Source organism: Butyricimonas faecalis (assembly GCF_003991565.1).
Taxonomy (GTDB): domain Bacteria; phylum Bacteroidota; class Bacteroidia; order Bacteroidales; family Marinifilaceae; genus Butyricimonas; species Butyricimonas faecalis.
The window spans coordinates 2,358,829-2,474,171 of sequence record NZ_CP032819.1 but is presented as its reverse complement, the minus strand read 5'-3'; the positions used below and the strand labels follow the sequence as shown (position 1 = coordinate 2,474,171).

Here is a 115,343-nt window from a genome sequence, read left to right as displayed (position 1 = left end):
ATTTAATTGATAACGCCCTCCGGCTCCGATGTTGTAATCCATGTAGGTCAAATCGTAGGTGTATCCCCCGTCATTTTTTGTTTTTTCTACCGGACGGATTACTTTCCGATCAAAATAGCCTCCTTGGGCGTATAGTTTTAACTGTTTTGTCGGAGAATAGGTGAAATGTTGGTTGACAATGTTGGTGTAAAACCTGCTGGAAGCTTCTCTTTTGGAAAGAATTGCCGTGTCGCCATCCAGTTCGTAAGGGCTTAATTGCCAGCCACCCATCTGGCGTCTTTGATATGAGGTGGAAGAGGTGAACTTTCCAAGATTCAGGTCCACGTTGGCGTTTTGTGAAAAACTGGATTCGCCTCCGACCCGAGTTTTAGATTGCACGTTAACCGGATCCTTGGGGTGCTCCGTGATCACGTTAATAACTCCGGCAATGGCATCGGAACCGTAAAGTGCAGACGCGGCGCCTTTTAAAATCTCGATCCGCTTTACTCTCCCCATGTCGATGCGGGCAAGGTCTGTATTGTTGGACACATCCCCGGCAACTTTCTTCCCATCCACAAGGATAAGGATATATTTGTTGCTCATGCCATTTAGTGTGAAGTAGGATCCCATGACCGTGGGGCGAATGTTGAACGAAGGATTTAACAGTAGTAACGCATCTTCAAAGGAGTTTACTCCCGCGTTCTTTAGATCGGTGCCACTGATCACTTCAACGGGAACGGGAGAATCTTTTAACCGCCGATGTGTTCCCGTGCCTGTTACTACAACCTGATTGAGGTTTACCGGGGTCGCCACAAGGCGGAACAGAATGTCCTCTTTATTCCCATTTACTTTTATGGAACTGACGTCATAACCCGAGTAACTGGCCCGGAGCGTGTATGTACCTTCGGGTACTTTTTCAAGAATGAATTCACCCTTGTTGTCGGTGGCAATTCCGATGCTTGTCCCGATTAACCGAACATTCGCACCGATAAGTGCTTTCCCGCTTTTGGCATCAATGACTCGTCCCTTCAATGTGATCTGTCCTAACGAGGTACTTACTAAGGCTAACATGAATAACGTGGTCAGCACTGCAATTCTTTTCATTATAATGGTGTTTTTAAAGTTTATAATAGTATTCCTGGCCCCGGGAACACGCTATTACCTGTATTTGTCTTGGCAGGTCTCCTGACTAAGCCTAAGAAAGATACCTTCCCGCCCTTTCGGACAGTGGTGTAAGAACCTTTCTTTGAATCTCTTTTATGGAGAAACAGGCATCACAGTAGCGGGCACTGTGCCGGATTCTGACCGGCTTCCCTTTTGTATGTTAATCGAGCATTAACACAGCACCTAAGACATCGCGAATGTATGTATTTTTTGGTAAAGGGTAACTTGTTTTATGCTGATTTATATTGAACTCACGTAAATATTAAAAAAATGTAGTACTTTTGCGCCATGTTTTGGTGCGGAGCCTTCGGTCATGGAGGTAACGCTTAATAGGGAACCCGGTGTGAATCCGGGACTGTACCCGCAGCTGTAAGTTCCTTTACAAGGGATTTTGTACTTTAAATGTCACTGGTAATACCGGGAAGGCAACAAAATCCGGAACAAGTCAGAAGACCTGCCGAACATGAAGAACCATAGCTTTCGGGAAAAAAAGCGAGAGGGAAAATATATTTTACCTTAGACTCATATTGCCTTGAAAACTATGTTGATAATGCTTTATTCATTATTAATATATAGTTGTATGAAAAAAGTTGTTGTATTGGCATTATTGCTGTTTGTGTGCGTCGGTTCGCTTCTCGCTCAAGAGAATGACAAGCGGACGAAGAAAAGTATCACGGACTCGTTGTTCCGTATCGAGCAAGTGAACGTGATGGAGAAAAAGAAGAAAATTGATTTGTTGGGATTAGATGTGCCTTTGCGTTTCGTGCCGATAACGGTGAGTAAGTTGTCGAGCCAGATGCTGGATCGGAAAGGCATCGTGGATTTGATGGATGCCGTTAAGTTTTTGCCGGGAATTGTAGCGAAAGACAAACAATACGGTCAATTCCAGCAGTTTTCTATTCGCGGGCAAGGGAGTGCGGTTGTTATGATTGACGGGATTCGTGACGAGCGGACGTTGAATAATAACGTGCCTTACGGGGATTTGGCTGCCGTGGAATCTATCGAGTTGCTGAAAGGACCCGCCGCTATTTTGGCCGGACATTCGGCCATGGGGGGTGTGTTGAATATCGTGCGCAAGAAAGCGTCGTCTGATTTTTCGGCTAACGCCCGTATCAGTTATGGTAGTTGGGATGAGAGACGGGCTACTCTCGGATTCGGGGGCAAGCTCGTGGGGCCTCTTGAGTATCGTGCCAATGTTAATTATTCAACGGGTGACGGTTGGCGTGAGGTGAATGCAAATCGTTTCTCCGTGTATGGCGCTTTGGGTGCTGATTTGGGAAAGTGGGGACGTGTTGACGTGACCGGTAGCTATGCCGATGACGATTACACGACCGAGATCGGGGCTGCTCCCGTGATGCCCGGTGATATGTTCTACGTGGATGGGGATAAACCGTATGCCTTGAAAGGAGAGCGTCACCCGGAGGCTGATTATCGGGAGGTCTACAATGATTTCGCCAACAATTACATGAAGCGGAAAGTATGGGATATGTCCGTGTCGTACGTCTATCAGATCACGGATTGGATGAAATTGAAAGAACGTTTTTCTTATTTCCATAGCGATTTGGATTATCATTGTATCGAGGGGCTTTCGTACCGTACTTCTAAGGATCCGATATACAAATGGTATTATAACAAGTCGGAGACCGAGAAAGTGTATGTTGACCTGGATACGGTTCAGCGTGGAAATGCAGCTCGTCTGAATCCGTTGAATTTTAACCCGGATCACAAGAACGTGAATAACACGATCGAGTTGACAGGTAAGTTCGAGACGGGTTCCGTGTTACATAATTACACGTTGGGATGGGTATATAACTGTTTCGATTTTGCCCAATATAACGGTTACGGGAAGGATGATTTGTGGGGACCCGGTTTGGATGCCCTTTTACCCGTGCGGAACCCGCACATCGTGCAAGGATGGTGGGATACGAAAGTTTCTGCCGTTTCTCTTCGTACGGAAAGAACGCATGGAATTTATTTGCATGACGTGATCGAGTTCAATGACAAATGGAAGATGATGGCATCCGGACGGGTGGATTTGTATAGTCGGAAGACATCGAGTGCCACGATTGACAACGGTAAGCAGAAGTATGAAACGAAGAATAGAAAAGAGTGGAAAGAGGTGGAGACCTCGGCGTTCACGTATCGGGTGGGAGTCGTGTATTTCCCCATGTCTGAATTGTCATTCTACGGTTCTGTTTCTTCTTATTTCAATCCTGTGACGACAACATATAGTCCTACCGTGATGTATTTGGATCGCAAGGGTAACGAGTTCAACCCTGACGAGAATGGCGGCGAGGTGTTCAAGCCGGAGAAGGGGTATTCCACGGAAGTCGGTGTGCGCTATACCTTGAACGAGATGGTGGATATAAATGCAAGCGTGTTCTATATTCGTAAGTATAACATCGTGAAGAGTTTGGGCGACACGACTGTTTTGGTTGACGGCGTGGCCACGGAGAAGAGTATCCGGGGACAAGTAGGAAGGGCTGATTCCCGCGGTTTTGACGTAGAGGTGGTCGTGCGTCCTTTGCCGACGTTGCAGATTACGGGAGGACTTGGTTGGTCTGATTATCGCTTGAGGGAGATTGCCGAGAGCGGACGTTTCTCGAAGTATAAAGAACAGAATAAAAATGTGCGTGCCACGGGAGTTCCTCGTACGACCTTTTATGCTTATGCGGACTATATGATTCCCCGGGGGATATTTAAGAATTTATCTTTCCATTTAAGCGGGAATTTTAAGGATAAGGTGTTTAGAAATGTAGATAATCGTCTTTACGATCCGGCTTTGTGGTTGATGGATGCCGGTATTTTTTACACGATAAAGAATCATGTGACGTTGGCTTTGAATGTCAATAATCTGTTTGATAAGGAGTATTTCGAGAGAACTACGATTATGGGAAAACCCAGGAATTATCAAGCGTCGGTTTCTTATACTTTTTAAGTAAGAGTATCTTTTGTGAATAAGGTCTTACCCGGGAATACGAATAATAGTGTATTCCCGGGTAAGTCATATTATATCATGTCGCGTTGTAAACCCATGGCATATATGCGGATGGAGGGAAGTAACTTCGGTGCACCTTCGGCGCGCATGGGGTGTTTCTTCGCTCGCCGACCGAAGATGTGCCGGGAGCGTACCTTAAGCGAAAGGAGGGAGACGCGCCTGTTTCCCCTTATTACAAGGGTACTTCCTGAGGTTTGGCCCCTTTCTTGTTTTTAACCGGGAGACGTGAGTATTTTACGCTTCTTTTTATACTTTTGTAGCAGACAATGAAATCATTAAATATAAAGAGATGAGAAAAACAGTATGTATTTTGTGTGCCCTTCTTTTCGCGGGTACGATGATGTCCTATGCGCAACAAGACACGATAAAGCCGGAAGGATATAAATTCACGGATGTTAAAAGATTGCCCGCCACTTCCGTGAAGGATCAGTATCGTGCGGGGACTTGCTGGTCGTGGGCAACGTCCTCGTTCCTGGAGTCGGAGATGATGAGAACGGGGAAGGATTCGGTGAATTTGGCAGCGATGTATTTCGTGAAGCATGCTTATTCGGACAAGGCTGAAAAATATGTCCGCTTGCACGGGGTGCTGAATTTTGCGGTAGGGGGAGCTTCTTCGGATGTTACCAATATGGCAAAAAAATACGGGATTGTGCCTCTTGAGGTGTTTCAAGGGTTGAACTACGGGGAGCCGAATCACGTGTTCGGGGAGATTGATGCCGTGTTGAAAGCTTACGTGCAGGCCGTGGTGGAGAACAATAACAAACGGTTGAGTACGGCTTGGAAACGGGGATTTGATGCTATTCTGGATACTTATCTCGGTCCGGAGCCGGAAAAGTTTGAATACCAAGGGAAAGAATATACGCCACAGACTTTTGCCAAGGAGGTAGTCGGGTTGAACATGGACGATTACGTGAACCTGACCTCTTTTACACACCATCCGTTCTACACGGAGTTTGCCGTTGAGGTTGAGGATAACTGGTCGTGGGATAAGTCATACAATCTTCCGCTGGAAGAGTTGATGCAAGTGATGGATTATGCTATTGATAACGGGTATACCTTTGTATGGGGTGCTGACGTGAGCGAGAAAGGATTTGCCACGAAGGATGCGGGGGTTGCCGTGATTCCGGCAATGGACATGAAGGAGATGAGCGGGGCGGAGATTGCCAAATGGGAGAAGTTGCCGAAAGGACAACAGATGATGGATGCCTTCAGGCAAGGTCCGGCTCCCGAAAAGACGATCACGCAGGAGATGAGACAGGAAGAGTTTGACCGTTATCTGACGACGGATGATCACGGAATGCACATTATTGGCAAAGCGAAAGATCAGAACGGTACTCCTTATTTTATCGTGAAGAATTCTTGGAACAAGTATAACAAATTCGGTGGATATTTCTACGCTTCTTATCCTTATGTGGCTTTGAAGACGATGGATATCATGGTTCATAAGAACGCTATCCCGAAGGCGATCAGGAAGAAGTTGGGAATGAAGTGATTTTAGATTTCGGATTTTAGATTTTGGATTCCGGCCGCACCAGCCTTGTGCGGCTGGAATTTAAAATCTAAAATTTAAAATCTAAAATCCCCAATTAGCGCCCTGGTTCGTGTGTGGCATACACGCTGTCCAGTAATTGGCGTCCCAGGCAGGGCCGATAATGTGAGCCTTCGTAGTAATTTCGTATCTCATTTGTGTATTGGTTGATACCTGAAAAGTCATACACGTTTTCAGCTCCGAATATTTCTTTCAGTTGCTTCACGTCTGCCGGGTTCATGCGTATTTGTTTGTATTCCGGGTTGATGATAATTTTACAATTCGTGTGGTGGGATTGGAATACCTTTGCTATTTCTGATAACAGTTTTATTTGTGGTTTCATGAGTACCGGGGGATAAGTCTGGTCCTGACCGGAACGGGGACGAAATCCTTTTTTGTATTTTTCCCAATAGGAATCGCCCAATTCTGCTATTTCTTTTTCCCGCGGGTTCCATAAATCGTTTGTTATTGTGTTGCGAGTGTTTTTATCCGGATTCACGATGCCCATCATGTAGGGACGATATTGGTGGTATATCCGGTAATCCATATAAGGAATCATAAATTTGGGATTAAAGAATTGTTGGGCGAATTGGGATTGAAATTTGAATTTATTCATCCCGCAAATTTCCGGAGGAAGCAGGTGCATATACCCCGTGGATAATTGGTATTCCCGTAACAGGGTGGCATCGACGACGAGCAGGACATTGGCAATATGTTTCTCTTCCTTGTCAAGTGCCATCACTTTCCGGTGGACGGCAGCCAGTCGTTGTGCTGTCCCGTATAGTCGGATGGCCCTGCCCCCGTTGAGGTATTTTTCCCAGTCGGAGGTTAGAAATGCCATCGTGCAGGAATTTCCTAGGATGAAGGAGTCGAAATGCAGGGAGTCCCGGTAATTCTTGTATGTCTTCCAGCCGATGTAATCCTCGTTCAGGAAGATCGGGTCATTGTCATATTTTTTATATTCTCGCACCACCTTGAAGGGGTCGTCGTAGAAATAGAACCCTGCGAGGACGAAGAAGGGAACAAGAAAAAGCACGCATTTTAATATGAATCCTTTGAAAGTTCTCATGGCTAAAACTGTAAATAGATGAAATCTTCAGAACCGAATTGTCCGAATAGGAACATGAGTAGCACAAGCAGGTAATAGATGCTCCAACGTATGATTCTGTGGCACCGGCTCAGGGCTTGTAACAGGTCCCGTTTCGACATAAAGTACTCGTACAGGAAAAGCAGTACGACGGCAACCCCGGCGACGATACATTCTTGGTCGGTCATCCCTAGTCGCAACTCCTTGATGGAGGTGTGCATGTTGAAGGAGAGGTGACTGATCATGTACCCGGCATCGGATAGCAAGGGTAGGCGGAAAAACAACAGGGAGAACGCGAAGAGTAGGTACGTCCGGAGGATGGAGTAAACCCCGAACACGTGTTTGCCCACGCTTGTTTCCACCTTGTTCCTATAAGCTACAGTTACCATTTCGTAACTGATGATAAGTCCTTGGATTAACCCGTAGATCACGTAGTTCCAGCCGGCCCCGTGCCACACGCCAAGCAACACGAAGGTGACCACGAGGGCGTAGACGATGCCCCATTGTCCCCAGTACCGTTTATTTGCCGCGATAGGTTGGTAGAGGTAATCTCTAACCCAGAAGGAGAGGGACATGTGCCAACGCCGCCAGAAGTCGGTGATCGTTTTTGCCACGAATGGGCGATTGAAGTTAGGAGACAGGCGATAGCCGAACATCATGGCCCCACCGATAGCCATGTCCGTGTAGCCGGAGAAGTCGGCATAAAGTTCGATGGGGTACAATAATCCGGTAAGTAATAGTTGGGCTCCCGAAGCGTCCTGTACGGAAGCGAATATACTGTCCAGATGCGGGGCCAGTCGATCGGCAATCAAGACTTTTTTCATCAAGCCGAGCAGCATGAGTTTCAGTCCGTAGGTGACCGTGTCGTAGTCGAAGTGTTTCTCGATTTTTAACTGCGGGAGCATGTCGAAGGCCCGCTCGATCGGTCCGGAAAGAAATTTCATGAAGAATAACATGTAGAGCGTAAAGTCCGGTAGTGAGCGTTCGGGTTCTTCCTCTTCCCAGTAAACATCAATAAGGTACCCGAGGGCTTGGAAGGTGTAGAACGAAATGCCCAATGGGAAGAAGACGGAGGTGATGGCTCCTTTCCAGTCCACGCCAAACCAACCCAGTAGTACGGCAATGTTTTCCCCGATGAAATTGAGGTATTTGAACGCAACGAGGAACAGGACGAGAAAGACGATACCCCCGATGAATACTCTCCGGCGTTTATTTTCTTGCTCCTGCATCCCGATCCAACGTCCCCAGTAGAAGGTGATTGCCGCAATGAGTGCGGCTATCAACAGGTATGCAATGTTGAAATAACCGATAAAAATGCAGCTGGCGAGTAACAGGACCGGTTTCTGGTAGTTGCCTTTTACCGTGTAGTAAAGAATTAGGCAACAGGTAAACAGGATAATAAACGGTAAAGAGAGGAACATCATAGGCTACTTCTTTTTAGCTTGAATGGATGCGCATAGGTCTCCCACGTGTTTGAATTTCAGTATTTCACGTAGGCCGAAACGAATGTTGTAATGTTTTTCAATGGCCGTGATAAGGCGCATGTTCGTCAGCGAATCCCATCCCTCCACGTCTTTTGCCGTGGTTGCGGGGGTTAACGCGATGTTTTCGTTTTTTAAGATGTCGCGAAAGATCGTGTCCAGTTCGCGTAAGATTTCTTCGGTTTCCATAGTTTTTATATTAATGTTGTTAATGCTTTCCGGTCAATTTTCCCACTGGTGTTTAACGGGAATTCTTCTAAAAAGTGAATTTCCGTCGGTAACATATAGACGGGTAAATGTTCTTTCAGGTAGTGGAGTAATGCTTCCCGCTCGTGGGAATCCGTCCCGACAAACAAGTGCAGTTGGCATCCCCCGTCGTCCTCTTTCTTGGGAATGACAACGGCATGGGTCTCGTTTGGGAAGAATTTCTTTGTCCGGTATTCGATCTCGCTGAGTTCGACTCGGAAACCTTGCACTTTGACTTGGTAATCTTTACGTCCTCGATAGATGATGTCCCCGTCAGAATCGACGGAACAGAGGTCGCCTGTTTTATAGTATTCTTTCCCGTTGAACCGGGCAAATACTTGTCGGGATTTATCCTCATCCTGCCAGTAGCCTCGCATGACTTGTTCCCCGCTTACCCATAATTCTCCTTGTTCTCCTTCTGCCACGGGCATTCCCTTTTCGTCCATGATGATGGTTTCAAGTCCGCTAAAGGGACGACCGATGGCGATCATTCCGTTGTGTTGTTTGCAATTTTCGGGAGGAATTCGGTAAGCCGTGCAATAAATCGTAGCTTCTGTGGGGCCGTATAAGTTTACGAACTCTGCATTGGGAGCGCAACCCCTGAAGCGTTGAAGAAGATCGGCATTGGCCGCTTCTGCCGTCACGATAAGATATTTTAGTTTCGGGACATGGATCTCGTCAAAGTAGGGAGATAGGAATTGTAACAGAGAGGGAGGCATGGCCGCGAAAGTCAGTTCTTCGTCTTCCATCAGTTCGTATACTTTCATGTATTTCAATTGGTTTGTTCCCACCGTGTAGACGCTGGCTCCGAGGGTTAGCGGGTAGAGGGTGGATACAACCGAGACGTCGAATGTCAGTTCGAACATTTGCAACATTCGATCTGTCGGTCCCAGTTGCCAGCCCAGTTGGTGGTAGGCCGTATAGAAAGCATTTAGATTTTTTCGGCTGATCGGGACTCCTTTGGGTACTCCGGTACTTCCGGAAGTGAAGATGATGTAAGCATTCCTGTTTTCATCTTGTACTTGTTCCCAGGCTGCATGTTCCCTGTCTTCATCCCGCAGCTTTACTGTCGAAATACATGTTATCTCGGTGGGGAGTCCTTGGCGTGTGCGGGAGTCATGACCGTACAAGACCTGTTTCATGCCGGTAGCCTCCGCGATGTTCCTGTTCCGGCTGTCCGGGTAGTTGGGATGGAGAATCACGTAAGTTTTCCCGGATAACAGTACAGCCAAGATAGAGGCGTACGTTTCGATACAGTCTTCCGCGATGATTCCGATAATGTCTTCCGGACAGTCTTGCACGAAAGGCATTATTCCCCGTACTCGGGCAAATACCTCTTGGTAGGTGTAAGAGGTGTCATCAATTACAAAAGCTACATAATCCGGGTAATTTTTGTAAGCCCGGACAATGTCTTTAAGCATGTCCATTTTCTTCATAAAATCATTCCTTCATACTTGAGGCGGCTTCCGGTGTCCATTCGAAAGCTTATGATATGTAATTACCTCAACTATCGTAATGCCACAAAAGTAGGTTTTTATTTGAAACATTCAGTGTTATTATCTTTTATTATTTCAAGAAGTTTTATCTTTGTGCGTAAATGCTGAAAGAGATGAAACAAAAACCGTTAATCATGATCGGGGCTGCTACTTCCGGTTGCGGGAAAACGACATTCACGTTAGGTCTGTTGCGATTGTTGCGGAATCGGGGAATGAAGGTACAGCCTTTTAAGTGCGGACCGGATTATATAGATACGAAACATCATGCGATGGCCGCGGGGGAGGAATCCGTGAATTTGGATACTTACATGGCATCGAAGGCACATGTGCAGGAGTTGTATGCCCGATATGGAGCGGCGAGTGATGTCTGTGTGACGGAAGGCGTGATGGGGTTGTTTGACGGGTATGACGGGATGAAAGGGAGTAGTGCGGAGATTGCCGAGTTGATAGGGATTCCCGTTGTGCTGGTACTTAACGCAAAGTCCACGGCTTATTCCGTGGCTCCGGTGTTGTATGGTTTTAAGCACTTTTATCCGGCCATCCGGGTTGTCGGGGTCGTGTTTAACTTCGTGGCGTCGGAGGCGCATTACGTTTATTTGCAACAGGCTTGTGCGGATGCCGGGGTGGAGGCTTTGGGGTATATTCCGAAAGATGAGAGTATTGTTATCCCGTCCCGGCATTTGGGGTTGTCGATTGATGAGAGGTTTTGTTTTGATGCGTTTGCGGATCGGGTGGCCGAAGTGATCGCGAAGACGGTGAATGTTGATCGTTTGCTGGAACTTTGCACGGTGGAATTTCCCGGGGAGCAGGCAGAAGACGTTCTTTGTCCCGGAAATAGGAAGATTGCCGTTGCCCGGGATGAGGCATTTAATTTCATGTACCGGGAGAACGTGGAAGCCTTGAAGCGAGCCGGAGAGGTGGTGTTTTTTAGTCCGCTGCGTGATAAAAGTTTGCCGGATGCCGATCTTGTCTATTTGCCCGGAGGGTACCCGGAATTGCATTTGCCTGAATTGACTGCTAACGAGGGGATGCGGCAGTCCGTCCGGGAGTATTGCGAGGCCGGGGGACGGGTATTGGCGGAGTGTGGGGGAATGATGTATTTGTGTGACTCGATTACAGATAGTGATGGGAAGGTTTACCCCATGGCAGGCGTGTTGAAACAAGGGGCGACGATGGAGCAGATGAAATTGAAATTGGGCTACCGGGAAGTTCGTGTGAACGATCAAAGCGTTCGGGGACATGAATTTCATTATTCTAGAGTATTGTCAGGAAAGGAGAAAATCCCCGTGATGGGCACGGTATATAATGCCAAGAATATGGTGGTTGACACGCCGGTATATGCCTATAAGAACGTCTTGGCAAGTTATATCCATTTTTACTGGGGCGAGTGTGGAGTGGATCGTTTTTTAATGTTATTAGGACAAAGATGACAAAATGTCTTAAGTTTTATTTTTAATGACATAATTTTGAAATGGCATGTAATTTGTTCTTTCCTTATATGATTTGAATGAACAAATTACAACTTAAAAATAAACAATTATGTTGAGCGAAAATTTAGTAAAGGCGTTTAATGCTCAGATTAATGCTGAGATGTGGTCATCAAACTTGTATTTGTCAATGTCCGTGTATTTTGCACAGAATGGATACGACGGGATGGCATCATGGATGAGAGCACAATCAAAAGAGGAGTTGGATCATGCTTACGAAATGATTGACTTCGTGATCAAACGGAACGAAAACGTGGAAATCGGTCAGATCAACGTGGTTCCTACGGCATGGGGTTCTGTTTTGGAAGTATTCGAGCATGTTTATCAACACGAGTGCCATGTTTCTAAATTGATTGATGATTTGTTGGATGTTGCCATCAAGGAGAATGATAAGGCTGCCCAGAATTTTATCAATAAATTCGTGAACGAGCAAGTTGAAGAAGAGGCTACCGCCCAGACTATCGTTGACAGAATCAAGATGATGAATGGTCATAACTTGATTTATCTGGATGATAAATTAGGGGAACGGAAATAATTCGTTTGAAGAATAGAAACGGGGGGGGTGACACTCCCCGTTTTTTATTTTATAGTAAGTCATAAATTACACAGATTGCAATCACCGTGACCAAGCATACCGTTTGATTGATGCGAGTGGCCCGTTTGTAATCGTTGACCGATAATTCCCTGTCATTTGTCCCGATATAAGGTTTTTCCACGAGAATTCCGTGATAGATGTTGGGTCCCCCGAAGCGGCAATCCAGTATTCCGGCCATGGCGGATTCCGGGTAACCGGAGTTGGGACTGGCATGTTGGCGGGCGTATTTTCGGATGAAGGAGAAGATTCCTTTCCGGTAGCCTGCTAAAGCAATCAGAAGTGCTGTTAGCCGGGCGGGAATATAATTCAGCACATCATCCAAATGGGCCGAACAACAACCGAAATCTTTGTAGCGGGCATCCTTGTACCCGATCATGGAATCGAGCGTGTTTACCATTTTGTAAGTCATCATGGCAGGAAATCCGCCCAAGGCATAAAAGAATAGAGGGGCAACTACCCCGTCACTTAAATTCTCTGCCATAGTTTCCAGTACGGCGGTGTATATCTTTTTCGGAGGCAGTTGGCTGGTATCCCTGCCGACGATCCATGACAAGCGTTTTCGTCCGGCTTCCAATCCTTGTTCTTCGAGGGTCCGAATGACTTCTCCTCCTTCCTGTATAAGACTGTGGTTGGCCAGTCCGTAGAAAACGAACACGGAGGCGACACCGTAATACGCGAGGGGGTGGAGTAGCCAGCTTCCCCACGCGATAAGTCCTCCCAGCAAGAGGGTGGAAAGCGGTAGGATAAGGGCAACGAGGCATCCATTCCGTTTTTTGTGTTTCCCTTTGTTGAAATGGCGTTCACACCACCCGATGATGTTCCCGAAGGCCACGATCGGATGAGGTAATTTCCGGGGATCTCCAAAAATGAGATCGAGAAGATATCCGATGACGAGAGGGATGATGACGATTGAAAACATAGTAACTAATTATAAATTAGTGATAGGTAATAATCTCAATGCCCGGAGTAGCATTTGGTTCTTTTCCTCCGAGAGTGTGTTTACCCGAAAGTAATGTTCGTCCAGACCTCTGAAATTCGAGGCATCCCGGATCAGTATTCCAAATTGTTCCAGGAGTTTCTGTTTCAACTCGGGGGATTTATGTATCGTGTGAATAAGGAAAAAAGAGGTTTCCGAAGGTACGGGAGTGTACCCGGGAAGTTCGTCGAAGGCACGTACAAAGTTCTCTTTACGCTTGAGTAGCCTGCCGGTGTCGGGCAGAAGGTATTTACCGTTTTGTAGTAGAAACTTCCCGATCTCTATGGCTAGTGCGTTCACGTTCCACGGGTGAGTGAACCGTCTGATTCGATCGATCAGGTCTTCGTTACCCAACATGTATCCCAGGCGTAACCCGGGGATGGCATAACTTTTGGTCATGGAATGAATGACCAGTAAGTTGGGATAGCGGACCAACAGGGATTCGCACGGTTGCGCCGTCGGGGCGAAATCAATAAAGGATTCGTCCACGACCAGTGTCATTTGAGGGTATTGTTGTAAAATATTTTCAATCTCTTCCAGTTGCCACACGTGTCCGTCGGGATTGTTGGGGTTGCAGATAAACATCAAGTCCGCGGGACCTGCCTGAAAGTTTTTCAAGGGTACGAATATCTGTTGGTGCCTATAAAGGGTGCAAGCGTCCTCGTACTCAGAGAAAGAGGGGATGGGGAGGATGGTTTTACTGCCTTCGAACGCGTGTGCGATCAGGTAAAACAATTCCGTGGCACCGTTCCCGGCAATCACGTTTTGTGGTTGCAGATTGTGGTGTCGGGCAACTTCCTGCACGAATGATTCGGCGGCAGGCTCCGGGTAGTGGAATATCTTGTCGATGTGTGTGGTCAGTATGGAACGGAGAAGATCCGTGTCCGCGTCATACCATACGTTGGTAGAGAAATTGGCTTTTATTTCTGTGCTTGATTTGTATATATCGTCTCCGTGTCCGTTCAGCATGTTATTTGATTTTAAGGGTGGAATAAATGTATGGCAGGTCGACGTGTGTGCGTACGTGGTCGGCCAGTTTGTCATATTGTTGGTTTTTGAAATCGATGTAATTAAAGATTGTGGGTGTTGCTTGGGTCAGTCCTTCCGCCAGTTCGTTGAGAACGATGTCGTTGTCCAGAATGCCGTGGAGGTAAGTGCCCCAGCATTTGTCATTCAGGAAATAACCGTCCGTTCGCCCGTCATGTAGACGATTTAGCGGAGATTCTGATGCTCCGTCCAATAGGGTTGTTCGTCCCATGTGAATTTCGTATCCCTTGCAGGTTTCCGGGTGATCGCGGAACGTGAATTGATCCTGGCAGGTGACTTTTTCGGGTTCCATGGTCGTGACGAGAGGGAGGATACCCAGTCCGGGAATGGCGGTCATATCACCTTCTATCTGATCCGGGTCTTCGATTCGGGCTCCCATCATCTGGTAGCCCCCGCAGATGCCGATCACTTTTTTGCCTTCCTTGTGTGCCCGGATGACTGCCTCCGCGATACCGTTTTCCCGGATATTCCGCAAATCGGAGATCGTGTTTTTTGTCCCCGGCAGGATGATAATGTCGGCTTTGCCAATCTCTTCCACGTTATTCGTGTAGTAAGCGTGGAATCGCTCGTCTCGCTCCAGCGTGCTGAAGTCCGTGAAATTGGAAAGGCGTTTCAAGAGTACGATGGCCACGTTGATCTTACCGCTTCCGGCTTTGGTGTTTTTGGTCTCCAGTGAGACGGAATCTTCTTCTTCAATATAAATGTCCTTGAAATAGGGAATTACACCGACGACAGGAATGCCCGTGAGATCATGGATAATCTTTCTTCCCTCGTTGAAGAGGGATATATCTCCTCTGAATTTGTTGATGATAATTCCTTTGATCAGTTTTCTTTCTTCTTCAGAAAGTAGGGCGATGGAACCGTAGACGGAGGCAAATACCCCTCCCCGGTCGATGTCGGCCACCAGGTACGTGGCGGCATTCGTGCGCAGTGCCATCCTCATGTTGGTGATGTCTCTTTCCCGCAGGTTGATTTCCGAGATGCTCCCGGCTCCTTCCAGTACGATGGGAGAGTAGCGGGCTTGCAAGCGTTCGTAGGCAGCGTATGCTTGGTTGAATAATTCAGCCTTGTTGTTGGACATGAAATATTCTTTGGCGGACATGTTCCCGACAGGTTTTCCATTTAACACGACCTGCGAGCATTGCTCGTTCGTGGGTTTCAGCAGAACGGGATTCATGTCGCTCTCCGGGGCGATACCACATGCTTCGGCTTGTACCGCTTGTGCCCGTCCTATCTCAAGCCCGTCGGGGGTGGAATAGGAATTTAACGACATGTTCTGAGCCTTGAAAGGGGCCGGGTGGTAGCCATCTTGTTTGAAAATGCGACAAAATGCCGTGTTGACAATACTTTTACCCGCATCCGAACAGGTCCCGACAAACATGATTGAACGAAGAAAAGACATTTAATTTTAGATTTAAGATTTTAGATTTAAGATTCCAATGCACGAGGCGGACGCTACTTGTTCTTTTTTTTGTAAAGGAACGCCTGCCATCTCTCTTCTTCTGCCCCTTGCTGATCCATTTCCCGGCGAGCCATGGTAAATAGCAGATCCGACAGACGGTTTACAAACCGCAGGATAAGTGGGGGTACCTCGTCCGTTTTGTTTAAGGTACATAGTCTTCTTTCTGCTCGACGGGCGATGGTGCGGGCCACGTGGCATTGAGCCGAAATCAGAGTTCCGCCCGGCAGGATGAAGTGAGTGGAAGGGTGTTGCATTTCGCTGTTCATGCGATCAATTTGTTGTTCGCAATACTGATCGATATCTTCCGGAAGTATGTTGGGGTTTTGCTCTCGGATGTTTGAGGGGGTTGCCACTTGTGACATGACTACCATTAACGCCCGCTGGATGTATGCTAGGATTTCCTGCTGTTCATCCTTTTCGTCCAGTAAGGCCCGGATAACCCCCAGCGTGGCGTTTAGCTCGTCCAGTGTCCCATTTGCTTCAATGCGAATATCATCTTTATCTACCCGGCTTCCGCCGAATATTCCCGTCGTTCCCTTGTCTCCGCCTTTCGTGTATATTCTCATGTTCAATATTCAATTGGATTATACTGTTTGGTTATCGTCTGTCAATGTAAAATACAGGCAACTCGTGTTTTCCATGATGGGAAGGTCGATCATGTCAATGGCTTTTTTCCCGTTGAGGTACGCGATAATTGCCCGGTTGAATGCTCCATGCCCGATGGCGAGAACCCGTTGTCCGGGGAAATTCTTTTTTAAATAGTCAATAAAATCGATGGCTCTCTGGAAAAGAGCGTCTAAAGATTCTACACTGGGAGGCAGGTTGGTCCAATCTACATCATCCAAGCGCTTGCCCGTGTATATGCCCCAGTCCATTTCCCGCAGGAGGGGAGTCGGGTGCGGTGTCAGTCCATGTTTCCGGGCGACAGCGAGAGCCGTGTTATAGCTTCGGGCCAGATCACTGGAAACAATGTTGTCAAGAGTTTCTTCTTGAAGCATCGTTGCTAGTTTTTCGGCTTGTGCTATTCCTAATGGAGATAGAGTTCCAGGAAGTTGGCCTTGGAGTATATGTTGTTGATTTTCTAGTGTTTCCCCGTGTCGGGATAATATGAGTTCCATCATCACTTCTTTTTAGACTTCTAACTTACAAAGTTAGTAAATATTATTACAGATTTTTCGTGAGATTACTTTGTATTTCTTAAAAAAACAGAGAAATTTGTCGTCATGATACAAAGAAAAATAATTTTAGTTACAGGAGGGCAGCGATCAGGAAAGAGTCGGTACGCTCAAGAGTTAGCATTAAAGTTGACGGAAACTCCTGTTTATTTGGCAACTTCAAGGGTGTGGGATGATGAATTTCGGGAGCGGGTGAAGCGTCACCAACAGGATCGTGGACCGCAATGGACGAATTTGGAAGAAGAAAAAGCAATTAGTAAATGCGATGTGCAGGGGCGTGTGGTGGTTATTGATTGCGTGACCTTGTGGAGTACAAACTTCTTTTTGATAATGATTCCAACGTGGATAAATCATTGCAGGAAATCAAGGATGAGTTTGATCGTTTTACCGGGCAGGAGGCAACGTTTATTTTTGTCACCAATGAAATCGGAATGGGAGGAGTGGCTGTTGACCCGATCCAGCGGCGATTTACGGATTTGCAGGGTTGGGTGAATCAGTATATAGGGGCTCGGGCGGACGAAGTTGTCCTGATGGTTTCCGGAATAGCCGTGCGAATAAAATAATATTGTGTAATCTGAATTGAATCCTGAAAATGTATTTCTCATTTTCGGTTTTCAGTTTTCAATCTTCAATTGTATGAGAAGTTTTGTGATAAACGAGACCGATAAGGCGATATCGGAAGCTCTGATAGATAAAATTAATAATTTGACGAAACCCAAGGGATCTTTGGGGTTGCTTGAAAAAACGGCACATCAGATTGGGTTGATTCAACAGACTCTTTCCCCGGAATTGCGAAAGCCCCAGAATATTATTTTTGCGGCAGATCACGGGATTGTGAAGGAGGGTGTTAGTTTTTCTGCTCCCGAGGTGACGGCCCAGATGATTTTTAATTTTATCAAGGGTGGTGCCGGGGTGAATATGTTTGCCCGGCAGCATCATTTCGGGATTAAATTGGTGGATTGTGGGGTGAATGCGGATTTTGAACCCATGGAGGGGTTGATCGACCGTAAAATTCGTAAAAGTACATCGAACTATCTGTACGAGGCAGCCATGACCCCGGAGGAATTTGACCGGGCTATCGAGATCGGTGTGGAGATCGTGGATATGGTACATGATGAGGGTTCGAACGTGGTAAGTTTCGGGGAGATGGGGATAGCCAATACCTCTTCTTCTTCCTTGTGGATGACTTATTTAACCGGAATTCCGTTGAGTGATTGTGTGGGAGCAGGTAGCGGGTTGTCGAAAGAAGGTGTCGAGCATAAATATAATGTACTGAAGCGTTGTATGGAAAATTATAAGGGAGATGGCACTTCCAAAGATATTACCCGTTATTTCGGGGGCTTTGAGATGGTAGCTGCCGTGGGGGGGATGTTGCGGGCAGCCGAGTTGGGGATGGTCATTATCGTGGACGGCTTCATCATGACGAATTGTGTGCTTGCCGGAAAGATGTTGTACCCTGCTTTGACGGATTACTGTATCTATGGTCACCAAGGTGATGAGTGTGGACATAAATTGGTTTTAGACTTTCTGCATGCCCAACCTTTATTGAATCTCGGTTTACGCTTGGGAGAGGGAACGGGTGCCATTTGCGCTTACCCCTTGCTCGTTTCAGCCGTGAACATGATCAACGAAATGGCTTCATTCAAGACGGCCTCAGTCACGAAGTACTTTAAGTAATTGAAAATTGAAAGTGGAAATACAATCCTCCTTGCACAAGAGGAAATGAATCTAAATACGCTCAATGTAACAATGTCGCGTGTCCTCCCCCTGTGTAAGGGGGAGTTAGAGGGGGTAGTTAAAGCATTGCCCCGTGCGGCTGGAATCTAAAATCATTAAATCTAAAATCACTATGCGTTCTCTTTTGGCAGCAATCATGATGTTTACCCGCTTACCCTTGTGGCGGATCGTCAACGTGGACAAACGTTATTTCACCGATGTGATTAAATATTGGCCGATAGTCGGTTTCCTGACGGGAGCAACTACCGGTGGAGTTTTATGGTTAGCGGCTCAATTTGTTCCTTTAGAGGTAGCGTGTGTTTTAGCTATTATTGCTCGAATTTTATTGACCGGAGCATTGCATGAAGACGGGTTGGCGGACTTCTTTGACGGCTTTGGAGGGGGAACTTCCAAGGAGAAAATATTGGCCATCATGAAGGATTCGCACATCGGGTGTTACGGAACTATCGGTTTGGTGCTTTATTTTATGCTGTATTATTCCTTGTTATCCAGTTTTGACCCGGCCATGGTTTTCCCGATCGTGATTGCGGCAGATTGTTTTTCCAAATTATGTACAGCCGTGATGATAAATACGTTGCCTTATGCGAGGAAAGAAGAGGAAAGTAAAATAAAGCTTGTTTACAGTAAAGTGCGTACGCTAATATTCGTGCTTGTAGGGGTGATCACCTTGGTCCCCTTTTTCTTTTTAAAAGATGCAAGTTTCTGTTTCGCAATGATCCCGGCTGTAGTAACGGCTGTCGGGTTACGTTTTTTCTTGAAACTCAAGATTGGGGGGTACACGGGAGATTGTTGCGGTGCATCCGTGTTAATCATTGAACAGGTTTTCTATTTGAGCGTGTTGGTAATTTGGTGTCGGTATCAATTCTTGTTTTAGAAAGATTCACAGGAAATGATAATTTTGTACTTTTGTCATTAAAAATGTAAAATTATACATAAATGAAAACATCAATTTTATCTCGGATATTGCTGTTTGGGGCAATGTTATTATGGGTACTTCCTTCTTTTGCGGAGGATTGTCCTCGTTGTCATGGTAAAGGCCGTGTTACGATATTTCCTTCAACCTCAAATTTTGGCGCTCGTGGGCATAAACGAAAATGTCCGGTTTGCGAGGAGTGGGTTTATCCACCTCATACGGACTATTGTGACGTGTGTGGAGGAAGCGGGGTTGTGCAAGGAAAAGTAAGTTCTGCTGAAGCTCGAATGCAGGAACAGTCGGCAGAATTGCTTGGTTACTTGGAGCCGGCAGAATATACAACGTTGCTCGGTCTTTTGGAATCTTTGCGAGAACAACCGTATTATCCCCCGTGTAGTACATGCAATGGTTCCACTCGTTGCACGATATGTGGTGGCGTCCCTAATTACGATCTCGATGCAACGAATATATGTATTGCTTGTAGTGGTTCCGGCATGTGTATCGCGTGTAGAGGTACTGGAACAGGACCATTGCAATATCGAGAACCCGAGAATAAGGAACAAATTATTGCTAATATAAAGCTCTTTTTTGATAGTGCACGGAAACGCATGAACGAGCAAAACGGTATTTCATCATCGAACGAATATGGTGAGGGACGTGAGAAGCGTAACGAGTCTGTTGATGATAGTTCTTATTACGCGACAGAAAATGATGCGAGCTCTAATTATTACGAATCCCAAAATAGACGCTATGAGGCTGATGAGATGGAGGGAGACGTGGAGCGTATTGATGATGATAGTTGGTCATTTAGTGATTGGGCGCTGTTATGTATTGGTATCATTGCGGTTATTGTGCTTCTAGGTAAATTATTTAAGTGACGAAATGTTCTTTTTAAGTTTATCAATGTAGCATAATTTTAGCTGATTATAAAGTTGAAAAAGATATTGAAAAACGAAAAAGTATTTATATATTTGCAGAATATGAAATAAAAAGGCAGGAGAGCCTGTCTTGAAAATATTGTGAGTTTGTGCTAATCTTACTTCGAAAATCGCCAATTTTTGTCATACAGATTAGGCATATTGTTCACGCTGGTCAAGCGTGGGCTGTTGTCTATATTGTATGACTGGTGTTTGGCGATACCACGAAGTAAGTATAGTAAAATGGTCCCCGCTTTTTTTATTGCGCCATTTTTGGGGGTCGGTTTATACAAGTAATTTTCGATGGATAAAGGATATAAAGATTGCAGTTTAACTAAAATGAACGGAATGAATATAAACCCAAAATTTACACGCATGAAAGATAAATAAGATTTCCCCATTAGAAAAATGAAAGAAGAGGGTGAATCCTAAACTTTGCACGTTGAATATCACCCCCTTACATCAATTAGTTTTATAAACCAATTAATAATCAAAGTTATGAAAAAAACTTATGACAGGAAATTTTTTCGGCAAAAATTACTATCGGAAAGAAGGACAGTCACCGCGGTTACCCGATTGTTTATCGTTTTATTACTTGGGTTTCCGTTGCTGTTGCAAGCCGGGACGGGTGTCTCTCCCCGGGTAAGGGATATTTCTGATATATTACCGGATGTTTCCATTCGTCAGGATTCAACGGAGTCAGGAAAATCGAGTGCGCAGAAACAGGCGTTTTACGAAGGAGACGTCATGGACACGGAGGGAAATCCGTTACCGGGGGTAACAATTTTACTGAAAGGAACCACGACAGGAACATCCACGAACGCGAATGGTGAATTCCGTTTCCCGGCAACCAAGGCGGGCAAATCCGTATTGGTCTTCTCGTTTATCGGGATGAAGCCGGTGGAGAAAGACGTGACACCGGGCAAGCGGGTAATTATCAGGATGGAAGACGAAGTGACGGGCATCGAGGAAGTGGTTATAACCGGTATCTATTCGCGGGATAAGAACAGTTACACGGGATCGGCCACCACGTATTCGGCACAGGAATTGAAAATGGTGGGTGCGCAAAATGTGATTCAGAGTTTAAAGACTCTCGATCCTGCCATGATGGTTGTGGAAAGCAAACAATGGGGATCAGACCCGAACCGGATGCCTAAGATTGAAATTCGGGGAAAAACGAGTGTCGTGGGGTTGCAAGCAGAATTTGAAAACGACCCCAACCAGCCTTTATTCATCTTGGATGGGGTGGAGACCACGCTGGCAACCATTATCAATTTGAACATTGACCGGGTGGCAAGTGTTACCCTTTTGAAAGACGCGGCCTCCACGGCGATATACGGGTCGAAGGCGGCTAACGGCGTCATTGTCGTGGAAACCAAATCACCGGAAGCGGGGCAGTTACGTTTGTCGTATAACGGCAATTACGGTATCTCGTTTGCCGACTTGTCCGACTATAATCTGATGAATGCCTCCGAGAAACTGGAGTTTGAATTACTGGCCGGGCGTTATTCTCCCTTGGAGGGATATGACGGGTTCGTTGATAAACTTCAAAAGATGTCGGACTATTATACCCGGTTGAAAGGAGTGCTGAGGGGTGTGGACACCTATTGGTTGAGTGAACCCTTGCGGACCGTGTTCAACCATTCCCACAACGTGTATATAGACGGGGGAGATCAAGCCATGCGTTACGGTTTGGGCATCAGCTACAACAATCGTGACGGTGTGATGAAAAAATCGAACCGTGATGGCTTGGGAGTGAATATTGATTTGATCTACCGGAAAAAAGGCCTTCTTTTCTCGAACAAGGCCAGTTTGGATATCAGCAATTCGGAGCGGGAACCGGTGGCTTTCTCCGAGTTCTCAAGGGCTAATCCCTATTACCAGAAGAGACTGGATAACGGAACGATTCCCATGTATCTGGAGAGAAAGACGGGAATCTACGGGGCGGATATGTTTAACCCGTTATACGTGTGGAATATTGAAAACACGAACACTTCCAAAGAGCTAGCGTTGCGGGATAATTTCACGATGGAATGGACCGTGTTCGACGCTTTGCGGACGCGTGCCCGATTGGGATTTTCAAAAAGTATTACGAAATCAGAGGCTTTCAAATCCCCGAATCACGTTGATTTCCTGGAGACTGAAAAATTGAAAAAAGGTTCTTTTTCTTCCAGTCAGAATGAAAGCTTCTCCTACAATGGCGATTTGAATATCACGTTCGGGAAAATATTCAAAAACGTTCATCAGGTTAATTTCGTCGGGGGATGGTCGTTCAACGAATCGAGAACCGAGGCTGCCGGTTACAACGTGGTCGGTTTTAACGATGATTTTCACAAGAATCCCGCTTACTCCACGGGTTTTCGGGAGAACCAGAAACCTACCTATTCGAAGAACCGCAGGCGTTCAACCAGTTTTTTCATGAACTTGAATTACGCGTACAACAATCGCTACTTGGTGGATTTCAACCTGCGTGCAGACGGGACATCCGTTTTCGGTAGCAATAAGCTTTTTTCCAAAACATGGTCTGTCGGCTTGGCTTGGAACGTTCACAACGAAGAGTTTGTGAAAAAGTTGGGCTGGGTGAATAATCTGAAGATCCGGGGATCCATCGGTAATCCCGGGAACGAGAATTTTGATGCCTATATATCCCAAAAGACGTACGTGTACAACGTGGAACTGCAAAATATGTTCGGAGCCAGTGCTTTGATCGAGAAATATGGAAATAAGGACTTGGAATGGCAGCGAACGCAGGATAAAAACATCGGTGTCGACCTGTCTGTGCTCAACAACAGAATCCGTTTCTCTTTTGATTATTATTTCAAGGATACAGACCCCTTGCTGGTTTCTATCTCGATGCCTGCTTCTGCCGCCGCCACGAGTTTGTATACCAACTTGGGACGGCAGATCTCGCGCGGATGGACGGCATCGTTGAATTACGTTTTCCTTCGAAAACAGGATGTATCTTGTAGCATCAACATGAATGCCCGGGCGAATCATTCGGAATTTCGCGATATCGGGGATAAGTTGAATTATATGAACAGGGTTGGCAGTTCCACCGTGTTGAACCGTTATTACGAGGGGGGCAGTCCCGATGATTTGTGGGCAGTCCCTTCCTTGGGTATCGACCCGGCTACCGGACGAGAAGTCTTTTTGAAGAAAGACGGCACTCAGACGTTCGTGTATTCTGCCTCTGACGAAGTCGTAGTGGGATCGTCGGTGCCGGACGTGGAAGGCATTATCGGCATGTCGTTTTATTACAAGAAATTCTCGGCTTCCGTCAACTTCCGTTACCGGTTGGGTGGAGAGACAAAAGCTTCGGCATTACATGAAAAGGTGGAGAACATCGATTTGAATAGTATTGTAAAAAATCAGGACAAGCGGGCTTTGTACGACCGTTGGAAGAAACCGGGCGACAAGGCGAAGTTCAAGGCCGTTGACGATTATTCATCCACGCCGCTCTCTTCCCGTTTCGTGGTGACGGAGAACACCTTCTCCGGGGAGTCAATCTCCATCGGTTACGAATTGAACGCATCCTGGTTGCGGGGAGCGGGAATCGAAGGCATGAATGTACGCTTTTACATGAACGATATTTTCCGGATTTCTTCTTTTAAAGAAGAGCGGGGATTGGACTATCCCTTTGCTCGTTCCCTCAGTTTTTCTCTAGGTGTAAGATTTTAAAACAAGTGTGAATATGATACGAAGATTGAAATTATTATTTTGCGCGGTGCTTGGCACCTTGGCGATGTCTTGTTCCGATTGGTTGAAAGTCAGTTCGGAAGACCGGATTATGGAGAATGATCTTTTTCGCACTTCCCATGGATTTATGACCTCGTTGAATGGTATTTATATAGACTTGTTGAACAGTAGCCTTTACGGGAAGACGTTAACGTGGGGTATGCCTGATATTTTGGCCCAATATTACACTTGTCGGGAAAAAGATCACGCGTATTCCTCTTTGGCAACCTTTGACAACGTGTCGAAAAATAGTGCCGTGAGTGGCACTTGGAGCCGGTCACATACCCTGTTGAATAACGTCAACACCTTGTTGGAGCATTGCGAATCAGATCGGGATGTGCTGGATGACACGTATTATCACATCATAAAAGGAGAGGCGCTTGCGCTACGGGCCTTGTTGAACTTCGAGTTGTTCCGGATATTCGGTCCGAGTTATAACGGTGACAAGGAGAGCGAGTGCTTGCCTTATGCCTTGACCTCCGAGACGAAAGTCAACCCGTTGCTTCCGGCAAAGGAGATCGCCCGGTTGATCATGGAAGACTTGAAAAACGCGGAGGAATTGTTGGCCGGGTATGATCCCGTGATTGAAGAGGGTGTCGTGTGGGCGGATGAGCCGGATGGAGGGGTGAACGATATGCGTTATCGTTCCATGCGTTTGAATTACTATGCCGTTCAAGCTTTAATAGCCCGGGTGGCCCTCTATGGCGGGGACAAGGAGATGGCTTGGGAGTATGCCGATAAAATGATCCGGGGAATACACGAAGAGCACAAATGGTTTCCGTTCGTGACCCAGGAAGAGGTGGCTGCTACCGAAAAGGAAGACCGTATCTTCCAAAGCGAGATTTTGTTCGGGTTATACAATCTGAAACGGAAAGAGAACGTGTACTCGGTAGGTTTCGGGCCTAACTTGAAACAGGGGAGCGTGTTGCGGATCGATAAAGACATCATGAATGAAATGTACGAGGGGGATGAAAATGACTTCAGGCTTGCTTACTGGTTCTCGGATATGGTTGACCCGGATAATAATTCATACACGCACATGATCAAGTACATGGATGTGGATGATTTGGATACGAAGACTGAAATCAGTAAAGGGTACACCTACATTATGCCTGTACTCCGGGTGTCGGAGGTGTACCTGATTGCGGCGGAGTGTTGTCCGGACCCGAAAGTGGGGCGGGATTATTTGAATGCCGTGAGATCGGTGCGTAACGTGAAAAACGTGGCGGATGAGGTCGACCTGACGACGGTTATCGAACAGGAATTTCGGCGGGAATTTTTGGGAGAGGGACAATTATTTTGGCTCTACAAACGGAAAGGGAAAGCGGAAATTATTTCCGGGGAGACACAGGGGAAAGTAGTTTCCATGGAAGAGCGTTTTTACCTGTTCGACCTGCCGCAGTCGGAACGGGATTATAGAGAGGAAAACGGTATTGGTAATTAGTTAAAATTTCGTCATATGAAAAAATATATATTTTTATTGTCAGTCATCTTGGCGTTTATCGGGTGCGAAAAGGAGATGATGGATTACGAGGGAAAAGACGGGATCTATTTTTGTGTTCAAGAAGTACCACCCAGCCAGTATGGAAATCCGGAAATCTGGGCACATATAGACACGACATTGTTGCCTTTTTCTCTGCTGTTGGTGAATGATACCACGGTGAGGCTGAAAGTCCGGGTGATGGGGCCGGTTACGGGGTATGACCGTTATTTTACTTTGGCCGTAATCGATTCGTTGACGACCGCAACCGTGGGTGAAGACTATTCTCCCTTGGAAAAGCAATATGTGATTTCAGCCGGAGAACGGGACGGGTACGTGGAATTCATTGGATTCCGTCAGGAAAAGATGTTGGATTCCACCTATTACGTGACTCTTCAATTGATGGAAAATGAATATTTCTCGTTACCGATGGATATTTGGCGTCCTCTGGAACTTAAAGACTACACGCGGGAAAATCAAAATGTAATCCGTCACGTGGTCGGACTCACGGATGAAGTTTTCGAGCCGAAAGCATGGACAACAAATTATTTCGGCCCCTATTCCAAGAAAAAGATGAAACTATTATGCGAGATGTTCGGGTTGCAGATGGCTGATTTTGATAATGTGACAGAGATGGATATGGAGAGACAGCGGGTTTACGCCCAAGGGTTGGATAAATATTTGAAGGAGATGGATGCCAAAGGGGAGACCGTCTACGAAGATCGAGTGGACAAGGACGGGAATCCGGTGAAAATGGCCGTAGGACCTTTAGTTTAGTAATATTGAATAGAAAAAGCTATGAAAAATATAATAGGTTTATTCATCCTGCTGGCATTAAGTTTATGCCTAGGATGTTATGACGATAAAGGAAATTACGATTATCATGATTTTAACGAAATATCGATTGGTAGGCGTGGATTCGATTCGGCGTATCTTCTCACATCGTATGTGGATACGCTTCGGATATTCCCGGAACTGAGGTTCAAATTGGAAGACAACAAGCATCTGACATACGAGTGGGTGGCTCGCTCTAATGGTATTAGTTTCACGGAATACCCTATCGGTAACGAGCGTGACTTGGAATACCCGGTAAGTTTGCCATCCGAGACATACACGTTGTTCTTCAAAGTGAAAGATACGTTGAACACGATGGAGTATTGGAGTGCCACGGCTTTTCAAGTACAGGATTTACTCACCAGCGGTTGGGTGATTCTAGGGGAGAACAGTAACGGGGAAGTTCAGATGGATATGATCACGTATTCCGTGGACACCATTGTGTTGAAAGACATTCTGGCAGAGAGTGGGCTGCCCGTTTTGAGAGATCCCGTGAAAGTGTGGGTGGTCGATAATTACACGGCAAATATGATTCACGTGTCCACGGGAGACGGAACGTATCGCTTGACCCGCGAGGATTTTAAAGGAGGGGATCACACGCACCTGAAGTATAATTTCTTTGATCCGGGGAGCTTGGAACATTTCACGCTTCAGGATGTAGGTCAAATACGTAACTATAACCGGGCGGCTATTATTGATGACTTATTGTTTCACAATAGTTCCATGATTCAAAGTTCGATATTCCAGAATCCGGCGAATCATTATCAGGGAACCTATGATCTTTTTGATGTTGGGGATAAGATCGCTTATAATCCCAAGGCGATGACGTATTACTATATTCTATATAACAAGACCGAACAGCGTTTCGTTTATACCGGAGGTCGGGCTTACGGGACTCCTGCCGGGTATTGCGATACATTGAAAGATACGCGCAGTGATGTGGAAATCTTTTCTTGGAAAACGGAACTGGATTATGTCACGAGCATAAACAGCCGTTTCCTGGATGGGTATTGCTACACGATATTGAAGGATAAGGAGGAACACCGTTATCTGTATTCTTACGCGCTTAGGTATCAATATGGATGGGAGAGTATCGTGAAAAATAAAAAATACTCGTTGGAAAAAGCCACGGACTTAGATAAGGCCAAATTCTTCGGGGCCAGTGCGCAACGCACGTATCTGATTTACGCGACAGGTTCGAAGTTGTATGCCTATGATTACGTGGCGGAGACGACAAAGGTGTTGGAGGATCTCGGCGATCAGGAGATCACGTTGTTGCATTACGATATCTTAATTGACACGGGAACCAATGACGATTTCTTTTACTTGGGAACGTACGATCCCTCCCAACCGAAAGAGACGGGAGGGACGCTGACAAGGTATCGGGTTGTTAACGACCCGAATAACATTCTCGTGGAGAAAGTACCCGGCTTTAGCTGGTCCGGATTGTGCAAGATCAAGAGCATTGATTTCAAGAAATACTAGCATACTTGCCTGATGTGTGAGTGAAGCACCATTTGAACGCGGTTCGTGCGGGAGAATGGTGCTTTTTGTGTTATAAGTGTTTGGGAAATAGCTATAAAGTAATAAAGAATTCTATAACGACTTTGTATTTTCTACTTGATGAGATTCGGAGTATTAGCACCATGAACCTTATAGCTACCTTATAGAAACCTTATATGAACCTTATGTACAATAAGGTTCATAAAGTACTAATATACTTTTATGAAAATATATTAGTAGGTAGTACACCGGATCTCATCATTTATTAAGAATAAATTCGGATGCAATCTCTTTCTTTGCCGGTAAATATCTGAATTTGAATATTTATTTTAGTTGTACTTTGGTTGATAAAAAGCATCGTATTTTCGATTATTTTCAGTAAATTTGTAAAATACCGAAACTACTTATGAAAATGAAATCAATTATTATCTGTTTTTGCTTTTGTTGTTTGGGATCTTGGTGGCACATGCTTTCAGCCCAAGAACAAGTTCGGGCATTACGTCCGTTGGAACAATGTACTTTGGTTACCGATCTGGCGGATCGGATTGAGGAAATACAGGTGATCCCGATTAAGCAGCGTTTTGATGCCGGATCACTGGAATGGATGCGCAAGAAATTGTTAATTGGTCCCGGGGGAGATCTGTTTCTCATGTATGGGCGGGAAGTGATGTGTTTTGATGCTGCCGGGAAGTATCAGTTTTCGATGCAGTATAACCGAGGAGAGGAATGTCCTTATCATCAGGATGCCTGTATCAGTGTGGATCAGAAAAAGTTGTTGTTTGCGTATGGAGATAGTGAAGTCGTATTTTTTGATTTGAATGATGGACGTGAAATTGAGCGTCTCCCGATGAATGAACCGTTGCATTTGTTTGAAGAGATTGCCCCGGCTCCGGATGGAGGGTTTTATTATTATTCGGTCTCAGCTCCTTGTTCCAATAATTTTGAACGGGGACATTTCTTGGTGACCCGGTTTGACAGGAACGGGAAAAAGGTGGAGAGTTCAATACCGCAGGTGGGGTTTACGGTGAATATTTTCCTTGTGTCGCAGGCCGTGGGGAATACTTATCTGATCCGCACGCAAGGAGGTGATAATGCGTGTTACCGGGTGAATGCTAAAGGAGAACTGGAGAAGGCTTACACCTTTGATTTGGGTGAGCGGGGAATACCGGATGATTTTGGAAAAGATAAAGAGGATTTGATGTTGCCGGACTACATGAGGGCGGATTATTATAAGATGCCGATTTATTTATGTGAGAGTGGAAAGTTCTTTTATTTCACTTGCTGTGGTCCCCAAGCCGTGGCGTACAATTTTCTTTATGCCCGGGGAAAGGATTCGGGAATTTACTGGAAAGCAGATCCCAATTTGGAAATCCATTTTCTCTCGGCAGACGAGGACTATTTTTACGCGCTTATAGAACCCGTGCCGGAAGAGGTGGTCCGGGAGACACAAGACCCGTTATTACGGCAGATATTTAAACAATTTGCCCTTTCGTTGGGAGAAAAGACGTCTGCCCGATTGGTGAAAGTTAAGTTTAAATAGTTGGTGAAATGACGGTTGAGGAACTTGGATGTAGTTTTTTCGATGGATTTTCGTGGATGTAATCGCAAAATTAAGGCAAATTTTGCGATTACATCCACGAAAATCGATTTATTTTTGCGATTCATAGTAAATATATTTTATCTTTGCCAAAAAGGACGAGTATGATAAAAAGAGTGATAAAAAATTCTATTCAAGCTGATTATAGGCGGGAAAAGGTAATTGTATTGCTTGGAGCAAGGCAAGTTGGGAAAACGACATTACTTTCCGAGTTACAAGAAGGTGCAAATAAAGTATTATCACTGAATTGTGATAATGTGGACGATGTGTTATTATTGGAAAGTAAGACGTCTACTGAATTGAAATATCTTTTATCTTCCTATGACTTGGTTTTTATTGATGAAGCACAACGGGTTAAGAATATAGGATTAACTCTAAAAATGATTGGCGACTTAAAATTGAAAACTCAAGTAGTTGTTACCGGATCTTCTTCTTTTGATATGGCAAATGAAGTGAACGAGCCGGCAACAGGGCGTTTGATAGAATATAATCTTTATCCGTTTTCGCTATCCGAGTTGGCAATAGAGACTTCGGAGCGTGAAGAAAAAAGATTGCTTGAGACTCGGATGGTTTATGGACTTTACCCGGAGGTTGTAACGGAGCCTGGTGATGCAAAGCGTATATTAATGGGACTTACAAATAATTATTTGTATAAGGATTTATTTATGTACAGGGGAATAAAGAAACCGGATCTCATTCAAAAGCTTGTTAGAGCTTTAGCTTTGCAGTTAGGAAACGAAGTGTCATATAATGAATTAAGCTCTCTTTTAGGAGTAGATCGAGGTACGATTGAGACGTATATTAATTTGTTAGAAAAATGCTTTGTTGTGTTCCGTTTAGATTCTTTTAGTCGTAATCTTAGGAATGAAATTAAAAAGGGTAAGAAGATTTATTTTTATGATAATGGAATAAGAAATGCTGTATTGTCAAATTTTGCTCCATTGGAATTGAGAAATGATACAGGGGCATTGTGGGAAAATCTCATGGTAAGTGAACGAGTGAAACGTAATTCATATTTAGGTGATTTTGCCCAACTTTTCTTTTGGCGTACGCATGAACAACAAGAGATAGATTTAGTTGAAGAGCAGGATGGCGTTTTACGTACTTTTGAATTTAAATGGAATGATAAAGTGAAAGTCAAGCGGCCGAAGAGTTTTGTCGATGCTTATCCTAATTCAACCTATGAAGTTGTTACTCCGGAAAATTATTGGAATTTTATTCGGATAGATTGATTTTCAGGTTATTGGGATTGTAATGAGTGTTTCGAAATTTTAAATTTATGGCTAAATCTTCACGATAATGGAAGTATTTTTGGTTAGGCATACGAAAACGGCGGTTATTCCGGGGACGTGTTACGGGAATTCGGATGTAGATGTGGCCGATTCTTTTCCGGAAGAAGCAGAAAAGGTGAGGGAGAGGCTGAAAGAGGAGAGATTTGACGCGGTGTATTCCAGTCCATTACAGCGTTGCAGGAAATTGGCCGCTTATTGCGGTTATGAGAACCCGATACTGGATAGTCGGCTGAAGGAATTGAATTTCGGGAGTTGGGAGGGGCAACGTTGGGATGAGATTCAAGATCCTCGTTTGCAGGAATGGTATGACAATTGGTTGAGTATGCCTGCCGGAGGGGCGGAAAGTTTTTTGGAACAATATAACCGGGTGTCGGCTTTCTTGGACGATCTGAAGAAAACGGGGTACGGGAAGGTGTGTGTGTTTGCTCACGGGGGAACGATTCGGGCAGCGTTGATTTATGCCGGGAAATATAATTTTAACCAGGCGTTCACGGATGATGTGGGGTACGGGGCTTTAGTGAAAATGACAATATGATGTCATTTGTTTTCTTCTTTCAATCTTTTACGGATACCTCTTTCGATAGCCAAAACAAGGATGATGACCAACACGATGATGATCACGCTGATCCAGGATTGGTATGATAATTCGGTGAAATCGGTCATGGCTAATTTCGTGATGGCGGCAAGTATCAAGATGTACAGGCACGTGCGCACGTTCCGCAACTTCTTTTCTGTGGTAAATTCGGTATTCTTTTCGGCCGCTTTCTTTTTGGTTTCCATGACTTGGTATTTTAATGACACGTACTATCTTGTAAAGGTATGAAATAATATTTGAATTTGTTTTGGGAGGAGAAGAAATAAAAAAACCACCGTTAGGTGGTTTTTATTTATTCTATGGTTTTGCTTCTTCTCTTTCGTTCGTTTTCATCGAGGTAGATTTTGCGGAGTCTCATGGCTTTGGGCGTGACTTCCACGTACTCGTCCTCTTTGATGTATTCGAGGGCTTCTTCCAGGCTGAAAAGTATGGGAGGAGCGATGTTTGTTTTTTCATCGGAACCGCTGGCTCGCATGTTTGTAAGTTTCTTGGACTTGCAGACATTAATCACGATGTCGTCCTGTCTGGTGCTTTCCCCGATGACCTGTCCGGCATACACTTCGTCACCTGGGGTGATGAAAAATTTACCTCTATCTTGCAATTTGTTGATGGCGTAAGCAAACGAATCTCCGGTTTCCATGGCAATCAACGAGCCGTTGGTACGCATCTCTATTTCCCCGGCATAAGGTTCGAATCCTTTCAGCCGGTGGGCCATAACGGCTTCTCCGGCAGTAGCGGTAAGCAAATTACTTCTCAAGCCGATGATTCCTCGTGAAGGAATATTAAAGGTCAGATGTACCCGATCGTCACGATGTTCCATGTTGGTCATGACTCCCTTGCGACGGTTTACCATTTCGATGGCTTTTCCCGATACTTCTTCCGGGAGGTCGATGGTCAGTTCCTCGATAGGCTCGCATTTTACCCCGTTGATTTCTTTGATAATCACTTTCGGCTGACCTACTTGTAGTTCGTAGCCTTCACGACGCATGGTTTCGATCAGGACGCTCAAGTGAAGTACGCCTCGTCCGAAAACGATAAAAGAATCAGCCGATTGTCCCGGTTCTACCCGTAAGGCCAAGTTCTTTTCCAATTCCCGATCCAGACGTTCCTTGATATGACGGGAGGTCACGTATTTACCATCCCGACCAAAGAAGGGCGAGTCGTTGATGGTGAATAGCATGCTCATGGTCGGTTCGTCAATAGCGATAGGAGCCAATGCTTCCGGGTTTTCGAAATCTGCAATCGTGTCACCGATTTCGAATCCTTCGATTCCGACGAGCGCGCATATCTCTCCACATTCAACCTCATCCACTTTTTGTTTGCCCATTCCCTCGAACGTCATTAAATCTTTGATACGGGTTTTGATCTGTGTGACTCCGTCTCTTTTGCATAACGTGACAGGCATGCCGGATTTCAAGGTACCGCGGGTGAGTTTCCCGATAGCGATCCGTCCCACGTAAGAGGAGTATTCCAGAGAAGTGATTAACATCTGTGGGGTTCCTTCCTGTACTTTCGGGGCGGGAATATCTCTGATGATGGCATCCAACAAGGGGGTGATGTCGGTTGTGGGAGTACGCCAGTCGGTGGACATCCATCCTTGTTTTGCACTACCGTAAACGACAGTGAAGTCGAGCTGGTCTTCCGTGGCATCCAAGGAGAACATCAGGTCGAATACTTGCTCGTACACGAAGTCCGGACGGCAATTCGGTTTGTCTACTTTGTTCACGACGACAATCGGTTTCTTACCCAATGCAAGTGCTTTTTGAAGCACGAAGCGCGTCTGGGGCATGGTGCCTTCAAAGGCGTCAACCAATAATAATACTCCATCAGCCATGTTCAACACGCGTTCCACTTCTCCACCGAAGTCGGCGTGGCCCGGGGTATCAATAATGTTAATTTTGTAATCTTTATAATGAACGGATACGTTCTTGGCTAGGATGGTGATCCCTCGTTCTCTCTCCAGGTCGTTGTTATCCAGCAATAGATCACCCGTATTTTCTGTTTCTCTGAATAAGTTTCCTTGAAAAATCATTTTGTCGACCAATGTGGTTTTCCCGTGGTCAACGTGCGCGATAATCGCGATGTTTCTAATCTTCTGCATTTTGCTCCTATGGTATTAAATCCAAATAGGGCGCAAAGTTAGTATTTTTTTTAAAGAAAAGGGGCTTGATGAGCCCCTTTTTTTATTCTACCCTGTTGGCACTTCCTAAAACGTGCACGGTTTTGTGTTTGTATAATTCTTTTAATGCTTCTCTGGCGGGACCTAGGTACTTACGCGGGTCAAATTCTGCCGGTTTGGTTGCGAATACTTCACGAACGGCTGCTGTCATCGCCAAACGGCCATCGGAGTCGATGTTGATTTTACATACGGCAGAAGTAGCGGCTCTACGTAATTGTTCTTCCGGGATACCCACGGCGTCTTTTAATGCTCCGCCATATTTATTGATAATAGCAACTTTGTCTTGTGGTACGGAAGATGATCCGTGGAGAACGATCGGGAATCCGGGGATACGTCTTTCGATTTCTTCCAAGATGTCGAAACGTAATGGGGGAGGAACGAGGATTCCATCTGCGTTACGGGTACATTGTTCCGGTTTGAATTTGTTTGCCCCGTGGGAGGTTCCGATTGAAATGGCCAGTGAATCCACTCCGGTTTTCTTCACGAAGTCTTCAACCAAGTCCGGGCTGGTGTAAACGTTGGCCGCGGCAACCACGTCGTCTTCAATTCCGGCTAATACTCCAAGTTCACCTTCTACGGTAACATCATATTGATGAGCATAGTCAACCACTTTCTTGGTTAATGCCACGTTCTCGTCATAGGGAAGAGCCGATCCGTCGATCATAACAGAAGAGAATCCCATTTCGATACAAGATACGCACAATTCATACGTATCGCCATGGTCAAGGTGAAGACAGATTGGAATATTGCATCCGAGTTCTTTAGCATATTCTACCGCACCCTGTGCCATGTAGCGCAAAATCGTTTGGTTGGCATATTTGCGGGCACCACTGGACACTTGTAAGATAACGGGAGATTTTGTTTCCACGCAAGCTGCAACGATTGCTTGCATTTGCTCCATGTTATTGAAATTGAATGCCGGAATAGCGTATTTGCCTTCCATTGCTTTCTTGAACATTTCTCTGGAATTAACCAGTCCTAAGTCTTTGTAATTAACCATAGCTGCTATATTTTATATTTGTGCATCAAAGTTAAGCATTAAAAACAGAGATTTGCAAGGAAACAGAAGGAAAAATTTCAAACGTTTGCGTAATCGTTGGCAAATGTTATGGAGGGAATGGAGTATGGCTATTTTTTAATGATTTATCCAGACTATAGTAATCTTTTTTCCACCAAGTTACGTAGAGAAAATAAAAAGAATATGAGGAAAAGTGTTTTTTTGGTATTGTTGACGGTAGAATCGTTAGCAGTTCGGGAAGGAGAAAATGCTACGGTCGGTCGTTTGGACTTGAACCGTTACATGGGGAAGTGGTATGAAATTGCTCGTTTTGATCATTCTTTTGAACGAGGATTGGTTGGGGTGAGCGCCGAGTATAGTTTCCGGAAGGATGGTAAGATACGGGTGATCAATTCAGGATATAAAGATTCTCTGGGTGGAGAGCGGAAACGGGCAGAGGGAAAAGCCAAGCAACCGGACCCGGCTGATCCGGGTAAACTAAAAGTATCGTTTTTTCTTTTTTTCTACGGGGATTATTATGTATTAGAGTTGGATCAGGAGTATCGCTGGGCATTGATTGGCAGTCCCACGAAGAAATATCTCTGGATATTGAGCCGAACCCCACATCTACCTCAAGAGGTATTGAATGGGATATTGGAATTAGCCCGAAAGCACGGGTACAATACTGAAAAATTGATTTTTGTGGAACAACCGGAAACGGATCAGTCGGTCTAGGGCTGATCCGCTATCGGCATTACCATTCGATTTCACTTAGCCCGTGGGCTCTCAAATAAGCATTCGCTTGACTGAATTGGTGATTACCGAACCATCCGCCCCGGTTAGCAGACAAGGGAGAGGGGTGTACGCATTTCAATACCAGATGTCGTTGGGTGTCGATGAAAGCGCCTTTGCGTTGGGCATAGGAACCCCAAAGGAAGAAAACGAGGTGTTCTTTTTTCTCGGCAATGATTCTGATGACGGCGTCGGTGAAGGTCTCCCAGCCTTTGTTCTGGTGGGAGCCCGCTTGATGGGCCCTCACGGTCAGCGTGGCGTTGAGTAATAGCACGCCTTGTTCCGCCCAGCGTTCCAGGTTACCGGATGCGGGAACAGGTTTGCCCAGATCGTTATTTATTTCTTTGAAAATGTTCTGTAATGAAGGCGGTTGCTCGATACCTTCCGGGACGGAAAAGCAAAGCCCGTGCGCCTGACCGGGACCATGATACGGGTCCTGTCCGAGAATTACTACCTTGGTCTGTTCTGCAGGGCAATGGTCAAAGGCGTTGAAAATGAGTTTTCCCGGGGGATATATCTTGGTGGTCTTGTACTCGTTTTTCACGAACTGGATCAATTCCGAGAAATAAGGTTTCTCAAATTCATCTTGTAAGAGTTCTTTCCAAGAGGGCTCGATCTTTACGTCAACCATAGATTTTATTTTAGATTTTAGATTTTAGATTTATGATTTCTAGTGCATGAATCTGACATTGGTTGTCTTTGTAAATCATAAATTAATTCGTTTTTATCTCAAATAGTTTCGGCCAGTGTTTTCCGGTAACGTAGATCGTGCCCTTCTTTTCGTTGTATGCTATACCGTTTAAAACATCATCGTTTTGGTCCAGTTTGGCTCTTTCGGCGGCGGTGAGCAGGTCCGGAAGTAGCAATTCTTCAACGACTTCACCTGATTTCGGGTCGATAATGACAATTCGGTCTGTAAGCCATTCGTTTGCCCAGATATAACCGTTGATGTATTCCAGTTCGTTTAAGTTGGTCACCGGACCTTTGTTATCGAAGACTTCTACTGTTTTGACAACACGGAAAAGAGTCGGGTCCAAATGGTATAAATGGTGAGAACCGTCACTCATGATGAGCTTGTCGTCCATCGTGGTCAGTCCCCAGCCTTGCTCCATGGAATAGTCGAAAGTCGTTAACAAGGTGAAGGAGGCCAAGTCGTACACGAAGGCTTTTTGGGAAGTCCAGGTAAGCTGGTATATTTTATCCTTGTAAACCGCGATTCCCTCCCCGAAATATTGTCTGTCCAATCCCAGCATTGCCAGCGTCTTGTTGTTTTCCAAGTCGATTTTGCGTAGGGTGGATTGGCCTTTGATTCCGGTTCCCTCGTAGATAATGCCATCTATATATACCAAGCCCTGCGTGGAGGCATCCGTGGCATGGGAGTAGGTTTTCACCAATTGGTATTGAAGAGACTTGGGAGCCTTATCCGGTTTCACGATAAAGGATTGGGTGGCTACCCCACATTTATTGTTGGGGTGGAACGCGATCACTTTGAGTGTGTTGGTACCACATTTTTCTTTCGGGATCTTGAATACGAATTCCCGGGTCGCGCTGTCGAGCGTGGCAATCTGTCTTTGGTTGAAAAACAGGTGGGCGGAGTCTATTTTATAGTGTTTGTTGTTCGCGTACACAATTTTAAGTTTCTCGTTGAACTGACAGGTGTCAAATTTCATGGGATACACGAATTGCACGCTTTTCACGTATTTAGGTCCCGTCGTTTCGCGGCTTTGAGCATTGCCTACCGAGAGGTTTTGATCCCCTTTACTCTTTTTTTCTCCCTGACAGGCAGAGAGAAACAGGAGCGAAAGCAGTATGTAGTAGAGATAAGGCATAATATATTATGTGATTTAAGATTTATGATTTTGTGATTCTGGTGTTTACGATCAAGTGTAATCACTCAATCGTAAATCACTTAATCTGCAATCATTCAAGGCTCCATTCGTAGCCATCCTTCGTGTCTTTTATCTGGATTCCTGCGTTTTTCAGTTCGTCGCGAATGCTGTCGGAGGTAGCCCAGTCTTTATTTGCCCGTGCAGTCTTCCGTACTTTCATCATGGCGTCGATAACTTTGCCTAGAGCTTGGTTGCTGGCACTGGAGTCCTCTTCTCCCTTGAGACCAAGAATGTCGAACACGAAACTGTGGAACAGGTTCTTTAACATTTCCAGATTCTCCGCGTTAATCTTTTCCGTACCTGCCGCGATGGAGTTGATGATGCGAACACCTTCGAACAAATGGGCGATTAATATCGGCGTGTTCAAGTCGTCGTTCATCGCTTCGAAACAATTGGCCTGTAACGCGGCGATGTCTACCGTGTTCTCGTTAGACGCGTTCAGCTTGTTGAGCTGAGACACGGCTGCCATCATTCGCTCGTAGCCTTTCTCCGCGGCTTTTAATGCCTCGTTCGAGAAATCCAACGGGCTACGGTAGTGTGCCTGCAGGATGAAGAAACGCACGGTCATGGGGGAGTAAGCTTGTTCCAACACGTTGTTGTCGCCCGTGAAGAGCTGATCCAGCGTGATGAAATTACCCAGGGATTTACCCATCTTCTGCCCGTTGATGGTCACCATGTTGTTGTGCATCCAGTATTTTACCGCTTCGTGTCCTTGTGCGGCCACGTTCTGGGCGATCTCACATTCGTGGTGCGGGAACTGCAAGTCCAAACCACCCCCGTGGATGTCAAACGTTTCTCCCAAGTATTTCTGGCTCATGCAGGAACATTCCAAGTGCCATCCCGGGAATCCTACACCCCAAGGAGAGGGCCATCGCATGATGTGTTCCGGGGAGGCCTTTTTCCACAGGGCGAAGTCAAACGGGTTACGTTTTTCTTGTTGTCCGCTCAGTTCTCTCGTGTTGGCAAACAGTTCGTCGATTTTCCGACCGGATAGTTTACCGTAGTGATATTTTTGGTTATAGCGTTCCACGTCGAAATAGATATTTCCCTCGCTTTCGTAGGCAAAACCGTTTTCGATGATCTGTTTGATTAATTCCTGTTGCTCGATGATATGACCGGACGCGTGTGGCTCGATACTAGGGGGCAACGTGTTCAGTTGCTCCATATTTTTGTGGTAACGGTTCGTGTAGAATTGTACCACTTCCATCGGTTCCAATTGTTCCAGTTTGGCTTTCTTGGCAATCTTGTCTTCTCCTTCATCCGCGTCATTCACAAGATGCCCCACGTCTGTGATATTGCGGACATATCTTACCCGGTATCCCATGAATTTAAGATAACGGAATAACAAGTCAAAGGTGATTGCCGGACGGGCGTGACCGAGGTGTGCATCCCCGTATACGGTCGGTCCACAAACATATAATCCTACGAAAGGCGGGTTAATGGGTTCAAATAACTCTTTTTTTCGACTTAACGTGTTGTATATCGTTAACTTGTTTTCCATGATACTATAATGCTTTATTGATATGATTCAACAAAAGTAGAAATTTTCTCCTTGAAAATAACGGGAAAAGGCAAATTAATGGTTCTTTAATTCCTCTTATATTTCAATGCTTCCGGAATGGCCGCTTTCAGTCTGGCGATCCGTTTTTCGTCAGCAGGGTGAGTGGACAGAAATTCAGGTTGTTTGCCTGCTGATGCGTTTGCCATACGGGTCCAGAAAGCAACAGCCTCATTCGGGTCGTAACCGGCCATGGCCATGAAAATCAGTCCCAGGTGATCCGCCTCGAACTCGTGCTTGCGAGAGAAGGGGAGAACGATTCCCACGTTGGTTCCCATGCCGATTGCGGCGGCGAGGATGGCTTTTCTTGAATCACTTTGGTTGTGTCCTAGAATTTCGGTGGCGGCAGCCTGTCCGTATTGAATAAGAGCCTCTTGACTCATGCGCTCGTTGCTGTGGTGTGCCACGGCGTGAGCGATCTCATGCCCCATAACGACAGCGATTCCCGCATCATTCTGGCAATAGGGTAATATCCCCTCGTAGAAGACAACTTTACCTCCCGGCATACACCAAGCATTGGGTTCATTGCTGACAACTAGGTTGAATTCCCATTCAAAATTGGCAATCTGGTCTTGCAGCCCGTTGGCAGCGAGATATTGTTCCACGGCTTTCGAGATTCTTGCCCCGACATTTTTAATCCGTTGTTTGTTGACAACGTCGGTGGATAACTTGTTTTCCTTCAAAAAGCTGCTATATGAAGTTAAACTCATGGAGACCATCTGATCTTCCGGGAATAGAATCAACTGGCGTCTCCCCGTGAGTGGCACCGTGGCACACTGCGAGAGAAGTAAAATTGCTCCAATGATGAAGGTAATGCGTAAAATTGTTCTTTTCATAAATTGGATTATTGAAAGGTTATATTTTGAATGCTAAAATATAATACGGATTCGAGATTTGCAATGTTTTATTATGTGCTTGTTTTTAAAAACTCTGGTTCATGTCATTACTTGAGCTATGTTTACTCCCGGACAAAGTGAGACAGTTCTAACATACTATCTTCTCACCATGAACGCTCGTTTGTATTTATGCTGTGTTGATATCGTGTTCATGGTATGTTCATGTGTAGCGAAGGGGGCTAGAGGCGATAGCCCAACTATGGGGTATTGTCGGATGGGGACCGGTTATAAAATATGTTTCACGGATGATTGGCGAAAACTAATCGGCAAGACATATTAATATGTAACCGTCTCCCTCGTGATCAATTTGTAGCGAGGGATCGGCTTTCAAATAACCACGTAACCGGCTGATGTATTTTTTTACTTCCGGTTCTTTGTTTTTGTCTGCTTTGCCCCATGTTCCTATGATGAGGTAGGATTTGTCGGCTATTTCATGGTTCTTCGCACATAATAATTGCAGGAAACGTCCTTCGTTTTTTGGTAATCTTTTGGTAATCCCGTCTATTGTCACTTCCCGGGTGATACTGTTGTATGTCGTGTGTTTCGATAGTTGGTACAGGTGGGGAATGTTCATGCATCCTTTTATTCTATCCCGAAGGCGTTTCATGTGTGCGATCAATACTTCGGGAGAGCCTTTGGGTATGAATTCGTCGGCTCCGGCGTCCAGCACGGCGATCTCTTTGGCGGGTTCCCCATGAGAGGTATACACGATGATGTGGGTTTGCCGGTCATTTTCCCGTATCATTCTGGTTAATTCCAGCCCGTCTATTTTGGGCATATCCAAGTCAACTAGGAGAATATCCGGTTTCTGCTTTTTGTATGCATCCCATGCTTTAGCACCATTCAGGACAATCTCTACTTCGAAATTTTCTTTTTCGAGAATCATTTTCGTTAATTTAGCTCCGTCTGCATCATCTTCGGCATAAAGTATTCTGATCGTGGTGTCCATGTTTTTAGTGTTTATATTTGTTTTTGACATTAGCTCGTCTGGGTAAGTTGACCAATATCGCGGTTCCTTTGCTCTCTTCGCTTTCAATATCGATTGTTCCCCCGTGGGCGAGAATCACGGTTCGGGCGTAATGTAGTCCTTGTCCGTGACCTTTGATTTCTTTGTTCTCTTGGTGATCTCCCCGGTGGTAACGTTCGAACACGTGTTGTAAGTTTTTAGAAGAAATGCCGAACCCGTTATCCTCAATTTTGATTTGCACGTGTCGGGCATCCGGTTCTGTACACGTGATATGTATCGTTACCTGATCCCCGGAATATTTTAAGGCGTTGTCGATGAAATTTTGGAAAACGGCCAATAAAAAATGACGGTCTCCCGTGATCATCGGGTCATCTGATTGAAAATCGATTTGTATGTCGAATAGTTTATTTGCACTCCAGTGATCTTTTTGTTGCAATGTTTCCAACATTTCCTGAAGATTAATATCCTTGATGTTTAATCGTAATCCGTGAGCATCTGTCGATTGAAGCAACATACGATTGATAGATTGTAATATATTGTCTAATTTTGCTCGACCTTGCTTGAGAAATAATGTTTGCTCTTCGGGAGGTAAATCACGGAGCAGGTATAGTACTTTAATCACGTCTTCGATGGGACGTTTCAGGTCGTGTACTAGGTTGCTGATAAATAATTCTCGGTATTCTCCGCTCTTTTTCTCGTCACGAATCGTTCGGCAGAGGTTGATGATTAAAGTGATAAGTAAAGCGGAGATGATAACGGTTAGGATAAGTTGCCAAAGTGTGGATTGAATAAATACTATGTAGGGATATTTGTATCCGGCATACAATGTATCACCGGAAATGAAACCGAGAGGTGTTTGGTATTTAGGACGAAAGGATAATGTTTCGAAAGATGTCGGGTAGGAATCTTTTATTTTCCCGGTACTGTCCTGGATAACAAATTGTATGGAACGATCTTGTAGGTGCATGGAATCTTGCTTTGCCAGTAGATGGTGATAGAGATTTTTTAAGGTCCATACTTGTGGGTTTCGGATATCGTAAGCTTTCTGTTTGTTGATATGTTGAACATCGTCTTTCGAGTCTAATTGAAAGCTTATTATTTTTTTGTCAATATAATATATTAATTGTTTCTCTGAGGTATTGTAACTGACAAGATCACCTTGAGCAACATTCGTCGATAGCATGTTAAATTCGTAAACGGCTTTGGTAATTATGTCATTTTGTTGATGTCTATATTGAGTTGTTACTTCCTTGTATAAATAGTACAAGTGAATGAGCTGGTTACTTAGGATAATGCAAACAGCAAGAATGATGATATATTTTAGACGCCGATTCATATTTGAGTTTATATTTTCAAAGTTACAAAGAAAGCAACCTCCAAGCAACCTTTTTATTCGTTTTTTGAAAATAAATCACTCATCTTTGTCTCAAATAATAAAAAAGATGTGTCATGCGGAATAAATGTTTGAAAATTGTGGTGTTCGTGTTGCTGATAACAAGTGTGGTTATCGGTTTGAACCGGAGTATTCGTCAAAAAACGAATTGGGAAATTTTAAAGATGGAAAATGTCGAGGCTTTGACTTCTCCTGAAGAAGAAAATCCATATTATCCTTGTGTCTCGGCTCGTGGATTTTGTTTTATGAATGGGATTGATATAGATGGTGTTGCATTAAAAATAAGATGAAAAAATTATTGTACGTGTTATTCGGAAGCATTTTGCTCGGGTGTTCCGATCGTTACATGGGTGACGAAAGCATGAATATGGTAAAGAGCGAGTGTGTAAAAGTAGTTCGTTTGACGGATTTAGCCCAGGCCGGGCTTTATGATGTGAGTGGGTTTATCAAGCAAGGGAATAAATTAATAGTAGGGGCAACATACATGAAGGAAGGGGTGGCACGAGCTCTTGATCTAGAGAGTCCTTTACAAGAGGATTTGTCTTTGGAGAAAGGTAATTCTTCAAGGCGGGTTCGAGCGTTAAGTTCTTTCAATTCGTTTGACGGGAAAAGTGTGACAGCATTGGATTTTAGAACCGGAGAATTGATCGAGAACCCCATATCCCCGCTTACACGAGGTACAACGGAAGAGACGATTGTACAGCTTCCCGAAGGTGAGCAACATTTAATAGCGGTGAAGACAGACGATTTTGTTATCTCCACGGGATTTTACGCGGAGGGGCGCTATTTGCTTTACTCTTTGGCTGACGGTTCAGCCCGTTATTGCTTGTCTTATCCGGATTGTCCGGAATATCCGGGTTTGCAGGAGAAAACGAAAGGAATGTTATATGCTAGTAGTGTTTTACGGGTTCGTTCTGACGGGCAAGCGTTCGTGTGTGCGGATATGTATAGCGGTGTGATTGATTTTTGTCGATTAATTCCGGGAGGTATCGAACGAGTGAAACTGGAACGTTTGAGCTATCCTATGACGGAGATTTCAGAAACTCCCGTTCCCCGTGTTTTGTATAAACGAGAGAATCGTTTTGGTTTTATGGACATTGCGGTGACATCGGAGCGTGTGTATGCGCTGTATTCGGGTAAAACTTACGAGAGAGACAGGCAGGGAGCTTTTGAAGGGAACCGTTTGCTTGAATACGATTGGGAGGGGAATTTGGTTCGAACTCTTGATTTCAATGTTGCTTTAACGGGGATCACTTATGATTGTGATGAAGGGGCATTGTATGGAATTGCCGGTAATGCCGGGGTATCTCTGGTTAAGTTGAGATTGTAATTATTTTGAAAAAAAGATATTGAGCTGAAAATATGAAATTGATTTTCGCTATTTTATTATTTTCGATATTAGGTGTCACGATGACGGGTTGTCATCGTGATGTGGTCGTGGTTCCTATGCTGGTAGATGTAAATAGTGCTTTGAAATTGAGTGGGGATAATCGAGGAGAACTTCAAAAGGTGTTGGATTACTACCGTAAAGAAAAACCTGATTTATTGAAATTGAAGGCGGCGGAATATTTGATTAGTAACATGGTGGCACATTATGCCGTTGCGGGAGAGACGATGGACAGGTTAAAGCGGGATATTGATACCACGTTACGGGATCAACCTAATGCGGTTAAGTTGATGTTCTACCTAATGGCAGCCCGTGTTGCTATAGCTCAGGGGGGTAATACGGTTGAATATGACTTACATAAAATTACGTCTGATTATTTAATAAGAAATATAGAACAGTCGTTTGTTATTTGGGAGAATATACAAAATCATTATGATCTGTCGTGTGAAGATTTTTTTAAATATATACTGCCTTACAGGATTAATAATGAGCCTTTAATCGAATGGAAGGATTCTGCCTATTATCATCTGTATAATTTTGATAAAGGAGATCAGCTAGGATTTAGTTTGGGGGGATATCAAGGTTATATTTCTGCTAAAATTCCCACTTATTACAGATATGAGAAGTTTAAGGAACAATTTTCGGATTCGCTGTTGAGGATGTATGAAGCGGACTGTATAGATCGAGCTTATAGTACCCAAATTATTAATCGGATATTTGGTATACCGACAGCTGTAGATTTTGTCCCTCACTACCCGACACGGGAAAATCGCCATTACTGGACGATTCTTCGAGATCATCGATACGTGAATAGTAAGTGTTATTATTCATATACTCCATATACAGCTAAGGTGTACCGTAAAACCAGTTTTATTAATCCGATACCGGAAGATAAAGATAATTTTATTCCACACTTTATCCGAGATCCATATAAAATAGATGTAACGGAAGAGTATGAGAATGCTGTTGACTTGAATTATACATTTAAAACATTCAAATCAAATACGAGATACGGTTATTTATGTGTATTTAATAATTTGGCATGGAATGAAGTTGCTTGGAGTGAGATGCGGGGAGGAAAGGTGATGTTTGAAAAGATTGGTCGTGATATAATGTATATGCCATGTTACTATGATGGTAAACATCAGGTGTTTGCGGATTATCCCTTGTGGGTAAGGTCGAATGGCGAGGTCGAACCTCTTGTTCCAGATAAAAAGCGATTACAAAAATTGCGTTTGAATCGTAAATTCACTTATAATCCGTCAGGAGATTATAATGGTGCGGCAATTATAGGTGTACAGTTACATGCCACTAATGATTTGTCTAAAGAGCCTTATGATTCGATAGCCGTGATTCGGCATTATAATTACATGGCATACGATACATTGTGTGTTAACACGACAAAGAAGTATAAATTCTGGATGGTTAAGAAAGTAAATTATAACAATCCGGCATTTGCATCGATTAAGTTTATGCAGGATGGGGAGGCATTAACTGCGAAAAGTACCTTTACCATTAACCTTACAGGTAAGATGGATAAAAATGAACGACTTTCTCGGAATATATTTAATGACGATTTATTGGATTTTGGGGCGTTGTCCAAGATTGCCGGGGTGGAATTTAAAGAGCCTGTTTCGGTTGATGTTGTGAAGTATATTACTCAAAATGATAAAAACGGTGTATATCCAGGTGATACTTACGAATTGTTGTATTTTGATCAAGGCGAGTGGGTGTCGTTAGGTAGGAAAGTGGCCACGGCAGATTATATCGAATATGATGATGTGCCTTCGGGGGCGTTGTACTGGTTGCGTAATCGTACCGAGGGTAAGGAGGAACGTCCGTTCACGGTTATGAATGGACGAGTTAGATTCTGGTAAAATATAATTGTTTAATTAATAAAAAGGACGGAAAATAGAATAAAGAGAGGAAATTAATTTAATCAGAACGGATGAAAAAGGTAGCCCTTTCATCCGTGACTTTATCAAAACAAGGTTTTGAATCAAGTCGAATAGAAAGGACTACGAAAAGCGTACAATAATAACGAAAAGAAGTGTCTTTGGGTTATAAAAAAGTAGAAATAATGAAGAAGGTAAAAATTTTAGTTGCATCAGTTTTATTCTGTGCAATGGGATATACAGGGTATACTGCTCACGAAAGAATGACAATATCGGAAGCTGAGAAATTCATGAAAGCCAATATTGAGGCTTTAACAGATGGAGAGATTGTTATTAGTGGGCAAAAGTGTTCTTTGAGAAAAGGGGAGCAATGGTGTGCAAAGAGAAAAGCATACCGAAAATGGGTTGCAAATTATTGCCTAGACATTGAGTGTGATTGATTTTTGGGTAATATCTGGTAGAAGGTTTACCTTCTACCAGATATTTAATTTTATAATTATGAGAAAAATATTTTTGTTATTTATTGTATTTTATGCATGCTCAAACGAGTCTCAGCAGTACATTCATTATGAATCTTTCCCACAGGAAAAGTCTCTGAAAGGCGATATTATTAATCTTTCCCAAGATTTATTTTGTGCTTTCCCCTCTCAAATAGAGCTTTATGATTCTATTGTATTGATTTTGGATAGAGAGTCTCCTAATAGGGCTGTACATAAATTGTCTTATCCTGATTTTAACTGGATTGGTTCATTGGGAGAAAAAGGAAAAGGAGATAAGGAGTATATTTATTTAACTAAAATGGGAATTAAAGAAACTGAACTCTATTTGTTAGATCCTGTTAGCTCTAAATTTCTTGTATATGATATGAATGTTAATGATATTTATCCTAAACGTGTTGAAAAATTCAGTTCTATGTCGAGTTCCCTCTTGTCCGCAACAGTGATAGACGATTCTATTATAGTTTCCAGTGATATAAACTCGAAAAAATTTCTCTTATTTCAATCATATTCTGGAAAATTGTTAGATAGTGTTCTTGTAAAAGAAAAAACAAAAAAAAAGGATCGAGAACTTACGGCAGCCAGTCTGTATGATTTAAAGTTAAGTTATAACAATGAAGATTTTTTGGCTGCGGCAACCAAAAGTGGGGAGGTAATTTATATTTATAATACGAAGACTAAAGAGGGTAATTGTATTGTAGGTCCCAATGGATTTCCGGATTATGGCAGGACGGATGACGGACACATTTTATTAGGAAAAGTAGAGGGTTTTATGGATATAAAAATATATGGCGATCATATCTATTCGATCTTTTCCGGAAAATCTGCCATCGAAGCTATGATATCCGATAGCATCGGTGGTAAATATATCTATGTGTTTGATAAGTTGGGAACTCCTGTTATTAAATATAAATTAGACAAAGAAATATTTAGTTTTTGTGTGGATGTTTCTCGCAATATTTTGTACGGATTAGATCCTAACAGTGAGAATTTTATTGTAAGATATAAGTTATAATTTAAGGGACGACATAAGATGAGTGTAAAAAAATATTATTGGATAAGAGGGTGTTTAAGTATATGTTTGTCTTTCATGTTATGTTCATGTAATACTGATAATGGTCAAAAGTTATTGAAAGAAATTACTTTACTTCGGTCAAAACCAATAGATTATTGTCAAAATAAGTTGGTTTACGACAATGTTTTACAAGAAAGAATTAAATATATAGTATATTCAGATTCAGTTAATTGTACATCTTGTGCGATTAATCAAATGGATTTGTGGAATCCACTTTTAGAGTATAGCAAAAGCTATAATGGTCTACTTAATTTTTATTTTATTTTTCGTCCGGCTAAAAAGGATATTAAAGATGTTAAACTTGTATTAAGTAAAAATGTCAAGTTTAATTATCCTGTATTTCTTGATACTTTAGGAGAATTCGAGAAATTGAATCCACATTTGCCTAAAAATAAGGCATTACATACTTTTTTATTGGATGAGAATAATAACGTGATTTTGGTCGGAGATCCATTACATAACAAAAAAATCGAAGAGATGTTTTATAAGATTGTGAAAGAAAAATTGGGTAAGCCGTAATAACTTTTTCGAAAAGGAGATTTTGCTGATGAAGAATTTCAGAATAAAAATATGGCTGGGTATTGCGTTGGGGGTGTTGTTTGTCGTGTCCGGTTTTGTTAAGGCGGTTGATCCGGTGGGGTTGTCGTATAAGATCGAGGAATATTTGGGGATGTTTCAACTTTCGGGTTGGAGCATGTTTTCCATGTCTTTATCGGTACTGCTCTGTGCTTCCGAGATGACATTGGGATTGTTGTTACTGCTGCGATTGTGGCGTAGGATTACGGCGGTAACGGTGACTCTTTTTATCCTTGGATTCACGATCCTGACTTATTTGATTTATACCGATCCATATGGCGGTATAAACGAATGTGGCTGTTTTGGCGAGGCTTTACATCTTTCTAACGGGGCTACATTCGCAAAGAATATTCTTTTGCTTGTTGTGGCTGGGCTTCATTTGTGGAATGTTTTCAGACAGGCTAAAAACAATTTTAATTATCGGCAGATCGGGTTAACTGTCGGGGTGCTGGTGGTGGCGTTCTTCGTGCCGCTTTATTCTTATTTTTATTTGCCGCCGTTCGATTTTTTACCTTATAACGTGGGGACGAGAATGGGGACAGAGAGTACGATTCATCTTTATGATTCCGATTTTAATGATGTCACTGAGAAAGTATTTGCCTATAAGAAGCCGACTTATATGATCGGGATGAAAGAAGAGGTGTCGCGGGAGACGGGTGGAAAGATCGCTACTTTGTACGGGGCTTACCAAAACGGGGCGATTAATTTGTTTGTCGTGGTCTCTCGGAGTGGGATTACGATGCCGGGTTATGATGATATTCCGGTTTATTTTATGGATAACGTGGCGTTGAAATCAATATTGAGGACTTCTGCCGGGGTAGTGGCTTTTACGGCTGATCATCGCATTGTGGGGAAATGGAATTTGTTATACACGCCTTATCGTTTTGATGGAGGATACGGGAAAGAATTAAGCGGGGAACGATTGAAGAGAGGGGCGTTCTTCGGGGTGTTGTTGGTGATGGGCGTGTTGTTATTTTATGGACGCAAAAAGATGGAGGAATGAAAAAAAGGTTGGATTTTTGGGATATTATCTTACGGGTGATGTATACCTTTATCGGAACCGGGGTGGTGATCGGAATTATTATCGCGATGCGTGTTTACGTGGTGGATCAGTTCGCAATTCCGACGGATTCGATGCGTCCCACCTTGATACCGGGGGATTACGTGATTGTGAATAAGCTGATTGCCGGAGCCCGGATTTATGACAGGCTTGACTTTAAAGACGGAGATCCGTTGGAGTGCCATCGAATGAAGGGGTTGCGTAAGGTAGAACACAATGATATCGTGATTTTTAATTTCCCGATCAACCGGAGTAAGTACAGGATCGAGTTTAAGATCAATTACGTTTACGGTAAACGGTGTATCGGTCTGCCAGGGGATACGGTCGAGATTCGAAACGGGTATTTCAAGAATAATAATTATAATGGAATTTTTGGTGTCGAAGAGGAGCAACGCCGCCTGTCGGAAACACCAGACTCGTTGATCGCTAATACGGTTATACATGCGTTTCCGTTTGATTTCCGGCATTACAGTTGGACAATCAAGGAGTTCGGACCTCTCTACGTGCCTCGGAAGGGGGGACAGGTGATACTTGATACCGTTAATTTTCAACTCTATCGGTTGGTGATTGAATACGAGACGGGTGAAAAACTTAGGGTTAACGCTCAACGCCAGCTGACGTTGGGAGGGAAACCGATAGACAGTTATACGTTTCAAGGTAATTACTACTTCTTTTGTGGAGATCAGGTGTTAAACTCGAATGATTCCCGCTACTGGGGTTTCGTTCCTGAAGAGTTTATTGTCGGGGTGGTTACTCGCATCACTTACTCCCGTGATCGTGAAAGCGGTGAGTTTCGTTGGGATAGGTTATTGAAGAAAGTAAATAAATGAAATAAAGAGAATCGTATGAGTAAATATTTAATCGTGTGCGCAATTTTGAGCTGTATTCTTGACTGTAAACAATCTGAAGTAAGTCGTGAAACGATCATTCGAATGGATTTGAAAAAGATGCATCAAATAGATATGCATGGAGAGTATGCCAGACAAATTTGCTTAACGAATGATGGAACGTCGGTATTGATTGATGAGGTGAAAAAAGTTTTGCTTGCTGGAGATCAATATATTGTTCAGTGTAAAAATAAGGTTTTAGGGTTTGATGTGCAAACCGGTACTCAGAAGATGGCTTTTTCAGGACAATGGGGAGAAAATAGAACATTTCTTCATCTTTGGGATACTTGGGTCGAGGGGGAAACGATTTGTATGTATGATATAAAAGATAAAAAAGTTTTTCGATGTGATTTAAATGGAAAGAATTCAGATGTAACCTTTGTCACGAATAAGGGAGAAGACAATCCATTCCAAGTTTTAGTAAAAACGGTTGAGGGTAATTACGTGGGGAAACGTGCGTATGGTGGCATGGAAGATTGCGAGTTGAATTTGTATGATAAAAATTTTGAGTTCGTGAAAGAAATCGGGGATTTAAAGATAAAATCGGGGATTTATATCGGTTACCCTTTTTTCGTGTATCGTCCTAGTGAAATACTATATTACAGATATTTCTATAATAATATTTATGCCATTGATGATAAGCAAAATGTGTCGGTAAAATACTATATCGATTTTGGTGAGAATAACATGCCTTTTGATTTGAGTTGGAGAGACGAATATGATTGTATCGATTTCATTAATAGTAGTGAGGAGGATTATGCCATATTAGTATCGAATATTTACGAATCGGATAAATATTTTTGTTTTAGATTTTTATGGAAGAAAAAAAAGTGTTTGGGGGTTTATGACAAATCAAATGGTAAAACAGCATCATTTATGTTTGATTCTTCCCCTTCGGATTCTGTTGTTGATGTGTATGCTTTTGATGATAAGGTTTTGCTGGTGAACCAAGATGGGGATAAAACGTGTTTGACAACCATAAGCGTGGATGATTTGTTAAAGAATGATTAATGATGACGAGAGCCATTGTATTTTTGGGTGGATGTATGCTTTTGCTAAGCCAGTTTCAGGTGACGGATGGCCTTTACGGGGGAATCGACACCTCGAACTACTTTGCTTTGTTGTTAGGGGCAATGGTGGCGATCGTGTGTTTGGTAAAAGTTCCTAAAGTGCTTTACCGGGGAGATGCAATGGTGTTCGTGTTGTTTGTTTACTTGTTGATTCATGCAAGCTTGACCCACGCGATGCAGAGTAGAGAGTTCTATTTAAGTCTTTCTTATTTTGCTCTTTATGCCGTATTTCGGGTGATAAGAGCCATGCTGCTGGCTAATTATGTCTCGTTTGCCGTGATGTTTGGCGGGATTTACCAGTCTTGCTTGGTGTTAGGACAACTACTGGGATATGGTATTTCAAATCACCTCCGTTTTGTCGTGACCGGGTCATTTTTTAATCCCGGACCTTGCGGTATCTTTTTGGCAGGAGTGTTCGTGCTTGCTGTCGCGATGATGAAAAAGGGATACCGGAAAGTGGGTTTTAACCTGATGTTTGTGCGTTACGTGACGGCTTGCGTGACATTTGGTGTTACCTTGGTTGCTATGATCCCGACAATGAGCCGTGCCGGATGGATCGGGGCATTGGTAGGGGTGATGTTACTTTATCGCGGAGAGATTGTATCGTGGGGTAATACGAGGCGACGGTGGGTGATTGGTGGCGGTATCGTGGGGATGATCATTGTCTTGACGTTATTTTACCTGTTAAAGAAAGATTCGGCCAACGGACGGCTTTTTATTTGGCAGAATACGGTGTCTGCTTATTGGAAAACTCCTTTATTCGGGGTTGGGATTGATGGTTTCGAGAGGGCTTTTGCAGAGGCTCAACATGATTATTTTGAAAAAGAGAAGGTGTTGGAACAGGACAATCGCCATGTAGAAATGGCAGGAGTCGTAGAGTCTGCATTTAATGAACCACTTGCTTTGTTTTTGTTGTTGGGGGCAGTAGGGGGTGTGTTAGCGGCAATGGTTCTGTTTTTTAAGTTACAAAGACTGACGGCTTATAGTTGCGTGGCGGTGGCATTGCTTGTCGCGTCATTTTTCTCGTACACCTTTTATATCCCGTCTATCGCGATCGTCTTTCTTTTTGCCGTGGCACAGTTACCGGATCGGCGGGTAAGGGGAGGGCGTTACGTGAATGTTTTGATGTTCGGGATGATCGGGGTGGTCGTATTGTATTTTAATTTCAGAGAGTATGGTAATCGATGGGCATATCGAGAGTGGAAGAAGCGTGCTGTTTATTACACCCAAGAGGATTACGAAAGTGTTATTGACGATTACGAAAGGCTTTACCCTATTTTGAAATACAATTTTAAATTTTTATTTGAATATGGTCATTCACTTAATAAAGCGGGACGATATGAAGAAAGCAATACGATCTTGGAAGAAGGAACGGCGCATAGTGCCGATCCCATGTTTTGGAATATAATGGGTAATAATTACTTGGCATTAGGACAATATGGTCGGAGTGAAACGGCTTATTTGCGAGGGTATTATACCTGTCCGAATCGTATTTATCCGCTTTATTTGTTGGTGAAACTGGGGGCGGCACAAGGAGATTCGGTGAAGAGGAATTATTATGGTCGTATCATGTTGGGTAAGCGTCCTAAGGTGGCCTCGATGGCTGTAGATGAAATGAAATTTGAAATTAGGAAAATGCTTACAATAAATGATTAATATGGTGAATATGAAAAAAATTGTATTACACGTGTTTGTAGTAGGAGTTTTCTTTTCATGTATCACCTCCAGAACAAAAAAGTCATGGGTTAACGTGATGTCGATTGAAAAGTCGATGTATGAATTCGATCTTCAGGCTGTTGTAGAACAACAACATGGGGATTCGATAACGTTAAATTCTATTGCACAAAAGATAAATTTTATCCATCTTCAAAGTGGTTGTAGTTCCTGCTTAACGGCTTTGAACCTGATACTGGATAGAGTGGAAGACAAGTTAATCGTATCGTCATTGGGAAGTCCTGTTATGCAGTTTGATAGTGCGGGAAATTATGAAAAGAAACTTGTCGATATCGGTAGGGCGAAAAACGAGATACAGGGTAGGCTGTATCAATGGACTTTCCAGAATAATCAGGTCACGCTTTGCCAGGGGAACAAGATGGTTGCCTGTAACCTGTTAACTGGAAAAATACAAGGATTCTTTTCGAAACAATATTACTATAATGCGATTCTTTTGCGAGACGGTAATTATGTTGCCTTACCTAACTTGGGGCCAGAAATGAAGGATGATCGATACCTTGATTTTCTAGATGCAGGGAATGAGATTGTCAAGTCCGTTTCTTACATGTCATCACGAAATATTTATTATCAGATACCCGATTCATATACGGGACGTTTGGAGACTTACGGTTTGTACCCTTCTTATACGGGAGACGTGTTGTTCAAGGATTTGTTCAATGACACGATTTACAAGATAAAAGATATGGACACGATCATGCCCTATATTTGCTTGAAACGAGGAGATTTGACCCCATCCCCGAGGGATGTGACTGATGAGCCAGCTAATAAAGGATTTATCTTTATTAAAAACGTGGCAGAGAGTGTAAGCTATGTTTTTGTGAACTATTCTTTTCAAGAATCGATGTTTAGTGTAGTTTTTGAAAAATCAACCGGAAGTCCATTGATTATCACGGAAATAGGATTCAAAAATGCCACGTCAATAGTAAATTCCAGGTATTTTATAGATTATGTTACACCGATAGGTAAGAAAATAAAAGTGGGAATTGTTAATGTTCTTGGGGATCGGGTATATTGTGTCGTGAGGACCGAAGATGCTCTTGATTTTATGCCTCAAATGAGCGAGTACGATAATCCGTTAATTCTAGAAGTGATTTTAAAATAGATATTATGCGAAAAAAATTATTATTATTATCCGTGGGATGGCTAGTTTGCAGTTTTGGCGTGGGGCAGAACCCGGTCACAGGTAAGCTAACCCTGGAGGAGGCGATCAAGATCGCTCATGCCCGTTCCCCGCAGGCCCAGATGGTGCAACTCAGTTTCATGTCGCAATACTGGAGTTTTCGTTCCTACAAGGCTCAGTTGTTGCCCTCACTTAATTTAAGCGGGAACCTGGGTAATTATAACCGTTCGCTGGTTGACGTGAGAGACCCGGAAACCGGGCGTATCAGTTACGTGGCAAACAACACCTTGAGTAACGATTTGTCTGTTTACATCAACCAGAAAATCGCGCTTACGGGGGGAAACGTGTCTCTTAACACGTCGCTTGCCCGGCTGGACCAGTTCTCTTACGACACGAAAACTTATAACTCGAATCCGGTCACGATCAATTACACGCAACCGCTACGTTCTTTCAACACGCTGAAATGGCAGAAGAAAACGGAACCCTTGCAGTACGAGAAAGCCAAGAAACAATACTTGGAATCGCTGGAGGGTATAACGCTTCAAACGACCTCTTATTTCTTCTCGGTTTTGTCGGCCCAGACAAGTTACAGGAAAAGCGAGGAGAACTTGAGAGATACCCGCGGCATGTACAAGATCGCTCAACAACGGCATGACATTGGCACGGTGACTAAAAGCGAGTTATTGCAGCTGGAATTGTCCATGATGAACGCGGAGTTAACGGTAAGTAACAGCAAGGTGGATTTGGAGGTGGCGCTTTTTAATTTTAAATCATACTTGGGAGTGGCGGAAAGTACGTTCTTCGAGTTACAACCGCCGATGAACGTGCCGGAAGTGTTCATGGAATACGATTTCGTGTTAAACAAGGCGTTACAAAACTCTTCTCACAACTTGTCGCTTAAAATAAAAGAATTGAACTCGTTGAAAAGCGTGGCTCAGGCCAAAGCAGACCGGGGGATCCAGGTGGAATTGAGGGCTAACCTGGGATTCTCACAAACCGGGGATGACCTGCAAGGAGTGTACAGTCGCTTGAAAGACCGCGAGGTAGTCGGGTTATCCTTGTCCATGCCCATCTACGACTGGGGAATGAGCCGCGGGCGTGTCAAGATGGCTGAAGCGGAGGCTCGCCTGGCCCGGACGGAACTGGAACAAGAGGAGACAAAATTCCAGCAGGATATCCGGATCAAGGTGATGCAATTCAACAATCAAGCCCGGCAGTGTAATATATCAGCCAAAGCCTTACAGGTTGCGGAGGAGCGTTACGATATCACCAAAAAACGTTTCCAGAACGGGGGGATCACGGTAACGGACCTGAACACGGCCCAAAAGGAACTGGATAGTGCCAGCGAGCAGTATATCAATCAACTGCGTACGTTCTGGAACGCTTATTTCGAATTGCGCAAGTTGTCCCTGTACGATTTTATATCCAAAAGAGATATCAGTGCTGAATTTGATAAAATAGTAGAGAAATAGTCACTCGTGAAAATACTAATGATAATGAAAATGAACCTGTATAGAAGCCTGTTGTTGAGCGTGATCGTGCTGGGGGCGATCGCTTGCGGTAACGAAAAAAAGAAAGACGAGAAAGAAATCGGTAAAAGTGAAAGCCAGAGTCCGTTAATCACGGTTGACACGCTAGTGTTGAAAAAACGGACTTTCCAGAAACAGATCGTGTGTAACGGTAAGTTGCGTGCGGTTTTTAAAAGCGATCTCAGTTTTGACGGTACGGGCGTGATTACCGCGATCAACGGAAGTAACGGGGGATACGTGAAAAAAGGATCGGTGTTGGCAACCCTTGATAACAAGGAGGCACTGGTGGAATTGGAAAAGAGTCGTCGAGCCATGGAAAAGGCTAATATAGATTTGCAGGATAAACTGATCGGGCAGGGGTACTCGTCCGACACGACAGGGATTCCGACGGCTATCCTGCGGAATGTGAAGATTTCGTCCGGTTATGATAACGCGATTGATCAGTTGGAGGCAGCAAAACGCCGTTTGGCAAGTTGTTATTTGATTGCTCCTTTCAGTGGGCGTATTGCCAATCTGGATGCCAAGATATATGATCGTTCCGCCAATAAGTTATGTACGTTAATTGACGATTCGTATTTTGATGTCGAGTTCAGTATATTGGAGGCGGAGATCGAAGAGGTGACAAAAGGGCAACATGTGAAGATTATCCCGTTTATTAATGATGAAAAGACGTTTTATGGAGATGTGACAGAGATAAATCCCTTGATTGATGAACACGGACAGGTGAAGATTCGTGCAAGGGTGCGTAATGCTGACCGTTACTTGATGGAAGGGATGAACGTGAAGATTATACTTGAGCGAGAGATTAAGAATAGTTTCGTGGTTCCCAAGGACGCAGTGGTGCTGCGGGATGGTTTCCAGGTGATGTTCTGTTACCGTGAGGGGAAAGCGGTTTGGACGTATGTTGATGTCGTGATGTCGAATATTGATTCTCACGTGATTAAAGGGAGTGAAAAGAAACAGACGGTTATTTCGGAAGAGGATGTTGTTATTACATCCAATAATTTGAATCTTGCCGACGGAACGGATGTGACACCTAATAATAGACGGTAATCATGATAAAGGAATTGTTAAAGCGTCCTATTGGGGTTACCATGAGCGTTGTCGCGATCGTGGTGTTGAGTATCGTGGCGATGGGGTACCTGCCCGTGTCGCTTATGCCCGCTATTGATATCCCGCAGATCACGATCCAGGTGTCGGCTCCCGGTTTGTCGGTTCGGGAGGTGGATAACACGCTTTTGAAACCGTTGAAAAATCAGTTGTCTCAGGTGACCGGATTGAAAAATATAACGGCAGAAGCGCGAGCGGATGCGGGAGCTATATATATGGATTTTGAGCCGAACAGTAATGTTGACATCATTTTTATTGACGTGAACGAGAAGTTGGATCGAGCTGTCGCGACATTACCCAAAGATATAGAACGTCCCAAGGTGATCAAGGCCAGTGTGACCGATATCCCGGCTTTTTATCTTAACCTGTCGTTAAAAAACGTGGCGCCCAAAGAGCATGACAGGCCGCGTGAGGCCGGAATTGATTTCAGTGAACTGGGGCAATTTGCCCGGGATGTTATTTCAAAACGTATCGAACAACTACCACAGACGGCGATGGTTGATATGAGTGGTGTTGTAACCCCCGAGCTACTCTGTATTCCTGATTACACGAAGTTGACTTCTATGGGCGTGGGTATTAATTTGCTTGAAAAGGCGATTAACAATAATAATGTATCCTTAGGAGCATTAAGTATTAAAGACGGAGAATATCGTTACAGTATTCACTTTGATTCCCGGATTATCTCGAAAGAAGATATTGAGAATATATATATCAATCATAACGGGCGAATTTATCAATTCAAAGAGTTGTGTGAAATCGTGGAGCGTCCGGCGAAACGGAACGGTTTGGTACGTAGTGGTGATGATCCGGCTGTTACGTTGGCAATTATAAAACAGAACGATGCCAAGATGGCTGATTTGCAGGAAAGTATTGCCACGTTGATTGCTGATTTGGAGAGGGAATATCCTAATATCCGGTTTGAGTTGACACGGGATCAGACCAAATTGTTATCGTATTCCATGGATAATTTGAGTAGTAATCTATTGGTCGGTGCTATTCTGGCGGCATTAATTATCTTTTTATTTATGAAGGATTTGCGTTCGCCGGTACTGATTGTTATAACCATTCCGTTGTCACTTGTGGTCACGCTTTTGGCTTTTCATGTTTTGGGTATATCTCTGAATATTATATCGCTATCGGGGTTGATTCTCGGGACGGGAATGATGGTCGATAACTCGATTATTGTTATAGATAATATATTTCAGAAGTGGCGATTAGGATTGCGGCTTGATGATGCTATTTCCAGGGCGGTGGGGGAGGTTTTTACCCCGATGTTGAGTAGTGTGCTGACTACTTGTTCCGTTTTTTTGCCGCTGATTTTTTTAAGTGGTACGGCCGGCGCACTTTTCTATGATCAGGCAATGGCCGTGACGGTTGCTTTGTTCGCGTCATTATTGGTGTCGGTGCTTGTTCTGCCCGTGTATTTTTATCTGATGTATCGCAAACGTTCGGCATGGACGGAGAATCGGTTTATCGCAAGATGCTTCACGTTTGACTACTATCGTCCGTACGAGATCGGGTTAAAATGGACGTTACGTCATGGTCGGTTGCTGATTATCGGGTTTGTACTACTTGTTCCTCTTGCTTATTTCGTTTATCAAATGGTGGAGAAGAGTCGCTTGCCTCGTATATCGCATGATGATACGATTTTGACAATTGATTGGAATAGCGGTATTTCTTTGGAAGAAAATGATCTGCGTGTTTATAGACTGTTGGCACAGGTAGATAGTTTTATTTTGCAAACAACTTCGATGGTGGGTGTTCAACAGTTTTTGATGTCACATACCCAAGAGATCACTCCTTCTGAAAGCGTGATCTATATTAAGGCTAAAGATGCCGAGAGCTTGAAACGGATAGAACGGAAAATTTCAGATTACGTGGTTTCGAATTACCCGAAAGCACAAGTTTCTTTTCAAGTTTCCGGCAATATTTTTAATATGATATTCGCGGAAAAAGGAAACACGCTTGTTGCAAGATTGCATAGTAAGGAAGGACAGGCTCCGACGGTAGAGCAGGTAACTCGTGTGGTCAACAAGATAGAAAAAGCCCTGCCGGACGTGTTGATCCCTCCGGCGATGATGGAACAGAATATTCGTTATATTGCTGATGTGGAGGCAATGGCAATCCATGAGGTCACGTTCGGTGATGTTTACGCGAAAATGAAAAATATGATTAGCCAGAATACCTTGTTTCGTATTAATCAAGGGGGGTATTCCGTTCCCGTGACCACGGGTGATACGCGGGCCGAGGCATCGGATATTTTGTCGGGCAAGGTGCGTAATCGTAATGGGGTTGAAATTCCTCTCTCAATGGTAATCAACGAGACAAAAGGCGAGGATTTTAAGAAACTTTATTCCGGTAGTGGGGGGGATTATTACCCGGTTGTTATAGATGTGGACGATGCTGACGTGAAACGGGTGATGGAGACGGTAGAAGAGGTTGTTAAGGAGGATAAGGACTTTTTCGTGACCTTTACGGGAGAGTATTTTTCGAGTCGGGAGAGTATTCGGGAGTTGATCGTTATCCTGTTGGTTGCTATTTCGTTACTCTATTTTATTCTTGCGGCCCAGTTTGAAAGTATCATACAGCCGCTTATTATTCTATCAGAAATTGTGGTTGATATTTTCTTCGTTTTGTTTGGGCTTTGGATATTTGGCGAGAGTTTGAATATCATGTCAATGATAGGTTTGGTCGTGATGAGTGGCATTATTATCAATGATTCTATTCTGAAAGTGGATACGATTAATCGCCTTCGTAAAAACGGAATGCCGTTACTAAAGGCGGTTTTTGTCGCTGGTCACAGTCGGTTAAAACCGATCATCATGACCTCGCTGACGACGATACTGGCTATTGCTCCCTTCTTGAACCGGGTGGATATGGGGTCAGACCTGCAATACCCGTTGTCTCTTTCTATTATTATCGGTATGAGTGTCGGGACGATTGTCAGTTTGTTCTTTATACCGTTGATTTATTATGTGATCTACCGTAAACACTGATTTTATGAGTAATGATATAAAGAAAAAGGGATTTTTAGAACGTATTCCCACCTTTTCACTTATTTTGATAATGGCGGTGTTGATGGTGGTGGGAGGTGCTTTGATACCTCTGTTACGAATCTCTTACCATCCATCCTCGGAACAGGGGAAAAGGTTGAGTATCTCGTTTAGTTGGCCCGGGGCATCACAACGGGTCATAGAGCAGGAAATTACTTCTAAAGTGGAGGGATTGGTTGCCTCGGTGGTGGGCGTGGAGAAAACTTCTTCCGTGTCATCACGAGGAAACGGAAGAGTGACTGTCGTGCTCAAGGAGAAAGCTAACGTATCGGCCGTGCGTTTTGAAATATCATCATTGCTGAAACAGATTGCCGGGAAATTACCGGAGGGTGTGGGTGGTCTTTATTTACAAGGAGGAAATATCGGGGGAGGGCTTCGACAGAACACACGACAGGTCTTGTCTTATATCATCAATGCCGATATGGACCCCGCTAATATAAAAGACTATGTCGAGCGTAATATTAAACCTTATTTAACACAGATCGATTACGTGCGGGATGTGTCGGTCGGGGGGGCTATGCCACTTTATCTGGATATTGAGTATAACCCGATAGAATTGCAGCGGTATGGTCTTGAATCTAATGTTATCGTGTCGGGACTTCAGAACTTTTTGGGACAACGTTCTATTGTCGGGGATGTTGATCGAATTGATCGTGACGGGAATAAAGAGCGTATTACTTTATTATTAGAGACCGAGCGGTTGGGGCCGGATATAGGTAAAACTCCTTTGGCAACAATAGATGGTAAAATTATCTATTTGAATGATGTTGCTAAATTTGATTACAAAAAGCGACAAGAAACCAGCTTTTATCGTATCAATGGTTTGAATACGATTTACTTGAGCATTTTTGCAGACACGGAGACAAATATTATTAAAGCATCCGCGGAAATTCGAGAGCGAATGGAAAAGATTCAAGCAAATTTGACGGATGGATTTTACGTGACACTCACGAATGATGCTGCTAAGGAGGTACGGGAGGAACTTGTGAAATTGGTTAAACGTACTTTTTTATGTTTGGCGATATTGTTCCTGTTTGTTTGGATTGTTAGTCGGAGCAGACGTTATCTTTCTGTTATAGCGATTTCATTATTTGCCAACGTGTTGATAGCCGTTATTTTTTATTACTTGTTTGATGTTGAGCTTAACTTGATTTCGTTGGCGGGTGTTGCTGTCTCGTTGGGTATTATGATCGATACTGTTATTGTGATGGTTGATCATTATAGCTATTACCACAATCGGAGTGCTTTTATCGCTATTTTGGCAGCATTGCTTACTACAATCGGTTCATTGGTGATCGTCTTTTTTATGCCCGATTACGTGAAAGGTGCGTTGAATCATTTTTCCACGATTATTATTATTAACCTGGTTGTGGCATTGTTTGTGGCTCTCTTTTTCGTGCCTGCAATTATTGATCATAACGGGTTGTGTTGTCGGCAGGCAAAGAAAAGTTGTAAGCGTTTAAAAAGAATCGTGAGGTGGAGTCGGTTTTATACCCGCTATATTACTTTTACACAGAAACGGAAATGGATATATATTACCATTTTCGTACTTGCATTTGGAATCCCGGTGCATTTGCTACCTTCTAAATTAGGTAAAAGTGATTATTATTACCGAGTGGAAGAAAAACAAGAGATGGCGTGGTATGAAGATCTTTATAATAAGACTATAGGGAGTAATTTTTATCAGGGAACTTTACGCCAGCCATTGGAAAAGGTATTTGGTGGGACATTACGGCTTTTTTCATCTATCCAGTCATCACGTACTTTTTCTCAACGGGAACGGGAGGTGAAACTTTATATCTCTGCTCAATTGACAGAAGGGGATGATGCCGGAGTGCTTAATCAAAAGATGTGGCAAATGGATCGTTTTTTAGCCAAATTCAAGGAGATAAAACGTTTCGTGACCCGAGTGGATGGTAAAAGCGGTTCCATCGAGGTAGAATTTACCGATGAACACAAGGATGGGACTTTTCCTCAATATCTGGAATCACAGGTTATTCGAGAGGCTTTGTTGATTGGCGGTGTCGATTGGAGTACAACGGGTGTTAGTGAACGGGGATTTTCCAATTCGCTGGGATTGGGACATAAATCACATCGAATCGGTTTGAGCGGGTATAATTATGATCGTTTGTATAAGTATGCGGAAATGGTGGCCGAGAAGGTCAAGGCCAATAAACGAGTGAATGACGTGGGAATCGAGTTGGGAAGTTCTGATTATTGGCAATCGCAAGGAGAACCGACTTCGGAGATGTATATCAAATATGATATGGAAAAAATTGCTCTTAACCGTTTGAATTTGAGACAATGTTATTCAACTTTGGCCGCACTGATGGATGAGGGAACAGTTGGTACGTATCGGAATAAAGATCAACGGATTGCAATTGATTATCATTCTTCGGAACGTGATAAGTTTGATGTGTGGCATTTGATGAACAGTTATTTAACTGCAGGAGATCGGCAGATTTGTTATGCTAATATCGGAGAGATAGGAAAACGAAATGCTGCTGCACGAATTACGAAAAATAATCAGGTATATTCGTTGCAGGTGGCTTTTAATTTTATGGGATCGTATGATTTGTCGGATAAGTTTATCAAAAAGACAACCGAAGAGATTAATGCTATTTTGCCTGTCGGTTTCCGGACGGTTAACCAGAGTTTCGGGTGGTACGATGATAGAGGTTCCCAATATTGGTTAATTCTGTTGATTGTTGTGATAATCTTTTTTACCTGCTCGATACTGTTTGAGTCTCTGCGGCAGCCTCTTGTGATTATCTCGTTGATTCCTATCTCGTTTATAGGTACTTTCCTAACATTTTATTTCTCAAGGGTAAATTTTGGAACGGGTGGTTTTGCATCACTTGTTTTGTTGAGTGGTTTGGTGGTGAATGCGGCAATTTACGTGATTAATGAATATAATGGTTTCGTAAACAGAAATCTTGGACGGCTAAATCGGATTAACCCGGTTCGACTTTACGTGAAGGCTTATAACCATAAGATTATTGCCGTGCTATTAACTATTATATCAACGGTACTTGGCTTGATCCCATTTTTGATTGATGGACCGAAAGCAGAAGAGTTTTGGTTTTCATTCACCATTGGAACAATCGGGGGACTACTATTTTCAATAATAGCTTTAGTATTTTTTATGCCGATATTGATGCCATTTTCTAGTTATTTAAAAAAGAAGCAACATGAATAGATTAGAGGAAAATAGCAATTTAAGACTATGGTTTATTCAACGTAAAAATAGGACTGTTTTTTTGTTGAGTTCCAAATAAAAAGTTTTGGTGTTTTTGATGGGTTGGTAATTTTATCCATGTATTCATTTGGAGGTAAGTGATCATAAATGAGCCGTCTTTTTATTTTTTAAAAGAAACAACAAGATGTATAGATTACGTGAACCGAGACTTTCGCGTAGAGATTTGTATGCGTTTTTCTTTAGAGTTTTAACCGTGTTGACAGAAATATCAAGAGTTTCGGCAATCTCGTTATTGTTTTTACCATCTAGGCTGACAAGAATGACTTCCCGGGTTTGAGGAGGAAGTTGATCTATCGCGGCCCGTAAAATGCGGAGGGTCTCCTGGTAGGTCACCTCTTCCAGGTAAAATTGCTCTTCTGCTTCCTCGTCTTCGATTTTTACCTCTTGGAAATACTGGTGTTCAATTTTTTTATGTTTTAAATGATTCAGGCAAAGATTGCGAGTCGTCGTGTAAAGGAAAGATTTGGCTTTTTCAATGACTTCGAAATCTTTACGCCTTTCATATAATTTGATGAATGCATCTTGTGTAAAATCCCGGGCAATGGCATCATTTTCCGTGTATTTTCGGGCAAATTGAAATACAGGTTCAAAATATTCTTGGAAAAAGAATTTAAAATTGTTGTTGTTTATCAACATCTTATCCATTGCACGAATTTTTGTATGCACAAATGTATAATTTTTTTGTGATTTTATTCACCCACTTTAAAAAGTCAGTTGTTATAGGGGCAAAATAAGCGATAGATTTATGAATCGATTGACAGAACGATATAAAATAGCCCGGTTGATAGCCCGAAAAGTATCCGGTACGATTTCGGAAGAAGAAGCCGACGAGTTGGAGGCTTGGGTAGGATCGTCCGCTAGATATCGGGAAGAAGTAACCCGCATCGAGAGTAGGCTAAGAGAAGATATCCGGCAGGGGCGCGAGTTAAATATGACAGGCGAATGGGATATGTTCCAGCAAAAATTGTCTCGTAAACGTTCTATACGTTGGTGGAGGTATTCTGCCGCGATTGTGGTGGTAGGCGTGTGTGCCATATTTGTGTTACAACTTCGGGAGACGAAAACGTCTGTACAGATCGCTCGATCCGTGGAGAACAACGTGAAGGAGTACAAGGCTAAATTAATTCTGGATGACGGAAGTCTCGTGAATATTACTGATACAACACGTCACGTGGTTATTGCAGGAGCGGGGACAAATATCATGGCCTCGGGGAGTGGGTTAAGATACGAGTCGGGGGATTCACTACTCCTTTCTACCCCTGTGAAATACAATACGCTGATCGTTCCCCGGGGAGGAGAATATGAGTTGTTACTGGCGGATGGTACACGGGTATGGATGAATTCTGAATCCAAACTGGTCTACCCGGTGCAGTTCCCCGGTGAACGGCGGGAGGTGGAGATGGAAGGGGAGGTATGTTTCCTAGTGGCAAAAAATGAACGACAACCTTTTATCGTGAAAACGAAAGGGGTATCTGTCGAAGTGTTGGGAACCTTTTTTAACGTGGAAGCCTACCCGGAGAATCAGGCAATCACAACGACGTTAGTGGAGGGACGCGTGAACGTGTCCGATGGCCAACGCCATTATATCATGTCTCCGAACCAGCAAGTAGTTGCAGGAGAGGGTGAGTTCGTCATTCGTGATGTCGATGCGGCAGAAGTGGTGCGTTGGATTGAGGGAGTGTGTTATTTCTCGGAGGCCTCGTTGGAGAACATTATGGATAAACTGGCGCGATGGTATGATGTGGAGGTGTTCTTTGCCAGTGAGTCAGCTAAGGAGGCCCATTTCTCGTTGGAGATTGAACGCTATGATAACATAGCGACCGTGTTGTCGAAAATAGAGAAAACCGGGCGGGTGAAATTTAAAATTAACGGGCGAATCATAACCGTGGAAGAATAAAAAAGCAGAAAGTACTGGCATACCTTCCGCTTTTTATTAAATATCAACCTCCAAGGCAATGGAGATTTTGTTTAATGTTATCAACAAAAGTATGAAAAAAAAATGGAGAAACAGCGATTTCTGTCGAAGGAAATTGCCTAGAATGTTTATTATTATGAAGACGTGGTTTGTGTTACTATTTGTGTGTACGATGCATCTGAACGCATCAAACCTCTATTCGCAGCAGAAGAAAATGGATATTTCCATGAAAAACGCTTCTCTCGTGGACGTGTTCCGCTATATCCGGCAGAACAGCGACTACACGTTCGTGTACGATAGCGATGCCGTGAAACAGATGAAGACGGTTTCGCTCGACATGAAAAACGTGGCAATAGAAGAGATTTTGGAGCAATGTTTTAAGGGAAGTCCGTTTGTTTATTTGATAGAGGGGAATTTGGTGATTGTGAAGGAGCAGAAAGGTGAACAACAGCAAGCGAAGAGTATTCGGGTAAAAGGTTTCGTGTATGACATGAAGAAACAACCGATACCGGGCGTGACGGTAAAAATTGTTGGAGTATCCTTGGGAACGGCAACGAATGAAAAGGGATGGTTTGCCTTGGATTTGCCTATGACGAAAGGCGTGTTGGAGTTTTCCTTTGTGGGATATAAGAGTAAAACGGTAGAGTTTACAGAAAAAACGACCAAGGATACATTGCGGATCACGTTAGAGGAAGAAGTTCAAGCGTTGGATGAAGCGATTGTGGTAGCGTATGGAACCACCACGAAACGGGAAACGACGGGTTTGATTTCCGTGATCAAGGGGGATGATTTGAAAGGTATTCCTTCGGCAAATATTGCGAGCTTGTTGCAAGGGCGTGTTGCCGGAATGGATATTACGCAAATGTCCGGTTCTCCGGGAGGAGGAGGTACATCCATCGTTATTCGTGGCTATAACTCGTTGGATGTGGAACAAGGACGTCGATTCTCGAATCCGCTTTGGGTCGTTGATGGGGTGCCGTTGAACTCGTTCTCTTCTCCGGTAACCGGAACAAACTTGTTAGCGGATATTAACCCGGACATGATCGAATCTGTGCAAGTATTGAAAGATGCTTCTGCAGCTTCGCTTTACGGTTCTCGTGCGGCTAATGGTGTAATTATTGTGACGACAAAAAAGGGGAAAAAAGAACAAGATGCTACTTTTTCTGTGAATGTTTCTCAAAGTTGGGGCCAATTACCTCGTCTTCCGGGAGTGACAATCGGTCGCTTGGAACGAGAGATGCGTTTGTTGGCGACTCAAAGAAGTTTTGTTGCTTATTTGGATCCTGAAACAAAAATGTATAGATATCCTGTTTCCTTGAAAGAAGTTTATGATACACGTAAAGGATCGATAGATGGGTATTGGATACCGGCTCCGGGAACGGACACGAATAATGGACTATGGCGGCAGGATAGTTTGAATCCTTTCTATAATAATGCTACGAATTTTTTCCCGATGTATTATGAAACAGCCAAAATCATGAATGCTAATATTCAAGCCTATGGTGGAAGTGAACGCATGATGTACGGTTTGGGTTTAGGGTATTATGATGAGGGAGGAATTTTAAAGGGTACCGGTTACAAAAGGGTGGATTTAAATGCCAATCTGAATGTAATACCGGTAAAACGTTTTAATGTGGATTTGCGTTTTAACGCTTCTCTCGTCAATCGGAAACGAGGAACTAATGCTGGAGGAATGTTATCTTCAGCTCCTTCTGTTGAAACGGTGCCTGGAGACCCGTTTGAGTTGAGTACGCTGATGCCTGGTGCAGGATCGGTAGCTTGGAATGCCGCACTTGAAAACTTACGAGGAACCAAAGAAAGCAATCGTAATATTCGTTTGCGTACGAATTTTAAATTGTCGTATCAAATCGTAGATGGATTGGATCTTTCTACTTCACTTTCAGCTGATTATTCGATAGCTCGTCGTAATTATTTTCAACCGTCTTATTTGGATAATGATGGATATTCCCTGAGTGTTGGAGAAACAGGAATTAATTTGATGGTATTAAATGAGAATTTGTTATCTTACAAGAAACAGTTTGGAGAAGAGCATAAACTATCTTTTATGGCGGGACTTTCCTATCAATATGACCAAATGGAATATAATGGAGGTTACGCGAAGAATTCGCCTAGTAATAAAATTTATTACGCTCCAAGTGGCTTACCATCCTATGGAACTCAAGAGAGTCATGGTACAACACGGGTTATTGTATTCAAATCTTATCAATCCGATATGCAGGAAAAAGCCCTAGTTTCTTATTTCGGACGTTTGGAGTATAGTTTCCGGGATAAATATTTGTTTACGATGGCTTATCGTCGGGATGGAAGTTCTACATTTGGAGCAAATCATCGTTGGGGAAGTTTCCCGTCCGTGGCAGTTGGATGGTCCTTTTCGGAAGAATCTTTTATTAAAGATCGTTTAGGTTGGTTGTCTTTTGGTAAAATTCGTGCTAGCTGGGGACGTTCTGGAATGCATTTTGATTATCCTTATCTGGCATTGGGAATCGTTGAAAATGGTCCTAATTACGAAGGCAATGGTACGTTGACGCCCAACTTCCTTGACGGAATGTATAATGAAGACCTTTCATGGGAAAATACGGATCAGTACGATATTGGATTAGATCTGGATTTTTTTAACTATCGTTTAGGAGTAGTCTTGGATTATTATTACCGTTATACGGATGACATGTTAATGCAGGTGCCACTATCTTCTCCCAATATGTATTCATTACAGTGGCGTAATGCTGCCGCAATCTCAAACGAGGGAGTGGAAATTTTAGTCAAAGGAGATATTCTTTCTAAGCCGGATTTGTATTGGAGAGTATCTGTTAATTGGGCAAAGAATTGGAACCGTTTCCGCAAATCGTATAGTGGCTTTGATGAAAATGGTTGGATCATCGGTAAACCGCTAAATGGTATTTACGTGATGAAGACGAATGGATTTGTGAATGAGCAAAATGAATTACCTATTGAATATAATAATAGTCAGGGATGGAGAAGTTATACACATGGAGGAGATCCCACACTTTATTTTAAACCGGGTGATTTGAAATTTGTGGATGTGAATGGAGATGGCGTTTGTGACTATAAGGATCTTGTGTATGCGGGTAGTGCTTTACCTTTTTGCAATGGAGGAATTGTTAATGAATTGCGATGGAAAAATTGGGATATGGCTTTTTCCGTGGTTTATCAGCTGGGACGTCATGTGATAAATACTCTTCCATTTAATAATTTTCGATCAGGAGCGAATCCTTTTGTGATGGATATAGGGGGTACTAAATTCTGGGAAAAACCTGGAGATGATGCAGAATACCCGAGTTGGGAAAATGCACTTTTAGATCATTTTAATGCAAAGTGTGATCGTTATGTAGAAAAAGTCAATTGGTTAAAAATGAAAACGTTAACGGTTGGATATACGATGCCTGAGAGATGGATGAAAAAATTGGGGATGAAAGAATTGCGTGTATTTGCTAGTGGGGAAAATCTTTTTACATGGGATAATTATTCTGGTTTAGATCCTGAAACAGTGAATATAACTTCCGGTAATGATGCTGGACGGAATTACCCGTTAGCCCGAAAATGGACATTAGGTTTAACGCTTAAATTCTAAAAGATATGAAAAGAAATCTAATTATATTGTTACTGTGTTGTTGTTTCATGGCTTGTGATGATCTTTTGGATATGAACCCGGAAAATTCGGTTACTTTTAAGAATGCTTATGAAACAGAAAATGATATTGAGGCAGCAGTTAGATTATGTGCACAAAAATTGAGAGAATCTCACGGGTCTAGGAACGAGTATATGGGACACTATGCGGACTCCGTGGCATCAGAGACTTTGTTTGCGGAGAGAAATTTGGACCCCGCTCAATTTCGTAGTGGATATTGGACCTCTTGGTATGAGTTAATAGGGGCTGCAAATGTGGTATTACACTATACCGATCAAATTAATGTTTCACAGGAAAGAAAGAATTTTTATAAAGGACAAGGACATTTTTATCGGGCGATAGCTTATTGGCGTTTAGTGCAAACTTGGGGAGATTGTGTGATTATCGGTGATGATGCGAAACTAGAAACTGCATTCCCGAAATCTTCATGGTCCGAAGTCTTGGATTATACGATTAATGAGGTGCGGCAGGCAGTAGCATTACTTCCTGAATATGATAAAATTCAAGATTCACAAGGAAATGTACCTGAATACAAAAATGTACCTTGTAAAGGTGCCGCGAATGCCTTACTCGCGCATTTGTGTGCAATGAAGGCTGGCTGGAAGTGGTTTGCTCGTCCGGAAGATCAGAATTTCAATGAGCAGGAATACTGGGAAGAAGCGGAAAAGGCTTGTACGAGTATTATTGGCAGTGAAACTGCTCAATCAGCTGGAATTTATCACTTGGTGGCAACCCCCGAGGAAGTAAGTACAGTCGTGTTTAAAGGTAAATCTACGGAAAGTATTTTTGAAATGCGTTATGCTCCCTATTGGGATGAAATAGGGAAGAACATGGATAGTGAGTATTATACCACTTATTTGGATTCATGGGCATTAACTTATTGTTATTGGGTTTTGCTAGTGGAAATTAATGGTTCGGGGCTTGATTGCATTAAAGATCAAAAACAATTAATTCGTGCATCAACAGTTGATAAATGGTTCCCTAAGGGAGATTTGCGTCGAGAAACTTATTTCTGGAAATTGGATTCCATGAACCATGATACATTGCGTTACGTGACTGGGGGATTTGCGTATCCTTATCTTTTTAGAGATCTTAACGTGAAAACGACAAGTGGAAATAAAGGACGTTTTGATCATTTTAATTATAATGCTGTATTTTGGCGTTTGGCGGATATATATCTTTTGCGGGCAGAATGTCGTTCTCGCTTGAATAAAAGAGATGAAGCTATTGCTGATTTAAATGCCGTGCGAGCTCGGGCGCAAGCAAAAATGTATGATGCGTCGGAATATGCCGATACAGAATATGCCGATAAACTGCGATATGCCATTTTTAAAGAGCGAGAAAAGGAGTTGTTATTTGAAAGACAACGTTATTTTGATGTCCTTCGTAATGGCGAAGAGTACGTGAGAAGAGAGCTTTCTGAAGGGTTTAAAGAAATTCCACTTCAGGATATTGTTGATGGATGTGTATTTATGGCAATTGCTCCGGGGTCTTTTGGAAGAAATACAGCGTTGCGTCAGAATACATGGTGGAATAGGTATATGTAATTTAAAATGTAAAATTTGAAATGGAAACGATGTTTAAAATATTGATAAGTTTTCTGTTGGTAGGAGTGTTAAGTTCTTGCGAAACGAAACAAGACGTGTGGGACACGGGTACATGTTCGCCTTATCATGATTGTTCGATCATGGAATATTTACGGGGAGATAAATATAATTGGGAATTGACTGTTGAATTGATAGAACAGGCAGATTTAACAGATTTGTTCGAGGGACAAGTGGATTCTTTACCGGAAATCACGTTTTGGGGAATTCCGAGTTATTCTGTACTGCGTTACTTGTTTGATAAAGGATTAGAAAGCGTACAGGAAATAAATAAAGAAACAGCTCGAGAACTCGTGTTGAAACATGTGGTTAAAGGGAAAATTCTTCAAGAAGATATAGCGGAGCGGGATGAGAATTATTATATTTATGAAGCAGAGCAAACCGGAGGAACTGATTTATATACACTTAAAGGCTCGCATTTGAGAGCTTACGTGGATATTGATGATTATATGTTTGTGCCGAACGGTGGAGCCGCTCATTTGTTTTTGTATTCCTTTACTGCAAAAACAATGGTGCCTCTTTCTAGTCCGAATATACAACCATTGAATGGGGTAGTTCATGCATTGAATTATAATTATGTGTTGGGAAAAATATAAGAGTGTTGAATGTGAATTAAGAATTTAAAAATGATGAAAACTTTCATATTATTAATAGGAATACTGGCTAGTATATCGATGGCGTCATGTCATGATATCACTGTCGGTTATTTGTCTACGGAAAATGCTAGTTATGATCCTGATACATTGGAAATAAGACGAGAGTTAATGATTGATTCTACTAAGAATCCTCAGTGGGAACGTTATTGGGGGTGGGCAGAAAGAGACTATTTGATTTTTGGTTTTAGTTCTCCGGAAGAATATATGAGTGCGATGTTTCCAAAAGTGCAGCAATGGAATTATAGTGAAGATTATGAAAGATGGAAATTGCAAATACCATGGTTAAGCACAAAAATTCAAGGTGTGAAAGGGACACAACAAATATATGTGCGAATTAAAGATATCAAATCTTCTGACGGGGATGTTGAAATTATGCAACAATTATTAACCGTAAGAGGAGATGGCATGTTTAAATTACCACCAGATGCTTCTTCCATTCCCGTTGGACGTTATGTAATATCATTGAATATTAGCAATGAAGGATATTCTCATGATGTGGATGATGTTTTTACAATAATTGTAAAATAAATTTGGTTAGAGTTTTAATTATTTGATAATGAAACAAATATTGTTATTAACCGTGACTTTTATCGTGATGGTAATTGACGGTTATGCTCAAGAAGGATTTCAGATATCTGGAAAAGTAGCCAATATGCCAGATGGAACAATTTGGTTGTTCGGACGTACAAATCCAAATTCGTTAGATACTTTGGGAAAGGCAGAATTGAAAGCTGGATGTTTTGAATTGAACGGGAAAACCCCGTCAGGTTGTTTAGCTTTAATTGTTATGACGGATATGCAGACGGGTTTCCAGTTAATGTTGGAAAATACGAAGTACACGTTAAATATGGATGAAAATGGAAAGGTAAAGATTGAGGGGGGGAAAGCGCAACATTTATTTCAACAATTTGATGAAATAAACCGGAGTATCGCAGAAAAACGACAAGCGACAGAAAAAGCGGCTCAATCGGTTCGATCTCAAGAACAGATGGTGTCGTTGCAAAATGGCTATAATTCTTTTGTCAAAAAGGCTGTAGATAAGCAATTGGATCTGATTCGTGGGAACGGTGATTGTTTCGTTTCTGCTTATATTTTGGCAGGAATGATGCAAAATACACCTTTGGAAATCTTACAAGAATTGTACGGGAAATTTTCTGAAGAAGTGAAAGACGGGTATTATGGAAAATTGATCGCGGGGCAGATTACACATTTGGAACAGATTTCAGTGGGTGCCATCGCCCCGAATTTTACCGTGATGACCCCGGTGGGCGACACCATTTCATTGCATTCTATACCGGGAAAGGTAAAATTGGTAGATTTCTGGGCATCATGGTGTGCGCCTTGTCGCAAGGAGAACCCGAACCTGGTGAAGCTTTACGAGGAATATCATTCGAAAGGATTCGAGGTGTTCAGTGTTTCACTAGATACCGATAAAGCGGCTTGGGAAAAAGCGATAACTGAAGACAAGTTGCCTTGGAAGCAGGGTTCGGAATTGTTGCAAGTACCGCAAGTCGCGATTACGTATGCTATCAAAGCAATTCCGCATACGATTTTATTGGATGAGCATAACCGGATTATCGCGAAGGATATCCGGGGGAAAGAGTTGAGAAAAAAGGTGGCGGAGTTGTTGAAATGAGAAAGCGTGCTTGCTCGTAATACTTAGAATGTAATTCATTATACTTATGTTAATACCAGAGACTTTTCTTTAGGCGTGTAGAACTGTTCTCTGGTATTTTCAATTTGTAGCCTCTTAGTCGTTATTTTCCAAGAAAGAGATTTCTTGCTTTCAGCCCACTTCCCCCGCTCGCACCTGTTCCGTGGGAGAATAATAAGTGTTTATCCTGAATTAATGTAGAATATAGTTATCAAAGTTGCATCATATTGCTATCATAATGCGAGCCGCTCCCATTCCCCTCCCATTCCGCTCCCATTCTCCTCCTATTAAAATAGGAGAAAATTATCAGAAAAATGGTAAATGTGTATGTTGAGATGGGTCGATGATAAGAATATGGTAGCTGGCTGATGGTTACATAGGGTATTAATTCTGCTTGAATTGTGTTCTTGTTGGGGAGAAGTTCTGTTTAAAGAGGAATTTCTTTTTGGGGGAGAAGTGGAGGAGGGGAAAGGGCATAAAAAATCTCCGGGCGATGGTAATTTTCCGGAGATTTTTTGATTCGTTTATTCTGAGTTGATTTATTTTAACTCTGCCAATTGCTGTTCGATGGCTTTGATTTTTGCTTCGGCATCAGCTTGTTTCTTACGCTCGTTCTCGACAACTTGTGCCGGGGCTCCATGGACGAACTTTTCGTTAGAGAGTTTTTTCATCACGGACGCCAGGAAGCCTTGGGCGTACGCGAGGTCTGCCTGTAGTTTAGCCCTGACTTCTTCCGTGTTGACTTCTCCGACCGCGGGAATGAAGTATTCCACCGTGTCGCAGATGAAGCTCCAGGCACCTTTTACCGTGTCACTCACCATTTCTACGTCTTGGATATTACCCATTTTGCAGATGATGCTTTCGAATTGTAGCGGGTAGCGATCGTTGCTTTTAACTCTTAACGAGATGGCATCCTTGAAGGCGATGTTGTTTTGCTTGCGAATCGTACGGATTCCGGCGATGACTTCTTTCGTGTTCTCGAAGGTATTCAAGAAGTTTTCATCGTATTTCCCGGGTATGGGCATCACGGATACCATGATGCTTTCTCCGTCTTTCCGCTCTCTCAAGTTCTGCCAGATCTCTTCGGTGATGAACGGCATGAACGGGTGAAGCAGTTGCAACATTTCCTCGAAGAGGTAGATGGTTTTATTATACGTGGTCCGGTCGATCGGTTGTTCGAAGCCCGGTTTGATGATTTCCAGTAACCAGGACGAGAATTCGTCGCGGAAGCCGGTGTACACGGTCATCAGTGCTTCGGAGATCCGGTATTGCTCGAATTGCGTGTTCAAGGTTTCCTTGCATTTGTTCAAATATTGTTCAAACCATTCGAGGGCTAATTTGGAATGCAAGGGTTGTTCCAGGTCTGCTACTTTCCAGTTGCTGACCAGACGGAAGGCATTCCATATTTTAGTCGTGAAATTACGTCCTTGTTCCGGAAGGCTTTCATCAAAAAGAAGGTCTCCCCCCGCGGGTGCGCACAATAGCATACCTACCCGAACGCCGTCTGCCCCGTATTGGTTGATCAAATCGATCGGGTCCGGGGAGTTTCCGAGGGATTTGGACATCTTGCGATGAAGTTTATCTCGAACGATTCCCGTGAGGTACAGGTTGGAGAACGGTTTCTCGTGGCGGTATTCATAACCGGCCATGATCATTCTTGCCATCCAGAAGAACAGGATGTCCGGTGCGGATACCAGGTCGTTCGTCGGGTAGTAATAGTTGATTTCGTCATTGTCCGGTTCCAGTATCCCGTTGAACACGGAGATGGGCCACAGCCAGGATGAGAACCACGTGTCCAGGCAATCTTCGTCTTGACGCAATTGCTCGGCCGGGATGTCCTTACCGAATTTCTCTTTCACTAGTTGTACTGCTTCCGAGAGGTTTGCGGCAACCACGTAGTCGTTGCTATTGGGCAGGTAGTAGACCGGAATCTGGTGTCCCCACCACAATTGGCGGCTGATACACCAATCCTTCACGTTTTCCATCCAGTAGCGGTAGGTGTTTTTGTATTTCGGCGGGGTGAGGAGGATGTCGTCGTTCATCACGGCGTCCAAGGCCGGTTTGGCCAGCTCCTTCATTTTCAAGAACCATTGCATGGATAGCTTGGGTTCGATGACCACGTTGGTCCGCTCGGAGTATCCTACCTTGTTGTTGTAGTCTTCTATTTTCACGAGGTTGCCCGCTTTCTCCAGTTCGGGGATGATTTCTTGGCGCACGGCGAAACGATCCTTACCCACGAAGAGTTGGGCGTTTTCGTTTAATGTCCCGTCATCGTTGAAGATGTCGATGGTTTCGAGATGGTGTTTATAACCGATCTCGTAGTCATTGATGTCGTGTGCCGGGGTGATTTTTAGTGCTCCGGTACCGAATTCCATGTCCACGTACTCGTCTTGGATAATCGGGATGACCCGGTTTACCAGGGGAACGATACATTTCTTGCCGGCCAGGTGGCGGAATCGCTCGTCGTTGGGGTTCACGCATACGGCGCTGTCGCCCAAGATGGTTTCCGGGCGGGTCGTGGCAATGGTGATGTATTCGTCTGTAGTCCCGTCAACGCGATAACGCAGGTAGTATAGTTTGCTATGTTCTTCTTTGTAGATGACTTCTTCATCGGAAACGGCGGTTTTGGCCGACGGGTCCCAGTTGACCATCCGGACGCCCTTGTATATAAGTCCTTTGTTGTAGAGGTCAATGAATACTTTTGTCACGCTGGCAGAACGGATTTCGTCCATCGTGAAACAGGTTCTGTCCCAGTCGCAGGAGGCTCCCAGTCGTTTTAACTGTTCGAGGATGATGCCCCCGTGTTTTTCGGTCCATGCCCAGGCATGTTTTAAGAATTCATCCCGGGAAAGGTCTCTTTTCTCGATGCCTTCACTTTTGAGTTTGGCTACCACTTTGGCTTCCGTGGCAATGGAGGCGTGGTCGGTTCCCGGCACCCAACAAGCGTTTTTACCAAGTAAACGGGCGCGTCTGACGAGTACGTCCTGTATCGTGTTGTTCAGCATGTGTCCCATGTGCAGGACTCCCGTGACGTTAGGTGGCGGGATTACAATACAATACGGAGTTCTTTTTTTATCAACGGTGGAATGGAAAAATTTGTGTTCCAACCAGTATTGATACCATTTCTCTTCGCTCGTTCGCGGGTCGTAGTTTGTCGGGATCATTTTGATTCAGATTAAAATTGTATATTCGTAAAAAGGCTGCTTTGTCGAGCAGCCTTGTTTTTTTATTCTTCTGATTTTCTAAGTCTTCTTCCTTTTTTCTTTTGTGAATCCAGGAGTGCTTCAAGGTCTGCTTTTTGTTGCGAACCGTCGTAGTCACAGATGTATTTGTCGATGAGGATACGACCACAGTATTCGCAGACGATGATTTTTTTCCGGGAACGGATGTCCAGTTGTCTCTGTGGCGGGATTTTGTTGAAACATCCTCCACAAGCATCACGGTCAACGGTAACAACGGCCAGTCCGTTGCGGGCGTTGGAGCGGATGCGGCGATATGCTGTCAACAAGCGTTCGTCGATGGTGGCTGCAAGTTCTTCCGATTTGGACTGTAAGGATTCTTCATCTTTGTGAGTTTCATTGATGATGTCGTTCAACTCGCCTTTTTTAGCCTCCAGGTCAGATACTTTGTCCGCGTAACGCTTTTTGGATTCTTCCATCAGCGCTTCTTTTTCTGCTTTTGCTTTTTGAGCTTCCCGGATTCTCTTTTCTTGCAGTTCGATTTCCAGTTTCTGGAATTCGATTTCCTTGCTTAGCGCGTCGTATTCGCGATTGTTGCGAACGTTATCCAATTGTTCACTGTATTTTTTGATCGCTTCTTCGGCTTTCTTGATGTCCATTTTCCGGGTGGAAGCGGTTTTGTCAAGTTCACCTAGTTCAACCTTCAAGTTTTCGATACGTGTTTCCAGTCCCGCGATCTCGTCTTCAAGGTCTTGAACTTCTAACGGTAGTTCTCCCCGTAGCGTCTTGATTTTATCGATCTCGGTGTCAATTCTTTGTAATTCATACAGGTTCTGCAGTTTTTCTTCAACTGTCAGTTCTTGCATTTTCTCATTGTTATTCGTCACCATATATTATAAGTACTTAATCGGATTTGTATTAATCTCAGAAAACTGAACCGCAAATTTAGATATTTTTTTTGTAAGTATCTCATAAAATATCTCTTTTGTGAATTGTTCGCTTTCATAATGACCAATATCAGCTATCATAATGCGGTTTTCCGTGAGAAAAAAGTCATGATATTTGAAATCCCCGGAGATGTATATGTCGGCTCGTCCGGTCAACGCCTGCTTGAAGAATGAGGCTCCGGCTCCACCGCAAACCGCTACCCGTTGTATTGAGGGGGTGTGAGGTGCGGTGTAACGTAACCTGTCACACCGGAATATTTCTTTTACTTGCTGCAAAAAGGTGATGCTTTCAACGGGTTGCTGCAACTCGCCGATAATTCCGAATCCGTTGCCGGCCATCGGGTCCCCTTCCGGTTGAAGGATTTGCCGGTGTTGCAAGTTCAGTTTGTCGGCCATACGTCCGCTGACCCCGTTGGCTACCACGTCCATGTTCGTGTGCGCGGCGTAGATGGTGATGTCGTGTTTAATGGCATGGATCACGCAGCGTTCCACGTAAGTGGCCGGGGTGATGTGTTTTAGCCCGCCGAAAATAAGCGGATGGTGTGAGATGATGAGATTGTGACCCTTGTCAATCGCTTCTTTGATCACCTCTTCCGTCACATCGATGCATAGTAGTATGGATGTTAATTCTCGTTCCGGGTCCCCGCAAAGCAGCCCGGAATTGTCGAAGCTTGCTTGAAGTTTTAACGGGGCATAATCTTCTATGAGCGAAATGATCTCTTTTATGTACATGTTTGGAATTTAGAATTTAAAATTTAGAATTTGGAATCTAAATTATTACGGGAGTTGGTTCTTGATGGATAACAATTCTTCCTTGATTCCTTTCAGGCGTTTTATTACCTCAAAGTGTAGTTCCGTTTCGTCTTTCCGGTTTTTGAGTTGCTGTTGGGCTCCTTTTAGGGTCATTCCTTTTTCCTTGACCAGATGGTAGATCAGGTGGAAATTGTCGACATCCGCTTTGGTGAATTGACGGTTCCCTTTTTTGTTTTTGTGGGGGTTGATCACGTCGAATTCTTTTTCCCAGAAGCGGATCAGGGAAGTGTTGACACCGAACATTTCGGCGACTTCTCCGATAGAATAATATAATTTTAATGATTCTTCAGTCACCATGGGTTATTTGAAAATTTAAAATTTAAAATCGGATCAGTCCATGCTTTGTCCCGTGTTGTTCGCGGTCTCTACTAGCAACTCGAATTCGTCGGGGGTGAGATCGTTGAAATAGAAGTTTATGGGATCTATCGGTTTGTTATTTTTCCGTACTTCATAATGCAGGTGAGGCCCCGTGGATAGTCCGGTGTTTCCCAAGTATCCGATGACGTCCCCTCGTTTGATTTTTTGGCCTTTTTTAGCCAAGATTTTATCCATGTGGGCATACAGTGTTTTGTAACTGAACCCGTGGTCGATGACCACGTGGCGACCGTATCCCTTGTCAAATTTACTTTCGATGACCACCCCGTTGCCCGTCGCGTAAATGGGAGTCCCGACAGTTCCCGTGAAGTCCATGCCTGCATGGAATTTCGGGGTTTTGTAAATTGGGTGCATCCGGTAGCCGAATGATGAGGTTACTTGGTGGGTGCTTTTGTTTTTCAACGATACCGGAAGGATTGCCGGGATGGAGGCTAGCATATCGATTTTATTTTTAGCCAATTCTTCAATCTTGTCAAAGGATTTGCTTTGGATATAGATTGCTTTTGATAATTCATCAATTTTTTTGGCTGTTCCGATGAGCAAGTCCGCGTTGTCAATTTGCCTTAGGTGTTCGTATTGATCGACGCCCCCGGAGCCAGCCCGGCGGATGGATGACGGGATGGGATCGGTTTCGAAGATAACCCGATAAATATTGTCATCCCGGGCTTCCATGTCTTTCAAGACGTTGTCCAAGTGTCCTACCTTGTTGCTTAATAAACTATATTGGGTGAGAACTTCTTCGTATTTCCGTTTTAAAAGTTTTTCTTTTGGAGAATCAATGAACGCGTATACCAAGTACAGCATGACAATTGCCAAGGAGAAGCTGGAAAAGAATTTCTTGAATAATCTCCAAAGCTTTTTTCTTAAAGATGATTCTATTTTATCAAAAGATAATGTGTCCGAATTGAAATGATACCCTGCTTTTCGCATAGTTGCTAATAAAAAATAGTGTTTGCGATGCAAAGTTAAAGAAATAATCTAAATTTGCAACTCGGTAAATTAAAGCAGATCAAAGTGGCAGCATGATAATCCCGGTTGACATGTGCTTGGTAGGAAGGATGTCAGGAAGGAATCAAAATTTCTTTTCAAGCGAGGAGTAGGGCAATGTGCATGGAGTTGATGGAGGGTGAAGGGCGAAATCTGCGTATGTCATTTTAAAATTTAGAAGGTATGAAATCAGCAGAGATCAGACAGAGATTTTTAGATTTTTTTGAGAAGAAATCACATACAATAGTACCATCGGCACCCATGGTGATCAAGGGAGACCCCACGTTGATGTTCACCAATGCCGGGATGAATCAATTTAAAGATATAATTCTGGGGAATGTGCGTCCGAAGGCAACCCGGGTGGCGGATTCCCAGAAATGTTTGCGTGTTTCCGGGAAGCACAATGATTTGGAGGAGGTGGGACATGATACCTATCATCACACGATGTTCGAGATGTTGGGTAATTGGTCGTTCGGTGATTATTTCAAGAAAGAGGCGATTGCTTACGCTTGGGAGTTCCTTACGGAAGAGATGGGTTTGGATAAAAATCGGTTGTATGCAACGGTTTTCGAGGGAAGTAAGGAGGATCATCTGGAGGAGGATAAAGAGGCGTTGGAGTATTGGAAGTTGTATTTGCCTGAAGATCGAATCCTGTACGGGAATAAAAAAGATAATTTCTGGGAAATGGGTGATATGGGGCCTTGCGGGCCTTGCTCGGAGATTCACATAGACCTGCGCCCGGAAGCCGAGCGGGCGTTAAAGCCGGGGCGTGAATTGGTGAACAAGGATAACCCGTTAGTGATTGAGATTTGGAATCTGGTGTTTATGCAGTATAACCGTAAGGCTGATGGCAGTTTGGAGAATTTACCCAGTCATCACGTGGATACGGGGATGGGATTCGAACGTTTGTGTATGGCTGTGCAGGGAAAGACGTCGAATTATGATACGGATGTGTTTACTCCGATCATCGGGGAGATTGCCCGGTTGAGCGGGAAGGAATACGGGAAGGATGCAGCCGCGGATGTTGCTATGCGGGTGATCGCGGATCATTTGCGCACGATCGCGTTTTCAATCACAGACGGGCAATTGCCTTCGAACGTGAAAGCCGGTTACGTGATCCGGAGGATATTGCGCCGCGCTGTTCGTTATGCTTACACTTTCTTGGATCAAAAGGATGCGTTTATGTATAAGTTGGTACCGGTGTTGATTGAGGTTATGGGGCAACACTATCCGGAACTTTCTTCTCAGCGGGTGTTGATCGAGCGGGTGATACAGGAAGAGGAAAATGCTTTCTTGCGTACGTTGGATAAGGGTATAAAGTTGTTGGATAGGATTATTGAGAAAACCAAGGCCGAAGATTATTTGACCGTACCGGGGAATGTGGCTTTTGAGTTGTATGATACTTACGGGTTCCCGTTGGATTTGACCGAGTTGATCTTGAAAGAAAATGGATTAGTGGTAAATCGTCGGGAGTTCAAGGCGGAGATGGAAGCTCAAAAAGAACGTTCCCGTTCGGCTGCTGCCGTGAACACGGATGATTGGGTGGAATTGATTGCCGATGATACACAGGAATTCGTGGGGTATGACTACACGGAGACAGAGGTGCAGATTACCCGCTATCGCCGGGTGAGTACGAAGGGAAAGACGCTCTATCAGTTGGTGTTTAACATTACCCCGTTCTATGGCGAGAGCGGGGGACAGGTCGGTGACCGCGGCTGGTTGATTTCGGAAACGGAGAAGATAAGCGTTTTGGATACCCACAAGGAAAACGGGTTGACCATTCATATAACAGATCGTTTGCCAGAGGATTTGACTCAGGTGTTTACGGCCAAGGTGGATGTGGACAAACGGATTGCCACGGAAAATAATCACACGTCTACCCATTTGTTGCATTATGCTTTGCGGAAGGTGTTGGGAACGCACGTGGAACAGAAAGGGTCGTACGTGAGTGACGAGTATTTACGCTTCGACTTTTCACATTTCCAAAAGGTGACCGACGAGGAGTTGGAGGAGGTGGCTGCCATCGTGAATCAGGAAATTCGTAAGAATTATCCGTTGGAGGAAAGTCGGGCTGTGCCTATTGGACAAGCCAAGAAAATGGGGGCAATGGCTATCTTCGGGGAGAAGTATGGGGATTTGGTTCGTGTGGTGAAATTTGGGGAATCTGTGGAATTGTGTGGAGGTACACATGCACATGCCACCGGGCAGATCGGGTTCTTTAAAATTATTTCAGAGAGTTCCGTTTCAGCCGGGGTGCGTCGTATTGAAGCTATTACGGCAGCAAAGGCGGAGGAATATATCTTGAACTATTTCAAGATGATGAAGGAGATTGACCGCATGTTCAAGTCGAATCGCGGTGTGTTGGAGAATGTTAGGGAGTTGTTGAACGAAAACGAAGAGTTGAAGAAGGATGTGGAGAAATTCACGCGGGAGAGTTTACGGATTATGAAAGAAGGGTGGAAGAATGAAAAGCGTGTAATTCGTGATGTTAATATGATCGTGAAGACGGTTATGATGCCCCCGGCCAACGTGAAAGATATTGCTTTCCAGTTAAAAGGGGAGTTGGATAATCTTGTTCTGGTGATTGGCGGTGTCTTTAACAACAAGCCTCATTTGACCGTGATGTTCAGTGATTCTCTGGTGAAAGATTACGGATTGCATGCCGGACAGATTGTCAAGGACGCAGCTCAGGAAATTAAAGGTGGTGGTGGAGGACAACCATTTTTCGCAACTGCCGGAGGTTCAAATCCTGAGGGTGTTAGTAAAGCTCTGGAAAGGGCAGAGAAACTGATTTTGGATAAAATTCATTAGTTTTTGGTACAAAATTTGTGCAGCCTTTTATATATTAATAAAAATTTATACTTTTGTTTTGTGAAAAAGGAAGTAAACTAATTTGAGTATTATAATAAAAATTAAGACGAGTATGAAAAAAACATTAGGTTTTATTGCCGTTGTTGCCTTATCTGGGTTAATAACAGTGTCCTGTTCTTCTTTGAAAAAGATGAAGAAACGTGCAGGAGAAATCACGTATTCTGTTACTCCGGAGACATTAGTGGCTAAAGGAGGAATGGTTGATTTGAAGATAGACGTAACTTTCCCGGCTAAATATTTTAACAAAAAAGTGGCTATCGAAGCTACTCCCGTGTTGCGTTTCAAAGGGGGAGAGAAGGCTTATGAAATGAAAGCTATTCAAGGAGAGAAAGTTCAGGGTAATGCAGAAGTGATTCCTTACGAAACAGGTAAGACCGTTTCTTATACAAGCCGTATCCCTTACGAGGATGCCATGAGACTTTCTGATTTGGAAATCGATATTACTGGGTCAAAAGGTGCTAAAACTGCGAAATTCGACCCGAGAAAGATTGGTGATGGTGTGATCGCTACTGAAACTTTGGTTGTAAATGCTCCTGCAACTTCAGTCGGAGAGGATAAATTCCAACGGATTATCAAACAACAAGAAGAGGCTGCTATCTATTATTTGATTAACTCGGCAAACATTCGTTCTAAAGAAATGACTTCTGAGGAGATGAAAAAGCTAGAGGCTTATATCAAAGAGGCTGCCACGAAAGAAAATATGAATTTGAATGGAATTGACGTTAGATCATATGCTTCTCCTGATGGTGCATACGACTTCAACGAGAAATTGGCTAATCAACGTGAAAAGAATTCTTCTGCTTTCTTGAAAAAACAAATGAAGAAAGGTAAAGTTGAACAATATAAAGATGAGAATTTCTTCAAAGATTTCGTTGTAGCTGAGGACTGGGACGGATTCAAGAAAGCTATGGAAGAATCAAATATCCAGGATAAAGAATTGATCCTTCGCGTATTGTCTATGCACTCTGATCCTGAAGTAAGAGAAAGAGAAATCAGAAATATCGCTTCTGCTTTTGCAGTTGTTGCTGATCAAATCCTTCCGAAATTGAGAAGATCTTTGTTTGTTGTAAATACTGAATTGATCGGTAAGTCAGATGACGAATTGAAAGCTTTGGCTAAATCAAATCCGTCTGATTTGAATGTAGAAGAGTTACTTTATTCTGCAACGTTATTCGATAACAATAACGATAAATTGGCGATCTATGAGGCTTGTATGAGACAATTCCCGAATGATTGGAGAGGTTTCAACGATGCAGGTATGATCCAATTCGAAATGGGTAACATTGCTGCTGCTCAAGCTAATTTCAATAAAGCTAATTCTATGTCAGCTAATAATCCGGTTGTTCAAAACAACTTGGGCGCTGTAGCTTTGAAGAATGGTGATTTGAAACAAGCTGAAGTTTACTTCGGTGCTGCTACCGGTGCCGGTCAAGAGGTAAACTACAACAAGGGTATCGTGGCTATCAAGAGCGGTGATTATGCTGCTGCTGTAAATTATTTCGGACAATGCAATTGCGTAAACGCTGCATTAGCTAACGTGCTTGCCGGAAATAACAACGAGGCATTGAAGAAATTGAATGCTGAAAACAAAGAATGCCCGATGTCTTATTACTTGAAAGCTGTTATTGGTGCTAGAACCAATGATGCAACTGCAGTTATCGAGAACTTGAAGAAAGCATGTTCTTTGGATGCTTCTTTCAAACAATTGGCAGCAACCGATATGGAGTTTGTCAAATTCTTTGAAAACAACGATTTCGTTACAATAACAAAATAGTTATCTGTTAAGATATGCAAAAAGGCAACCGTGTGGTTGCCTTTTTTATTTACCTTTTTTTTAACACATAGTTTTTTGCCGAATGTATATCTTTGCTTTCTAAAAATTAATGTGCTGACGCATGAGGAGTTTTATAGGTATAATAATTGTTATTCTTCTTTTCGTTGCCTGTACGCGTAATAAAAGCGTGCAAGTGTCGGGGCGGATTGAGACGGGTGATACTGTTGTCTATTTTCGGGTAAACGATAGTCTTCATAAGTTTCGCCTGGATGAGAAACATTATTTTTCCGGTAAGATAGCACTGGAAAAGGGTACCTATGCTCGTTTCTTTCCTTATTCGATTCAAGTTTTTTTAACACCCGGAGAAGATTTGGAGATCAGTATGAATAACGTAAGGAATGTGTCAAATTCCTTGCAGTTTAAAGGTACGTTGAGCGCGATTAATATTTATTTGAAGGAACAACAAAATCGATACTTTGCTTATGATCCTAATTTATATAAGTTAGACGAGAAAGATTTTGTGAATAGAATGCGGGAGAATGTCAATACCGGTATTGTTTTGTTGGAAGCAAAGAACTTGGGAGAAGAATTCACGAAACAAGAACGGGAACGCATCAGGTATCGCGTTGCCGAGCAGGCGATACATTATCCTCGTAGTCACGTGGCTTTTGATACGCTATATAAGCCGGGTGTGTTGTATGATAATTTCGTGTCCGAGTTTGACATTAACAACGAGGATATGTTGGCTTTTGATTGCTATCAACGTTTTGTTTTAAATTATATTTATTACAAGGGGCAAAATTTCAGTATGCGTCGCTTGGTCAATTATATTCGCTCGAATGTTCGTAGTGTAAAGGTGCGGGATTATTTGTTGTCCGAGGTGGTTTATAATTATTTTCAGGAAAACGGACTCAAAGATGCCGATTATTTGTTGGCAGTATGTTGGAATGAAGTGTCAGATACCAGTAAAATGGTGAAGATAAAACAGCTGGTAGATCGCTGGCGTAAGTTGTCGCCGGGAGCTACCGCTCCGAATGTTTCTTTGCAGGATGGTGATGGGAATGCGTTATATTTGAAAGATTTAAGGGGGAAATACCTGTATATATCCGTTTGGGCTTTTAGCTATGGCGAGATGGATAAAGAGGTTCGGGCTGAATGGGAAAAGCTTGCCGAAGAGTATAAGGATAAGAATATTCTTTTCGCTACTTTTTGTATGGGACCTTCCCAGTGGTTGGGGCAAGTGAAAAATCTCCCCGGTGAGCATTATGTTGTAAATAACACGAATGCCTTTTATTCCCGCTATATGATTTCCGTGATGCCCCGTTATATGTTAATAGATCCGGAGGGGCGGATTGTCGATGTGGATGCGCCGAAACCATCAAGCTCTGCTAAATTACTTTTAAGAAGTGTGGGGTTATAATTTTTTTTGTATATTTGTCCATGTTTACAGGGAGTAATGTTGCTCGCTGTGATGTAGGTTTATTATAGGAGCTTGATAAAATAACAGATTAAATTGCATTCATGATAAAACATGAATGGAATACAAAATTTATTTACTATGAAAAGATTTAGTTTATTTTTAGTACTTGCCGCACTTTTGTTCTGTGCATGCGATAGTGATACGGTGAAAGTACGGGGAGAAGTAGAAGGACTGAACGGAACTGTAAAATTGTTGGCCGAGATGCCGGGTGAACCGGGTTTGACTATTTTGGCTCAACAAGAGGTGAAAGATGGTAAAATAGATTTGAGAACAGATCAGTTTAAAATTCCGGGAAGAGTATGGGTTGATATCGATGGCAAAGCTACGGTTGAGGCTATTCTGGATACCAAAGATATGATCTGGATCAAAGGTAAGATCAAATTCCCGGATCAAATTGAAGCTGATGGTTCCGGTTTGATGGATGAATACAAAGAGATCAAAAAGATGTACAAGGAAAGATTTGGTGAAGACATTGCTAAGATCGACAAACGTATTGAAAAGATCAGTAAAAAAGAAAAACTTACCAAGGATGACGAGGTGATGTTGGGTATTCACCAGTTACAAAAACAACGTTTCCTGAAAAAGCAAGCCAATTGGACAAGAGATTTGATTGTGGCTAACCCGCGTAAAGAAATTTCTTTATTTTTGATTAAAGATCAGTTAGTGGATAGTTTGGATTTGCAAAAGAAGTTGTTCCACAAAATGGCGGTTGAAAATAAAGAAAGTAACATTTACAAAGTGTTAGAGAGCAAGCTAAAATAAAGCATAAAACCATTATGGTGGTTTTAATTTTCCCGTTTTTATTACTTAGTTGTTTTTTAGAGGTACCTTACCCGGGTACCTCTTTTTCATGATATTTTCTTTTCAATTCATTGCATGATGAAATAAAAATGCTATTTTCGCTGATTGTATATGGCAGCTTATGATTAAAAAAATAATAATCAGAATATTATCTATTGTTATGCTTATCGCTTTTATTGCGGTGGTGAGCGTGCAATGGATTTGGATAAAATATAGTATGCGGGAAGGTGAAGCTCGTTTTACTTCGAAGGTGTACGATGTTTTGGGGAAAGCTGTTAATCTAGTTGAGCAAACCAATAATATCCGTCTCTTTAATGATTTGAAAGAACGCTACACGCAAGTGGAGGAAGTTATTTCTACGATGAATCACGCGCAGGATTCTGCATTTGTGGATGAGAATTCGAATAATAATGAAGTTCCTCTTTTTTCATTCGCCTTTTCTAAGGGTAATATTGGAGGTGGTCAAGGTGGAAATATTTCCAGCATGTTGAGGATTTTCATGAATCCTGGAGGGCGAATGGAGCCCGGTTATATTTTGGGGACGGATAGGGATAACAATATCCTGTATCAAGTGATGCGTTCAGCGGCATCGGAGGCGGAAAGGTTGGCCGATTCATTGGAACGTCAGCGAATGATGGATTTGGTACGGGAATTCGTGATCCGTTATTTGAGGGAGAAGGATCCACAAACGGCACAAGTGGAAAAACGTTTGGAGAACGTTGATCTGAGTCCTTATCTGAAAGAGGAAATGATTAATACGGGAATTGATAATCCGTTCACGTGGAAGATCATGACCCGGGAGCAGATTGTGCAATATATCAAGGAAAAGGGAACAAAAGGATTTTATTATGTGGAGTTGTTTCCTAATGACCAGACTACGAAAGATGCGAATTTGTGCGTGATGTTTGACGCGAAAGATTCTCTTTTCTATAATAATATGGGATGGATGTTTATCGCTTCGGGTTTTTGTATTATCGGTTTGATGAGCGTGTTTATTATTACGATCGTGATTATCATGAGACAACAGAAATTGTCGGTGATCAAGAATGATTTTATTAATAACATGACTCACGAGTTTAAGACTCCATTGGCGACGATCTCCCTGGCTACATCTGCTATTGAGAAAGAGAAAGTGTTGAATGACCGAACCCAGATATTGAAGTTCAATTCAATGATTCGCAATGAGAATGAGCGGATGAATAAGTATGTGGAGAGAATTTTGTTACAAGCCAAGTTGGACCGGAGAGAAGTACATTTGAAAAAAGTTCCTGTAAATTTGAACGTGTTGGTGGATGAAGCGGTAGAACATTTCAGGCTGCAAGTAGAAGAGAAGGGGGGTGTTATTCGGGCCGAATTGGACCCGGAGGGATATGTAATGTCCGCAGATGAGGTACATATGCTAAATGTTGTGTGCAATTTGATTGATAATGCCATCAAATATTCTCATGATTCGTTGAATATATACATATACACGAAACAGGAGGGTAATCGTTTTATTATTGGTGTTCGGGATACGGGTATTGGAATTCCGAAGGAGGCGCAGGACAAGGTGTTCAAACGTTTCTATCGGGTGCCTAGCGGGAACTTGCATAACGTGAAGGGGTTCGGATTGGGGTTGAGCTATGCAAAATCGATCGTGGAATTGCATGGCGGAGAGATCCAGTTAACCTCGAAGAAGAACAAAGGAACTCTGGTAGAGATTATTTTTAAAATGGAGAGTTGAAATAGTAAATATATAAATAAATAGATATGGGACATAAAATACTCTTGGTAGAAGACGATCCTTGTTTCGGGTCGGTTCTGAAATCTTATTTGGAGTTATCCGATTACGATGTGATACATTGCACGAACGGAGTCGATGGCTTTGAAGCATTTCGTAAGGAAAAGTTCGATTTGTGTCTATTGGATGTGATGATGCCCGAGATGGATGGTTTTACTTTAGGAAAGAAAATCCGAGAGTTGGACGTTACCGTACCTTTCGTGTATATCACCGCTAAAAGTATGAAGGATGACATGAAGTTGGGGTACGAAATCGGTGCAGATGATTATATTGTTAAGCCGTTTGATTCCGAGTTGTTGATTTTTAAGATCAAGGCTATTCTCAGCCGTTGCGAACACGAGGAGGCAGAGGTGAAACCTAAATTGATCGAGTTGGGTGCTTACTTGTTTAACACAGAGTTGCGTACGATCACGAAAGGGGATGAAGTTATTAAGTTGACCCCGAAAGAGTCTCGTTTGCTGGAATTGTTGTATTATCATCGGGATGGTTTGTTGCAGCGGGACAAGGCGTTGAACGAGATTTGGGGGGCTAGCGATTATTTCACGGCTCGTAGTATGGATGTTTACGTGACTAAGTTGAGAAAATATTTTAAAGATGATCCTGCGATCAAAATAGAAAATGTACACGGATCAGGTTTCCGTTTGATTTTGGATGAGAAGTAAAGGGTAAGGTTATAAAAAGAAAAGTTGAGAATCTGATTCTCAACTTTTCTTTTTAGTTACTGGACAGTGACGCTTCCCGCATCACTGTTCGCAGAATATTGTGGAGCATAGACACATTGTAATGTGGCAATGCCATCTTGATAAGTTCCGCTTTGGGCAATCCATACCGTGTATTCGAACACGTGTGTACCTTTAGGGAGGAAATCAAAGAAGAAGTTTGTTGCAACATCCGTAGTTTCCTGGTAGTAACCAAGGTTCTCTTGCCAACGATTACCTGAAAGCTGTTCCGTGGGCTCAAAGCATCCGGCTCTCAGATCTTTCAGATGTACGAATTGCATATCTTGGTTATTGGTTACCGTGATACGGATACAGATGCGGTCACCGACTTGTAAATCCTGTCCTGCCAATGGCGTCAGCGTATTTCCATTATCGCCTTCTCTCTGGATGAAAAGATCTTTCTGTACGGAGATATCGCCTGAATGGCTGGTGATCTTATCTAGTTTTTCAAAGTATTGTAAATATAGCCCACCCCAACTTGCTTGTTGCTGTTGTTTTGAAAGGGTTACGTTCATCATTTTGGGGGTAATTTCTTTCCCCGTGAAAGTTTGCTTGATGTAGCCGAGTGTTTTTTCTTCCGGGGAGACATTCAAGTTCTTGTTTCCGAATTTGACGCCCAGATTCTCCGATGAAGCTAATTGATTATTACCCGTGAGCAGCAATGCGTAGATAGCGTCTACCGTGGTTGGGGTTGATCCCCAGCTTTGGGTTTGTTTCTGCCGCAATAACCATTGTTTCATCCATTCCGTATCCGTGGAATTCCCTTCAATCTCCCGGAAGGCACTCATGATGGCCACGTGGGTTTGAATGGCAGAATTCGTGAACAGGGTAGAACGGTTGTTTGCCCAATACATTCCCATTTCGGGAGTTGTCGTGGAATACTCTTTCAGGGAGCGAATGATTTGTTTCGCAATACCCGTTTTCCCGTAACGTACCATAGCAATGGCTGTCAAGGCTTTTTCGTAAAGGGAAAGTTGTGGCCACGACGTTTCCAGTTGACCAAGATAATACTTGTGGGCTTCTCGTGCATCTGCTAATGGGATATCCCGGTATGCGCTACGTGTGTATAGGTACAGGATCTGGGAATATCCGGCTGTCTTCACGTGTTTGTATGATTCTTGTATTTGTTTATCTAGGAATTGTAACGCCTTGACTTGCATTTTTTTCACCTGTTCCGAGTGGCTTGTGACATTTAGGGAGACCAGTCTTGCCATAGCTTCAAGTACATTTGCTGTCATGAAAGTACTGGAAGTGAATCCTTTAAACCAAGACCATCCGCCATCTTCATTTTGCAGTTCGGTAAGTTTATTGATGGCTTGTTGAGAAATATAATTTTGGCGATTGACATCCAAAAGCTCTCCTAGTGAACGCATTTGTTGTGTTTCATTTTGAGCTTCGGAGACCCAAGGAGAAAGTTGCAGCAGGATAGATTTTAATTCTTGGTTCTTTTCTAACGGAGAGATCAGTGCTGCATCTGGTTTTTGCATCCATTGCCGGATTGTATTTGTGATCTGTGGATTTGCATTCGCAATGGCTGTGGCCAGTGTGCTGACATAATAGGATGCCGTGATCTCCGTGACGTTATCTGTTTGTGGCGTGTTTATCGTGGGTAGAGCTAATACGGCATACCATATCGGATTTGCCGTGAGTTCCAAGGTCAAACGGTATGGAGTAATACCTTTCGGAGCATTCAATTTGAATGTCTGTTGGCCTTGGCGGTTCATGAATATAGGTAACGTCTGTGTAGCTAAGGTTGCGTTAGGTACGACGGGCAGCACGTGCTGTTCTCCATCACTGAATTCCGATGAAGAGGCAACTATACGACACCCGAGTAAATCGATATTTTCCGGGGCTGTAAATTCAAAGCTGACGGTTTGATTTTCCTGCGCCTTCACGTTAAATGTTACCTGCTGTTTACTGATCACGGCATTTGTCGAGGGAACAAATAATTCAAGGTAAGTTTCGCCTTGTTGTACTTCCGGCGTGAGGTTGTTGATCGTGGCTTGTAATACGACTTTATCTCCTGTACGCACAAATCGTGGCAAGTTCGTGTTGATCATGAACTTCTTGCTTGTAACGACGAATTTTTCAATTTGTCCGAATTGCATCGTTGGCGTGTGGGCCAAGGCCATGAATTTCCACGTGGTGGTTGATTCTGGTGCGGTAAATTTGATGACCACGTTGCCGGTAGAATCCGTTAGCAGTTGGGGAAAGAAGAAAGCTGTTTCTTGGAAATTCTGTCTGATTTCCGGAGTTATTGTTTCGGATTCTTCCCAAGAGTCGGAATCGTAATCAAAATTGTATATAGACTTTGCTTTGCCTGCAGCTAGTCGTAATCTACCAGCTTGTTTGCAAGAGACCATCATTACTTCATCCGCCATTGCTTCCTGTGATGGTGCGGCTTCGTTATATCCTCTTGCAATGACATTGTTTAAACCGAAGAAGGAATATTCGTTCAAGTCGTATAGATTTAATTTATCATATTTGAATTCGGGAAAATTCAACCCTTGGGTCTGTTCATTTAAAAAAGCATATTGTGGATAAATGTTGTGCCGCCATCTAGGTATAGTACTGTATTCGTTGTAAATAGGGTAAAAATTCCAATTGTGAGGACGGATTACATCTAGAGAAGCGTCATACATACTGGTCATCATCTCAGAAACAATGACATTCCCTTGCGCTGTCTTGATAACGAATGACCACTCTTCTTGCTGTCCGGGAACTAGATGATCTCGGAAAGTTTTTGTAATGATATTCAATTCTTTACTAACTTCCTTGCGAGTTAACGTGATGTTGTTTAGGAAAGATTTTTCGTCTTTTATATAGCTAATGATAACCTCTGCCGTTTGCCCGTAATCTTCTTTATAAGGGATTGATAAAGTAGTATTGGAGTTGTTTAGAATCAAGCGTTTCCGCTCCATAAATTTTTGATTAGAATATATTTCATATAGAACATATACCTCTTTTGCAGATGAACCTAACAGGATTTTAGCCTCTTCACCGGGAGTGCATACCGTTTTTTCTTCCACGCACCAGTAGTAGGTGGGATAAGGTGGTTGTTTGTCTTCAAATGAATAGAGATATAGAATCGTTTGATAAGTGATGTCTTTATCATTTCCCGAACCTGCAAGTTTTAACAGGTATGCTCCGGAAGGTAGAGATGACAAATCTATATCTAGTTTTTGTTTTCTCCGGTAGTGAAGATTCCTTCGCATACTTTTTGATGAACAGGAAGATTTTTTGTGTTGTATTGTTCTCCTAGTTTTTGTAATGGTTTGAGAGAGGATAACTCATAGGTGATGTTTTCTGCCAAGGGTGAGCCGAGAGTATTTTGAGTTGTAATTAGAATATTACTTGGAAGATCTTTATTGATTTTAGAATCAACTATGGCATTTAATGAATAACGTTGGTTGCTGACGTGAATCGGATATTGTGCTTCTTGGGTTTCTCCGTTTGGAGCGGTTACTGTAACAGAAACTGTATATATGGTGAAATTATTGTATGGAGTAGGAGTTTGGGGGAGCTTTTCCGTTTTGAATGAAATTTGGAATTCTCCTTTAGCATTTGTCTGTGTTTTTCCTGCTGCTATGGTATTTTCTTGAAACCTTCCGAAAGGAGAATTGGCTTGAATACTGTAAGTCACTTTGCTATTTTCTACATGTACTCCTGAATAGGTTTTGGCAATACCGGAAATGGTAAGTTGGTCTCCCAATTGATAAGCTTCTTTTATCGGGTTGAACGTAATGTTGAATTTTGGACGTTTATATTCGGTTACAGAGATCGTTTGTGAACCTCCGGGAGTGGAGATCGTAAAGATCCCATTTAAAACTTCTTGGGGCAAAGAAAATTTCCCAGAGAAAGAACCAAATTGGTTTGTTTTGACTTCTTGTTTGGCAACAACTTGTTGGTTTGCATCTAGTAAGGTTACGGTATAATTTTTTCCGACAATGGCTTGCGATATCTCTTTGGTTGCTTCCCAACAGATTCCGCTGAAATAGACTATTTGACCGGGGCGATATACTGATCGATCCGTGAAAAGATTTACTTCGGACAATTCGGTCTTTGTGGTGTTGAAGTATTGGTAGGGAAGTTGTTGTAGAACTCCATCATTGTCGTTTCCTAAGGTGACTTGATAGTAATTGTCCTGATTTGATTCATTGAATGAAGCAAGTCCGTTTCTGTCAGAAGAATATTCTTTTATCTGATGATATTTCTTTCCGGTTCTCTTGTAGATTTTTATTTTCGCATCTTTGATCGGTTTTCCGCTAATGAGATCACAAACAAGTATATCGTAGTTGGTCTTTCCTGTTTTGCGGGCGATAGATGAAAGACGGCTTGAATTGAAATATAAAGAATCTGCTTTGATATTATTTGGATAAGATACTATTAGTTGATAACGTCCTGTGTTAGGTACAGGGATTGGTAACACTGTATCTTGGCTATATAATTGTTTTGGAAGATAATACGTGTATGTGGCTACTTTTTTTTGTTTTGAAGCTTGTTTGTTAAGGTTCAGAAACTCAAGAGTCTGTTCACAGACTTCGTACAGGGCGATTGAAAGTTTTGGTAAGTTTTTGTATGATAGTTGAATGTATTGTTCTTGACCCGGGTATATGTTAGATTTAATGGAGTAAGATGCGGTGGTTTGTGTTATCTCTTGAACCAACTGCTTTAACGTGTTGATCCGGAAATATTGAGGGTATTGGCGAATCCCAGTATTGCATATACCCAGGGCCTTTTGAAAATCTCCTTTCTTTATTACATGATTTGTTTGGTAGTAATGTTGGGCAAGTTTATAGAGGATTTCTACTTGATAGGGATTTTTGTTGTATTGTTGGGATAGCTGTTCTAAAGCGTGGATGTATAGAGAATCTTTAGCTTTTAATTGGATCTTATTCTTTACGTATTCCAAACGATCCAAATCTGAAATGAGAAGAGCGTCTGTACGTTTTGCTGCTATATCTACTTGTAACAGATATTGATAAAGTTTGAGAATATTCATGGGAATATCAAAATCTTTCGCTTCGATAGGAGTTTTTACGAATTCTTCCGTCGGGGCAAATAGTTGCCATTCAGTGATCGGTTCTTGTTTGTAATAACGGGAAATGTCATATAATCTGTTTAAAATGTCAATACTGCGGTACACGAGGAAATCATACATCGTGGGACGAAGTGCCGGAGAATTTTTTCCGAGGATGAGAATTTCTTTATAAGAGAGACAATTAATTTCGGAGAGTTTGGATTGGGCTTTTACTGCATCTAATGCATGCTGGAAGATTTTTTCTATATATATGTTTTCTGTCCACTCATCCATGTTACGAGGAATATATCCTGTGATTGGAGTTCTACGGCTGATTTTATTTTGCTCACTTTTGTAGTACATTTGATAGAGTTCTGCCAATAACGAGTGTAGAATACTTTTTTCAATTATATTTTGGTCTGTTTCTATGTATTTTTCCAAATTTTGTAACATGGGAGGGATACTGTCCATGTCGATAAGAGATTGATAATTGATTTGGCGAATTAAAGATTGTATCAGTAACGGGGAGTTTTTTTCTTTTACGGCCTTCTGATAATCCTTTTGTGCCTCGATTAAGGCTGTTTTCGGGTTTGCTGTTTTTTCTGAGGATACATTTTTTTGTCCGAAAGCAATGAGTGCACCGAATAATAATACTGTGATAATAAGTAATCTTTTCATCATATCGTAATCTGTTTGTTTATACTTTTTCTGTCTATGTTTATTCGCAGTTCCCGGGGGAAATGTTATTACATAGATGCAGAGAGAACAGAAATTCCATAAAAATAAGATAAATAATTGAAGTTTTTAGTATAGTGTGCTTGATATAAATACATCATAAGCATAGACAAATCTAGATGCTATGTTCATATTATGTCCATCATCAAGGGAAAATATGGTTCAATCTTGACTATTTACGGAGAAGGGATAGTTTTTAAAACACCCTCCCGGCGAAGCCGGCAGGGTGTTTAAGTATGGGTTTAACACAACCTCTTGCATTGATGTGTTTATGATATTATTCGAAGTTAGCAAACTCCCCCTGTTTCAAAAACTCAACGGCAGCTTCGATATCCTGGTACATCACCCGGTCTTGACTATTAAACGGTACGATCGTACGGAATTCAGCCAAGAAATTTTCCAAATATGCAGAAGTCTTGGTCGGACGTTGCATCTCGATGGCCTGTGCCGCATTCATCAATTCGATAGCAAGCACTCGTTCCACGTTCTCGATCACTTTCACTGTCTTGGTTGCGGCATTGCCACCCATGCTGACGTGATCCTCCTGCTCGTTGGATGACGGGATGGAGTCCACGGAACACGGTGAACATAACTGCTTGTTCTTGCTGACGATGGCGGCAGCGGCATATTGCGGGATCATGAAACCGGAATTCAAGCCGGAATTGGCAACGAGGAATTCAGGCGTTTTACGATCTCCGGCAATCAAGCGGTACACTCGTCTTTCGGAGATACTACCCAATTCGGCGATAGCGATGCTTAAGAAATCTAGTACCAGGGCCAGCGGTTCTCCGTGGAAATTGCCACCGGAAATGATCAAATCATCTTCCATGAAAATAGTCGGGTTATCGGTTACCGAGTTGATTTCCCGTTCAACGACAGATGCCACGTAAGCCACGGTATCTTTCACGGCCCCGTGTACTTGAGGCATACAACGGAAAGAATACGGGTCTTGCACGTGAGTCTTTTCCATTTTCTGGAATTCTGAACCTTCCAGTAAAGTGCGGATATTGCGAGCCGTTTCAATTTGTCCCGGATGAGGACGAGCCTCATGGATTTGCGGTAAGAACGGATCGATGCGTCCATCGTATGCTTCCAGTGATAAAGCTCCAATAATATCGGCATATTTTACCACTTTGAAGGCATTCAATAAAGCATAAACTGCGTGAGAACTCATAAATTGAGTACCATTCAGCAAAGCCAACCCTTCTTTAGCTCCCAGCTGGATAGGCTCCCAGCCGAATTTGGCATTAATTTCCTTTGCCGGATAGATTTTATCCTTGTAGAAAACTTCACCCTCACCGATCAACGGCAAAAACAAGTTTGCCAACGGGGCCAAGTCCCCGGATGCCCCTAAAGAACCCAACTCCTTCACCACGGGAAGAACGTCGTGGTTGAACATATCGATAATACGTTCCACGGTTACTTGTTGTACCCCGGATTTTCCCAAAGAAAGAGCGTGGGCTTTCAACAACAACATCAAGCGGATAATATCTTTATGCACGGGTTCTCCCAAACTGCAAGCATGAGACATGACTAAATTTGCCTGTAATTGGCTTAAATCTTCCTGCGAGATGGAAATCTTGCACAAAGAACCGAACCCGGTAGTGATTCCGTACAATGGCTTGTCAGACGTTGCGATTTTGTGATCCAGATAAGCCTTACAATCATTGATCAGTTTCTTGCTTTCGTCCGATAAAGCTAATTTATACTTCTTGGTTAAAATTTTTTCGATCTGCTCGAAAGTTAATTTCTCTGGGGTTATATAATGAGTCATTGGAATTTTTGATTTTAAATTTTAAATTACACGCACTGAAATGGTTACATGTTGCAAGTGCGGGTTGAATCTTTGATTTTTCACGTTATAAGTTTGAATAACTTGTAACGTGTGAACCTGTAACTTGCAACCGTTAGATTCCTCCTCACGGGAATCTAACATCAAATCCGTGGTTTTTCAGCGGGCGTTGTTCTTTGCGATAGAGTTGCATACCTTAATTCTCGCTTTTTAGTTTGTCAACTAGGCTGGAAATAGCTACACTTTCTTGTTCTCCGGTAAGCATATTTTTCAGCGTGACCACGTTATTGTTTATCTCGTTTTCACCGACTAGAGCGACATAAGGAATACTCTTTTTGTCGGCGTAAGTCATTTGTTTTTTCATCTTGGCGGCTTCCGGGTATATCTCGGAATTGATTCCTGCGGCCCGTAAGGTTTTCAGTACAGGGAGACAGAAAGCCTCTTCTTTTTCCCCGAAATTCACGAAAAGCACGCGGGTAGTTGCCGTGGAATCTTTGGGGAAGATGTCCAGTTGATTCATCACGTCGAAGATGCGGTCGGCCCCGAAGGATATACCAACGCCCGACATATTTTTCATTCCGAAAATTCCGGTCAAGTCATCATAACGCCCTCCTCCGGTAATACTTCCAATCTCCACGTCCTTGGCTTTTACCTCGAAAATGGCTCCGGTGTAGTAACTCAATCCGCGGGCAAGAGTTAGGTCTAGCTTTATTTCCGTTTGGATATCCAGTTGATTCAAATAACGGAATACGGTAGAAAGCTCTGCAACTCCTTTTAATCCGGTTTCACTGTCTTTCAAGACTTCTTGCAAGCGGGTCAACTTCTCTTCGTTGGAACCTTCTAAGCGTAATATGGGTTGTAATTTTTCAATAGCCTCTTCTGACACTCCTTTTTCCCGGAGTTCGGCATTCACGTTTTCAGCACCGATTTTATCCATCTTGTCAATGGCAACGGTAATGTCAACCAGCTTGTCGGGGTGACCGATCGTTTCGGCAATTCCGGCCAGCACTTTCCGGTTGTTAATCAGCAGGCGTACATTTATTTTCAGCCGTTTGTACACCTCGTCCACGATCTGAACCAATTCCACCTCGTTCAACAAAGAATCGCTTCCCACGACATCCACGTCACATTGGTAGAATTCTCTATAACGCCCTTTTTGCGGTCTATCGGCCCGCCACACGGGTTGAATCTGGTAGCGCTTGAACGGGAATGATATTTCATTTTGGTGTTGTACCACGAATCGAGCGAAAGGCACGGTCAAGTCATAACGCAATCCCTTTTCGCAAATCTTGTTGGTCAACCGGGGAATATTGCGTTCCTCCACTTCACTATTAGTAACAGGAGCCAGAAAATCTCCGGAGTTCAGTATCTTGAAAAGTAATTTATCCCCTTCCTCGCCGTATTTCCCCATGAGGGTGGAAAGATTTTCCATCGCCGGGGTTTCCAGCGGCAAATAACCATAAAGTTTGAATACGGATTTGATCGTGTCAAATATATAATTTCTTTTCACCATAACTTCCGGTGAATAATCTCTTGTCCCTTTCGGAATAGATGGAGTCTGTGCCATGTCGTCTTTTTTAGCTTTTATCTTAATAGTGATGCAAATATAAATGATTCTGATTTCTTTTGAAACTCTTCGGTGGAATAAATATTGATTGCTGGTGGGGTGTTGCTGAATCCTTAAGGTAAAACCATTGAAATACTTGGGAGATGGCGACCTTATTAAAAGGCCGGTATTGCTATGGCATTAAGCAATCTTTGCCTATAATTTCATGGTGATCCGGTTATAAGTTCATTTCTTGTATTTTTTCGGCACGGGAGTATAAAATACAAAGAGAATCATTATTTTTGCTTTCAATAAGGAAATGTGGCCTATGCAGAATGAATTGACTTTGTTCCGGAAAATGCAAGAGGGGGATTGGTATGCATTTAATTATTTTTTCGAGTCTTACTCGGAACGGTTATATCTTTATGCGTTAGGTTTTGTCGGGAATCGAGCGGAGGCGGAAGATATCGTGCAGGATACGTTTATTTACCTGTGGGTGAATCGGGCAAAAATAACCCATACCGGTTCCCTTTATAGTTATTTGAGTCAATCGGTCAAACATGCGTGTATAGATTGGAAACTTCACGAAGAAGTCGAACGGAAGTACCGGCAGGAGATAATGACCTCTGGGGAAGAAACGGAGGAAAAAACGGATAATTTCGAGGAATTGTATGGTCGTTTGCAGGTTGTTATGGATAGTTTGCCTCCCAAATGCAAGGAAATTTTTATATTGGGATGTGTTGAGGGATTAAGTTACAAAGAAGTTGCAGAACAATTGGGGGTATCCGTGAATACAGTGAAAACCCAAGTCAAAGTTGCTTACAAAAAAATTAAATCTGAATTTGGTAATACAGATAAAAATTTCATGTTGATCTTGTGCAATTCTTTTTTCAAGAGATAGGCTCTTGCCATTTATTAATCCTACCTACAGGGTGAATCTTAATACTTATATATAAGTGATTGCCGTCTTCAGGAATGGAATCATTTTACAAAAAAAAATACAATTTCTTTTCACCCTAATTTACCTGTTTCTCGCTTTATGCATAGAAAGTCGGATAAGAAGGCTTTACTCTAAAAAAACGAGGTAGTATGAGTACAAAAGATGAAAAAGATTGGTTACGGGCAATATTGGAGGGGAAGGTCAAGCCGGGAGATGCCGAGTGGAAAAGGATATGGCAAGAGGAGGACTTTACCGGCGTGAGACGTGTGTTGAGAGAGGTCGGGATGCGGAAAAAGGATGAGTTGGTGGCCGATCGTCAAAAAATGTGGCAAGCCATCGAGCAATACCGAGGTGAAGGTAAAAACCGGAGGCGTGTGTCAATATGGCGTTGGGTGGCTGCCGTGATGTTGCCTTTATTGTTGTGTGGTACGTTGTGGCTGAGTTTACGAGAGAAGAAAGAAGTGCTTGTTGCAAAAGTAACCCCAGAGATCGAGGCCGGAACAGCGCATGCCGTGTTGCTTATGGGACAAGGGGAAAGAATAGATTTATCCATGACTTCGGGTGATACCATTTTAAACAAGGGAGATGTCCGTATCCGATTCGATTCTTCTAAAAGCGTGACGTATGAACAAGTGGTCGGAACTCCCGCTAAGGTAGAGTACAACACGATCATTGTTCCTCGGAAAGGCGAATATCAATTAATTTTGGCAGATGGTTCGAAAGTTTACTTGAACTCGGAGTCGAGACTTCGTTTCCCGACTCATTTCGAAGGAAAAGAGAGACGGGTGTATCTGGAAGGTGAGGGATATTTCAAGGTGGCGAAGGATGCTGCAAAACCTTTTATAGTCGAGACAAAAGAGGTGAATGTAAGAGTGTTGGGAACAAGTTTTAACGTGAACGCTTATGCCTCGGAGATGGCCGTCCGGACAACGTTGGTTTCCGGTAAAGTGCAAGTGAGCAATAGGACGGGCGAAGAAGTCACAGTACTAAATCCGGGACAACAAGCTGTGTGGCAGGGAGGATGTTTTTCTACCCAAGAGGTTGACGCGTTGGCTTTCACGGCATGGATAGATGGAAAATTTTACTTTGAAGAAGGTGCCACTTTGAAAAAAAATTACAGAACAATTACAACGGTGGTATGATCTTGATTTTATTTTTTCCTCTGAAAGGGTAAAACAGTTTGTTTTTGCCGGAATGATTAAAAAAGAGTACACGGCCGACGAGATTTTCTCCATGATAGAGAAAACAACACGAGTGAAATTTAATGTGCATGGAAGGACGATAGTTGTAAGTGAATTAGATAAATATAATTAACTAAAAATAAAACCGGGAGTTGTTGCTGCAAGTCCCGGTACAAAAGAACATCACGAGAAGTTTGCGAGACCCTCGATGATGATTGTTTAACTCTATATTACAAAACTATGAAAAAAAATCGAACGGGTACGTATTTTCCGTTAAGAAAATCGCGTGTGAAAATTTTGATGGTTATGAAATTGACTTTTTTATTGGTGTTAGGCTTCGTCTTTTCTCTTTCCGCGAGTGTACGAGCACAGGATCAGATTGTGACATTGAAGGTGAAAAAGACACCTTTTTCCAAGGTGATTTCCGAGTTGAAACAACAGACATCACTGGATTTCTTTTATAGTTTTAACGAAGTGGACGTGAATCAGCTCATTTCGTTGGACGTGAAAAATATGAAAATAGATGAAGTGCTACACCGGATGTTGGGCGAGAGATTCACGTGGGAATATGTAGACAACATGGTGGTTATCAAACCTCTTCCGGTAGGTGAACAAGAAAAGAAATCTGTGCGGGTGAAGGGGTTCGTGTATGATGTAAATAAACAACCTTTGGTAGGAGTGACAGTAAAGCTCGTGGGGGTAACTTTGGGAACTGCGACTGATGCTAGGGGATGGTTTGCTTTGGAATTACCTTTGACAAAAGGTGAATTAGAATTTTCTTTCGTGGGCTACGAGAAACGTGTGTTGGCATTTACTCCCGAAACAAGTAAAGACACCTTGCGGATCATGATGAAGGAGGACGTAAAAGCCATTGATGAGGTGGTTGTGACCGGGTATCAGGTATTGAAGGAAAAAGGTATGGCGGGGTCCTACTCTCGGGTGGATGTAAAGGATTTAGCCATGACTGGTACCGAAACATTGGAATCGATGCTTCAAGGAAAAATCCCGGGAATGATGGTGATTAATACGAGTGGTTTGACGGGAACTCGCCAGAAAGTGCGTGTCCGGGGAACTGCAACATTGGTTGGTAATGCAGAAACCGTGTGGGTTGTGGATGGTATAATTCAAGAAGATAATTTGCCCTTTGAGGCGTCGGAACTTACCAATATGAGTGATAACGTGGAAATGATGCGAGATTTTATTGGAGGGGCGATCTCGTGGTTAAATCCCAATGATATAGAGGACATAACGGTACTCAAAGACGCTTCTGCTACGGCAATTTATGGTGTAAAGGCTGCTAATGGCGTGATTCTGATTACAACGAAAAAGGGAGAACGGGGGCGGATGCAATTAAATTATTCAGCCAATTTTACTGCCAGTCAGAGAATGAATTATAATCGTCAGGAAATCATGAACTCGAAAGAAAGAATAGATCTTTCAAGAGAAGCTTATGAACGAGGAGCTAGGGTAGCTAATGAAAATATAGGTTATATGGGTTTGGCTTTGGCGTATGACCGTAACGAAATTAGTTTGGATGAATTTGATGCAGGTGCGAAGAAGCTAGAGTTGATGAATACAGACTGGTTTGATATTCTTTACCGAACACCTTTTAGTCAATCTCATACATTGAGTTTTTCCGGAGGTGATGCAAGTGCAACATATCGTGCTTCGTTTGGTTACCGGGATGTTAAGAATACGGCTATTGGTAACGATCAAGTGGCATACACGGGTAGCTTGAACACGAGTTTTATTTTCTGGAATAAACTGACCGTGACGGCTTCTCTGTCAGGTAGCCATACGAAAACAAAAGCATTTGCTTCGGGTGTCGACCCGTTTTCTTATGCTATAAATACAAGCCGGGTAATCGCTTGTTATGATGACGATGGGGAATTATACTACTATGACAAGGGAGGATATAAATACAATATATTGAATGAACTGGCTAATTCGGGTAATGAAAATACTTCAAAGAGCTTGACGTTGAATTTGAATGCCCGTTGGCGTGTAACAGAATCTTTGGCTTTGTCGGCAACTCTGGGAGGAACATCTAGTAGTTCATTTGGTGAGACCTGGTTTACTGAACGTTCAAATTATATTTCGGCCATTCGGGAATACGAATTCGGGGAATACGGGCCGTTGGATTTGAAGTTTCAGGATTCTAGGTTGCCCTATGGAGGTATGTTGGCGGTAACGGAAAATCGTAATTTTAATTACACGGCTCGTCTTCAGGCTGAGTTTGTGAAATTATTCCGCGGTGTACACTCCGTGAATTTTATGGCCGGACTAGAAGTGCGTAGTAGTCAGTATGATGGTTTTTCACAGACGAATTGGGGATATCAGCCGGATAGAGGTAAATCGTTTGTAGATGTACCGGCGGAAACTCCTAACGGGCGTTTAAACCAGACATATGCCGCAACCAATCCGACGATAACAGATCGTGTTTTAAATTATGTTTCATATTATGCCACGGCCGGATATATGTATGATAATCGTTACTCGATAAATTTATCCTTACGGCAGGACGGTTCCAATCGGTTTGGGGATGATGGAAAGTTTTTACCCGTGTGGTCATTGGGACTGCGTTGGAATGTTACGGATGAACATTGGATGCAAGACCAAAGACTGGTTAATAATTTGGCATTTACGGCTTCATTCGGTTTTCAAGGTAATGTTGCCGAAAACGTGAGCCCGGAACTCGTGACAAGATTGAAGGCTGTAAATTCAAAAACTGGAGAATACCAGATGACTTGGAAACAATTACCTAATCCCGATTTGAAATGGGAAAAAACGTTGTCCGTGAATCTTGGGGTAAATTTCGCTTTGTTTGACAGTAAATTAAATGGAACATTCAATTGGTATCACAAAAAGACAACAGATGTGATTACTTCAGCCAGAGTACCTTTTGAGAATGGAACATCCAGCATGTACGTGAATGACGGTGATATAACAAATAGAGGATGGGATTTTGCATTTTCTATTGTTCCGGTTCGGACAAAAGATTTTATGTGGAGCGTGGGAGCAAGTTTTTCAGGTAATACGAATAAAGTAAAATCGGATATTGAACCTAACGGAAAGTGGAGTAATGCTGTAAGTGGTTCTCTTAATAAAGAGGGATATTCCGTGGGCAGTTTCTGGGCTTTCAAATTTACAGGTTTGGATCCGTCTAACGGAGAACCGTTATTTGATTTTTCTCGGGCAAACACGGCAAAAGCTGCAGAAGATGCTACAGAATATATGGTGTATGTGGGTTCCAAGGAACCGACGTTCACGACTGGAATCAATATGGTTTTTCGTTGGAAACGCTTTTCGTTCCCGTTGAGTGTATACATAAGTACGGGGAACTATGAGTTTTTAAATTCTCCTTATAAAAGTGGAGATATGATGATGAACGAGTATCAGAATGCTTCTTCCGAGTTGAAAAAACGTTGGCGCAAACCTGGAGATGAGCAGTTTACGGATATTCCATCGATACCGGTAGGAGACAATTGCCGTCCCTTGTATCCGTTTGAAGACGGGACGACGAAAATTTACCCGTTAGAAGCTTGGAAATATTCGGATGCTAGGGTCGTGAAAGCTTGGTATGTCCGCTTTAATGATATCAAATTGTCATACAATTTACCGGATAAATGGATTAAAGGCTTTGCCGAAAACGTGACAATATCCTTTACGGCAACGAATCCTTTGCAGATTAAGAGTAAGGATTTTAAAGGACGGGATCCGGAAGTGGCTGTCGGAAAACAACCTCGTTCACAGGATTTTTCGTTTGGTTTGAATATGAGTTTTTAACGATAAAAAAGAAAGGCAATGAAGACAGGAATATATTTATTAATATTTATTGCTTGGTTGGCGATTGGATGTAGTGATTTTTTGAAGGAAGAAAGCTCAGACGAGATTCGTCCTTCAACGTTGACTGATCTGGAACAACTACTCTTGGGGGATGGTTATGAAGATGCGTATAATTTTTATTACTGCACAGAAATATTCACGGATAACATCAAGAGTAATGGAGCGAAATCAACAGATATGCAGACTGCTCATGATAAGGATAAATGGAAATTTATCTGGGATGAAAATATGTTTACAGAGTCGGGTAGTGGGTATGATGCTGCTTTTTGGCAAGGACTTTACGAGGGAATTTTAGGATGTAACTTAGTGTTAGACAATTTAGATCAGAAAGATGGTGAGCATAAATTGAGAGAAAGTTTACGTGGAGAGGCGTTAACTTTACGGGCATGGTATTATCTCCATCTGGTGAATTTCTTTGGGATAGCCTATAACCAGGGAAATCCGGATACGAATCTTGGTGTACCTTTGAAATTGAACTCAACCGTGACGGGTGAATTCTTTCCCCGCAACACGGTTCGGGAAGTTTATTCTCGTATTGAACAAGATTTACTAGAAGGCAACCGATTGTTAACGGAATATGATTATGATCGGGATTACTTCCGAATGGGGCATCTCGCGGCTAAAGCTATTTTGTCTAGATTGTATCTTTACATGGAGGAATGGGATAAAGCCTTGGAATATGCTGATGCGGTATTGGCCCAAAAATCTGATTTGTTGGATTTGAATACGTTGAAGTGGCAAGGACTCTTGGCAAGTGGAAGCGCGGGATGTGTTTATTTAACAACGAGTCCGGACGAGATTATTTGGGGACGGCAACAACCCAAAGCATTTACTAAAGGGATTGGTATAGGAACACCTTTTTCCGTTTCTAATGAGTTGTGGAGTACGTACGAGAACGGGTCTTATACGAATTATACGGCAAGGAAGACACATGACATTAGAAGTTTTATGTATTTTTCATGGAGTCAGGATATTTCGGCTTTGTTGTCAGGAGGGGAATTAGGATGTCGTGATGGTATTTCAAAAGCGAAAGACGATTTTGGGGGATACCAAGGAATTAGAACTGCCGAATTATACTTGAACCGGGCGGAGGTCTACGCTCGAAAATATTTGGCTGAAGGAAACGAGTCTTACCGGCAGGCAGCCCTTGCTGATTTGAATGAATTACGCAGACATCGCTTTAATAAGGCTTTCCCTTACGAGGATGCGGATATTACGGATGGACAGGAATTATTAGACTTTTGTTTAGCTGAACGTAGAAGGGAATTGTGTGGGGAAACAAATCATCGTTGGTGTGACTTACGTCGTTTGGGAATAACGGTGACACATATACTGGAGGAGAACGGAGAGACAGAATATAAAAAAGATATGAGTCATTATTGCCTACCGATACCGGAAAAAATCTTGGATTACAATCCGCTTTTGGAACAAAACAAATAGAAATTAAAAGAAAAGAATATGAATATAAAACATATATTGTGGATCGTGGCTTTGGGATTAGTTGGTTGGATAGGGTGTAGCGATGATGAAACATTAATCCCTTCGGATACCTTAGTACCCCAGATAGAGTTGCCACAGGGGAATCATGAATACGATACGAAAATTGTTGATTTTTTCGAACGTACGGGATTATATATTCTTTATAAGTTTGAGCCGAGGGATGTTTATTTTGCCGGAAATCTTACGTGGAGTGAAATGTATTACGATACAATCGTGACTGCTTACACATTTCCGTTAGGGGATAACCTGTACGTGAAAGATAGTGTGGTCTATCAGACAATGTTGGGACGCGTGCAAAAAAGTTGGCCGTTAGGAACAGCATACAAGGATAATGGTTTATGGACAAGAGCTACCTTGGATGAAGAGAATAAGAAGGTCTATATTGAGGAGCAAAGCGTGAAAGCGTACGGGAATTTTAAAGTTGATGAAGCGAATGAAGAATACGTTGGAGAACAGTTGGCTTGGATAGAAGAAATGTTTTTGAATTTTTATCCCGAATTAGTTTTGAAAAAAGCTATGCCCATGAAAATCATTCTAGGACGTAATTTGAAAGAAATGTTTGGAGGTACGGCTCTAGATCGATCTTATTATACGGACGCGTATAATAGCCTGATATTTAGCCATGGAGATGAAAGTATAGAAAACTTGACTCAACATCGGAAAGATTCGCTTAAATCTATTTTACACACCTGGTTTGGGGTTAAAAAATTAGCTTCAATATATTCGTTCAGTGATTTTTATGAGGTAACAAATTATTATTGGGCCGGAACTGCTAGCAAACCTTTACCCAAAGATTATTATCGTTTAGGGCTTGTTGGCGAACCGAAAACTGTACTTTTAGATCAAATTCAAAAGGGAGATTTAGAATCTTACCTGAAAATGATCACGAGTAATTCTTATGCTACCCTGACGGCAGAACCTGAAAGCGGGGATTACGATAAAAACAGTTATCTGGGTATTCTTCATCCGAAAAAGGATGTGAACCAATTAATTCGAAAAAAATATGATATATTGATTCGAATATTTAAGGAGCAGGGAATTGATTTGCAAGCGATAGGTGAACTTTATAACTAAAAAGGGAGTTATTCTCCGTATTGTATAATTAACTAAAAATCAATAAAATGATGAAATTGTATGTGATGCTACTAATTGTAGCAATGCTCGTGCCATGCTTGGGGATGAATGGTATGGAACGAAAAAAGAATAAGAAAAAGGCCCAAACGGAGCAAGTGGCTACAACGGTAAAAAAGACAACAAGTAAATATGATAAACTATTGAAAAAGCCTGATGTGGCCACGTCAAAAGGGGAATTCATAACCGTACATAAAACGGGTCAGAAAGTTTATTTCGAATACCCGTTGAAAAACATGGGACGTGAAATTTTACTTGGAGGTACGGTGCAAACAGCAAGTGATGCCTGGGTGGTACCTATCGGTTATAAAATGAATAAACCGATATACTTGAAGATTGAATTGAGAGATTCAAGTGTATATCTGTTACAACCGAATTCGGCTACTTTCTGGGATGGAAAAGATGCTGGGATTGGTAAGGCTATCGAACGTGGTTATACACCGCTTATTTATAGAAAGTATCCTGTTTTGGCATATAATAATGATAGTACGGCTGTTGTCTTTGAATCAACGGATTTGTTTAAAAGTAACAAAGAGCTGACACCTGCTAGAGGAGTAATTAGTACGTTAAAAGAGAAAAAAGAAGCTTGTTCGTTAGGCAAAGTGAAAGTTTTCGATGATAATATTTCTTTGGAAGTTTCTCAAACCTTTGATGCTTTACTTGAAAGTTATCTAGTTACCTTCCCAATGGGTGAAGTGGCAACGACCTCTACAATTTCCCTTCTGCTATTGCCGAAAGAGAAAATGCAACCTCGTATTCTTGATTCTAGAGTCGGGGTATTCCCTAACTATCATTGGGTGGGAGGACTGTTTATGCCTAAAAGAGAATTCTCTTCAGATTGTGACGGTATACGAAACCTTGCTTTTTCCAATCGTTGGCGATTAGAACCCGTAGATCAAGCCGCGTGGGAGAGGGGTGAAACCGTGGATGTGAAAAAGCCGATTATTTGGTACGTGGATGATGCATTCCCGGCAGAATGGAAAACTCCAATTAAAGAAGGTGTATTGGTTTGGAATCGTGCTTTTGAGAAGATCGGTTTTAAAAATGTATTACAAGTACGGGATTTCCCGACAGCAGAGGAAAATCCCGAGTTTGACCCGGATAATTTGAAATATTCTTGCATTCGTTACATCCCGGCAGGGGTTGAAAATGCGATGGGACCTAGTTGGACAGATCCTATCACGGGCGAAATATTGAATGCTACTGTACTTATTTGGCATGATATTATTCGATTGGTGAATGAATGGAGATTTGTGCAAACTGCTCAAGTTGACGAACGGGTACGGACTGAAAAATTACCGGCAGACGTATTGCATGAAGCTCTTGTATATGTCAGTGCCCACGAAATAGGTCACACGTTAGGTTTAATGCACAATATGGGAGCCTCTAATGCTTATCCTGTAGATTCTTTACGTTCGGCAACTTTTACGGCAAAATATGGTACAACTCCTTCGATTATGGATTATGCTCGTAACAACTACGTGGCACAACCGGAAGACAAGGGCGTGAGATTAACTCCTCCTGACTTGGGTGTGTATGACGAGTTTGTAATTAAATGGTTATATTCTCCGATAGCAGGTAATAAAACCGTGCAAGAAGAAGCTGTTGAACTGGAGAAATGGGTAGATGAAAAAGCTGGTGACCCTATTTATCGTTATGGACCACAACAACTTAATGTTATTTATGATCCTAGTGCCTTATCAGAGGATTTAGGAGATGATCCAGTGAAAGCCGGTGATTATGGTATTAAAAACTTGAAATATATACTTGCTAATTTAGATGCTTGGAGTGGGGAAAAGGGAAATATTACTCGTCGATTAAGCCTGTATAATCAATTGGTAACTCAGTATCACCGCTATTTGTCAAATGTATTCTATCAGATTGGAGGAATTTATTCGACAAACGTGAAAGATGGAACGTCAGGTAAACCTTTTGAGCCGGTGGCTAAAGCCGATCAAAAGAGAGCATTGGTATGGTTGGTGAAAGAACTTCGCGGTTGTTCATGGCTTGACAACCAAGCGTTGGCGGCTAAGTTGCCTGCAGCACCGAGCCAAGCTAATACTATTCAAGGATTGGTACTAGAGGCGATGTTCAAGGATTTACCGAATAAAGTTATCTACTCTTCCCACTTGGCGCAAGGGCAAGGGCAAGCCGCGTACACGATCAAGGAATTTTATGAAGATCTTTACACGGAAGCTTTCCGTCCTACTTTGCAAGGGAAAAAATTGAGTTTATTAGACCGGACATTCCAAAAGAATTTGTTGAAAAATATCACTAGCATTGCTGGAGGTGGTCTCTTCCCTCGTAAATTATTCTTGACTTCGGCAAATATAAACCAGGGAGTTTTACCTTTAGATTTGTCAGATTACCCTTCTTTGGAAGAACTTCGTTTTCTAGGATTGTACTCGAATGGATTGTTAGATCATTTTTATCCTTTGTTTGAAAAAATGGAACAACAACATGGAGAAGGAATTGTAGCGAAAGTGCTGTCCGAGAATACATTTAGAGATGAAAATAGTAAAGTTAATGTTTTGAAGGCAAAGGTAAATGGATCAGAAAACGAGGTAGCGGAAGTACAATTGTCTATCCTGAAAAAGGTTAATGCCTTGGCGAAAAGCAAGATGACAACCGGACCGGTTGATGATCGTACTCATTACGAGTTACTGTATCTTCAAACTCTAAAAGCATTAAAAGTAGAGTAACATCTAGTTTGATCTTGCTCGTTTGATTTTGGCATTGCTCTCGGAAAAGTTTACTCGATTCGAGGTAAACCTTTTCGAGAGCAATGCCTTGTTGTTTGTCAACCATTGATCTAAGCTAATCCTGCTCCGAAGAGAGAGTGCGCTAGTTTCCTTCATCACCCGTAGTACGGGTAACAAATAATTTTGATTATTTTGATACAGGTTTACTTTGTTTCGAGTAAACTTTTTCAGGAAAACTTCCGAGTCATTCCCGTACCTTGTTCGATGTTCCCGGGCATTAAAGACGCATCATGGCCGCATCAAAGACGTTTCAAGGACGTTCGTGAGCGTCCTTGAAACGTCCTTTTCACCTTGTTGCAGGGTGGTAGAGGGGTTGTATCCCGGTTCTTGGCACGCCCGGGGCCCGGGGGATGTTCATCGCAACGTGTTGAATCCCAGTGTTGATTAAAAAAGTTGCTAAAAAAGTGGTTAAAAAATTTGGAAAAGGGGGAAACTTTGCCTTATCTTTGCACCCGCTAAAACGGAACGGGGGGCGAGACGAGGGGACGGCGAGTTCACGTGGCGGCGGCGTTCTGGAAGTGTTGACGACGATCTTTCCCGTCGAGGGATCCTTTAAACGGGGGGCTCGAAAAAAAAGTTCGAAAAAACTTCGAGAAAGATTTGGAGGGAAACGTGAAAACGCCTTATCTTTGCAACCGCTTTCGCTTCACGGGAGGTGATGGCGATGAAGATGAAAAGAAGAGTTCTTTAACAATATTGACGTGAAAATAACAACGTAGCGAGCGTGAATCGGAATCGACGGGAGTCGAGATTCATACACATGACCCTGCCAGAGAAAAATTTCTGTAAAGTAACTTTTACCATGAAGAGTTTGATCCTGGCTCAGGATGAACGCTAGCGACAGGCTTAACACATGCAAGTCGAGGGGCAGCGGGGAGTAGCAATACTCCGCCGGCGACCGGCGCACGGGTGAGTAACACGTGTGCAACCAACCCCGTACCGGGAGATAACCCGCGGAAACGTGGACTAATACCCCATAACACCTTTCCCCCGCATGGGGGAGAGTTTAAAATCCCGATGGTACGGGACGGGCACGCGCGACATTAGGTAGTTGGCGGGGTAACGGCCCACCAAGCCGACGATGTCTAGGGGTTCTGAGAGGAAGGTCCCCCACACTGGAACTGAGACACGGTCCAGACTCCTACGGGAGGCAGCAGTGAGGAATATTGGTCAATGGGCGAGAGCCTGAACCAGCCAAGTCGCGTGAGGGAAGAATGGTCTATGGCCTGTAAACCTCTTTTGTCAAGGAAGAATAAGCGGCACGAGTGCCACCTTGCCAGTACTTGACGAATAAGCATCGGCTAACTCCGTGCCAGCAGCCGCGGTAATACGGGGGATGCGAGCGTTATCCGGATTTATTGGGTTTAAAGGGCGCGTAGGCGGGACGGCAAGTCAGCGGTAAAAGACTGCAGCTAAACTGTAGCACGCCGTTGAAACTGTCGACCTGGAGACGAGACGAGGGAGGCGGAACAAGTGAAGTAGCGGTGAAATGCATAGATATCACTTGGAACCCCGATAGCGAAGGCAGCTTCCCAGGCTCGGTCTGACGCTGATGCGCGAGAGCGTGGGTAGCGAACAGGATTAGATACCCTGGTAGTCCACGCCGTAAACGATGCTCACTGGATCTTGGCGATACACGGCCAGGGTTCAAGCGAAAGTATTAAGTGAGCCACCTGGGGAGTACGTCGGCAACGATGAAACTCAAAGGAATTGACGGGGGCCCGCACAAGCGGAGGAACATGTGGTTTAATTCGATGATACGCGAGGAACCTTACCCGGGTTTAAATGCAGGTTGCATGAGGTGGAAACACCTCTTTCCCTCGGGACCACCTGCAAGGTGCTGCATGGTTGTCGTCAGCTCGTGCCGTGAGGTGTCGGGTTAAGTCCCATAACGAGCGCAACCCCTATCGCCAGTTGCCATCGGTTTCGGCCGGGCACTCTGTCGAGACTGCCACCGTAAGGTGCGAGGAAGGCGGGGATGACGTCAAATCAGCACGGCCCTTACACCCGGGGCGACACACGTGTTACAATGGCCGGTACAGAGGGCAGCCACGGGGCGACCCGGAGCGAATCTCTAAAGCCGGTCGTAGTTCGGACTGGAGTCTGCAACCCGACTCCACGAAGTTGGATTCGCTAGTAATCGCGCATCAGCCATGGCGCGGTGAATACGTTCCCGGGCCTTGTACACACCGCCCGTCAAGCCATGGAAGCCGGGAGTACCTGAAGATCGTGACCGCGAGGAACGGGCTAGGGTAATACCGGTAACTGGGGCTAAGTCGTAACAAGGTAGCCGTACCGGAAGGTGCGGCTGGAACACCTCCTTTCTGGAGCTGGAGTCATGCTGCTCGCTACAGCGTTTCACGTTATTTTCAATCGCCCGCTAGCGGGTTAACCATAGTCTCTTAGCTCAGTTGGTTAGAGCGCTACACTGATAATGTAGAGGTCCGCGGTTCAACTCCGCGAGGGACTACGATTCTGAATTTAGAATTTGAAATTTAGAATTTAAAACGGGGGTAACTCCATTCTAGATTCTACATTTTGAATTACAACGCCGGGGGATTAGCTCAGTTGGCTAGAGCGCCTGATTTGCATTCAGGAGGTCAAGGGTTCGACTCCCTTATTCTCCACGTGAGTTCAAGAGATTGAACGACGAAGTTCTTTGACATGCTGGAACGTTAACGGATCATTTGATCCGCGAAGTATAAGAATGTAGTAGAATAACACAGAGCCGCCGTCGTCGGGAGACGATGGCAAAGGTGAAATTATTAAAGACACACGACGCTAACGAACGTGAACGATCAAGGGCGCGCGGTGGATGCCTAGGCTCTCGGAGGCGATGAAGGACGCGATAAGCCGCGATAGGCCACGGCGAGGTGCAAGTAACCCTTGACCCGTGGATTTCCGAATGGGGCAACCCGACCGTCTAGATGACGGTCATCCAGCAATGGAGGCGAACGCGGGGAACTGAAACATCTCATTACCCGCAGGAGAAGAAAACAACAGTGATTCCCCCAGTAGTGGCGAGCGAACGGGGAAGAGCCCAAACCGGTGCCGTTTCGGCGACACCGGGGTCATGGGACCGCGCCATTCGACGATGGACGAAGTGCAATTACCTGGAAAGGTAAGCCGCGGAGGGTGATAGCCCCGTGCACGACAACCCCATCGAAGATAGCGGGATCCCGAGTAGGGCGGGACACGAGAAATCCTGCCTGAATTCGCCAGGACCCCCTGGCAAGGCTAAATACTCCCGAGAGACCGATAGTGAACCAGTACCGCGAGGGAAAGGTGAAAAGTACCCCGAGCAGGGGGGTGAAATAGACCCTGAACCCGCGCGCCTACAAGCGGTCGGAGCCATGAAATATGGTGACGGCGTGCCTTTTGCATAATGAGCCTACGAGTTAGTCGTCACCAGCGAGGTTAAGGGCTTCAGGCCCGTTAGCCGAAGTGAAAGCGAGCCTTAACAGGGCGACGAGTTGGTGGCGCTAGACGCGAAACCTTGTGATCTACCCACGAGCAGGTTGAAGTCGCGGTAACGCGTGATGGAGGACCGAACCGGTAAACGTTGAAAAGTTTTCGGATGACTCGCGGGTAGGGGTGAAAGGCCAATCAAACTGGGAAATAGCTCGTACTCTCCGAAATGCATTTCGGTGCAGCCTGTGATGTTCTGTTCCAGAGGTAGAGCTACTGGTTGGACGCGAGGGCTTCACCGCCTATCAAATCCGGATAAACTCCGAATGCTGGAACACGAAATCATGGAGTGAGCCCGCGGGTGCTAAGGTCCGCGGACGAGAGGGAAAGAACCCGGACCACCGGCTAAGGTCCCGGATGGACAGTTAAGTTGATCAAACGAGGTGGGATCGCGGAGACAGCTAGGATGTTGGCTTGGAAGCAGCCATTCATTTAAAGAGTGCGTAACAGCTCACTAGTCGAGCGATCCCGCGTGGATAATACACGGGCATCAAACTGTCAACCGAAGCCGTGGGGTCAGTGTTGAACTGACCGGTAGGAGAGCATTCCTGCCAGCGTTGAAGGTCACCCGCGAGAGTGACTGGAGCGGCATGAAAAGCAAATGTAGGCATAAGTAACGATAATGGGGGCGAGAACCCCCCACGCCGCAAGACCAAGGATTCCCCGGCAATGTCAATCAGCCGGGGGTCAGCCGGCCTCTAAGGCTAACCCGAAGGGGGACGCCGACGAGAAACGGGTTAACATTCCCGTGCTTCTCGTCACCGTGACGCGGTGACGGGGTGATGAATGGACCGCGCGCTGACGGAATAGCGCGTTGAAGACCGTACCCTTTGACGGTGGTAGTCAAGCACGCCACCGGAGGCGAAAGTCGATAGTACCTCGAGGCCTCGGCCGAGGGGATAGCGTCCAGGCAATTTACCCCCGAGAAAACCCGCTAAACTTCAAGTGACGAGGAACCGTACTGTAAACGGACACACGTGGTCGGGTAGAACATACCAAGGCGCTCGAGTGATTCATGGTCAAGGAACTAGGCAAAATAGTCCTGTAACCTCGGGAAAAAGGACGCTCTAGTGATAGAGCCGCAGAGTAATGGCCCAGGCGACTGTTTACCAAAAACACATGGCTATGCCAAATCGAAAGATGACGTATATGGCCTGACACCTGCCCGGTGCCGGAAGGTTAAGAGGAGAGCTCAGGGGTGACCCGAAGGTTCAAATTGAAGCCCCGGTAAACGGCGGCCGTAACTATAACGGTCCTAAGGTAGCGAAATTCCTTGTCGGGTAAGTTCCGACCTGCACGAATGGTGTAACGATCTGGGCACTGTCTCGACCATGAGCTCGGTGAAATTGTAGTTCCGGTGAAGATGCCGGGTACCCGCGACGGGACGGAAAGACCCCGTGAACCTTTACTGCAGCTTCGCGTTGTTCCCGGGCACGGGACGTGTAGGATAGGTCGGAGGCAATGAAGCGGTTTCGCCAGGAATCGTGGAGCCATCGTTGAAATACGACCCTTCTCTTGTCTGGGATCTAACCCATGTGATGGGGACACCGCGTGGTGGGTAGTTTGACTGGGGTGGTCGCCTCCAAAAGCGTAACGGAGGCTTCCAAAGGTACCCTCGGGTTGGTTGGTAATCAACCTTGGAGTGCAATGGCACAAGGGTGCTTGACCGGGAGACTTACAAGTCGATCGGGTGCGAAAGCAGGGCATAGTGATCCGGTGATCCCGCGTGGAAGGGTCATCGCTCAAAGGATAAAAGGTACTCCGGGGATAACAGGCTGATCGCCCCCAAGAGCTCATATCGACGGGGCGGTTTGGCACCTCGATGTCGGCTCGTCACATCCTGGGGCTGGAGAAGGTCCCAAGGGTTCGGCTGTTCGCCGATTAAAGTGGCACGCGAGCTGGGTTCAGAACGTCGTGAGACAGTTCGGTCCCTATCTGTCGTGGGCGTTGGAGATTCGAGAGGTCCTGACTCTAGTACGAGAGGACCGGGTTGGACGCGCCGCTAGTGAACCTGTTATGACGCCAGTCGTACGGCAGGGTAGCCACGCGCGGACGGGATAAGCGCTGAAAGCATCTAAGCGCGAAGCCTGCCTCGAGATGAGATCTCCTTGCAGGGTCGTCGTAGACGACGACGTCGATAGGCCACAGGTGTAAAGCCGGTGACGGCAAAGCCGAGTGGTACTAATCACCCGAAAGTTGACGTTCGGCGGGTGAGATGATCCGGTTAACGTTCCCGGCGATTGTCAAGCGGCAATCGCGAGAAAAGCATGAATAAACGATCTTCAAGGGTATTTGTCACGCCGGCCGGAGGGCCGCGAGAAGTGACGGGAATTGGAAGGTGTTTTTGGGTGACGAGAGGTCATTTCAAATTCCACGTTCTAAATTCTAAACTAATTAAAAGGTATCTATAGCTACGGTGATCCACCTCTTCCCATCCCGAACAGAGAAGTTAAGCCCGTTAGCGCCGATGGTACTGCCCCCGGGTGGGAGAGTAGGTCGATGCCGAATTTCAAAAATCGCTGAACTTGTTTCGGCGATTTTTATGGCGAGGTAGCTCAGCTGGTTAGAGCGCATGATTCATAATCATGAGGTCTCCGGTTCAATCCCGGATCTCGCTACAAAATTAAACCCATTGAGAAATCAATGGGTTTTTTATTTGAGTCAAATTAATATTTACTCGGCAACAGTTACTTCTATACCGCGCTCACGTAATTCTTCGAGGGTTTTACTAGATATATGTTTATCTGTGATAATATGATCAATGGCATCCAGATCACATATTTTCCCAAAGCCTCGACGTCCGAATTTAGAAGAATCTGCCAGAACAACCACTTTTTGTGCTGCTTGCATCATTACTTGATTTAAATTAGCTTCCATCATATTCGTGGTTGTTAATCCATAATCTAGGTCGATGCCGTCAACACCCATGAAGAGTTTACTACAAGAAAAGTTTTCCAGCATTTTTTCAGCATAATTTCCAACAACAGAGACTGAACTATTCCGAACGAAACCTCCGAGTTGTATGATATCTATATTCTTGTTACGAGCCAGAATATTTGTAACATTGATGGCTGCAGCAATTACTGTGAGGTGGCCTTGAGGCATAATCTCCCGGGCCAAAGCATGCATTGTTGTTCCGGATGCAATGAGAATAGAGTCATCTGCCGTGATTAGACTTGCAGCATATCTGCCAATTAACCGTTTTTCTTCGGGATAGGCCTTTTCTTTCTCGTTCACGTGACGATCATTGATGTAAGGGTTGATTAGGATAGCGCTACCATGCGTGCGATAGAGCATCTCCTTTCCTTCGAGTAAAGTAAGATCCTTACGAATGGTTACAGAAGATACTTTTAGCTGGTTAGCAAGATCAACAACTGAAACGGAACCTTGTTGGCGCAAAGTTTCTAGAATGTAGTTGTGTCTTTCACTTAAAGATAATGTTTTCATTTTGTTTCGATAATCATATTTTTATCAATGCAAATATACATCTGTTTTGTTGAATAATACTTATCAAGTGTTGTAATTAATTTTAAACAGCGGAAATATATTCCTTAAAAAATAGAAACTTTTACTCTATGTTCCCGTAGATTAAGGTCAATGCCAGAGAATGAGGTGGCACTATTCACGACGGGGAATGGGCCATGAACACCAATAGCAAAGAATAAGATTGGGAGAAACGAAGTTTCGGTTCGTAAGTATATGGTATGCTTGCGGAGCGTTGTAGGAATTTTATAGATTGTTGAATACATAAATAATTGTGTTATGAATCGAAGAGATATGTTGAGTAAACTTCAGGAACCTGAGAAAGTATGGGATATGGTTGTGGTTGGAGGCGGAGCTACGGGGTTGGGGGTGGCTGTTGATGCTGCAACAAGAGGATACAGTGTTGTCCTTTTGGAAATGGTCGATTTTGCCAAGAGTACCTCAAGCCGGAGTACAAAATTGGTACACGG

At 43.3% G+C, this 115,343-nt stretch carries 80 protein-coding genes, 3 tRNA genes, 3 rRNA genes, 1 pseudogene and 2 riboswitches (2 of these 89 only partly in view); of the genes and pseudogenes, 57 read left to right on the top strand and 30 right to left on the bottom strand.

Annotated features, from left to right (window positions below):
- On the bottom strand, positions 1–1,083 hold the start of the coding sequence (locus D8S85_RS10805) for a TonB-dependent receptor (protein WP_106480718.1). Its footprint begins 1,158 nt before the window's first position; only the first 1,083 of its 2,241 coding nucleotides appear in the window; it begins with the start codon at positions 1,081–1,083; the stop codon falls past the left edge of the window.
- Positions 1,084–1,137: 54 nt separating this feature from the next.
- Positions 1,138–1,345, bottom strand: a riboswitch (cobalamin riboswitch).
- A 74-nt stretch (positions 1,346–1,419) separates the two neighbouring features.
- Positions 1,420–1,619: riboswitch (cobalamin riboswitch) on the top strand.
- 104 nt (positions 1,620–1,723) lie between these two features.
- Here D8S85_RS10805 and D8S85_RS10800 point away from each other — a divergent pair.
- Together D8S85_RS10800 and D8S85_RS10795 are read left to right on the top strand one after the other, a co-directional pair.
- Entirely contained in the window at positions 1,724–4,081 is a 2,358-nt protein-coding gene (locus D8S85_RS10800) for a TonB-dependent receptor (RefSeq protein WP_106625075.1), read from the top strand.
- Between the two features lie 349 nt (positions 4,082–4,430).
- On the top strand, positions 4,431–5,633 hold the full coding sequence (locus D8S85_RS10795) for a C1 family peptidase (RefSeq protein WP_106480717.1): 1,203 nt from the start codon (positions 4,431–4,433) through the stop codon (positions 5,631–5,633).
- A 94-nt stretch (positions 5,634–5,727) separates the two neighbouring features.
- Here the strand turns inward: D8S85_RS10795 and D8S85_RS10790 are convergent, their stop codons facing one another.
- Genes D8S85_RS10790 through D8S85_RS10775 form a run of 4 tightly spaced genes read right to left on the bottom strand, consistent with a single transcriptional unit; the run spans position 5,728 to position 9,919 of the window.
- A complete protein-coding gene (locus tag D8S85_RS10790; protein ID WP_106480716.1) occupies positions 5,728–6,738 on the bottom strand; it encodes a histidine kinase in 1,011 nt (336 codons plus the stop codon).
- A 2-nt stretch (positions 6,739–6,740) separates the two neighbouring features.
- Positions 6,741–8,180 carry an MBOAT family O-acyltransferase gene (locus tag D8S85_RS10785; RefSeq protein ID WP_106480715.1) on the bottom strand — a complete coding sequence of 480 codons (1,440 nt, stop codon included), beginning with the start codon at positions 8,178–8,180 and terminating at the stop codon, positions 6,741–6,743.
- A gap of 3 nt (positions 8,181–8,183) precedes the next feature.
- Positions 8,184–8,426: an acyl carrier protein gene (locus D8S85_RS10780; RefSeq protein ID WP_106480714.1), complete on the bottom strand. Its 243-nt coding sequence runs from the start codon at positions 8,424–8,426 to the stop codon at positions 8,184–8,186.
- A gap of 5 nt (positions 8,427–8,431) precedes the next feature.
- Positions 8,432–9,919, bottom strand: coding sequence for an amino acid adenylation domain-containing protein (locus D8S85_RS10775; RefSeq protein WP_106480713.1), 1,488 nt, complete (start codon positions 9,917–9,919; stop codon positions 8,432–8,434).
- Positions 9,920–10,092: 173 nt separating this feature from the next.
- Here D8S85_RS10775 and D8S85_RS10770 point away from each other — a divergent pair, with 173 nt between their 5' ends.
- Positions 10,093–11,409, top strand: a complete 1,317-nt coding sequence (locus D8S85_RS10770) for a cobyrinate a,c-diamide synthase (protein ID WP_106625074.1) — start codon at positions 10,093–10,095, stop codon at positions 11,407–11,409.
- 109 nt (positions 11,410–11,518) lie between these two features.
- Positions 11,519–12,001: a ferritin gene (locus tag D8S85_RS10765; protein WP_106480712.1), complete on the top strand. Its 483-nt coding sequence runs from the start codon at positions 11,519–11,521 to the stop codon at positions 11,999–12,001.
- Positions 12,002–12,050: 49 nt separating this feature from the next.
- Here the strand turns inward: D8S85_RS10765 and cbiB are convergent, their stop codons facing one another.
- Genes cbiB through D8S85_RS10740 form a run of 5 tightly spaced genes read right to left on the bottom strand, consistent with a single transcriptional unit; the run spans position 12,051 to position 16,667 of the window.
- On the bottom strand, positions 12,051–12,980 hold the full coding sequence (gene cbiB, locus D8S85_RS10760; RefSeq protein ID WP_106480711.1) for an adenosylcobinamide-phosphate synthase CbiB: 930 nt from the start codon (positions 12,978–12,980) through the stop codon (positions 12,051–12,053).
- A gap of 9 nt (positions 12,981–12,989) precedes the next feature.
- Positions 12,990–14,006 (bottom strand): pyridoxal phosphate-dependent aminotransferase, encoded by a 1,017-nt coding sequence (locus D8S85_RS10755; protein WP_106480710.1) that lies wholly within the window; start codon positions 14,004–14,006, stop codon positions 12,990–12,992.
- A gap of 1 nt (position 14,007) precedes the next feature.
- Positions 14,008–15,486 carry a cobyric acid synthase gene (locus D8S85_RS10750; RefSeq protein ID WP_106480709.1) on the bottom strand — a complete coding sequence of 493 codons (1,479 nt, stop codon included), beginning with the start codon at positions 15,484–15,486 and terminating at the stop codon, positions 14,008–14,010.
- A 53-nt stretch (positions 15,487–15,539) separates the two neighbouring features.
- Positions 15,540–16,112: a cob(I)yrinic acid a,c-diamide adenosyltransferase gene (locus D8S85_RS10745; protein ID WP_106480708.1), complete on the bottom strand. Its 573-nt coding sequence runs from the start codon at positions 16,110–16,112 to the stop codon at positions 15,540–15,542.
- 18 nt (positions 16,113–16,130) lie between these two features.
- Entirely contained in the window at positions 16,131–16,667 is a 537-nt protein-coding gene (locus tag D8S85_RS10740; RefSeq protein ID WP_106480707.1) for a histidine phosphatase family protein, read from the bottom strand.
- A 102-nt stretch (positions 16,668–16,769) separates the two neighbouring features.
- Between D8S85_RS10740 and cobU the strand changes: the two are divergent.
- From cobU to cobC, 11 genes and pseudogenes are all read left to right on the top strand, one after another.
- Positions 16,770–17,284: pseudogene (gene cobU / locus D8S85_RS10735) on the top strand (bifunctional adenosylcobinamide kinase/adenosylcobinamide-phosphate guanylyltransferase).
- Positions 17,285–17,357: 73 nt separating this feature from the next.
- Positions 17,358–18,398, top strand: coding sequence for a nicotinate-nucleotide--dimethylbenzimidazole phosphoribosyltransferase (gene cobT / locus D8S85_RS10730; protein WP_106480705.1), 1,041 nt, complete (start codon positions 17,358–17,360; stop codon positions 18,396–18,398).
- Between the two features lie 172 nt (positions 18,399–18,570).
- Positions 18,571–19,332 carry an adenosylcobinamide-GDP ribazoletransferase gene (gene cobS, locus D8S85_RS10725; RefSeq protein ID WP_106480704.1) on the top strand — a complete coding sequence of 254 codons (762 nt, stop codon included), beginning with the start codon at positions 18,571–18,573 and terminating at the stop codon, positions 19,330–19,332.
- Between the two features lie 62 nt (positions 19,333–19,394).
- Positions 19,395–20,249, top strand: coding sequence for a DnaJ-like cysteine-rich domain-containing protein (locus D8S85_RS10720; RefSeq protein WP_106480703.1), 855 nt, complete (start codon positions 19,395–19,397; stop codon positions 20,247–20,249).
- Positions 20,250–20,786: 537 nt separating this feature from the next.
- Positions 20,787–23,966 (top strand): SusC/RagA family TonB-linked outer membrane protein, encoded by a 3,180-nt coding sequence (locus D8S85_RS10715; protein ID WP_228423192.1) that lies wholly within the window; start codon positions 20,787–20,789, stop codon positions 23,964–23,966.
- A gap of 13 nt (positions 23,967–23,979) precedes the next feature.
- Positions 23,980–25,467: a RagB/SusD family nutrient uptake outer membrane protein gene (locus D8S85_RS10710; protein ID WP_106480701.1), complete on the top strand. Its 1,488-nt coding sequence runs from the start codon at positions 23,980–23,982 to the stop codon at positions 25,465–25,467.
- Between the two features lie 15 nt (positions 25,468–25,482).
- On the top strand, positions 25,483–26,280 hold the full coding sequence (locus D8S85_RS10705) for a DUF4843 domain-containing protein (protein WP_106480700.1): 798 nt from the start codon (positions 25,483–25,485) through the stop codon (positions 26,278–26,280).
- 21 nt (positions 26,281–26,301) lie between these two features.
- Complete coding sequence (locus tag D8S85_RS10700; RefSeq protein ID WP_106480699.1) at positions 26,302–27,822, top strand: PKD-like family lipoprotein; 1,521 nt, start codon at positions 26,302–26,304, stop codon at positions 27,820–27,822.
- A gap of 424 nt (positions 27,823–28,246) precedes the next feature.
- The gene (locus D8S85_RS10695) at positions 28,247–29,380 is read left to right on the top strand and encodes a hypothetical protein (protein WP_106480698.1); all 1,134 of its coding nucleotides are present in this window, start codon (positions 28,247–28,249) and stop codon (positions 29,378–29,380) included.
- A 161-nt stretch (positions 29,381–29,541) separates the two neighbouring features.
- A complete protein-coding gene (locus tag D8S85_RS10690) occupies positions 29,542–30,669 on the top strand; it encodes an ATP-binding protein (RefSeq protein ID WP_106480697.1) in 1,128 nt (375 codons plus the stop codon).
- A gap of 67 nt (positions 30,670–30,736) precedes the next feature.
- Complete coding sequence (cobC, locus tag D8S85_RS10685) at positions 30,737–31,264, top strand: alpha-ribazole phosphatase (protein WP_127075051.1); 528 nt, start codon at positions 30,737–30,739, stop codon at positions 31,262–31,264.
- Positions 31,265–31,266: 2 nt separating this feature from the next.
- Here the strand turns inward: cobC and D8S85_RS10680 are convergent, their stop codons facing one another.
- The 3 genes from D8S85_RS10680 to D8S85_RS10670 form a co-directional block, all read right to left on the bottom strand.
- Positions 31,267–31,509: a hypothetical protein gene (locus D8S85_RS10680; RefSeq protein WP_127075050.1), complete on the bottom strand. Its 243-nt coding sequence runs from the start codon at positions 31,507–31,509 to the stop codon at positions 31,267–31,269.
- Between the two features lie 107 nt (positions 31,510–31,616).
- Positions 31,617–33,425: a translational GTPase TypA gene (gene typA / locus D8S85_RS10675; RefSeq protein WP_106480694.1), complete on the bottom strand. Its 1,809-nt coding sequence runs from the start codon at positions 33,423–33,425 to the stop codon at positions 31,617–31,619.
- Between the two features lie 82 nt (positions 33,426–33,507).
- Positions 33,508–34,503: a class II fructose-bisphosphate aldolase gene (locus D8S85_RS10670; RefSeq protein ID WP_106480693.1), complete on the bottom strand. Its 996-nt coding sequence runs from the start codon at positions 34,501–34,503 to the stop codon at positions 33,508–33,510.
- A gap of 201 nt (positions 34,504–34,704) precedes the next feature.
- Here D8S85_RS10670 and D8S85_RS10665 point away from each other — a divergent pair, with 201 nt between their 5' ends.
- Positions 34,705–35,235 (top strand): lipocalin family protein, encoded by a 531-nt coding sequence (locus D8S85_RS10665; protein ID WP_106625072.1) that lies wholly within the window; start codon positions 34,705–34,707, stop codon positions 35,233–35,235.
- A 19-nt stretch (positions 35,236–35,254) separates the two neighbouring features.
- Here D8S85_RS10665 and ung read toward each other — a convergent pair whose 3' ends face one another.
- The 6 genes from ung to D8S85_RS10635 form a co-directional block, all read right to left on the bottom strand.
- The gene (gene ung / locus D8S85_RS10660) at positions 35,255–35,923 is read right to left on the bottom strand and encodes a uracil-DNA glycosylase (protein WP_106480692.1); all 669 of its coding nucleotides are present in this window, start codon (positions 35,921–35,923) and stop codon (positions 35,255–35,257) included.
- An 82-nt stretch (positions 35,924–36,005) separates the two neighbouring features.
- Positions 36,006–37,121 carry a glutaminyl-peptide cyclotransferase gene (locus D8S85_RS10655; RefSeq protein ID WP_106480691.1) on the bottom strand — a complete coding sequence of 372 codons (1,116 nt, stop codon included), beginning with the start codon at positions 37,119–37,121 and terminating at the stop codon, positions 36,006–36,008.
- Positions 37,122–37,212: 91 nt separating this feature from the next.
- Positions 37,213–38,682, bottom strand: a complete 1,470-nt coding sequence (cysS, locus tag D8S85_RS10650) for a cysteine--tRNA ligase (protein ID WP_106480690.1) — start codon at positions 38,680–38,682, stop codon at positions 37,213–37,215.
- An 86-nt stretch (positions 38,683–38,768) separates the two neighbouring features.
- On the bottom strand, positions 38,769–39,575 hold the full coding sequence (locus D8S85_RS10645) for a M48 family metallopeptidase (protein ID WP_127075049.1): 807 nt from the start codon (positions 39,573–39,575) through the stop codon (positions 38,769–38,771).
- Between the two features lie 319 nt (positions 39,576–39,894).
- A complete protein-coding gene (locus D8S85_RS10640; protein WP_158641554.1) occupies positions 39,895–40,584 on the bottom strand; it encodes a response regulator transcription factor in 690 nt (229 codons plus the stop codon).
- Between the two features lie 4 nt (positions 40,585–40,588).
- A complete protein-coding gene (locus D8S85_RS10635) occupies positions 40,589–41,938 on the bottom strand; it encodes a sensor histidine kinase (RefSeq protein ID WP_106480687.1) in 1,350 nt (449 codons plus the stop codon).
- 113 nt (positions 41,939–42,051) lie between these two features.
- Here D8S85_RS10635 and D8S85_RS10630 point away from each other — a divergent pair, with 113 nt between their 5' ends.
- From D8S85_RS10630 to D8S85_RS10560, 15 genes are all read left to right on the top strand, one after another.
- Positions 42,052–42,285: an NVEALA domain-containing protein gene (locus D8S85_RS10630; protein ID WP_106480686.1), complete on the top strand. Its 234-nt coding sequence runs from the start codon at positions 42,052–42,054 to the stop codon at positions 42,283–42,285.
- Positions 42,282–43,325: a BF3164 family lipoprotein gene (locus D8S85_RS10625; protein ID WP_106480685.1), complete on the top strand. Its 1,044-nt coding sequence runs from the start codon at positions 42,282–42,284 to the stop codon at positions 43,323–43,325. The genes D8S85_RS10630 and D8S85_RS10625 overlap by 4 nt, the downstream gene beginning before the upstream one ends.
- 32 nt (positions 43,326–43,357) lie before the next feature.
- Positions 43,358–45,259: a hypothetical protein gene (locus D8S85_RS10620; protein WP_106480684.1), complete on the top strand. Its 1,902-nt coding sequence runs from the start codon at positions 43,358–43,360 to the stop codon at positions 45,257–45,259.
- A 203-nt stretch (positions 45,260–45,462) separates the two neighbouring features.
- Positions 45,463–45,717 (top strand): NVEALA domain-containing protein, encoded by a 255-nt coding sequence (locus D8S85_RS10615; protein ID WP_106480683.1) that lies wholly within the window; start codon positions 45,463–45,465, stop codon positions 45,715–45,717.
- 58 nt (positions 45,718–45,775) lie between these two features.
- Entirely contained in the window at positions 45,776–46,789 is a 1,014-nt protein-coding gene (locus D8S85_RS10610) for a BF3164 family lipoprotein (protein ID WP_106480682.1), read from the top strand.
- An 18-nt stretch (positions 46,790–46,807) separates the two neighbouring features.
- Positions 46,808–47,368, top strand: coding sequence for a hypothetical protein (locus tag D8S85_RS10605; protein WP_127075048.1), 561 nt, complete (start codon positions 46,808–46,810; stop codon positions 47,366–47,368).
- A gap of 28 nt (positions 47,369–47,396) precedes the next feature.
- Complete coding sequence (locus D8S85_RS10600) at positions 47,397–48,428, top strand: MauE/DoxX family redox-associated membrane protein (RefSeq protein ID WP_127075047.1); 1,032 nt, start codon at positions 47,397–47,399, stop codon at positions 48,426–48,428.
- Complete coding sequence (lepB, locus tag D8S85_RS10595; protein ID WP_106480679.1) at positions 48,425–49,315, top strand: signal peptidase I; 891 nt, start codon at positions 48,425–48,427, stop codon at positions 49,313–49,315. Before D8S85_RS10600 ends, lepB begins: the two co-directional genes overlap by 4 nt.
- A 15-nt stretch (positions 49,316–49,330) precedes the next feature.
- Positions 49,331–50,383, top strand: coding sequence for a 6-bladed beta-propeller (locus D8S85_RS10590; protein ID WP_106480678.1), 1,053 nt, complete (start codon positions 49,331–49,333; stop codon positions 50,381–50,383).
- On the top strand, positions 50,383–52,098 hold the full coding sequence (locus tag D8S85_RS10585; RefSeq protein WP_106480677.1) for an O-antigen ligase family protein: 1,716 nt from the start codon (positions 50,383–50,385) through the stop codon (positions 52,096–52,098). The genes D8S85_RS10590 and D8S85_RS10585 overlap by 1 nt, the downstream gene beginning before the upstream one ends.
- Positions 52,099–52,108: 10 nt before the next feature.
- Complete coding sequence (locus D8S85_RS10580; RefSeq protein ID WP_158641553.1) at positions 52,109–53,278, top strand: 6-bladed beta-propeller; 1,170 nt, start codon at positions 52,109–52,111, stop codon at positions 53,276–53,278.
- Positions 53,279–53,283: 5 nt separating this feature from the next.
- Complete coding sequence (locus D8S85_RS10575; RefSeq protein ID WP_106480675.1) at positions 53,284–54,768, top strand: TolC family protein; 1,485 nt, start codon at positions 53,284–53,286, stop codon at positions 54,766–54,768.
- 24 nt (positions 54,769–54,792) lie between these two features.
- Complete coding sequence (locus D8S85_RS10570; RefSeq protein WP_228423191.1) at positions 54,793–55,878, top strand: efflux RND transporter periplasmic adaptor subunit; 1,086 nt, start codon at positions 54,793–54,795, stop codon at positions 55,876–55,878.
- Between the two features lie 2 nt (positions 55,879–55,880).
- Positions 55,881–58,931: an efflux RND transporter permease subunit gene (locus tag D8S85_RS10565; RefSeq protein WP_106480674.1), complete on the top strand. Its 3,051-nt coding sequence runs from the start codon at positions 55,881–55,883 to the stop codon at positions 58,929–58,931.
- Between the two features lie 4 nt (positions 58,932–58,935).
- A complete protein-coding gene (locus D8S85_RS10560; protein ID WP_127075046.1) occupies positions 58,936–62,187 on the top strand; it encodes an efflux RND transporter permease subunit in 3,252 nt (1,083 codons plus the stop codon).
- Between the two features lie 141 nt (positions 62,188–62,328).
- Here D8S85_RS10560 and D8S85_RS10555 read toward each other — a convergent pair whose 3' ends face one another.
- Positions 62,329–62,892: an RNA polymerase sigma factor gene (locus D8S85_RS10555; protein ID WP_106480672.1), complete on the bottom strand. Its 564-nt coding sequence runs from the start codon at positions 62,890–62,892 to the stop codon at positions 62,329–62,331.
- A 100-nt stretch (positions 62,893–62,992) separates the two neighbouring features.
- On the opposite strand from D8S85_RS10555, the gene D8S85_RS10550 reads away from it, so the two are divergent.
- The 6 genes from D8S85_RS10550 (at position 62,993) to D8S85_RS10525 (ending at position 71,725) form a co-directional block, all read left to right on the top strand.
- Entirely contained in the window at positions 62,993–64,144 is a 1,152-nt protein-coding gene (locus D8S85_RS10550) for a FecR family protein (protein ID WP_127075045.1), read from the top strand.
- A gap of 154 nt (positions 64,145–64,298) precedes the next feature.
- Entirely contained in the window at positions 64,299–67,772 is a 3,474-nt protein-coding gene (locus tag D8S85_RS10545) for a SusC/RagA family TonB-linked outer membrane protein (protein ID WP_240648936.1), read from the top strand.
- Between the two features lie 5 nt (positions 67,773–67,777).
- A complete protein-coding gene (locus D8S85_RS10540; RefSeq protein WP_106480670.1) occupies positions 67,778–69,376 on the top strand; it encodes a RagB/SusD family nutrient uptake outer membrane protein in 1,599 nt (532 codons plus the stop codon).
- Between the two features lie 20 nt (positions 69,377–69,396).
- On the top strand, positions 69,397–70,029 hold the full coding sequence (locus D8S85_RS10535; protein WP_228423189.1) for a fasciclin domain-containing protein: 633 nt from the start codon (positions 69,397–69,399) through the stop codon (positions 70,027–70,029).
- Between the two features lie 30 nt (positions 70,030–70,059).
- Positions 70,060–70,617 (top strand): hypothetical protein, encoded by a 558-nt coding sequence (locus tag D8S85_RS10530; protein WP_106480669.1) that lies wholly within the window; start codon positions 70,060–70,062, stop codon positions 70,615–70,617.
- Positions 70,618–70,645: 28 nt separating this feature from the next.
- Positions 70,646–71,725: a TlpA disulfide reductase family protein gene (locus D8S85_RS10525; RefSeq protein WP_106480668.1), complete on the top strand. Its 1,080-nt coding sequence runs from the start codon at positions 70,646–70,648 to the stop codon at positions 71,723–71,725.
- A gap of 557 nt (positions 71,726–72,282) precedes the next feature.
- Here D8S85_RS10525 and D8S85_RS10520 read toward each other — a convergent pair.
- The 5 genes from D8S85_RS10520 to D8S85_RS10500 all read right to left on the bottom strand — a co-directional run bounded on the left by D8S85_RS10520 (position 72,283) and on the right by D8S85_RS10500 (position 77,987).
- The gene (locus D8S85_RS10520) at positions 72,283–74,907 is read right to left on the bottom strand and encodes a valine--tRNA ligase (RefSeq protein WP_106480667.1); all 2,625 of its coding nucleotides are present in this window, start codon (positions 74,905–74,907) and stop codon (positions 72,283–72,285) included.
- Positions 74,908–74,969: 62 nt separating this feature from the next.
- A complete protein-coding gene (locus D8S85_RS10515) occupies positions 74,970–75,812 on the bottom strand; it encodes a zinc ribbon domain-containing protein (RefSeq protein WP_106480666.1) in 843 nt (280 codons plus the stop codon).
- A 3-nt stretch (positions 75,813–75,815) separates the two neighbouring features.
- A complete protein-coding gene (locus D8S85_RS10510) occupies positions 75,816–76,601 on the bottom strand; it encodes a Nif3-like dinuclear metal center hexameric protein (protein ID WP_106480665.1) in 786 nt (261 codons plus the stop codon).
- Between the two features lie 45 nt (positions 76,602–76,646).
- Positions 76,647–76,979: a MerR family transcriptional regulator gene (locus D8S85_RS10505; RefSeq protein ID WP_106480664.1), complete on the bottom strand. Its 333-nt coding sequence runs from the start codon at positions 76,977–76,979 to the stop codon at positions 76,647–76,649.
- A 33-nt stretch (positions 76,980–77,012) separates the two neighbouring features.
- Complete coding sequence (locus D8S85_RS10500) at positions 77,013–77,987, bottom strand: M23 family metallopeptidase (protein ID WP_106480663.1); 975 nt, start codon at positions 77,985–77,987, stop codon at positions 77,013–77,015.
- A 240-nt stretch (positions 77,988–78,227) separates the two neighbouring features.
- On the opposite strand from D8S85_RS10500, the gene alaS reads away from it, so the two are divergent.
- From alaS to D8S85_RS10470, 6 genes are all read left to right on the top strand, one after another.
- Entirely contained in the window at positions 78,228–80,855 is a 2,628-nt protein-coding gene (gene alaS, locus D8S85_RS10495; RefSeq protein WP_106480662.1) for an alanine--tRNA ligase, read from the top strand.
- 112 nt (positions 80,856–80,967) lie between these two features.
- Complete coding sequence (locus D8S85_RS10490) at positions 80,968–82,689, top strand: tetratricopeptide repeat protein (protein ID WP_106480661.1); 1,722 nt, start codon at positions 80,968–80,970, stop codon at positions 82,687–82,689.
- 121 nt (positions 82,690–82,810) lie between these two features.
- Positions 82,811–84,109, top strand: a complete 1,299-nt coding sequence (locus D8S85_RS10485) for a TlpA family protein disulfide reductase (RefSeq protein ID WP_127075044.1) — start codon at positions 82,811–82,813, stop codon at positions 84,107–84,109.
- Between the two features lie 138 nt (positions 84,110–84,247).
- Positions 84,248–84,931, top strand: a complete 684-nt coding sequence (locus D8S85_RS10480; protein ID WP_106625068.1) for a hypothetical protein — start codon at positions 84,248–84,250, stop codon at positions 84,929–84,931.
- A 160-nt stretch (positions 84,932–85,091) separates the two neighbouring features.
- Entirely contained in the window at positions 85,092–86,693 is a 1,602-nt protein-coding gene (locus D8S85_RS10475; protein ID WP_228423188.1) for a sensor histidine kinase, read from the top strand.
- A 26-nt stretch (positions 86,694–86,719) separates the two neighbouring features.
- Positions 86,720–87,412, top strand: coding sequence for a response regulator transcription factor (locus D8S85_RS10470; RefSeq protein ID WP_106480658.1), 693 nt, complete (start codon positions 86,720–86,722; stop codon positions 87,410–87,412).
- Between the two features lie 56 nt (positions 87,413–87,468).
- Here the strand turns inward: D8S85_RS10470 and D8S85_RS10465 are convergent, their stop codons facing one another.
- From D8S85_RS10465 to hisS, 4 genes are all read right to left on the bottom strand, one after another.
- Positions 87,469–90,684, bottom strand: a complete 3,216-nt coding sequence (locus D8S85_RS10465) for an alpha-2-macroglobulin family protein (protein WP_127075043.1) — start codon at positions 90,682–90,684, stop codon at positions 87,469–87,471.
- Positions 90,645–93,170 carry an MG2 domain-containing protein gene (locus D8S85_RS10460; protein ID WP_127075042.1) on the bottom strand — a complete coding sequence of 842 codons (2,526 nt, stop codon included), beginning with the start codon at positions 93,168–93,170 and terminating at the stop codon, positions 90,645–90,647. Before D8S85_RS10460 ends, D8S85_RS10465 begins: the two co-directional genes overlap by 40 nt.
- 331 nt (positions 93,171–93,501) lie before the next feature.
- Complete coding sequence (gene hutH, locus D8S85_RS10455) at positions 93,502–94,998, bottom strand: histidine ammonia-lyase (protein ID WP_205702824.1); 1,497 nt, start codon at positions 94,996–94,998, stop codon at positions 93,502–93,504.
- Between the two features lie 214 nt (positions 94,999–95,212).
- Complete coding sequence (gene hisS, locus D8S85_RS10450; protein ID WP_106480655.1) at positions 95,213–96,583, bottom strand: histidine--tRNA ligase; 1,371 nt, start codon at positions 96,581–96,583, stop codon at positions 95,213–95,215.
- A 307-nt stretch (positions 96,584–96,890) separates the two neighbouring features.
- Between hisS and D8S85_RS10445 the strand changes: the two genes are divergently transcribed.
- From D8S85_RS10445 to D8S85_RS10385, 13 genes are all read left to right on the top strand, one after another.
- Positions 96,891–97,463, top strand: a complete 573-nt coding sequence (locus D8S85_RS10445) for an RNA polymerase sigma factor (RefSeq protein ID WP_228423187.1) — start codon at positions 96,891–96,893, stop codon at positions 97,461–97,463.
- A gap of 188 nt (positions 97,464–97,651) precedes the next feature.
- The gene (locus D8S85_RS10440) at positions 97,652–98,644 is read left to right on the top strand and encodes a FecR family protein (protein ID WP_127075041.1); all 993 of its coding nucleotides are present in this window, start codon (positions 97,652–97,654) and stop codon (positions 98,642–98,644) included.
- Positions 98,616–98,816 carry a DUF4974 domain-containing protein gene (locus tag D8S85_RS22255; protein WP_127075749.1) on the top strand — a complete coding sequence of 67 codons (201 nt, stop codon included), beginning with the start codon at positions 98,616–98,618 and terminating at the stop codon, positions 98,814–98,816. The genes D8S85_RS10440 and D8S85_RS22255 overlap by 29 nt, the downstream gene beginning before the upstream one ends.
- Before the next feature lie 173 nt (positions 98,817–98,989).
- On the top strand, positions 98,990–102,469 hold the full coding sequence (locus D8S85_RS10430) for a SusC/RagA family TonB-linked outer membrane protein (protein ID WP_228423186.1): 3,480 nt from the start codon (positions 98,990–98,992) through the stop codon (positions 102,467–102,469).
- Between the two features lie 18 nt (positions 102,470–102,487).
- Entirely contained in the window at positions 102,488–103,969 is a 1,482-nt protein-coding gene (locus D8S85_RS10425; protein WP_106480651.1) for a RagB/SusD family nutrient uptake outer membrane protein, read from the top strand.
- An 18-nt stretch (positions 103,970–103,987) separates the two neighbouring features.
- Positions 103,988–105,103, top strand: coding sequence for a hypothetical protein (locus D8S85_RS10420; protein ID WP_106480650.1), 1,116 nt, complete (start codon positions 103,988–103,990; stop codon positions 105,101–105,103).
- 47 nt (positions 105,104–105,150) lie between these two features.
- Positions 105,151–107,862: a zinc-dependent metalloprotease gene (locus D8S85_RS10415; RefSeq protein ID WP_106480649.1), complete on the top strand. Its 2,712-nt coding sequence runs from the start codon at positions 105,151–105,153 to the stop codon at positions 107,860–107,862.
- Positions 107,863–108,721: 859 nt separating this feature from the next.
- Positions 108,722–110,246, top strand: a 16S ribosomal RNA gene (locus D8S85_RS10410).
- 72 nt (positions 110,247–110,318) lie between these two features.
- Positions 110,319–110,392 (top strand) — tRNA-Ile (locus D8S85_RS10405).
- An 83-nt stretch (positions 110,393–110,475) separates the two neighbouring features.
- A tRNA-Ala gene (locus tag D8S85_RS10400) sits at positions 110,476–110,549 on the top strand.
- Positions 110,550–110,710: 161 nt separating this feature from the next.
- Positions 110,711–113,595: ribosomal RNA gene (locus D8S85_RS10395) — 23S ribosomal RNA — on the top strand.
- Between the two features lie 192 nt (positions 113,596–113,787).
- A 5S ribosomal RNA gene (gene rrf / locus D8S85_RS10390) occupies positions 113,788–113,898 on the top strand.
- Together the 16S, 23S and 5S rRNA genes with 3 tRNA genes alongside form the textbook arrangement of a ribosomal RNA operon.
- A 36-nt stretch (positions 113,899–113,934) precedes the next feature.
- Positions 113,935–114,008: transfer RNA gene (locus tag D8S85_RS10385), tRNA-Met, on the top strand.
- Positions 114,009–114,063: 55 nt separating this feature from the next.
- On the opposite strand, the gene D8S85_RS10380 is transcribed toward D8S85_RS10385, so the two are convergent.
- Positions 114,064–114,837, bottom strand: coding sequence for a DeoR/GlpR family DNA-binding transcription regulator (locus D8S85_RS10380; RefSeq protein WP_127075040.1), 774 nt, complete (start codon positions 114,835–114,837; stop codon positions 114,064–114,066).
- Between the two features lie 315 nt (positions 114,838–115,152).
- Here D8S85_RS10380 and D8S85_RS10375 point away from each other — a divergent pair, with 315 nt between their 5' ends.
- Positions 115,153–115,343, top strand: partial view of a glycerol-3-phosphate dehydrogenase/oxidase gene (locus D8S85_RS10375; protein ID WP_106480646.1) — the 5' portion only. Its footprint extends 1,387 nt past the window's final position; the window shows 191 of its 1,578 coding nt (coding positions 1–191); its start codon is at positions 115,153–115,155; its stop codon lies off the right edge, out of view.

Coding starts and splice junctions, on each gene's coding strand:
- D8S85_RS10620 (WP_106480684.1), top strand. CDS start 43,358: ATGAAATTGATTTTCGCTATTTTATTATTTTCGATATTAGGTGTCACG.
- cobT (WP_106480705.1), top strand. CDS start 17,358: ATGAGAAGTTTTGTGATAAACGAGACCGATAAGGCGATATCGGAAGCT.
- D8S85_RS10580 (WP_158641553.1), top strand. CDS start 52,109: ATGAAAAAAATTGTATTACACGTGTTTGTAGTAGGAGTTTTCTTTTCA.
- D8S85_RS10645 (WP_127075049.1), bottom strand. CDS start 39,575: ATGAAAAGAACAATTTTACGCATTACCTTCATCATTGGAGCAATTTTA.
- D8S85_RS10655 (WP_106480691.1), bottom strand. CDS start 37,121: ATGCCTTATCTCTACTACATACTGCTTTCGCTCCTGTTTCTCTCTGCC.
- D8S85_RS10555 (WP_106480672.1), bottom strand. CDS start 62,892: ATGGATAAGATGTTGATAAACAACAACAATTTTAAATTCTTTTTCCAA.
- D8S85_RS10525 (WP_106480668.1), top strand. CDS start 70,646: ATGAAACAAATATTGTTATTAACCGTGACTTTTATCGTGATGGTAATT.
- D8S85_RS10500 (WP_106480663.1), bottom strand. CDS start 77,987: ATGCGAAAAGCAGGGTATCATTTCAATTCGGACACATTATCTTTTGAT.
- D8S85_RS10470 (WP_106480658.1), top strand. CDS start 86,720: ATGGGACATAAAATACTCTTGGTAGAAGACGATCCTTGTTTCGGGTCG.
- D8S85_RS10515 (WP_106480666.1), bottom strand. CDS start 75,812: ATGGTGACGAATAACAATGAGAAAATGCAAGAACTGACAGTTGAAGAA.
- D8S85_RS10765 (WP_106480712.1), top strand. CDS start 11,519: ATGTTGAGCGAAAATTTAGTAAAGGCGTTTAATGCTCAGATTAATGCT.
- D8S85_RS10615 (WP_106480683.1), top strand. CDS start 45,463: ATGAAGAAGGTAAAAATTTTAGTTGCATCAGTTTTATTCTGTGCAATG.
- typA (WP_106480694.1), bottom strand. CDS start 33,425: ATGCAGAAGATTAGAAACATCGCGATTATCGCGCACGTTGACCACGGG.
- D8S85_RS10380 (WP_127075040.1), bottom strand. CDS start 114,837: ATGAAAACATTATCTTTAAGTGAAAGACACAACTACATTCTAGAAACT.
- D8S85_RS10780 (WP_106480714.1), bottom strand. CDS start 8,426: ATGGAAACCGAAGAAATCTTACGCGAACTGGACACGATCTTTCGCGAC.
- D8S85_RS10770 (WP_106625074.1), top strand. CDS start 10,093: ATGAAACAAAAACCGTTAATCATGATCGGGGCTGCTACTTCCGGTTGC.
- D8S85_RS10505 (WP_106480664.1), bottom strand. CDS start 76,979: ATGGTGACTGAAGAATCATTAAAATTATATTATTCTATCGGAGAAGTC.
- D8S85_RS10475 (WP_228423188.1), top strand. CDS start 85,092: ATGATTAAAAAAATAATAATCAGAATATTATCTATTGTTATGCTTATC.
- alaS (WP_106480662.1), top strand. CDS start 78,228: ATGAAATCAGCAGAGATCAGACAGAGATTTTTAGATTTTTTTGAGAAG.
- D8S85_RS10745 (WP_106480708.1), bottom strand. CDS start 16,112: ATGAGAATATACACGAAAGGCGGAGACAAGGGAACGACGGGAATATTC.
- D8S85_RS10610 (WP_106480682.1), top strand. CDS start 45,776: ATGAGAAAAATATTTTTGTTATTTATTGTATTTTATGCATGCTCAAAC.
- D8S85_RS10605 (WP_127075048.1), top strand. CDS start 46,808: ATGAGTGTAAAAAAATATTATTGGATAAGAGGGTGTTTAAGTATATGT.
- D8S85_RS10535 (WP_228423189.1), top strand. CDS start 69,397: ATGGAAACGATGTTTAAAATATTGATAAGTTTTCTGTTGGTAGGAGTG.
- D8S85_RS10445 (WP_228423187.1), top strand. CDS start 96,891: ATGCAGAATGAATTGACTTTGTTCCGGAAAATGCAAGAGGGGGATTGG.
- D8S85_RS10545 (WP_240648936.1), top strand. CDS start 64,299: ATGAAGACGTGGTTTGTGTTACTATTTGTGTGTACGATGCATCTGAAC.
- D8S85_RS10420 (WP_106480650.1), top strand. CDS start 103,988: ATGAATATAAAACATATATTGTGGATCGTGGCTTTGGGATTAGTTGGT.
- D8S85_RS10465 (WP_127075043.1), bottom strand. CDS start 90,684: ATGCGAAGGAATCTTCACTACCGGAGAAAACAAAAACTAGATATAGAT.
- D8S85_RS10625 (WP_106480685.1), top strand. CDS start 42,282: ATGAAAAAATTATTGTACGTGTTATTCGGAAGCATTTTGCTCGGGTGT.
- D8S85_RS10790 (WP_106480716.1), bottom strand. CDS start 6,738: ATGAGAACTTTCAAAGGATTCATATTAAAATGCGTGCTTTTTCTTGTT.
- D8S85_RS10705 (WP_106480700.1), top strand. CDS start 25,483: ATGAAAAAATATATATTTTTATTGTCAGTCATCTTGGCGTTTATCGGG.
- D8S85_RS10800 (WP_106625075.1), top strand. CDS start 1,724: ATGAAAAAAGTTGTTGTATTGGCATTATTGCTGTTTGTGTGCGTCGGT.
- cbiB (WP_106480711.1), bottom strand. CDS start 12,980: ATGTTTTCAATCGTCATCATCCCTCTCGTCATCGGATATCTTCTCGAT.
- D8S85_RS10715 (WP_228423192.1), top strand. CDS start 20,787: ATGAAAAAAACTTATGACAGGAAATTTTTTCGGCAAAAATTACTATCG.
- hutH (WP_205702824.1), bottom strand. CDS start 94,998: ATGACTCATTATATAACCCCAGAGAAATTAACTTTCGAGCAGATCGAA.
- D8S85_RS10630 (WP_106480686.1), top strand. CDS start 42,052: ATGCGGAATAAATGTTTGAAAATTGTGGTGTTCGTGTTGCTGATAACA.
- D8S85_RS10640 (WP_158641554.1), bottom strand. CDS start 40,584: ATGGACACCACGATCAGAATACTTTATGCCGAAGATGATGCAGACGGA.
- D8S85_RS10490 (WP_106480661.1), top strand. CDS start 80,968: ATGAAAAAAACATTAGGTTTTATTGCCGTTGTTGCCTTATCTGGGTTA.
- D8S85_RS10430 (WP_228423186.1), top strand. CDS start 98,990: ATGAAATTGACTTTTTTATTGGTGTTAGGCTTCGTCTTTTCTCTTTCC.
- D8S85_RS10795 (WP_106480717.1), top strand. CDS start 4,431: ATGAGAAAAACAGTATGTATTTTGTGTGCCCTTCTTTTCGCGGGTACG.
- D8S85_RS10550 (WP_127075045.1), top strand. CDS start 62,993: ATGAATCGATTGACAGAACGATATAAAATAGCCCGGTTGATAGCCCGA.
- D8S85_RS10670 (WP_106480693.1), bottom strand. CDS start 34,503: ATGGTTAATTACAAAGACTTAGGACTGGTTAATTCCAGAGAAATGTTC.
- D8S85_RS10570 (WP_228423191.1), top strand. CDS start 54,793: ATGAAAATGAACCTGTATAGAAGCCTGTTGTTGAGCGTGATCGTGCTG.
- D8S85_RS10695 (WP_106480698.1), top strand. CDS start 28,247: ATGAAAATGAAATCAATTATTATCTGTTTTTGCTTTTGTTGTTTGGGA.
- D8S85_RS10755 (WP_106480710.1), bottom strand. CDS start 14,006: ATGCTGAACGGACACGGAGACGATATATACAAATCAAGCACAGAAATA.
- D8S85_RS10440 (WP_127075041.1), top strand. CDS start 97,652: ATGAGTACAAAAGATGAAAAAGATTGGTTACGGGCAATATTGGAGGGG.
- D8S85_RS10520 (WP_106480667.1), bottom strand. CDS start 74,907: ATGATCCCGACAAACTACGACCCGCGAACGAGCGAAGAGAAATGGTAT.
- D8S85_RS10540 (WP_106480670.1), top strand. CDS start 67,778: ATGAAAAGAAATCTAATTATATTGTTACTGTGTTGTTGTTTCATGGCT.
- D8S85_RS10750 (WP_106480709.1), bottom strand. CDS start 15,486: ATGTCTTTTCTTCGTTCAATCATGTTTGTCGGGACCTGTTCGGATGCG.
- D8S85_RS10560 (WP_127075046.1), top strand. CDS start 58,936: ATGAGTAATGATATAAAGAAAAAGGGATTTTTAGAACGTATTCCCACC.
- D8S85_RS10460 (WP_127075042.1), bottom strand. CDS start 93,170: ATGATGAAAAGATTACTTATTATCACAGTATTATTATTCGGTGCACTC.
- D8S85_RS10740 (WP_106480707.1), bottom strand. CDS start 16,667: ATGATGGAACTCATATTATCCCGACACGGGGAAACACTAGAAAATCAA.
- D8S85_RS10565 (WP_106480674.1), top strand. CDS start 55,881: ATGATAAAGGAATTGTTAAAGCGTCCTATTGGGGTTACCATGAGCGTT.
- D8S85_RS10710 (WP_106480701.1), top strand. CDS start 23,980: ATGATACGAAGATTGAAATTATTATTTTGCGCGGTGCTTGGCACCTTG.
- cysS (WP_106480690.1), bottom strand. CDS start 38,682: ATGGAAAACAAGTTAACGATATACAACACGTTAAGTCGAAAAAAAGAG.
- lepB (WP_106480679.1), top strand. CDS start 48,425: ATGAAAAAAAGGTTGGATTTTTGGGATATTATCTTACGGGTGATGTAT.
- D8S85_RS10700 (WP_106480699.1), top strand. CDS start 26,302: ATGAAAAATATAATAGGTTTATTCATCCTGCTGGCATTAAGTTTATGC.
- D8S85_RS10690 (WP_106480697.1), top strand. CDS start 29,542: ATGATAAAAAGAGTGATAAAAAATTCTATTCAAGCTGATTATAGGCGG.
- hisS (WP_106480655.1), bottom strand. CDS start 96,583: ATGGCACAGACTCCATCTATTCCGAAAGGGACAAGAGATTATTCACCG.
- D8S85_RS10480 (WP_106625068.1), top strand. CDS start 84,248: ATGAAAAGATTTAGTTTATTTTTAGTACTTGCCGCACTTTTGTTCTGT.
- cobS (WP_106480704.1), top strand. CDS start 18,571: ATGCGTTCTCTTTTGGCAGCAATCATGATGTTTACCCGCTTACCCTTG.
- D8S85_RS10775 (WP_106480713.1), bottom strand. CDS start 9,919: ATGAAGAAAATGGACATGCTTAAAGACATTGTCCGGGCTTACAAAAAT.
- D8S85_RS10665 (WP_106625072.1), top strand. CDS start 34,705: ATGAGGAAAAGTGTTTTTTTGGTATTGTTGACGGTAGAATCGTTAGCA.
- D8S85_RS10575 (WP_106480675.1), top strand. CDS start 53,284: ATGCGAAAAAAATTATTATTATTATCCGTGGGATGGCTAGTTTGCAGT.
- cobC (WP_127075051.1), top strand. CDS start 30,737: ATGGAAGTATTTTTGGTTAGGCATACGAAAACGGCGGTTATTCCGGGG.
- D8S85_RS10425 (WP_106480651.1), top strand. CDS start 102,488: ATGAAGACAGGAATATATTTATTAATATTTATTGCTTGGTTGGCGATT.
- D8S85_RS10600 (WP_127075047.1), top strand. CDS start 47,397: ATGAAGAATTTCAGAATAAAAATATGGCTGGGTATTGCGTTGGGGGTG.
- D8S85_RS10720 (WP_106480703.1), top strand. CDS start 19,395: ATGAAAACATCAATTTTATCTCGGATATTGCTGTTTGGGGCAATGTTA.
- ung (WP_106480692.1), bottom strand. CDS start 35,923: ATGGTTGACGTAAAGATCGAGCCCTCTTGGAAAGAACTCTTACAAGAT.
- D8S85_RS10590 (WP_106480678.1), top strand. CDS start 49,331: ATGAGTAAATATTTAATCGTGTGCGCAATTTTGAGCTGTATTCTTGAC.
- D8S85_RS10510 (WP_106480665.1), bottom strand. CDS start 76,601: ATGTACATAAAAGAGATCATTTCGCTCATAGAAGATTATGCCCCGTTA.
- D8S85_RS10415 (WP_106480649.1), top strand. CDS start 105,151: ATGATGAAATTGTATGTGATGCTACTAATTGTAGCAATGCTCGTGCCA.
- D8S85_RS10530 (WP_106480669.1), top strand. CDS start 70,060: ATGATGAAAACTTTCATATTATTAATAGGAATACTGGCTAGTATATCG.
- D8S85_RS10585 (WP_106480677.1), top strand. CDS start 50,383: ATGATGACGAGAGCCATTGTATTTTTGGGTGGATGTATGCTTTTGCTA.
- D8S85_RS10785 (WP_106480715.1), bottom strand. CDS start 8,180: ATGATGTTCCTCTCTTTACCGTTTATTATCCTGTTTACCTGTTGCCTA.
- D8S85_RS10635 (WP_106480687.1), bottom strand. CDS start 41,938: ATGAATCGGCGTCTAAAATATATCATCATTCTTGCTGTTTGCATTATC.
- D8S85_RS10485 (WP_127075044.1), top strand. CDS start 82,811: ATGAGGAGTTTTATAGGTATAATAATTGTTATTCTTCTTTTCGTTGCC.
- D8S85_RS10680 (WP_127075050.1), bottom strand. CDS start 31,509: ATGGAAACCAAAAAGAAAGCGGCCGAAAAGAATACCGAATTTACCACA.